Annotated in this window: 89 protein-coding genes and 4 pseudogenes (2 of these 93 only partly in view); 46 read left to right on the top strand and 47 right to left on the bottom strand. The window is 61.9% G+C overall.

The window, feature by feature from the left end; translation table 11 throughout:
• Positions 1–749, bottom strand: the 5' portion of a protein-coding gene (hisN, locus tag HU736_RS04870) for a histidinol-phosphatase (RefSeq protein WP_186698001.1). Its footprint begins 43 nt before the window's first position; only the first 749 of its 792 coding nucleotides appear in the window; the start codon lies at positions 747–749; its stop codon lies beyond the left edge, outside the window.
• A 145-nt stretch (positions 750–894) separates the two neighbouring features.
• On the opposite strand from hisN, the gene HU736_RS04875 reads away from it, so the two are divergent.
• Complete coding sequence (locus tag HU736_RS04875; RefSeq protein ID WP_186697999.1) at positions 895–1479, top strand: nucleotidyltransferase family protein; 585 nt, start codon at positions 895–897, stop codon at positions 1477–1479.
• Here the strand turns inward: HU736_RS04875 and ptrR are convergent.
• A complete protein-coding gene (gene ptrR, locus HU736_RS04880) occupies positions 1476–2354 on the bottom strand; it encodes a putrescine utilization regulator PtrR (protein WP_103438779.1) in 879 nt (292 codons plus the stop codon). The genes HU736_RS04875 and ptrR overlap by 4 nt on opposite strands.
• 107 nt (positions 2355–2461) lie before the next feature.
• On the opposite strand from ptrR, the gene HU736_RS04885 reads away from it, so the two are divergent.
• A complete protein-coding gene (locus tag HU736_RS04885; RefSeq protein ID WP_186697997.1) occupies positions 2462–3847 on the top strand; it encodes an aldehyde dehydrogenase family protein in 1386 nt (461 codons plus the stop codon).
• A 57-nt stretch (positions 3848–3904) separates the two neighbouring features.
• On the opposite strand, the gene HU736_RS04890 is transcribed toward HU736_RS04885, so the two are convergent.
• Positions 3905–5818, bottom strand: coding sequence for an AAA family ATPase (locus HU736_RS04890; protein ID WP_150571673.1), 1914 nt, complete (start codon positions 5816–5818; stop codon positions 3905–3907).
• 68 nt (positions 5819–5886) lie between these two features.
• Positions 5887–6783: a helix-turn-helix domain-containing protein gene (locus HU736_RS04895; RefSeq protein WP_186697995.1), complete on the bottom strand. Its 897-nt coding sequence runs from the start codon at positions 6781–6783 to the stop codon at positions 5887–5889.
• Between the two features lie 149 nt (positions 6784–6932).
• Between HU736_RS04895 and HU736_RS04900 the strand changes: the two genes are divergently transcribed.
• From HU736_RS04900 to HU736_RS04910, 3 genes are all read left to right on the top strand, one after another.
• Complete coding sequence (locus HU736_RS04900) at positions 6933–8291, top strand: glutamine synthetase family protein (protein ID WP_103437372.1); 1359 nt, start codon at positions 6933–6935, stop codon at positions 8289–8291.
• A gap of 72 nt (positions 8292–8363) precedes the next feature.
• Complete coding sequence (locus HU736_RS04905; protein ID WP_186697992.1) at positions 8364–9452, top strand: polyamine ABC transporter substrate-binding protein; 1089 nt, start codon at positions 8364–8366, stop codon at positions 9450–9452.
• 14 nt (positions 9453–9466) lie between these two features.
• Complete coding sequence (locus HU736_RS04910; protein WP_186697990.1) at positions 9467–10762, top strand: NAD(P)/FAD-dependent oxidoreductase; 1296 nt, start codon at positions 9467–9469, stop codon at positions 10760–10762.
• Positions 10763–10809: 47 nt separating this feature from the next.
• On the opposite strand, the gene HU736_RS04915 is transcribed toward HU736_RS04910, so the two are convergent.
• Together HU736_RS04915 and HU736_RS04920 are read right to left on the bottom strand one after the other, a co-directional pair.
• Complete coding sequence (locus HU736_RS04915; protein WP_103437375.1) at positions 10810–12117, bottom strand: serine/threonine transporter; 1308 nt, start codon at positions 12115–12117, stop codon at positions 10810–10812.
• Between the two features lie 106 nt (positions 12118–12223).
• Positions 12224–13600, bottom strand: coding sequence for an L-serine ammonia-lyase (locus tag HU736_RS04920; RefSeq protein WP_186697988.1), 1377 nt, complete (start codon positions 13598–13600; stop codon positions 12224–12226).
• 146 nt (positions 13601–13746) lie between these two features.
• Between HU736_RS04920 and HU736_RS04925 the strand changes: the two genes are divergently transcribed.
• Positions 13747–14691, top strand: a complete 945-nt coding sequence (locus HU736_RS04925) for a LysR substrate-binding domain-containing protein (RefSeq protein ID WP_101319567.1) — start codon at positions 13747–13749, stop codon at positions 14689–14691.
• A gap of 6 nt (positions 14692–14697) precedes the next feature.
• Here HU736_RS04925 and HU736_RS04930 read toward each other — a convergent pair whose 3' ends face one another.
• The 12 genes and pseudogenes from HU736_RS04930 to HU736_RS04980 all read right to left on the bottom strand — a co-directional run bounded on the left by HU736_RS04930 (position 14698) and on the right by HU736_RS04980 (position 28904).
• Positions 14698–16116, bottom strand: coding sequence for an undecaprenyl-phosphate glucose phosphotransferase (locus HU736_RS04930; RefSeq protein WP_186698514.1), 1419 nt, complete (start codon positions 16114–16116; stop codon positions 14698–14700).
• A 254-nt stretch (positions 16117–16370) separates the two neighbouring features.
• Positions 16371–17141 carry a WecB/TagA/CpsF family glycosyltransferase gene (locus HU736_RS04935; RefSeq protein ID WP_186697986.1) on the bottom strand — a complete coding sequence of 257 codons (771 nt, stop codon included), beginning with the start codon at positions 17139–17141 and terminating at the stop codon, positions 16371–16373.
• Positions 17138–18328: a glycosyltransferase family 2 protein gene (locus tag HU736_RS04940; protein WP_186697983.1), complete on the bottom strand. Its 1191-nt coding sequence runs from the start codon at positions 18326–18328 to the stop codon at positions 17138–17140. Before HU736_RS04940 ends, HU736_RS04935 begins: the two co-directional genes overlap by 4 nt.
• Complete coding sequence (locus HU736_RS04945; RefSeq protein ID WP_186697981.1) at positions 18325–19527, bottom strand: glycosyltransferase family 4 protein; 1203 nt, start codon at positions 19525–19527, stop codon at positions 18325–18327. Before HU736_RS04945 ends, HU736_RS04940 begins: the two co-directional genes overlap by 4 nt.
• A 43-nt stretch (positions 19528–19570) precedes the next feature.
• The gene (locus tag HU736_RS22005; protein WP_367615290.1) at positions 19571–21253 is read right to left on the bottom strand and encodes a glycosyltransferase family 4 protein; all 1683 of its coding nucleotides are present in this window, start codon (positions 21251–21253) and stop codon (positions 19571–19573) included.
• A gap of 393 nt (positions 21254–21646) precedes the next feature.
• A pseudogene (locus tag HU736_RS22010) lies at positions 21647–22549 on the bottom strand (DUF535 family protein); the annotation flags it as partial.
• Between the two features lie 7 nt (positions 22550–22556).
• Positions 22557–23534, bottom strand: a complete 978-nt coding sequence (locus tag HU736_RS04955) for a glycosyltransferase (RefSeq protein WP_186697977.1) — start codon at positions 23532–23534, stop codon at positions 22557–22559.
• Positions 23535–23590: 56 nt separating this feature from the next.
• Positions 23591–24112, bottom strand: a complete 522-nt coding sequence (locus HU736_RS04960) for a serine O-acetyltransferase (RefSeq protein WP_103437382.1) — start codon at positions 24110–24112, stop codon at positions 23591–23593.
• Positions 24113–24120: 8 nt separating this feature from the next.
• On the bottom strand, positions 24121–25077 hold the full coding sequence (locus HU736_RS04965) for a glycosyltransferase family 2 protein (protein ID WP_103437383.1): 957 nt from the start codon (positions 25075–25077) through the stop codon (positions 24121–24123).
• Positions 25070–25687: an acyltransferase gene (locus tag HU736_RS04970; RefSeq protein WP_101319580.1), complete on the bottom strand. Its 618-nt coding sequence runs from the start codon at positions 25685–25687 to the stop codon at positions 25070–25072. Before HU736_RS04970 ends, HU736_RS04965 begins: the two co-directional genes overlap by 8 nt.
• Positions 25688–25809: 122 nt before the next feature.
• Complete coding sequence (locus HU736_RS04975) at positions 25810–27276, bottom strand: FAD-dependent oxidoreductase (RefSeq protein ID WP_186697975.1); 1467 nt, start codon at positions 27274–27276, stop codon at positions 25810–25812.
• 251 nt (positions 27277–27527) lie between these two features.
• Positions 27528–28904: an oligosaccharide flippase family protein gene (locus HU736_RS04980; protein ID WP_186697972.1), complete on the bottom strand. Its 1377-nt coding sequence runs from the start codon at positions 28902–28904 to the stop codon at positions 27528–27530.
• 93 nt (positions 28905–28997) lie between these two features.
• Here HU736_RS04980 and HU736_RS04985 point away from each other — a divergent pair, with 93 nt between their 5' ends.
• The 3 genes from HU736_RS04985 (at position 28998) to galE (ending at position 34201) form a co-directional block, all read left to right on the top strand.
• Positions 28998–30521: an O-antigen ligase family protein gene (locus HU736_RS04985; RefSeq protein WP_103437387.1), complete on the top strand. Its 1524-nt coding sequence runs from the start codon at positions 28998–29000 to the stop codon at positions 30519–30521.
• Between the two features lie 5 nt (positions 30522–30526).
• On the top strand, positions 30527–33115 hold the full coding sequence (locus tag HU736_RS04990; RefSeq protein ID WP_186697970.1) for a cellulase family glycosylhydrolase: 2589 nt from the start codon (positions 30527–30529) through the stop codon (positions 33113–33115).
• A gap of 123 nt (positions 33116–33238) precedes the next feature.
• Positions 33239–34201 (top strand): UDP-glucose 4-epimerase GalE, encoded by a 963-nt coding sequence (gene galE, locus HU736_RS04995; protein ID WP_186697968.1) that lies wholly within the window; start codon positions 33239–33241, stop codon positions 34199–34201.
• 31 nt (positions 34202–34232) lie between these two features.
• On the opposite strand, the gene HU736_RS05000 is transcribed toward galE, so the two are convergent.
• From HU736_RS05000 to HU736_RS05035, 8 genes are all read right to left on the bottom strand, one after another.
• Positions 34233–35030, bottom strand: coding sequence for a CpsD/CapB family tyrosine-protein kinase (locus HU736_RS05000; RefSeq protein WP_101319595.1), 798 nt, complete (start codon positions 35028–35030; stop codon positions 34233–34235).
• A gap of 11 nt (positions 35031–35041) precedes the next feature.
• The gene (locus HU736_RS05005; protein WP_103437390.1) at positions 35042–36607 is read right to left on the bottom strand and encodes a GumC family protein; all 1566 of its coding nucleotides are present in this window, start codon (positions 36605–36607) and stop codon (positions 35042–35044) included.
• 20 nt (positions 36608–36627) lie between these two features.
• A complete protein-coding gene (locus tag HU736_RS05010) occupies positions 36628–37743 on the bottom strand; it encodes a hypothetical protein (protein ID WP_186697966.1) in 1116 nt (371 codons plus the stop codon).
• A gap of 26 nt (positions 37744–37769) precedes the next feature.
• Positions 37770–38327, bottom strand: a complete 558-nt coding sequence (locus tag HU736_RS05015; RefSeq protein WP_186697963.1) for a polysaccharide biosynthesis/export family protein — start codon at positions 38325–38327, stop codon at positions 37770–37772.
• A 288-nt stretch (positions 38328–38615) separates the two neighbouring features.
• Entirely contained in the window at positions 38616–38792 is a 177-nt protein-coding gene (gene eppA / locus HU736_RS05020; RefSeq protein WP_178080767.1) for an EPS-associated small membrane protein EppA, read from the bottom strand.
• A gap of 445 nt (positions 38793–39237) precedes the next feature.
• Positions 39238–40356 carry a glycosyltransferase family 61 protein gene (locus HU736_RS05025; protein ID WP_186697961.1) on the bottom strand — a complete coding sequence of 373 codons (1119 nt, stop codon included), beginning with the start codon at positions 40354–40356 and terminating at the stop codon, positions 39238–39240.
• 82 nt (positions 40357–40438) lie between these two features.
• Positions 40439–41593 carry a GNAT family N-acetyltransferase gene (locus HU736_RS05030; protein WP_103438782.1) on the bottom strand — a complete coding sequence of 385 codons (1155 nt, stop codon included), beginning with the start codon at positions 41591–41593 and terminating at the stop codon, positions 40439–40441.
• Positions 41594–41805: 212 nt separating this feature from the next.
• On the bottom strand, positions 41806–44043 hold the full coding sequence (locus HU736_RS05035; RefSeq protein WP_186697959.1) for a putative bifunctional diguanylate cyclase/phosphodiesterase: 2238 nt from the start codon (positions 44041–44043) through the stop codon (positions 41806–41808).
• A gap of 142 nt (positions 44044–44185) precedes the next feature.
• On the opposite strand from HU736_RS05035, the gene HU736_RS05040 reads away from it, so the two are divergent.
• Both HU736_RS05040 and HU736_RS05045 read left to right on the top strand, forming a co-directional pair.
• Complete coding sequence (locus HU736_RS05040; RefSeq protein ID WP_103437394.1) at positions 44186–45805, top strand: NADP-dependent glyceraldehyde-3-phosphate dehydrogenase; 1620 nt, start codon at positions 44186–44188, stop codon at positions 45803–45805.
• An 89-nt stretch (positions 45806–45894) separates the two neighbouring features.
• Positions 45895–47088: a DUF8534 domain-containing protein gene (locus tag HU736_RS05045; protein ID WP_186697957.1), complete on the top strand. Its 1194-nt coding sequence runs from the start codon at positions 45895–45897 to the stop codon at positions 47086–47088.
• 42 nt (positions 47089–47130) lie between these two features.
• Here HU736_RS05045 and yiaY read toward each other — a convergent pair whose 3' ends face one another.
• The 5 genes from yiaY to HU736_RS05070 all read right to left on the bottom strand — a co-directional run bounded on the left by yiaY (position 47131) and on the right by HU736_RS05070 (position 52618).
• Complete coding sequence (gene yiaY / locus HU736_RS05050; RefSeq protein ID WP_150569198.1) at positions 47131–48279, bottom strand: L-threonine dehydrogenase; 1149 nt, start codon at positions 48277–48279, stop codon at positions 47131–47133.
• Between the two features lie 105 nt (positions 48280–48384).
• Positions 48385–49941: a threonine ammonia-lyase, biosynthetic gene (ilvA, locus tag HU736_RS05055; protein ID WP_225912973.1), complete on the bottom strand. Its 1557-nt coding sequence runs from the start codon at positions 49939–49941 to the stop codon at positions 48385–48387.
• 186 nt (positions 49942–50127) lie between these two features.
• Positions 50128–50559: a PACE efflux transporter gene (locus HU736_RS05060; RefSeq protein WP_103437398.1), complete on the bottom strand. Its 432-nt coding sequence runs from the start codon at positions 50557–50559 to the stop codon at positions 50128–50130.
• 54 nt (positions 50560–50613) lie between these two features.
• Positions 50614–51909 carry an ATP-binding protein gene (locus HU736_RS05065; RefSeq protein WP_103437399.1) on the bottom strand — a complete coding sequence of 432 codons (1296 nt, stop codon included), beginning with the start codon at positions 51907–51909 and terminating at the stop codon, positions 50614–50616.
• A gap of 7 nt (positions 51910–51916) precedes the next feature.
• Complete coding sequence (locus HU736_RS05070; protein ID WP_186697955.1) at positions 51917–52618, bottom strand: response regulator; 702 nt, start codon at positions 52616–52618, stop codon at positions 51917–51919.
• Between the two features lie 157 nt (positions 52619–52775).
• Here HU736_RS05070 and HU736_RS05075 point away from each other — a divergent pair, with 157 nt between their 5' ends.
• The 8 genes and pseudogenes from HU736_RS05075 (at position 52776) to HU736_RS05105 (ending at position 62577) form a co-directional block, all read left to right on the top strand.
• Entirely contained in the window at positions 52776–53951 is a 1176-nt protein-coding gene (locus HU736_RS05075) for an efflux RND transporter periplasmic adaptor subunit (RefSeq protein ID WP_103437401.1), read from the top strand.
• Positions 53952–53962: 11 nt separating this feature from the next.
• Positions 53963–57079, top strand: coding sequence for a multidrug efflux RND transporter permease subunit (locus tag HU736_RS05080; RefSeq protein WP_186697952.1), 3117 nt, complete (start codon positions 53963–53965; stop codon positions 57077–57079).
• A 60-nt stretch (positions 57080–57139) separates the two neighbouring features.
• On the top strand, positions 57140–57718 hold the full coding sequence (mobA, locus tag HU736_RS05085) for a molybdenum cofactor guanylyltransferase MobA (protein ID WP_186697950.1): 579 nt from the start codon (positions 57140–57142) through the stop codon (positions 57716–57718).
• Positions 57719–58077: 359 nt separating this feature from the next.
• Complete coding sequence (locus HU736_RS05090) at positions 58078–58437, top strand: hypothetical protein (protein ID WP_103437403.1); 360 nt, start codon at positions 58078–58080, stop codon at positions 58435–58437.
• A 369-nt stretch (positions 58438–58806) separates the two neighbouring features.
• A pseudogene (locus HU736_RS21760) lies at positions 58807–59133 on the top strand (hypothetical protein).
• Positions 59134–59289: 156 nt separating this feature from the next.
• Positions 59290–59568 (top strand): annotated as a pseudogene (locus tag HU736_RS05095) (site-specific integrase); the annotation flags it as partial.
• Between the two features lie 20 nt (positions 59569–59588).
• On the top strand, positions 59589–61175 hold the full coding sequence (locus HU736_RS05100) for an ABC-F family ATPase (protein WP_103437467.1): 1587 nt from the start codon (positions 59589–59591) through the stop codon (positions 61173–61175).
• 211 nt (positions 61176–61386) lie between these two features.
• A complete protein-coding gene (locus HU736_RS05105; protein ID WP_186697948.1) occupies positions 61387–62577 on the top strand; it encodes an MFS transporter in 1191 nt (396 codons plus the stop codon).
• Here HU736_RS05105 and HU736_RS05110 read toward each other — a convergent pair.
• Positions 62545–63588: an alpha/beta hydrolase family protein gene (locus HU736_RS05110; protein WP_367615281.1), complete on the bottom strand. Its 1044-nt coding sequence runs from the start codon at positions 63586–63588 to the stop codon at positions 62545–62547. The two genes, HU736_RS05105 and HU736_RS05110, sit on opposite strands and share 33 nt — an antisense overlap.
• 149 nt (positions 63589–63737) lie before the next feature.
• On the bottom strand, positions 63738–64349 hold the full coding sequence (locus tag HU736_RS05115; protein ID WP_186697946.1) for an FMN-dependent NADH-azoreductase: 612 nt from the start codon (positions 64347–64349) through the stop codon (positions 63738–63740).
• 132 nt (positions 64350–64481) lie between these two features.
• Between HU736_RS05115 and HU736_RS05120 the strand changes: the two genes are divergently transcribed.
• Both HU736_RS05120 and HU736_RS05125 read left to right on the top strand, forming a co-directional pair.
• The gene (locus tag HU736_RS05120) at positions 64482–65384 is read left to right on the top strand and encodes a LysR substrate-binding domain-containing protein (RefSeq protein ID WP_101319665.1); all 903 of its coding nucleotides are present in this window, start codon (positions 64482–64484) and stop codon (positions 65382–65384) included.
• Entirely contained in the window at positions 65377–65736 is a 360-nt protein-coding gene (locus HU736_RS05125) for an MmcQ/YjbR family DNA-binding protein (protein WP_371411578.1), read from the top strand. The genes HU736_RS05120 and HU736_RS05125 overlap by 8 nt, the downstream gene beginning before the upstream one ends.
• A gap of 16 nt (positions 65737–65752) precedes the next feature.
• On the opposite strand, the gene HU736_RS05130 is transcribed toward HU736_RS05125, so the two are convergent.
• Positions 65753–66193 (bottom strand): DUF1294 domain-containing protein, encoded by a 441-nt coding sequence (locus HU736_RS05130; RefSeq protein ID WP_103437470.1) that lies wholly within the window; start codon positions 66191–66193, stop codon positions 65753–65755.
• A 1-nt stretch (position 66194) separates the two neighbouring features.
• Entirely contained in the window at positions 66195–67025 is an 831-nt protein-coding gene (locus HU736_RS05135; protein WP_103437471.1) for an undecaprenyl-diphosphate phosphatase, read from the bottom strand.
• A gap of 390 nt (positions 67026–67415) precedes the next feature.
• On the opposite strand from HU736_RS05135, the pseudogene HU736_RS22135 reads away from it, so the two are divergent.
• The 13 genes and pseudogenes from HU736_RS22135 to HU736_RS05195 form a co-directional block, all read left to right on the top strand.
• A pseudogene (locus HU736_RS22135) lies at positions 67416–68087 on the top strand (cache domain-containing protein); the annotation flags it as partial.
• A 138-nt stretch (positions 68088–68225) separates the two neighbouring features.
• Positions 68226–68960 carry a methyl-accepting chemotaxis protein gene (locus HU736_RS22140; protein WP_371411612.1) on the top strand — a complete coding sequence of 245 codons (735 nt, stop codon included), beginning with the start codon at positions 68226–68228 and terminating at the stop codon, positions 68958–68960.
• Between the two features lie 117 nt (positions 68961–69077).
• Complete coding sequence (gene pnuC / locus HU736_RS05145; protein WP_103437473.1) at positions 69078–69644, top strand: nicotinamide riboside transporter PnuC; 567 nt, start codon at positions 69078–69080, stop codon at positions 69642–69644.
• Positions 69641–70192, top strand: coding sequence for an AAA family ATPase (locus tag HU736_RS05150; RefSeq protein WP_103437474.1), 552 nt, complete (start codon positions 69641–69643; stop codon positions 70190–70192). The genes pnuC and HU736_RS05150 overlap by 4 nt, the downstream gene beginning before the upstream one ends.
• A 299-nt stretch (positions 70193–70491) precedes the next feature.
• The gene (gene fapA, locus HU736_RS05155; RefSeq protein ID WP_101319680.1) at positions 70492–70929 is read left to right on the top strand and encodes a functional amyloid chaperone FapA; all 438 of its coding nucleotides are present in this window, start codon (positions 70492–70494) and stop codon (positions 70927–70929) included.
• Between the two features lies 1 nt (position 70930).
• Positions 70931–71503, top strand: coding sequence for a fibril amyloid subunit FapB (gene fapB / locus HU736_RS05160; RefSeq protein WP_103437475.1), 573 nt, complete (start codon positions 70931–70933; stop codon positions 71501–71503).
• Positions 71504–71554: 51 nt separating this feature from the next.
• On the top strand, positions 71555–72991 hold the full coding sequence (fapC, locus tag HU736_RS05165) for an amyloid-like fimbrin subunit FapC (RefSeq protein WP_101319684.1): 1437 nt from the start codon (positions 71555–71557) through the stop codon (positions 72989–72991).
• 61 nt (positions 72992–73052) lie between these two features.
• Positions 73053–73733, top strand: a complete 681-nt coding sequence (gene fapD, locus HU736_RS05170) for a fibril amyloid maturation endopeptidase FapD (RefSeq protein WP_186697941.1) — start codon at positions 73053–73055, stop codon at positions 73731–73733.
• A gap of 37 nt (positions 73734–73770) precedes the next feature.
• Positions 73771–74517: a fibril amyloid subunit FapE gene (gene fapE, locus HU736_RS05175; RefSeq protein ID WP_186697939.1), complete on the top strand. Its 747-nt coding sequence runs from the start codon at positions 73771–73773 to the stop codon at positions 74515–74517.
• A 46-nt stretch (positions 74518–74563) separates the two neighbouring features.
• Positions 74564–75847, top strand: coding sequence for a fibril amyloid transporter FapF (gene fapF, locus HU736_RS05180; protein WP_103437478.1), 1284 nt, complete (start codon positions 74564–74566; stop codon positions 75845–75847).
• 134 nt (positions 75848–75981) lie between these two features.
• The gene (locus HU736_RS05185) at positions 75982–78180 is read left to right on the top strand and encodes an LTA synthase family protein (protein WP_186697937.1); all 2199 of its coding nucleotides are present in this window, start codon (positions 75982–75984) and stop codon (positions 78178–78180) included.
• Between the two features lie 138 nt (positions 78181–78318).
• Positions 78319–78705: a VOC family protein gene (locus tag HU736_RS05190; protein ID WP_103437479.1), complete on the top strand. Its 387-nt coding sequence runs from the start codon at positions 78319–78321 to the stop codon at positions 78703–78705.
• Between the two features lie 31 nt (positions 78706–78736).
• Positions 78737–79306 carry a hypothetical protein gene (locus HU736_RS05195; protein WP_101319694.1) on the top strand — a complete coding sequence of 190 codons (570 nt, stop codon included), beginning with the start codon at positions 78737–78739 and terminating at the stop codon, positions 79304–79306.
• A gap of 52 nt (positions 79307–79358) precedes the next feature.
• Here HU736_RS05195 and HU736_RS05200 read toward each other — a convergent pair whose 3' ends face one another.
• A complete protein-coding gene (locus HU736_RS05200) occupies positions 79359–81029 on the bottom strand; it encodes an MFS transporter (protein ID WP_186697935.1) in 1671 nt (556 codons plus the stop codon).
• A gap of 263 nt (positions 81030–81292) precedes the next feature.
• Here HU736_RS05200 and HU736_RS05205 point away from each other — a divergent pair, with 263 nt between their 5' ends.
• Positions 81293–86173: an NEL-type E3 ubiquitin ligase domain-containing protein gene (locus HU736_RS05205; RefSeq protein WP_186697933.1), complete on the top strand. Its 4881-nt coding sequence runs from the start codon at positions 81293–81295 to the stop codon at positions 86171–86173.
• Positions 86174–86181: 8 nt separating this feature from the next.
• Here the strand turns inward: HU736_RS05205 and HU736_RS05210 are convergent, their stop codons facing one another.
• Positions 86182–88647, bottom strand: coding sequence for a UvrD-helicase domain-containing protein (locus HU736_RS05210; protein WP_186697931.1), 2466 nt, complete (start codon positions 88645–88647; stop codon positions 86182–86184).
• Between the two features lie 223 nt (positions 88648–88870).
• Here HU736_RS05210 and HU736_RS05215 point away from each other — a divergent pair, with 223 nt between their 5' ends.
• Positions 88871–89569: a pirin family protein gene (locus HU736_RS05215; protein ID WP_103437483.1), complete on the top strand. Its 699-nt coding sequence runs from the start codon at positions 88871–88873 to the stop codon at positions 89567–89569.
• Positions 89570–89587: 18 nt separating this feature from the next.
• On the opposite strand, the gene HU736_RS05220 is transcribed toward HU736_RS05215, so the two are convergent.
• Complete coding sequence (locus tag HU736_RS05220) at positions 89588–90502, bottom strand: site-specific integrase (RefSeq protein ID WP_103437484.1); 915 nt, start codon at positions 90500–90502, stop codon at positions 89588–89590.
• A gap of 213 nt (positions 90503–90715) precedes the next feature.
• Between HU736_RS05220 and HU736_RS05225 the strand changes: the two genes are divergently transcribed.
• Complete coding sequence (locus HU736_RS05225) at positions 90716–91363, top strand: DUF1345 domain-containing protein (RefSeq protein ID WP_186697929.1); 648 nt, start codon at positions 90716–90718, stop codon at positions 91361–91363.
• 175 nt (positions 91364–91538) lie between these two features.
• Complete coding sequence (locus tag HU736_RS05230; RefSeq protein WP_103437485.1) at positions 91539–91799, top strand: DUF1652 domain-containing protein; 261 nt, start codon at positions 91539–91541, stop codon at positions 91797–91799.
• Here HU736_RS05230 and HU736_RS05235 read toward each other — a convergent pair.
• The 9 genes from HU736_RS05235 to HU736_RS05275 all read right to left on the bottom strand — a co-directional run bounded on the left by HU736_RS05235 (position 91796) and on the right by HU736_RS05275 (position 107764).
• On the bottom strand, positions 91796–93877 hold the full coding sequence (locus HU736_RS05235; protein ID WP_186697926.1) for a putative bifunctional diguanylate cyclase/phosphodiesterase: 2082 nt from the start codon (positions 93875–93877) through the stop codon (positions 91796–91798). The genes HU736_RS05230 and HU736_RS05235 overlap by 4 nt on opposite strands.
• Before the next feature lie 178 nt (positions 93878–94055).
• The gene (locus tag HU736_RS05240; protein WP_103437487.1) at positions 94056–95546 is read right to left on the bottom strand and encodes an efflux transporter outer membrane subunit; all 1491 of its coding nucleotides are present in this window, start codon (positions 95544–95546) and stop codon (positions 94056–94058) included.
• On the bottom strand, positions 95543–98650 hold the full coding sequence (locus HU736_RS05245) for an efflux RND transporter permease subunit (RefSeq protein WP_186697924.1): 3108 nt from the start codon (positions 98648–98650) through the stop codon (positions 95543–95545). Before HU736_RS05245 ends, HU736_RS05240 begins: the two co-directional genes overlap by 4 nt.
• The gene (locus HU736_RS05250) at positions 98647–101745 is read right to left on the bottom strand and encodes an MdtB/MuxB family multidrug efflux RND transporter permease subunit (protein ID WP_186697922.1); all 3099 of its coding nucleotides are present in this window, start codon (positions 101743–101745) and stop codon (positions 98647–98649) included. The genes HU736_RS05245 and HU736_RS05250 overlap by 4 nt, the downstream gene beginning before the upstream one ends.
• Positions 101742–103010 (bottom strand): MdtA/MuxA family multidrug efflux RND transporter periplasmic adaptor subunit, encoded by a 1269-nt coding sequence (locus HU736_RS05255; RefSeq protein ID WP_103437490.1) that lies wholly within the window; start codon positions 103008–103010, stop codon positions 101742–101744. The genes HU736_RS05250 and HU736_RS05255 overlap by 4 nt, the downstream gene beginning before the upstream one ends.
• A 211-nt stretch (positions 103011–103221) precedes the next feature.
• Entirely contained in the window at positions 103222–103722 is a 501-nt protein-coding gene (tpx, locus tag HU736_RS05260) for a thiol peroxidase (RefSeq protein ID WP_101319724.1), read from the bottom strand.
• A 168-nt stretch (positions 103723–103890) separates the two neighbouring features.
• Positions 103891–105183, bottom strand: coding sequence for a serine/threonine transporter (locus tag HU736_RS05265; RefSeq protein WP_101319726.1), 1293 nt, complete (start codon positions 105181–105183; stop codon positions 103891–103893).
• 216 nt (positions 105184–105399) lie between these two features.
• The gene (locus HU736_RS05270) at positions 105400–106596 is read right to left on the bottom strand and encodes an amino acid aminotransferase (RefSeq protein WP_103437491.1); all 1197 of its coding nucleotides are present in this window, start codon (positions 106594–106596) and stop codon (positions 105400–105402) included.
• 142 nt (positions 106597–106738) lie between these two features.
• Positions 106739–107764: an Ldh family oxidoreductase gene (locus tag HU736_RS05275; protein WP_186697920.1), complete on the bottom strand. Its 1026-nt coding sequence runs from the start codon at positions 107762–107764 to the stop codon at positions 106739–106741.
• 143 nt (positions 107765–107907) lie between these two features.
• Here HU736_RS05275 and HU736_RS05280 point away from each other — a divergent pair, with 143 nt between their 5' ends.
• From HU736_RS05280 to kdgD, 8 genes are all read left to right on the top strand, one after another.
• Positions 107908–108780, top strand: coding sequence for a MurR/RpiR family transcriptional regulator (locus HU736_RS05280; RefSeq protein WP_101319732.1), 873 nt, complete (start codon positions 107908–107910; stop codon positions 108778–108780).
• 25 nt (positions 108781–108805) lie between these two features.
• Positions 108806–109558, top strand: a complete 753-nt coding sequence (locus HU736_RS05285; protein WP_186697918.1) for a transporter substrate-binding domain-containing protein — start codon at positions 108806–108808, stop codon at positions 109556–109558.
• 80 nt (positions 109559–109638) lie between these two features.
• On the top strand, positions 109639–110358 hold the full coding sequence (locus tag HU736_RS05290) for an ABC transporter permease (RefSeq protein ID WP_101319736.1): 720 nt from the start codon (positions 109639–109641) through the stop codon (positions 110356–110358).
• Positions 110355–111065 carry an ABC transporter permease gene (locus HU736_RS05295; protein WP_103437495.1) on the top strand — a complete coding sequence of 237 codons (711 nt, stop codon included), beginning with the start codon at positions 110355–110357 and terminating at the stop codon, positions 111063–111065. The genes HU736_RS05290 and HU736_RS05295 overlap by 4 nt, the downstream gene beginning before the upstream one ends.
• 16 nt (positions 111066–111081) lie before the next feature.
• On the top strand, positions 111082–112326 hold the full coding sequence (locus tag HU736_RS05300) for an NAD(P)/FAD-dependent oxidoreductase (protein ID WP_103437496.1): 1245 nt from the start codon (positions 111082–111084) through the stop codon (positions 112324–112326).
• Positions 112327–112346: 20 nt separating this feature from the next.
• A complete protein-coding gene (locus tag HU736_RS05305; RefSeq protein ID WP_103437497.1) occupies positions 112347–113129 on the top strand; it encodes an amino acid ABC transporter ATP-binding protein in 783 nt (260 codons plus the stop codon).
• 310 nt (positions 113130–113439) lie between these two features.
• The gene (locus HU736_RS05310; RefSeq protein WP_186697916.1) at positions 113440–114252 is read left to right on the top strand and encodes a gamma-glutamyl-gamma-aminobutyrate hydrolase family protein; all 813 of its coding nucleotides are present in this window, start codon (positions 113440–113442) and stop codon (positions 114250–114252) included.
• Between the two features lie 360 nt (positions 114253–114612).
• On the top strand, positions 114613–115343 hold the 5' portion of the coding sequence (gene kdgD / locus HU736_RS05315) for a 5-dehydro-4-deoxyglucarate dehydratase (protein WP_103437499.1). Its footprint extends 181 nt past the window's final position; 731 of the gene's 912 nt are visible here — the first part of the coding sequence; its start codon is at positions 114613–114615; its stop codon lies beyond the right edge, outside the window.

Raw genomic sequence — 115343 nt, forward strand, 5'->3', positions numbered from 1 at the left:
GCAGGGTCACCGCATGCCACCACACAGCCGCCGTTCTGCGCCGAGCTGCCATCCCAGGCGGTGATCACCCCGCCCGCCCCTTCGATGATCGGCATCAACGCCTGCACGTCATACGGCTGCAGGCTGGCCTCGACGATCACGTCGACAAAGCCACTAGCGAGCATGCAATAGGCGTAGCAGTCGCCGCCATAGCGCATCAGCCGCGCCTGGCCGGCAACGGCTTCAAAGGCGGCCTTGCGCGCCTCGGTATCGAACATGTCCGGCGTGGTGCACATCAGGGTGGCAGAGGCCAAATCGCTGCAGGCACGGGTCTTCAGCGGTGTGCTGCCGAGCCAGGCTCCCTCTGGGGTACCGATGAAACGCTCGCCGGTAAACGGCTGGTTCATCACCCCGACCACCGGCTTGGCGCCGTCGTTGAGCGCGATCAACGTGCCCCACAGCGGCAGCCCGGTGATGAAGGCGCGGGTGCCATCGATCGGATCAAGCACCCAGGTCAGCGGGCTGCTACCAACCGCCACGCCCTGCTCTTCACCAAGGATGCCGTGGCTTGGGTAGCGTTGCTGGATCAGCGAGCGCATGGCGTCTTCTGCGGCCTTGTCGGCCACAGTTACCGGGTCGTACAGACGCCCGCCCTTGTCCTCGACCGCCAGGTTGGCGCGAAAATACGGCTGGATCGCAGCCGCAGCGGCCTGTGCCAACTGCTCGGCAAATGCACGGTATTCGCCGATCTGTTCAGCGTTCAAGGTCATGGTGGCGGGCCTCTGGCAACGATAGGGGTTGGCATCATACCCGAGCCTGCCGGGTGATGGCGTGCGGCCGTGCCTGCGCCAGCAAGCCGGGGTTGAGGTAGTCTAGCGGCCAGCCCACCGTTGATATGCCAAGGAACACCACTGGATGCCATGCACCGTAGCCGCACTGGTACTCGCCGCCGGCCACAGCCGCCGTTTTGGCAGTGACAAACGCCAGCACCTGCTGAGCAGCGGCCAGACCCTGCTGCAGGCCAGCCTGCAACTGCCTTGCGCGCAGTTGAGCGAAGTCTGGCTGGCGCTGCGTGACGACGACCCTGCCCCGGTCGGCGTGGCTGATAACGTGCGCATCCTGCAATCGAGCAGCAGCCGGCTTGGCCTTGGCCACAGCATCGCTACCAGCGTCGGGCAGATCAGCACCGCGTCCACTGCTCAGGGCTTGCTGGTGATGCTGGGTGACATGCCGTTCATCCAGCCCGCCACCCTCGCCGCGCTGCTGGCCAGAGCGGACAGTCGCCTGATCATCCGCCCGACGTATGAAGGCAAGCCCGGCCACCCGGTGCTGTTCGGTCGCGCCTGGTGGCCGCAGTTGTGCACCCTGACCGGCGATGAAGGCGCCCGCAGCGTGCTGCTGGCCAATCCGCAGGCGGTGCGCAATATTGAATTGGGCGATCCTGGGGTGTTGCTGGATATCGACCGGCCGGGTGATGTGCCAAGTCGGGATAAACACTAGGCAGCGCTTGCCAGCGCCCGCCGCTCCTCCAGCAGCTTGATAAACATACTCAAGCTGCGCGACACAGTACCGCGCCGCCACACCAGCCAGGTCTGCAAGTACCGAAAGTCTTCCGACAACGGCCAAACGCTGACCGTGCTCAACCCCGGCATGCTGTCGAGCATGCTGCGCGGCATCAACGCCAGGCCGGCACCAGCACTGACGCACGCAAGCATGCCGTGATAGGACTCCATCTCATGGATTTTGCCGGGCACGGCCTGATCCTGGACAAACCAGTTCTCGAAATGATGGCGGTACGAGCAGTTGGCGCGAAAGGCGTAGATGCTCTCGCCGTTGACGTCGCGGGCGCGGCTGATTGCGGCATGGTTGAGTGGCGCAATCACTACCATCTCTTCATCGAACACGGCCATGCCTTCCAGCGTTGGGTGCAGTACCGGGCCATCGACGAAGGCTGCGACCAGGCGGCCGGACAGCACGCCTTCGAGCATGGTCCCGGAGGGCCCGGTCGACAGGTCCAGATCCACTTTCGGGAAGCGCTGGTTGTAGCTGGCCAGCAAGGCCGGAATGCGCACGGCGGCGGTGCTTTCCAGCGAACCCAGGGCGAACGTGCCCTGCGGATCTTCGCCGGCCACGGTCAGGCGCGCTTCGTGGACCAGGTCGAGAATGCGCCGGGTGTACTCGAGAAAGTTCCAGCCCGCCGGTGACAGGCGCAGGCGGCTTTTCTCGCGGATGAACAGTTCGACACCGAGGTCTTCCTCAAGCTGCTTGATCCGCGTGGTGAGGTTCGACGGCACGCGGTGAATCTGCTGGGCAGCGGCGCTGATGCTGCCGTGCTCTGCCACTGCCTTGAAAATTTCCAGTTGCACCAGATCCACAGTCATTCTCCAAACGTGAACGTTGCGCTCATTATTATTCAGTTTTCAATACGCTTGCACGCCACTAGTCTGAGCTTCGTCAACTTACAACAACGAGGAGCTCCGCCATGAGCGAGATCAGCAGCCTGACCCACGCCATTTCTGTCGACCCGTTCAGCGGTGAGCAGATCGGCCACTATCCGTTCGACACCGACGCCGCACAGGAAGCGGCGCTGCAACGTGCCAAGGTTGGCTTCAACCAATGGCGCCAGGTGTCACTGGGGCAGCGCAGCGAGTATCTGAACGCCTTGGCCGATGCTCTGCAGGCCAATCACGAAGCGTTGGCGGTGATGATCAGCCGCGAAATCGGCAAGCCGATCAGCCAGGCACGTGGCGAAGTGACCAAGTGCGTTGGCCTGTGCCAATGGTACTCCGAGCACGGCCCGGCGATGCTGGCTGCCGAGCCTACGCAAATCGCCACCGCGCGCATCGAATACCGCCCGTTGGGGCCGATTCTGGCCGTGATGCCTTGGAACTTCCCGCTCTGGCAAGTGCTGCGCGGCGCGGTCCCGGCACTGCTGGCGGGCAATACCTATGTGCTCAAGCATGCCCCGAACGTCATGGGCAGCGCCTATCTGCTGCTCGACGTGATCAAGCAGGCTGGCCTGCCAGCAGGCATCTTCGAAGTGCTCAACGTCACCCCGGACGGCGTGACCCGGGCGATCAATGATCCGCGTATTGCCGCCGTGACCCTGACCGGCAGTGTCCGCGCCGGCATGGCGATTGGTGCTCAAGCCGGTGCTGCGCTGAAGAAATGCGTGCTGGAACTGGGCGGTTCCGATCCGTTCATCGTACTGGCGGACGCCGACCTCGATGCAGCGGTCAAGGCAGCGGTGATCGGCCGCTATCAGAACACCGGCCAGGTCTGTGCAGCAGCCAAGCGCCTGATCGTCGAAGAAAGCATCGCCGAAGCGTTTACCGCGAAGTTCGTCGAAGCCACGCGTCAGCTCAAGGTCGGCAACCCGCTTGAGGCTGACACCTACATCGGCCCGATGGCCCGCTATGACCTGCGCGACGAGCTTGACGGCCAGGTGCAAGCAACCTTGGCTGAAGGCGCGGTGCTGCTGCTGGGTGGCAAGAAGGCTGAGGGCGTCGGCAACTTCTACGAGCCGACCGTATTTGCCGGCGTTACCCCGCAAATGACCGCGTTCAAGCAGGAGTTGTTTGGCCCGGTGGCAGCGATCATCAGCGCCCGTGACGCCGAGCACGCCGTGGAGCTGGCCAACGACAGCGAGTTTGGTCTGGCATCGACCATCTACACCGCCAACCTCGAGCTGGCTGAGCGGATGACCTCGGCGCTGGATACCGGTGCGGTGTTCATCAACGGCTACTGCGCCTCTGACCCACGAGTAGCGTTCGGCGGCGTGAAGAAGAGCGGCTTTGGCCGTGAGCTGTCGCACTTCGGTGTGCGCGAGTTCTGCAACGTGCAGACGGTGTGGCTGGATCGCAACTGACAGCAGCGTAAGTAAAAGGGGCAAGTCGCTTGTGTGGCTTGCCTCTTTTTTTGCCAGCTAGTTGTCGCGCACCTGGTCCTGCACCCAGTCGAGCATGCCACCCGGCACAATCAGCTCATGCCTGGCCCGCGAACAGGCGGTGTACAGCCCCGCGAGCATGCGCGCTCGCTCATTGCGGTTACCGGCGGCGGCAGGCGCGACCATCAGCTCTGGCGAGACCATGACCCGGGCGAACTCCATGTTCTTCACGTCGCGCACCCTAGCCAGGAACAGCTTGGGCGCCTTGTCCCAGCGATAACGGCTCTTGGCCTTGGCGAAATCTTCCGGCGTGTAGCCCCTGCGCAGCAGGTTGGCCACAGCAGCAAAGGCCTTGTCGTCGCCCTTGTCCTGTTCCAGCGCCTGCCAGCTGGCATAGCGGAACAGCATGTTGTGACGCGGCCGCGTACCATAGCGGTAGAGCTCGATGCAGTCTTCGACAAACAGCTCGAACTCCTTGCGCGCCCCCTTGAGCAAGACAAACGGCACGCCTTGATGGGTCAGGCGCTGGAACCAGCCGAACAGACCCCATTCGTCATCCACCAGCAGCGCCGTAGGTTGCTCGGGCACCGTTACCGTGTCGAAAAAACTGACCCGGGTGTAGTGCTCGGCGCTGCCGGTAAAGGCCGCCTGCACTGCGGCCGGGTGGGCCAGGATCAGCGGGTTCAGCACGCCCTCCATGGCTGGCCCGGCACGCAGCGAGTGATCGATGCAGCGCTGGCGGATGAACTTGCCGTGGTGTGGGCTGAGGCCGTTGAGGTTCTGCAGATCGTCGCCCAGAGTAATGATTGCCTGCGGGCTGCGGTCGAGCACGGCGAGCATGGGCGCCGACAGCTCGTGGGCTTCATCGACGATGACATGGCTGAACTGGCTGTCGATCACTTCCAGCGTCAGCGACAGCAGCTTGACCCGGTGATAATCGCGCACCGGCAGCTGAATCTCGCGCGCCGAGGGACGGATCAGCTGTTGCCAGTACAGGCGCGCCTTTTCCAGCAGCACCTCCTGATCCAACGGCGAAAAGCCGTGACCCATCCACGGCAAGTGATGCAGTTCGATGGCGGTGTCTGCGCTGCGGCAGAAGCTGCGTACCGCCTTGATGCACAGGGCGACCACTTCGCGCGCCGCCAACGGGCCGATGTCCGGCACCGCCAGCCACTGTACGACTTGCGCCTCCTGCGGGCGCCACGAGAGTTTGCTGCGGTACACGTCGCGCAGGCGCCAGCCGTTGCTGGTCAGGTCGCGGTCAAGAATTTCGTCGGCCAACTGGCCAAAGGTCCGCGCGGTGAACGCCGAGGCGTCCTTGATCCGCGCCTGCAGGGCGCGTAGCTGGCCTTCGGTCATGGCCAGCAACAAGGTCCGCTGCGGGTCGAGCAAACGGGCGAACTGGTTGATGAGGAAGGTCTTGCCGGTGCCGGCAAACCCCTGCACGGCCACCGACTCGTCAACCCCCGAGAGAAACTCGCGCAGCAAGCGGTTCTGCTGGTCACTCAGGCGCAGATTGCTCGGCAACGACGGCAAGCTGACCGGTCGCAACGGCGTTACCTGCTCGCGATAGGCATCGGCAAAGGTAAAGCTCCAGCCACCTTCGCTGTCGCGCAGGTCGGCAACATCGACCGGCTGCTCGGCCGCCAGCAGGCCGATGCCGTTCTCGCCGAGCATGCCCAGGCCCATGGCGAACACTTCTGCGTCAAAACGGCTGGCGACCTGCTGCTGGAAGCGCGACGGCGCCGCCGCTTCAACCTCATCGGCAATCCGCACGATCTCGGCAAAGCGCCGCTGCTGCGCTTCGACCGAAGGCGCACCCTGCTGGCGCGGCACATTCTGGATAAACAGCACCGCAGCACTTTCCAGCAGGCTGGCCTGCACAAAGAACTCGCTGGCGTGTTGACTGGCCAGGCCGTCGGCCTGTTCGCTGGTCAGGGGCAGATAAAACATCAGGACCTCGGTACATTACTGCCGCGCACGATACCAGCAATGGCTCTGATCTGCAGAACTGTACCGGGCTACCTGGCCCGCTTCAGCGTCTCGCTGGGCAGCTCGCCAAACAGTTGCCGGTAACTTTCCGAGAAGCGCCCCAGGTGCCAGAACGACCATTGCATGGCCACCTCGGCCACGGTCGCCCCAGCGCCACGCAACAAGTCACGGCGGGCGCCGTTCAAGCGACGCAGGCGCAACCAGTGCGCCGGGGGCATGTCGGTAAAGGCCTTGAAGATTTGCTGCAACTGGCGCACGGACACCCCGGCGACTTCCGCCAGCTCGACGAGGTTGAGCGTTTCGTCGGGGCAATCGGCGGCCCAGTCGCTGACCCGGCGCATGACGGCGCGTGCCTCGCCGCGCCGGCCATGGGCATCGCCCTGCAGGCGTTGGCTGGCATTGTCGAGAATGAACAGGCAATCCTCGAGCAGCTGTTCGCCCAACGCCCTGCCCTGCAATGGGCTGTCAGCCTCGCCCAGCCGGGTCAGGGTCGCGCTAAGCCAGCTGCCGAACAGGTTGTTCTGCACCGAGTCCAGCGGGGTCATGAACAAGCCTTCCAGGCGGGCGACATCCAGCCCATGGCGCTGGAGAAAGTCGCGGCTGAACACCACCGCCACTTCCTGATAGTTCTCGGGCGTGATCCAGATATTGCGGCTGTCTTCATTGAGCAGGTAGAGGCTGTTCTCGCTGCGATCAAAGCAGAACGTCAACGAGCCACTGGGCGCGCTGAAAAACTGCTCAACGCGGGTGTTCAGGCGTTCTTCGTACACCTCGACGCCCTCAAGCTCCAGGCTGCGCAGTTGGCCATTGAACAACCCCGGCGACATTTGCCGATATTGCTGCTGCCAGCCGGGCGTTGTGCGCACCTGTTCACTGACGTCACTGGTCTGGAAAGCCTGAACTTGCAAGCCGTTGGCGCTGGTCACGCGGCATCCTATACGCACTCTTTTGGTGCATTTGCTGGCGAAAGAAGTGGATAGATCAACCCTGCGGGCTGCGCCCAAGATAGCCTCCAGCGCAGCGAGTGGGAAGATCCCTTAGCGTGGCGCGATCAAAACCCAACCAAGAGGTCTGTATGAACGCCCCCTTCGATCAGCTTTCCAACTGGCTGAAAGAACACCGCATCACCGAAGTCGAATGCGTGATCAGTGACCTGACCGGCATCGCCCGCGGCAAGATTGCACCCACGGCCAAGTTCCTCCATGAGCGCGGCATGCGCCTGCCTGAAAGCGTGCTGCTGCAGACCGTCACCGGCGACTATGTCGACGACGATATCTACTATGACCTGCTCGACCCGGCCGACATTGACATGATCTGCCGCCCCGACCCGTCGGCGGTGTACCAGATCCCGTGGGCCATCGAACCCACCGCCATCGTCATCCACGACACCTTCGACAAGCAAGGCAACCCGATCGAGCTGTCGCCGCGCAACGTTCTCAAGAAAGTCCTCAAGCTCTACGCCGACAAGGGCTGGCAGCCAATCGTCGCGCCGGAGATGGAGTTCTACCTGACCAAGCGCTGTGAAGACCCGGACTTGCCCCTGCAAGTGCCGATGGGTCGCTCCGGGCGCGCTGAAAGCGGCCGTCAGTCGTTCTCGATCGACGCCGCCAACGAATTCGACCCGCTGTTCGAGGACGTCTACGACTGGTGCGAGATTCAGTGCCTGGACCTCGACACGCTGATCCACGAAGACGGCCCGGCGCAGATGGAGATCAACTTCCGCCACGGCGACGCGCTGGACCTGGCTGACCAGATCACCGTATTCAAACGGACCATGCGTGAGGCCGCGCTCAAGCACAACGTCGCCGCAACGTTCATGGCCAAGCCGATCACCGATGAGCCCGGCAGCGCCATGCACCTGCACCAGAGCGTGGTCGACATCGCCACCGGCAAGCCGATCTTCGCCAATGACGACGGCAGCATGAGCGAGCTGTTCCTGCACCACATCGGTGGCCTGCAGAAGTTCATCCCCAAGGTGTTGCCGATGTTCGCGCCGAACGTCAACTCGTTCCGCCGCTTCCTGCCGGACACCTCGGCCCCGGTCAACGTCGAGTGGGGTGAAGAAAACCGCACCGCCGGCCTGCGCGTACCGACCTCAAGCCCCGAGGCCATGCGCGTCGAGAACCGCCTGCCGGGCGCCGATGCCAACCCTTACCTGGCCATTGCTGCGAGTTTGCTCTGCGGCTACCTGGGCATGGTCGGCAAGATCGAGCCGAGCGCTGCAGTGCAAGGCCGCGCCTATGAGCGACGCAGCCTGCGCCTGCCGATCACCATCGAAGACGCGCTGCAGCACATGGAGGAATGCGAAATCATCCAGGACTACCTGGGCAAGCAGTTCGTCCAGGGTTATGTCGCGGTGAAGCGCGCCGAACACGAGAACTTCAAACGGGTGATCAGTTCGTGGGAGCGCGAGTTCCTGATGATGAGTGTCTGATCATCTGCGGGGTGCCGAGCGCCCCGCCTTATGCAACATCACGACCCAGAATAAAACCAGAGAGGTGTCGACATGCGTCATTTGCAGTCCGTGATCCCCGCAGCATTCGCCCTGATGTTCGGCGCCGCCGCTCAGGCCCAGCTGAGCGTCAGCGTGTACAACTGGACCGACTATATAGGTGAAACCACCCTGGCCGACTTCCAGGCCAGCAGCGGCATCAAAGTGATCTATGACGTGTTCGACTCCAACGAAACCCTGGAGGGCAAGTTGCTCGCCGGGCGCACTGGCTACGACGTGGTGGTACCGTCCAACCACTTCCTGGCCCGCCAGGCCAAGGCCGGCGCCTTCCTGCCGCTGGACCGCAGCAAGCTGCCGAACTTCAGCAACCTCGACCCCAAGCTGCTCAAGCAGCTGGAGCAGAACGACCCCGGCAATAAATACGCAGTGCCGTACCTGTGGGGCACCAACGGCATCGGCTACAACGTCGACAAGGTCAAGGCGGCGCTGGGCATCGACAAGATCGATTCGTGGGCCGTGCTGTTCGAGCCAGAAAACCTGAGGAAACTGCAAAAATGCGGCGTAGCCTTCATGGACTCGCCGGATGAACTGTTCCCGGCCATGCTCAACTACCTGGGCATGAACCCGCGCAGCGAAAACGAAGCCGATTACAAGAAGGCCGAAGCCAAGCTGGTGGAAATACGGCCGTACATTACCTACTTCCACTCCTCCAAGTACGTTTCCGACCTGGCCAATGGCGATGTCTGCATCGCGTTCGGTTACTCGGGCGACGTGTTCCAGGCGGCTAATCGCGCTGTTGAAGCGAAAAACGACGTAAAAATCGCCTACAGCATTCCCAAGGAAGGCAGCAATCTGTGGTTCGACCTGCTGGCCATTCCCAAGGACGCCAGCAACCCTGAACAGGCCCTGGCCTTCATCAATTACCTGCTCGACCCTGAAGTAATCGCCAAAGTCAGCACCACCGTCGGTTACGCCAACGCCAACCTCGCGGCCAAGGCGCACATGGATCCGGCGTTGGTCAACAATCCCGAGATCTACCCGCCGCAAGAGGTGCTCGACAAGCTCTATGTATCAAGCACACCGAGCCCGAAAATCATGCGGGTCATGACCCGTTCCTGGAGCAAGATCAAATCCAACCGCTGAGCCGAGCCTGTGCCATGTCATTAGAGAGCCAACACGCTGCCTCGTACTACGCCGCCACGGCGCGCAGCAGCGCGCCCTACCCTGCGCTGCAAGAACAACTGAGCGCCGACGTCTGCGTGGTCGGTGGTGGCCTGACCGGGGTCAATACTGCGCTGGAACTGGCCGAGCGCGGTTTGTCGGTGATCCTCCTCGAAGCCCGGCGCATCGGCTGGGGCGCGAGCGGGCGCAACGGTGGACAGCTGATTCGCGGCATCGGCCATGATGTCAGCGGTTTTGCCCGCTATGTCGGCCAGGACGGCGTGCGATATCTGCAACAGGCCGGGATCGACTCGGTCGAGCTGGTGCGCCAGCGCATTGCCCAGTACGCCATCGACTGTGACCTGCGCTGGGGCTTCTGCGAGCTGGCCAACACGCCCGCCCAATTTGCCGCGTTCAAGGACGAGCAAGCGCAACTGGCCGAGCTCGGTTACCGCCATGCCACGCGGCTGGTTGATGCGACACACATCGGTGAAGTGGTCGCCAGCGAGCAGTACGCAGGCGGGCTGATCGACATGGGTTCGGGCCATCTGCACCCGCTCGATCTGGTCCAGGGTGAAGCGCGCGCTGCGGCAAAGTTGGGCGTGCGCATCTTTGAACAAAGCCCGGTGCTGCGTATCGAGCATGGCCCGAGCGTGACCCTGCACTGCGCCCACGGCAAGGTGCGCGCGCAGAGCCTGGTGCTTGGCTGCAATGCGCACCTGGACGAACTCGAGCCGCGCCTGAGCGGTAAGGTGCTGCCCGCTGGCAGCTACGTGGTGGCGACCGAGCGACTGCCTGAACAGGTGGCACAGGCGTTGATCCCGCAGAACATGGCTTTGTGTGACCAGAAGGTCGGCCTAGATTACTACCGCCTGACCGCCGACAACCGCCTGCTGTTTGGCGGTGCCTGCCACTATTCGGGCCGCGATCCGAAAGACATCGCCGCCTACATGCTGCCCAAGGTGCGCAAGGTGTTCCCGCAACTGGCCGATGTGCGCATCGACTATCAATGGGGCGGCATGATCGGCATCACCGCCAATCGCTTCCCGCAGGTGGGCCGCTTGAGCCAATACCCCAACGTCTACTATGCCCAGGGCTATTCCGGGCATGGCCTGAACGTAACGCACTGGACCGCCAAGCTGTTGGCCGAAGGCATCGCCGTCGGCCACAGCCAGGGCCTGGATGTTTTCAGTGCGGTGCCGCACCTGACCTTCCCGGGCGGCAAGGCCCTGCGCTCGCCGCTGCTGGCAGCGGGCATGCTCTGGCATCGGCTGCGCGAAGTACTGGGCTGAGGCCACGGGTGCAGGCCCGCGCCGAATCGGCGCGGGGTTGAGCTGGATCAGGCGAAGAAGCTGTAGAAGATCGCCGACAAGGTGATCAAACCGATCAAGGTAACGAACACATTGGACAGCTTGCCCGAGTACTTGCGCAGCGCCGGCACCTTGCGCACGGCGTACATCGGCATCAGAAACAGCAGGCAGGCAATCACCGGGCCGCCCATGCTTTCGATCAGGCGCAGGATGCTCGGGTTAAGGGTGGCGACCGCCCAGCAGGTCAGCACCATGAACAGCGCGGTAACCCGCTCCAGACGCTTGGCCGGCCAGGCTTTGCCGCGCCCGCGCAGGCTCTTGACGATCATGCCCTGGAAGCCCTCGCTGGCGCCGATGTAGTGGCCGAGGAACGACTTGGTGATTGCCACCAGGGCAATCAACGGTGCCACGAACGCGATCACCGGGGTCTGGAAGTGGTTGGCCAGGTACGACAACACCGAGATGTTCTGCTCCTTGGCGGCCGCCAGGTCGGCCGGGCTCAACGCCAGCACGCAACTGAAGCAGAAGAACATCACCGTCAGCACCATCATCACGTGCGCGGTTGCCAGCGTGCGGCCGCTCTTGCGGTCAGCGTCGGCGCCATAACGGTGCTTCTGATCGACGGCGAAGGCCGAGATGATCGGCGAGTGGTTGAACGAGAAGACCATGACCGGGATCGCCAGCCACAACGTCAGCAGCAGTTTGTTGACGCTGATGCCTTCACTGGCCTGGGCGAGGAAGGCGCCGTTCCAGTTCGGGATCAGGCTCAGGGCCAGCAGCAACAGCGAGGCGACGAAGGGATAGACCAGGATGCTCATGGCCTTGACGATCATCTGTTGGCCACAGCGCACGATCACCATCAGGCCGCAGATCAGCAGCAACGACAGCAGCACCCGCGGCGGCGCCGTCACGTGCAACTGATGCTCGAGAAAACTGCTCAGGGTATTGGTCAGGGCAACGCTGTAGACCAGCAGGATCGGGAAAATCGCCAGAAAGTACAGCAAGGTGATCAGCTTGCCCGCGCCGGTGCCGAAGTGCTCTTCGACCACCTCGGTGATGTCCTCGTTGCCGCTCTTGCGACCGGACAGGACAAAGCGGGTCAAGGCCCGATGTGCATAGAACGTCATCGGCAACGCCAGCAGCGCGAGGATCATCAACGGCCAGAAGCCGCCGACCCCGGCGTTGATTGGCAGGAACAACGTCCCGGCGCCAATCGCCGTGCCATACAGGCCCAGGGCCCAGGTGGTGTCATGGCGGTTCCAGCGGGTTGCATCCACCGCCGCAGCCGCAACGGCCGCATCCGCACGAACAGTCGTGGTGCTATGTACATCGGTCATCAGATATCGCCTTGTAGTTATTTTTGTCGCTGATACAGCGGGTAGTGCCTTGGAGCTGAATGCACGCTGCCGTGGCAGATGCGCATTCAGCCCCGTCGAGTACGGGTCAGCACTCGACGTACGCCACGGCGAGGCCGCCGCGCGAGGTTTCCTTGTAGTTGGCATGCATGTCGGCGCCGGTGTCGCGCATGGTGCGAATCACCCGGTCGAGGGAGATGAAGTGCTCGCCGTCGCCGCGCAGGGCCATCTGCACGGCGTTGATGGCCTTGACGGCAGCAATCGCGTTGCGCTCGATGCAGGGGATCTGCACCAGCCCGCCGACCGGGTCGCAGGTCAGCCCGAGGTTGTGCTCAAGGGCAATTTCGGCGGCGTTTTCCAGCTGCGGTGCGGTCGCGCCGAGCACCTCGGCCAGGCCCGCGGCGGCCATTGAACAGGCGGAACCGACCTCCCCCTGGCAGCCCACTTCGGCGCCGGAAATAGACGCGTTTTTCTTGCACAGAATGCCCACTGCCGCCGCCGCCAGCAGAAACGCCACGACATCGTCGTCGCAGGCGCTGGGGTTGAACTTCATGTAGTAATGCAACACGGCGGGGATGATGCCGGCGGCGCCGTTGGTAGGCGCGGTGACCATGCGCCCGCCAGCGGCGTTTTCTTCATTGACCGCCAGGGCAAACAGATTGACCCACTCCATCGCGCTCAAGGTCGAGCCGATCACGTTGGGCTTGCCGACTTCCTGCAGGCTGCGGTGCAGCCGCGCAGCACGGCGCTTGACGTTTAGCCCACCGGGCAGGATGCCGTCATTGCGCATGCCGTTGGCCACGCACTCGCGCATCGCGGCCCAGATTTTCAGCAACCCAGCGCGGATATCATCTTCACTGCGCCAGGCGCGCTCGTTGGCCATCATCAGTTGGCTGACGCTGACGCCGTGCTGTTTGCACAGGCTGAGCAGCTCGGCAGCGCTGGAAAACTCGTAAGGCAGGTTGACCTGCTCGGCGCTGCTCTGTGGCGCATCGATCTCGGCTTGCTCGACGATGAAGCCGCCACCGACCGAGTAATAGGTCTGGCTGAACAGGCAGCCCTGCTCGCCCTCGGCATTGAGCGTCATGGCATTGGGGTGGTACGCCAGGCTTTCGTCCAGCAGGAGCATGTCGCGGCCGTAGTCGAAGTCGACCGGCTGGCAGCCGTCGAGCATCAGGCAGCGCTCCTGCAGCAGCTGGGCGATACGCGGCTCGATACTGTGCGGGTCGATCTGGTCGGGCCACTGCCCCATCAACCCCAGCAGGCAGGCGCGATCAGTGGCATGGCCGACGCCGGTGGCGGACAGCGAACCATACAGGCGCACCTCGACCCGCTGCACCTGAGCCAGTAGCCCGCGCTCGCGCAGCGCCTGGGCGAAGGTTGCGGCGGCGCGCATCGGCCCTACGGTGTGGGAGCTGGAGGGGCCGATGCCAATCTTGAAAAGGTCGAAAACACTGATAGCCATGCTAATGCCTGACCGTGGCGGCCTTGAACACCTGCGCACGGCTCTCTGGAAAAATTGAACGGTGTTGCCAAGTTGGGCGATACTGCCGCGCCGCCACGGCGATGACCAACGAAAGTTTCTAAGCAAGCCTTTAGCAGGACTAAACGATGAGAAGGCAAATTACTGGCCAGTTCTATGTCTGGCTGCATGTGTTTTCATGCGCGGCGCGGCACTTGTCGTTTACCCGCTGCGCCGAGGAACTGCACATCACGCCCGGCGCAGTCAGCCAACAGATGCGCCAGCTCGAAGAGCATCTGGGCTACCGTTTGTTCCTGCGCAAGGCCCGTGGTGTCGAGCTTTGCGCCGAAGGCCAGCGTCTGGCGCTGACGGTCGCTGAAGCCTACGGCAGCATCGAAGCGGAGTTGCTGCGGCTGGACGCCGGCGATATTCGCGGCACCTTACGCCTGCGCTCGATCCCGTCATTTTTGGCCAAGTGGCTGACCCCGCGCCTGCCGCGCTTCCAGCAGCGCTACCCGGACCTTGAGCTGCGGCTGGTGGCCGAAGACAGCAACCAGGCCCTGCACCCGGATGATTTCGACCTGGCGATCGACCTCAATGACGGCAGCTATCCGGGCATGCTGTCGACGCCGCTGCTCGACGAGCAGATATTCCCGGTGTGCTCACCTGCCCTGCTCCGTGGCCGGCCGCCGCTGCACGGTCCGGCTGACCTGGTGCATTACCCGTTGCTGCACGACATGACCGCCTGGCGCGGCAGTTCGGAGTACGCTGAGTGGGAGTTTTATCTGCAGGGCATTGGTGCGGGTGAGTTGAATGTGCGCCGCGGGCACACTTTCAACCGCAATCACCTGACCATCGAAGCCGCCATTGCCGGGGTCGGCGTGGCGATTGCGCGGCGCACCTTGCTCAACGATGAGCTCGAGCGCGGCGCGCTGATCGTGCCATTCGGCGTAGCGCTGGCCAATCACAAGCGCTACGTGTTGCATTACCCGCCCGGCGGTTTGAACCAGCCGGGCGCGCGTGCCGTGCATGACTGGCTGGTGGAAGAAGCCCAGGCGTTTCGCGCGCTCCACCCGCTGGCATTGGATGTGTGAGCCGGCTCAGTACGCCTGTTTGCCGGTGAACGCATTGAGCGTGCGCACCAGGATCACGAAGTCCAGCCACAACGACCAGTTATTGATGTACTCGATGTCCGAGTCGACCCGCTGGATCATCTGGCCGATGTCCTTGGTTTCGCCCCTGAAGCCACGGACCTGGGCCAGCCCGGTCATCCCCGGCTTGATGTTGTGGCGGGCGAAGTAATCGACGATGTCCTGTGAATACAGCGTGTCGTGATGCAGCGCATGCGGCCGTGGGCCAACCAGCGACATTTCACCAGTCAGCACATTGAACAGCTGTGGCAACTCATCCAGGCTGGTACGCCGGATAAAGGCGCCGACCTTGGTAATCCGCGGGTCGTTTTTCTGCGCCTGCTTGACCACGCCGTTTTCCAGCGGGTGGATGTGCATGCTGCGAAATTTCCAGATGCGGAACGATTCGCCGGTCCAGCCCATGCGTTCCTGGCGGAAGAACACCGGCCCCGGGCTGTCGATCTTGATCGCCAGGGCGATCAGCAGCAGCACCGGCGAGGCACACAACAAGATCAACGCGGCCAGCACGCGGTCTTCCAGGTTCTTGAGGAACAGGCTCATGCCGGTCAGTGGGGTTTCCGACAGGGTCAGCACCGGGATCCCGGCGATTTCCCGCACGCTGTGGTTGATCAGCCGCAGCGAGAAGATATCCGGCACCCAGTTGACCGCAATGCACTTGTCGAGCAGCTTCAGGTACACGTCGTTGATCACCTCGGAACCGCCCAGTGGTGTCACCAGGTATACGGTACGGATCGCATGCTTGGCTACCAGCCCATCGAGCTCGGAGATGTGCCCCAGCACGGGCGGTTTGCCGTCACCGGCGACGCGGCTTTGCTCGTCGGGCTTATCGATCCACACGCAGCCCACCACACGCTCGCCAAACCAGGGGTTGTTGCTGATCTTTAGATAGAGAAAATTGGCCAGATCACCGGTACCGATGATCAGCGCATTGTCGGTACGCAGCGCATTGGCCATGAAGCGTTTCTGTACTTCGCGCACTGTGTAGTGCAGGAACAGCTGCACGAAATAGCCGCTGACGAACAGCTTGCCCACCAGCAAGCGTGAGTAGGTTTCGCTCTGCTTGGTCAGAAACGCCATCACCATCAAGAAACAGAACGTCGCCGACCACGCCTTGAACAAGCGAAACGCCTTGATCGACAGGCCGACGTTGCTGCGGTAGATACCGTAGTGGTCATAGATCACTGCCAGCGCACCGATCAGCAACAGCAGCATGATCACGTAGTCGGAAGTGATGTAGCCGAACTGATCAACGATCAGGTACCAGGCGATGCCAGTCACCGCGATACCGTCAAGCCCAGCCTGAATGGCGTTGCTCACGCCACTTCTGCGCTGGAGCAAGGAACGACTGCTTCGGGGCTCGAAAACCATCATCAGACCTCATCAAATGTGAGCGCAGCGATACATCACTGCTTACAACTTTGGTGTTACAACCAACTGACTAAACACGCTGCCAAGCCAATGCTGCACGCACGTCGACGATTGAATTCGGCGTAGTTCCGGGGGGGGGTTATTGGGCATTTGATATCACTGTAGCAGTACCACGGAGAGGCGACGGAGCGAATCATCGTGGCGACGGTTTTTGGCCGATTCGCAGTGCCCGGCACCACCCTCAGCTGGTCGTTTCAGATGCGCTTCGGCGCGCTGCGCACCGCGCTCGCGGCAGCTTTTCGGTAGCGCAACGCACGCAGCATGAACAGCGGATTGCCGATCACATAACGCTTGAACAGACGCCTGGGCTCACGCAGCAAGCGGTAGGCCCACTCCCCTTTCAATCGGCGCATCCAGTGCGGCGCGCGGGTGACTTTGCCTCCGAGAAAATCCAGGATGGCGCCGCCACAAATGATCAGGCACGGCCCAGCAGCCGCAGCCAGTTGCGCGGCGATAGCTTCTTGTTTGGGCATGCCCATGCCCAGCACAATCAACTGCGGCCGATACTGCTTGGCGAGTTCAAGGTAATGTTCAGCATTGGCAAACCCGTGCTCGACCGAGACCAGCTCGACTCCAAACTGCGCCCGACAGCGAGCAGCGGCCTGGCTCACGAATGGCTCCTCGGTGCCCCACAGCGCGACCCGTTTGCCCCGGTACGCCGCGATCAGTTTGGGAATCAGGTCGGTCCCGTTCATGTTCAGGCCTGGCTCGAGTGCCAGTTGGCGATACAGCAGGCCCATGCCGGCGCCATCGCGCAGCAGCATGTCAGCCGCGCTCAGCGACGCACAATAGCCCTCGCTGGCAGCCACCAGATTCAGCGCATGAGCATTGACAAAGCCCAGCACCGTTGCCTGGTCGGGCGCCGCAAGAGTCGCAATCAGCTGTTGCTCGGCAGCCCCATCGACAACCACCAGCAGCTTGCCGAGAATAGCGTCCCAGCGTTGTTGCCATGGCCGCTGATTCATTGACTGTCATCCCGCTTCGAACGCACCCATTCCACCTGACGCTTGAGCAAAAAACCCACGTACAGGGGGATTTTTTTCGCTGCGTAGAATGGCGCATAGAGCAACACCGAGAACGGAATCAGCTCGCGTGAGAAGCGCGCCCAGGCCAGCACCACTGCTGCGCCCATCAGCACCAGCGCAAGGCTGGCGATGGCTGCGGCAAACGCCACGCCGAGCAGTGCGAAGGCCAGCCAACTGACGACAAAGATGGCCATCAGGGCCAATACCAACAAGGCCAATGGTGGCACCAGCAGGTCCAGCGCCATGGCCAGCAACGGCCCGTTGCGTTGCAGCAAAGCGGCGCCCAGCAGTTTTGGCCCTTCTGCCAGCAACACGCCAAGATGGCCGTGCTCCCAGCGGGTGCGCTGGTTGCTGAGGCCGTCGTCGCTGGTGGGGAACAGGCTGGTGACTTGGGCCTGCGGGCAAAACAACGGCGGCTTGCCGTTACGGCAAAAATCCAGGCCCAGCTTTAGGTCTTCGACCAGGTGACCGGTGGCCAGATTGGCCTTCGCCAGATCAGCCCAGGTGAAGGCCATGCCGGTGCCCATCAACTGGCATGGCAGGCCGACCCGGGCCCAGCCGCGTGGCCGCACCAGATTCTTGACTCGCCAGGCGAACTCGGCGACTTGCACCTTGAGCCCGGCACCGGCAGGCGCGCACATCAGGTCAAGGGCCTGCACCGGGCGGTCGGTGGCGAGGCTGCAACGCGCCAAAGTATCAATCGAGCCAGCACTCAACTGACAGTCTGCATCGATGATGATCACCACCTCCGGCGGCGCCGCAGCCAGCTGACGCACGCCGTAGTCCAGGGCATAGCCCTTGCCACGCAGGTGCTGATGCTCGCGCTCGACCACCTCGGCGCCGGCCGCGCGAGCCAGTGCTGCGGTGCTGTCAGTACAATTATCGGCGACTACCAGCAGGCGATCACTGTCGAGCAATTGCTGACGGATGCTGGCCAAGGTGGCGCTGATACCCCCTGACTCATTGTGCGCCGGCACCAGCACTGCCACCCGCGGCCTGGGGCCGGCAGCCAAAGGCACCGACCGCGCCGGCAGGCACGCCAGCACGACCTGGGCAAACAGCACCAGGACCGGAAGCAGAATCAACAGCGCCAACAGCGCCAGCAGCCAACCTGTCAGTGTGATCATGCGCCCACCCTGAAATAGCTGGCCAATTTGGCCACTTCGGTATCGATGTCGTGGCGCTCCAGCACCCGCTGATGGGCCGCATCGCCCATACGTTGCAGCACCTCGTCCGGTTGCCCAAGGCAGTCGGCCATCGCCGCTGCCAGCTCCTGTACCGCCCCTGCGGGGAACAGCCAGCCATTCTCGCCAGGACGCACCAGTTCAGGGATCCCGGCCACATAGGTGGTCAGCACCGGCCGGCGCAAGGCCATGGCTTCCATGATCACCACTGGCAGGCCTTCGGCAAAGCTGGGCAAGACCAGGGCGCGAGCGGCGAGTAGCTCCTCGCGAACCTGGCCGCTGGTGATCCAGCCAGTAATACGCACCTGCCCCTGCAGGCCATGGCGGGCGATCAGGGTCTCGATCTCTGCGCGCATCTCGCCATCGCCGGCCAGCACCAGCTCGAACGCCGTGCCTTGCGCGGCCAACTTTTGCGCCGCCTCAAGCAACAGCAACTGGCCCTTCTGCTCGCACAAGCGGCCGACACACACCAACCGCGGCACTGCCGGAACCGGCACCGGCGGGCCAGCATGGAAGGCCGCTTCCAGCCCGCAGTGCACGACCTTGACCTTGTTCCAATGGGCGTGCGCCACCCAGCGATACAGCTGGCTGCGGCCGTAAGAGCTGACGGCGGCGACAAACGCCGCACGGCGGACCTTCTCATCGATATGCAGAAACTGCGGTTTGTCGAATTCCTCCGGGCCGTGCACGGTGAAGCTGTAGGGCGGCCCGCCCAAGGCATTCGCGAGCATCACCACCTCGGTCGAATTGGTGCCGAAGTGAGCGTGCACATGCTCGGCGCCGAAAGCCTGCAACCACTGCACCACGCGGCACGCCTCGGCCAGGTAGATCAGGTGATAAGGCCAGCTGCGGTCAGCCCGTCGGCCCATGCGCAGGGCCAGCCACAGCGCACTGAAAAACCGCCGCGGCTGAGCGCGCAGAACTTCAAGCAATGGCTTGAGCAGCCCTTTGACGCCGTCCTCAAGGACGTAGCGGGTCTTGCTCCGTTCAGCGATATCGTCGCTGTCCTGCAACTCGCCGTCCCAACCACGCAGGGCGATCCTCTGTACTTCAATGCCCTGGCGCTCCAGCGCGAGGATTTCGCGGCGAATGAAGCTGTGGCTGACCTTGGGGTACTGATTGATGAAATAAGCTATGCGCATAGGCAATCGATCAATCCCTGAATAGTTAAATGAACCGCGCCTGCTACTGGCAGCTGCCTAACGCCGAGGGCTCGCGGGCAGCCGCATCGGCCTCGCTGAGCACCTCGTCATAGAAGCCCAGCAACTCGCTGGCCTGGTCGCTGAAGACAATGATGTTGTCCTTGAATGGATTGCGGTGCCGAGCAAAGCGTGGCTGATCATCGAGAATCGCCACGATTGCCTGGCGCAGGTAGGTCTCATCGCCACTCAAAGGGATGATCGTGCCGTTGACCCCCTCGATGATGTCCTCGACCGTGCCGCCGGAGTGAGTACTGATCACCCAGACGTCGCGAACCAGCGCCTCGCGTACTGCCAAGCCGAAGGTTTCTTTGCATTGAGTGGGGAACAGCAGCACATCGATGCCCGAGAAGAACGCATCCATGTTGGCCTGGGTGTAACCAGGGATGATACTCACCGTTCCGGGGATCTTGATGCTGTGTCGGTTGAACGAGCGAAAGCCCATGTTCAGCAGATTGTCGACCACCTTCAACTCGTAGTCGGCCCGCTCCAGGCCGCTGAAGGCGCGGATGATCACGTCGATGCCCTTGACCGTTGAATCACCGCCAACAAAGCCAAAGCGAATGGTCTGCCCCGGCTGCTTCTGGTAGCCGGCCGCCGGCGCCATGATGCCGTTGCGGTTGACCCGGATGTGCTCCGGATCAATGCCGTTGGCGGCGTACAGATCCTTGCAGAAGCGGCTCGGTGCGAGCAACAGGTTGGCTTGCTTGAGCGTTTCTGCCAGGAGCTTTTGCCGATGTTCGTTGAGCGCCGCGTCGTCGACGCAGGTGGCGCACACCGCCAGGTCAATGCTGGTCTGGCCGCAATAACGGCCTTGATCGTTGATCATGAACTGGCGCCCGCAGATCCACCAGGCGTCATGCAAGGTCACCACGAACGGGATGCCGGCGCGTGTGCAGCAATCGGCCAGCTGGGCGCCGAGGCCCTGGATCGAATGCAGGTGCACCAGGTCCGGGGCGACGCTTTTCAGCACGGCCTCGAAGATCGGCACGGTGGAGTGGTTCTCGAACATGTCCCGGTCGGATATCTGTTCCGACAAGCCCATACCCAACACTGCCGCGCCCTGCGCCTCATAGCGATACAGGCTGTAGCGTGGCACGTCGGTATCGGGGATGGCCGTGAACACGAATTGCTGCCAACGGCCGGCAGCGCCAGTCAGCCGCGACATCTGTTCGGCGATGACCGTGGCGCCACCAAAGCTGCGTGGCGCAAAAAAGATATTGGCCGAGAGCAGACGGCGCACGCTCTTCCTGGGCGGCGCGGCAAACACTTGCCCCAGCTGCTCTGCGGTCTCTACCAGACACACCTGGCTCGCCCCTGCCTCGCGCATGGCCGTGGCTAGCGGCGGGCTTGCCGCCAGCGCCTGGTCACAGGCCAACAGGGCCTGGCGATGCTGGTTAACGGCGGCCAGCAGGCGGTTGATGGTGTCTTCGCTATGCCCGACAACATCGTCGCGTTGGCCATAGGCCACCGGGTCGAAGATCAGCTCGTCGCTGTCCCACCAACAGTTGACCTGGAGCCGCTTGGCCTCGGCAAACAGCGGGGCCAGTTCGGCTACCGCCGGTAGCTGGTGGAAGATCACCACCGAGCAGGTCTGCAAAGCAATCTGACAGGCGCCAACATCGCGCCAGTCAAGCGAAACGCAGTGATGACCCAGATCTTGAAACATGCGTTGCAACTGCGCCGGGCGGCTTTTCGGCTGCTGGTCGGCGCTGAATTCGCTGAGCAGCAGAACATCCCGTGGGAACAGCTCGCTGGCAGCCACTGCCGGCGCGGCCAGCGGCACCTTGGTGCGGGTCGCCGCCGGGCTCTTCCAGAGCAGCCGCGGCCCTTGCTTGAGCAGCTCGCGAACGATCTTGCGCAAGGTCGGGTAGACACCCGCCTTGCGCAGGTAAGCCCGCAAGCGCTGATCTGCGCGCGGCTCGGTGGTCAGCAGGCGGATCAGCTTGGCGACCTTGGCGCTGAAGGTTCGAGAACCGATCGCCGGCTCATCTTCAGGCAGCCTCAGTGCAGAGCCAAGCCGCTGCCGGTGGCTGTGCAACTGACGCTGGCCAACCCCGCCGGGAATGGCCGCCTCGATGCTGGCAAAGACCTGATCCAGCAGCTCGTGGCGGCGGCGATACATGGCCCGTTTCTTCGCAGCGATGTCGTCGGCCGAGCGCCGCGCGGCGGCCACAGGCAGGCTGTAGAAGTCCTGATGCGCGGAGGCTACCGCGCCATGCTCAAGCCAGATGACGTCGTAGTTGGCGGCCAGGTCCTCACCTTTGTCTGCCCCGAAGTAGGCATGCCGGTGATGCCGGTAGGCGTCGGCCACGGCATAGATCCGCGTCACGCCAATGGTGCGTGCCAGGCTCTTGAGGGCCTCGATCAGGAAGCTTCTGGGGCGCATGCCTTCGAAGTCCTTGGTCAGGTCGCGATAGATTGCCAGCGAGCGTTCGCTGTCGATGCCTTTGTGGATGCCCTGCACCGCGCCGATCACCAGGTTCAACTGGCCGTCCATATGGCACAGGGTGAATGCCAGCGACGCGACCCGCAGATCCCCCTGGAACAGGTTGAGCACCAGTTCGCCTTCGCGTTTGAACCAGATCGGCCGGTCCAGCACCAGGCTGCAGCCCGGCGAAAAGGCCGACAGGTCGCACAGTTGCAGCGACTCGTCGCGCCCCAGCAACAACAAGGTGGGCAGGTAGCGGCTGACCACCTCATAGTGCGAGGCCAGCACACTCAAGCGCAGCGGCGCCTTCCAGGACTTGCTGATGTAGGGCCATTGCACCACACCGATACAGTCCACTCCGAGGCGGGCCATGCGCTGCTTGCCCAGCACCGACGAGGTGCGCTGCATGAAGGCGCTCAGCTCAGGCCACTGCCTGGCCATCGCCAGCACCAGCTTGAATTTGTTGTTTAGTGCCCGCAGCGAGTAGCCCGGTTGCAACACGAGCACGCTTTTCGCTAACGATCTAACCATCATCGGCATCTCACTTGTACTCGATCAAACCCGACTTGCCGGCGGCAAACCTGTTCAGCAAAAACTTGACCTGGCCGAGCATCTCCGGGAATTTCGCCAGCACCAGAAACACCGCCTGCAGCCAGTTCTCGCGCTGTGAGCGAGCACCGCGACGGGCCAGCCGCAGCGCTTGTAGCGGATAGATCAACAGCAGCAGCAACCACACCGGCCCAAGCACCAGGCTGAGCAGGATGATCAACAGCGGAATCAACAGCCCCCACAGCCAGGCTCGGCGAGACTCGCGCTGCCAGTGCCGCTCGGGCGCCGCGCCATGCAACCAGGCGCCCTCGGCAAAGGCATAGCCGCCGCGCAAGGTGCGCTGCCACCACTGGCTGAAACGGGTCATGGCCGCGTCGTGCAGGGTCATTTCCGCATCAAGCCGCCAGATCTTCCAGCCCCGCTTGCGCAGGCGTACGCACAGCTCCGGCTCTTCGCCGGCAATCAGCTCCGGACGAAAGCCGGACACCGACAAAAATGCCTCGACGCGCATCAACGCATCGCCGCCGCAGGCCTTGGCCTGACCGATCGGCGTGTCCCATTCAAGGTCACACAGCAGGTTGTACACCGAGTGCTCAGGAAAGCGCTCACGGCGCCGCCCGCAGACCACCGCGACATCGCCCTGGGCATCGAGAAAAGCCTGCGCGGCGGGCAACCAGCCACGGGCCACTTCACAGTCCCCGTCAACGAACTGCACGTAGCGCATCCCGGGCATCAGCCGCTGCAAGCAGGCGAAACCTTCGTTGCGCGCTCGCGCTGCGGTGAACGGCATGGATAGATCCAGCGCCAGCACTGCCACACCATGGTCAGCAGCTCGTTGCAGCGAACCGTCACTGGAGCCTGAATCGACATACACCACTTGCTCCGCTGACCGTGCAAGCGAGGCCAGGCAACGCTCCAGTCGCATGCCCTCGTTCCGACCAATCACCACTACGCCGATACCTGTCACCATGAGCCTCACTCGCCAAACCGGAACGCAATCGCGTGCACCTGCTCACTCTGCTGCCATCAATCCTGCGCCAACAATGCAGGTTTTTTCAGTTTGACGGTTGCTGGCACTCCGACCGCCAGGGCGTCATCTGGCACATCGATCAACACCACAGCGTTGCAACCGATCACCACGTTGTTGCCAATGCGGATGTTGCCCAGCACCTTTGCACCCGCACCGATATCGACATTGTTGCCGATGATCGGCGCAATCGGCTCGCTGACGTTCTTCAAGCCCACTACTACGCCGTTGCGAATTCGACAGTCATCACCAAATCGAGCATAGCCACTGATGACGATGCCGCCGAAGTGATCGATGACGAAATTGCGCCCGACCACGACTTCGCAAGGCAGCTCGATGCCGGTGATAATCTGGACAAACTTGAACAGCACTTTGTAGATCAGCGAAAACAACTTGCGCAGCAGCGCCGGGCGCACACCGTAACGCCAGCGGCCAAAACGGTAGACCAGCATCACCCAAAAGCCCTGGGCGCCCCAGTCGCCACCGTAGGTCTGCAAGTCAGCGCGAATATTGTCGAACATGGGCTCTCCTAGCGTGTCGGTTGGCTGGCCAGACGCGTGGCAAACAGCAGCTTCCAGGTTGCCACGTTGTGCTGCCAGCACGCTTTGATCGCTGGCCAGCCGCGGCCTTTGAGCAAGGCCTTGAGGGCCAGAATCAAGTCGCCCGCGCACACCAGCAGCATATGCAGGATCAACCCCAGGACGCCGTGATGCTTGCGAAAATAGAGCAGCTCGCTCTCGATCTGATAAGCCGAGATCTGCCGGCTGGCAGCCTCCAGCTTGGCCACTGACTTGGAGCTCTCGCCGCCGATGTGCACCACCGTCGTGTGCGGATAGAACACCACCTTCCAGCCGGCCTGCTTGACCCGCTTGCAGTGGTCGACTTCCTCGTAATAGAGGAAGTAACGCGGATCGAACAAACCGACCTGATCAAGCACTTCCCGCCGCACCAGGTAGTAACAGCCGGGCAACCAGTCACATTCGCGGACCGAGCCATGGTCCCAGTTCATTTCATCGACCATCTTCACGCCCGGGAACAGGCGCTTGAGGCCTGTACGCGCAATGAACACGTTCAAGGGCGTGGGAAAGTAGCGGCAGCACGGCTGCAGGTCACCCTCGCGTCCTTCCAGGCGCACGCCGAGCACGCCGCAGTCCGGGTGCTGGTCCATGTAGGCGATGGTTTTCTCAAGCGTGTCGCTGGCGACGAAGGCGTCGGTATTGAGCAGCAACGCATAGCGGCCCTGCAGGTGCTCGAGCAATTGATTGTTGGCTCGGCCAAAACCCACGTTGTCGCGATTGCTGACCAGCAGCGCCTCGGGACAGACCTCGGCCAGGCGTTCCAGCGAGTTGTCGACCGAGGCGTTGTCCACCACCAGATAGCTGGCCAGGGTTTCGCTGTCGGCGCGGCGCAGGGCATCGAACATCGGCTGCAACAAGGCGCCGGTGTTGAAGTTGACGACCATGACGTCGACCGGCTTGCTAGCCATTGTTGTTGTCTCCAAAGAAGTACTGGCGCCTGACCTCGGCCAACATCGGCTCCAATGCCGGGTCGTAGGCGCCCTCGCGCTTCTTGATCAGGTCGATCCAGGGGTAGGCGTTGCAGCGTTCCTCGACGCGTTGGATCATCTCGGCAGTGGTGCAGATGAACCTGGCCGGGTTTCCACCCACCACCGTGCCGGGTGGCACGTCTTTGGTCACCACCGAGCCTGCCGCCACTACCGAGTCGGGGCCGATGGTCACCCGCGGCATGACGATGGCACCGTGGCCGACAAAGCAGTTGTCTTTGATGTCGATGAAGCCGACCGAATCGAGCTGCTTGCCATAGCACACCTCGATCAATGCCACCACCGCATCGTGACCGATCAGGGTGCAGTCGGACAGGCCAACATTGCTGCCCAGGCGCAACAGCGCCGGGTCGGTGATGTTGCAGCCTGGGTTGATGTGGATATTGGTACCGACTGAATAGAACTTGCCCCAGCGTGCCATGTAAGCGCCCCAGTCACGGGCATTGGGGTTGCAGATTTTTTTATAGGCCGCGCCGCCGCGCCCGGTCGAGTACACAAACGACGTGATTGTGTTGCGTATCCATCCATACATACTGCTTGCCTCGCCAATAAAGCAATCCCTGGACTGTTGCTGAGGCGTCTGCGGTCTCGTTTTGTCCTTGCGACCGTTTGCGCACCCAACCCGTTATCAACCGCAGTGAAGCAACTACTCGTTCAAACAACCGCACCGCTTGCTGCCCGGAGCCTGGCGTTGAGGTGATCGGCCAGGCGCAGGGCAAACTGGATCAGCGGCATGGTCGGGTTGGAGGCGCCGCCCTTGGCGAAAATACTGCTGCCGGCGACATACAGATTGTCAGTCGCGAACACCTTGCAGTCAGCATCCACCACGCCGAACTCAGGCGAAGCGGCCATGCGCGTGGTGCCCATGTGATGCGCATGCGGGGCCATCTTCAGTGGCACGCTGCTCTCGTAAACAAAATCGTTGAGTTTGACGAAGCCCAGGCCCATTTCGGCGAACTGCTTGGCCATCTCGGCGCCGATGCACCTGATGGTATGCCGGTCGTCTGCACTTACCACCCAATTGACATTGACCTTGGCCACGCCCAGCTCATCCTTCTCGTCGAGCAAGGAAATACGGCTTTGCCGGTTGGGGAACTGCTCGATCATGGTGCCGATCACGCCGTCGCCAGGGCAGCTGAACTTGGCGATGAACTCGACTTTGCTGGCCACGCCCATTTCACACGCGAGGTTTTCCAGAAAGTGCTTCACCTCGGCAGTTCTGCCGTAAGTCTGTACATCGGCCAGCACCGCCGTGGAAACATTGCCCTTGCCCGCCTGATACTCGGCAACGAAGGCGTCGGTGGTGTAGTACTGGCGCGATTCGGTGTCCTCTCCGTCCTTGAGGATGAACGTGCCCAGGTCGACGTTCAGGTGCTCCATGAAGCAGCGTCCGACCGGGCCGTCCTTGCTGACCACGCCAGCGGCGCGCAGCGACTCGCTGTTGAGCAACTGCCGGGCGTTCTCGATCGCGCCAGTGGCGAGGATGAAGTGCTTGGCCGGCAATCGCGCGCGCTGGCCGTTGTAGTCGGACACCAGCACCGCCCCGACGCGGCCGGTATCCTGGACGAATTCGATGTCGACGCAGTTGCAGTTGAAGAACACGTCCAGGCCAGGGGTGTCGTTGAGCGCTGCTGCGTATTTTTGCGCAAAGCGCGTGGGCGGGCTGAGCAGAAACCGGTCTGCTTCGAACTCGCCGCCCTTCAGCCCGGCATTCATGGTGTGAAATTCGGCGCCTGCGGGTAGATCGACGATGTCCATGGCCGCAGCCAGGTACTGCTCGATTTCCGCATAGGCGATTGGCCAGCCGGGCATTTCGCCGGGTGGCGCCACAGAGAAGTCCGATGCGGTGAAGGGGCGACAGCGCCCTGCCCAATGATTTGAGGTGCCGCCCAAATAGCGCAGACGGGTTTCTTCAGCGTAAAGCTCAAGGCCGGTCGAGGTGCATTTGTAGAATGCCTGCGACTGCGGGGTGTATTCATGACCGCCCGCTTCGAGCAACACCACCCGCCAACCGCCGGCGGCCAGGCGCAGGGCCAGGGTGATGCCGGCTGGGCCGGCACCGACGATGCACACGTCGTAATCATCGCGCAGCGTTTTGTCTGCCTGATAGTCCTTGATCATGCCGCCCCGTCCCGAAAATAGTCAGCAGGCAATACCCAGCCGTTTATCACCACAAACCCGGCCTTTTTCTCGGCAGGCTTTGCCACCGCGCTCGCACTCACGCCAAACATCGCCCCGCCGATCCCCAACACCACACAACCCCGAAGAAAGCCTCTACGACCGGACAGCCGACTGCAAAATTCAAGCTTCCCCATAATTCCAAGACCTGTGCCCGTGGATTATTGACAGCTTAGTAGCTGGCCCGACAAGCGTCAGAGCCAGGCGAAAAAATGCGTGACCGCAACGCCGAACAATGCCCCGACCGCCAGCATGGGCAGCACCAGCAGCTCGCGCTTGAGGCTGAACATGCCCAGCTTGCAGTTGACGCAGACCACCAGGATCAAGGTCGGCAAGGTGTGCAGGGCGACCCCCCAGATCGCGTATTCGACGCCGCCCAGGGCCAGCAACAGCGGTAACAAGGCCCACAGCGAAACCAGCCGGATAATGTTGTCCATGGCCTGATACTTGGTCAGGCCGAGGGCCACCCAGAGCTGATGCGCCATGGTGTAACGCAGGGTGAAGAACGACAACGACAGAATCGCCAGCATCGGGCCGGCTTCGGCATAGCGCTCGTCATACATCCACCCGATCAGCAACGGGCTGGCAGTCAGCAGTACGCCGCAGGTAAACAGCATGGCCAGGTCGACCAGCATCTTGAACCGGTAATACAGGCGCTTGAGCCGCGCCATGTCGCCTTCCCGGACTGCCTCGCTGAACGCAGGCAAGGCCACCGAGCCGCCCAGGCGCAACAGCCCGGTCTGGATCGCGCCCAGAATCAACACTGCAATTGAGTACACCCCCAATTGCGCCACCGTCATGCTCGCGCCGAACCACATGCGGTCGCCGTACATCGCCAGCACACCGACCATCGACGACAACAGGATCCAGCGGCCGAACACGATCAGCTCCTGCAGTGCGTCGCGATCCCACTGCAGGCGGTTGCCATGGCCGTGCATCGCGAGGTGGCCAAGCACGGTGCCTGCCAGCGCCGAAATCAACCCGGCCAGCACCAACGACCAGATCGAACGGGTGAAGTAGCCAATCAGCAACATCGCCAGCAATCCGATGAACTGCGACGCCAGTTCGATCAAAACCACGCGCTTCTGTTGGAAAGTTCGCACCGCCACATCTATCTTGGTCGACTGAAAGCCCCAGATGATCGCCGACAGGCCAGTGGCAGCCAGTACCATCGGCAGCTCGGGGGCAGCGTAGGCCGACTCGGCAGGCCACAGGTCAGCCCGCTGGGCATACCAGGCGGCCAGTGCCAACAGCAGGGTCAGACCAAACAGCACGAAACCGCGCACGATCTGCACGGTCCAGGCGGTATTGAGAAACAGCGGATCGTCGCCGCGCGTGCTCTGGATGATGTTTTGCCGCAGACCGACGTCGGACAGCAAATGCAGGAGCATCGAAACCGTACCGGCAATGACCATCACACCGAACATTTCCGGCAACAACAGCCGCGCCATGATCAGGTTGCCGCCCAGCCGCATGCCCTGTGAAGCCAGCAGCGACACCAGGTTCCAGGCTCCGGCCCAGATTGCCCTGGAGCGCAGGCTCACGGCAGCGGACGCTTCAATCGACGGCATGACTTCAATCTCTGACTGAATGGCTAGAAGTCACTATAGTTTCAATTAGCCATGATGCGAATCTCAATAATCCAGGGATAGGTGCCCTAGCCAATGCCAGAACATTTTCGTGCACTGATCGTTATTTTGTTCGTGGCCAGCGTGGTGTTTGTGATGGCGCGCAAACCGGCACTGGACATCATCCCGGCGGCGGACTTCAAGCGTCGACGCAACCTCTGGTTTGGCCTGACCCTACTGGCGTTCTTTTCCTACAGCTTCTGGCTATATGCCGCCGCCACCGCAGTGATCCTGTATGTGGTGCGGCGCCGTGAACACAATGTGCTGGCACTGTTTTTCATCCTGCTGTTCCTGATCCCGCCGGCGTCGGTGGAAATCCCCGGCTTCGGCGTGGTCAATTACCTGTTCGAGATGAACCACATCCGCCTGCTTTCTCTGTGCCTGCTGCTGCCCACCGCACTGGCCCTGAGCAGACAAGGCGACACCCTCGCCTTCGGCCGCACCCTCCCGGACAAGCTGCTGGCTGCCAGCCTGATTCTGATGGGCCTGCTGTACCTGCGCGAAACCACCCTGACCGATACCTTGCGCCAGAGCTTCTATCTGTACACGGATGTGTTTCTGCCCTACTACGTTGCCAGCCGCGGCCTGAAGCAGATCAGCGACTTCAAGGATGCGCTGCTGGCGTTCGTGCTAGCGGCGTTTCTGCTGTCGTTGATTGCCGTGGCCGAGTTTTCCCGCCACTGGCTGCTATACAACGCGCTGACCGATGCCATGGGCACCCAATGGGGCATGTCCGGCTACCTCAGCCGCGGCGGCTCGCTGCGGGCCAGTGCTACCACCGGCCAGGCGATTGCGCTGGGCTACGTGATCAGCGTGGCGATAGGCCTGTTCCTGTTCCTCAGTAGTTACGTGCGCAGCCGTTTGCAGTGCCTGCTCGGCGCGTTGCTGCTGGCAGCCGGGCTGATCGTGCCGCTGTCGCGTGGGCCGTGGATCGGTGCGGTGATCATTGTCGGCGTATTCATCGCCACCGGGCGCAACGCGGTCAAGCGCCTGAGCCTGCTGGCCATGGCCGGTATTCTGGCGCTGCCGCTGCTGAGCGTGATGCCTGGCGGGGAAAAGGTGCTCGACCTGCTGCCGTTCATTGGCAACCTGGAAAAAGAGAACATCACCTACCGCGAGCGCCTGCTGGACAACTCGTGGATCGTGATCCAGCGCAATCCGCTGTTTGGCTCGTTCGACTTCCGCAATACCCCGGAAATGCAGTCGATGATCCAGGGCGAAGGCATCATCGACATCGTCAATACCTATATCAACCTGGCCCTGCGGGTCGGGTTGGTCGGGCTGACGTTGTTTGTCGGCTTCTTCGTCAGCATCTTGTTCGGCCTGCGCAAGGCGCTGCGCGCCTTCCCCGACCGCAACGAAGAAGGTCGCCTGCTCGGCCGCGCCCTGTTGGCGACGCTGCTCGGCATCCTGGTGATCATCTTCACTGTCAGCAGTATTACCGTGATCCCTGTCGTGTACTGGTCGATTGCCGGGGTAAGCGTGGCTTACATACAGATGGTGCGCCGTGCTCGCCAGGCCGAAGCCGGTAGCGCATTCGCCAGCCTTCAATCCAGGTAATGACAATGACCTCACTGCGTATGCGCCCCCTCATGCGGGCCTCGGCCCTGCTCGCTCTGGTGCTGTTGCCGCTGCCGGCGTGGACGGCAGAGTGGTCAGTCAGCGTCGACCAAAGCAATGGCCTGCCGAGCCTGACCCGTGGCGGCGGCCCGGTCATGGCGTCACGCTTCGACTTCTGGGGCGCGGACTGGAGCTGGACCGGCTTCTACACCGCGCTCAAGATCAACGCGCCTTATAACTACAGCCTGATGGGCAAGAGCAAGGACCTGGACTTTGATCTGAACGCGACCATCGCCAAGCCGCAGGCACAGACCCTGAGCTGGGACATCACCCTTGACGCCCACAGCAGGAAAACCGACATCATGGGCGGCGGCGTCGTGTTCAACTTCGACCCCGCGCTGATTGCCGGCGAGATGGGCAAGCCGGTGTTGCTGCCGGGCAATAGTGGCTGGTCGTGGGGCAACGATGCCCAGGGCCGACGCATCGAGATGCGCTTCCAGCCCGCTCTGGCCAGAGTCTTCATGGAGCGCGGCGATCCCAGTGAAATACGTGCCTTTTTCTATGAGGACCCGATTGTGCCCGGTCGCCAGCAGATCAAGGCGACGCTCTCGGTCAGCGGCGATATCGACATTGGCCAGACCACGGAAGAACGTTTTGGCCTGGCCGACCCGAACAGTTGGCCGGATGACCAGCTCGACTGGCGCACCGCTCCGGTCGACCTGTCATTTCTCAATGCCGGTGAAAAACCGGCCGGCAAGCGCGGCTTCGTCAAGGCGGACGGCGAGCAGTTGGCCTTTGCCGACAACACCCTTGTGCGCTTCTGGGGCACCAATCTGTCTGCCTATGCGCTGTACAACACCCCCGACGACGAGATCAAGCAACAGGCCAAGCGCCTGTCAGCGTTGGGCTTCAACCTGATCCGCCTGCACCATCACGACTCGCCCTGGGTCAGCCCGAATATCTTTGGCGATGTCAGCAAACTGCGCGATACCCAACAGCTCAATGCCGAATCGCTGCGCAAGCTCGACTGGTGGATCAAATGCCTGAAGGACGAAGGCATCTACGTCTGGCTGGACATGCACGTCGAACGGGTACTGACCATCAACGACCAGATCAGCGATTTCGCCGAGCTGGCCAAGGGCAAGAATTACATCGACCTCAAAGGCTATGCCTACGTCAACGCCTCGATCCAGCAAGCGATGAAGCGCTTTGCCGAGCAGTACGTCACCCATGTCAACGCCTACACCGGCCTGGCCTACAAGGATGATCCGGCGATTGCTGCGCTGTTACTGACCAATGAAAACGACATCGTCCAGCACTATGGCAACGCGCTGCTGCCGGACAAGGGCGTACCGCGCCACAGTCAGCGCTACATGGAGCTGGCCAAAGCCTTTGCCCAGCGCCACGACTTGCCAGCAGACCGCACCTGGCGTGCCTGGGAACCTGGCCCGTCGAAGCTGTTTCTCAACGACCTCGAGCACCAGTTCAACGTCAGCCTGATCGAGCACCTGCGCGGGCTCGGCGTGAAAGTGCCGATCGTCACCACCAGCAGTTGGGGCGGCAATGGCCTAAGTACGCTACCGGCGCTGACCTCTGGCGATATGATCGATGCCCACAGCTACGGTGCCAGCGGCCAGCTGGAAAAAAACCCGCTGACCAGCGACAACCTTGTTAACTGGCTGGCCGCGGCACAGGTTGCCGGCCTGCCGATGAGCGTAACCGAGTGGAACGCCCAGCCGTTCCCCAGCCCCGATCGTCACTCGCTGCCGTTGTACATTGCCGGCACCGCCAGCCATCAGGGCTGGGACGCGATGATGCAGTACGCCTACAGCCAGCAGGCTTTCATCGCCCAGTGGATCCGCGCCGACAACTGGAACGCCTACAACGACCCAGGACTGATGGCGACCATGCCCGCCGCCGCCCTGCTTTACCGGCGCGGTGACGTGCAGCCTGCGCAGTCCCGCTACGTCTTTGCGCCCTCCCCCGCCACCCTGTTCAACCGCCTGATCACCCCGGCCAACTCGGTCCTGCTGCGCAGCGCAATGGAAAAAGGCCAGTTGCAGATCGCCCTACCGGCCTCCCCCGAGCTGCCCTGGCTACGGCCCAGCCCCATCGCTGCGGGCGCGCAGGTGCTGCAGGACCCGGACCAATCGTTGCTGGCAGCCGATGCCAGCGAGTCCAGCTCTGACACTGGCGAGCTAAAACGCAACTGGCAGCAAGGCGTGTACACCATCGACACCCCGCTGACCCAAGCGGCGACCGGCTGGTTGGGCGGGCGTTCGATGAGCCTGGCCCAGCTAGGGCTCAACCTGCAAACGCCATACGCGAGCGTGGCAGTGCAAAGCCTGGATGGCAAACCGTTCAGCCAATCGCGTGCACTGCTGATCTCGCTGGGCACCCGCGCAGTGCCGCGCCCGGATGACATGACGCCGTTTCACGTCGAGCCGCTGCGAGGGCGCGTCAGTATCAAGGCAGGGCCTGGTTTGAAGCTGTATACCGGAAAACAGCAGCAGTTGCCCGTCAGCTACGAGGACGGGCGCTATGTGATCACTTTCGATGGCCTGCACATGAGTAATTGGCTTTTCTTGAAATAGCCATTTTTGCCACCTACCCTCTCAGAAGTCAGCTTTAGTCCGCGTTTGCTCGACCCGCCTTAGATGCACCTGTTTGACCCACCCAGGATTGGACGGAACAACTACAGATTCCAGGAGATTTGGATGAAGTTTCTGGTTGTCGGCGGCGCAGGCTACATCGGTTCACATATGGTCAAGCACTTGCTGCTGGCGGGGCATCAAGTTGTGGTCGCCGACGTTATGCCGGCCCACAGCGGCGTTGCCTGGGTCAACCTGGACATCGCTGACCGGCCAGCGCTGGATGCGCTGTTTGCCTCTCATCGCTTCGATGCCGTGTTTCACTTCGCCTCGTTCATCCAGGTGGGCGAATCGGTCAGCGACCCCGGCAAGTATTATCAGAACAACGTCGCCGCGACGCTCTGCCTGCTCCAGGCGATGATTCAGGCAGACGTCAGGCAGCTGGTGTTCTCGTCGACCGCCGCAGTGTACGGCGACCCCCAGTATGTGCCGATCGACGAGGCCCATCCAAAGGCGCCGATCAACCCCTACGGACGCAGCAAATGGATGGTCGAGCAGATGCTCGAAGACTTTGATCGCGCCTACGGGCTGCGCTCGGTGTGCCTGCGCTACTTCAATGCGGCTGGCGCTGACCCCGATGGCATGCTGGGCGAGAGTCATGAGCCGGAAACTCATCTGATCCCATTGATCCTGCAGGCGGCCTCAGGTCGGCGCCCGGCAGTGACCGTGTTTGGCCGCGACTACAGTACCGCGGATGGCACCTGCATCCGCGACTACATCCACGTCAACGACCTGGCCTCGGCGCACGCCTTGGCGATCGACTACCTGCAGGCCGGTGGCGCCAGTACAGCCTTCAACCTGGGCAATGGCGAGGGCTTTTCCGTGGAGCAGGTGATAGCTGCCGCTCGCAGTGTCACGGGGCGGTCAATCAATGTCATCGAGGCAGGACGCCGCGCCGGCGACCCGCCGAGCCTGGTGGCCGACGCGAGTAAAGCTCGGCAGATCCTCGGCTGGCACACCCAGTACGCACTGCTTGAGGACATCCTTGGCCATGCCTGGAAGTGGGAGCAGCAATACCCCTGGCGCTAAACACCAAGGGTTGGTCAGGGTTGAACACTACTCAGTAGTAAGAGCGGGTCTGCGCTTCGGCCTTGTTCAGCACGGCACCAATCAGGTTGGCGGTGGCCAAGTGGTACAGGCAGTCTTCGATTTCCTTTTTGCTGTTGTTGCCGTTGGCGACCACCAGCAGCACGCAGTCGAACTTGGGCAGCACGGTGATTGCATCGTCGGAGCTGAGCAACGGCGGCAGGTCGAAGATGCAGATGCGTGATTCATAACGCTCGCGCAGGTCATGGATCAGGTTGTTGACCTTGGGCGAGGACAGCACCTCGGTGGACAATGGCACCGGCTCACGGGTTGGCAGCACGACAAAGCGCGGCAGGGTCGGGTTAACCAGCACCTCCTCCAGCCCCGCCTGATTGTTCAGGTATTCGTTGAGCGCCTTGCCCATCGGCAAGCCCAGGCTGCTGCCGACCCGCGGCCGGCGCAGGTCGAAATCAACCAGCAGCGCAGTCTTGGTGGTGTGGTGGGCGATGCTCATGGCCAGGTTGATGGCCAGCACGGTCTTGCCGGCCTCAGGCGTTGGCGAAGTGATCGCCAAGGTCCGCCAGCCGTTCTCTTCCATGGTTTGCAGTACTTGCGTGCGCAACAGGTCGAAGGCCCAACTCATGTTCGAGTTCTTGTTGTAGGCGACGATTCGATGCCGCTCCAGGTGCTCCGCGCGCAGCGGCACCACCGTGGTGTTGACGTAATCGAACTGGCCCAAGGCCTCGGGCTGCTGCAGCACCGGTGCTGGTTGCGCGGCACTCGCTGTTACAGGATGAAGGTTGCTTCCAGTAGCCGGCGTACGTCTGTCCATCGCTGCTTTCCCTATTCAAACCGAGCCATAGCTTTATAAAGCAGAAGGTCCAATGGCATGTAGAACAGGTGGACCATGAGTAACATGATAGCCACCAGTGCCAGTGCAGCAAGCACCGCCAGTACTCGCCAGCGCCTGCGTTTGGCCAGTTCAGCCTGGGTGGCGATGAACGGCACCGCAACCAGTACCCGCTTGCCGACCACGCTTTCCAGTGCGCCGACACCGCGCACGCGCTGGTTGAGCATTTCCATCAGCATCACCAGTGCCGCGCCGCCAGCCGGTGCCAGTACCGCGCCGAGGGCGACGATCTTCTTGCGGTTGGGCTTGACTGGTTTTTCCGGCAACAGCGGCGGCTCAAGCAGGACAAAGCGCTCGGCCTTGTTTTCCTGCTCCAGGCTTTCGGTGATTTTTGCGCCCATTTCCTTGGCGCGGATTTCCTCGTACTTCTTGCGTGCGTTGTCGTGGTCGCGCATCAGCGTGACCAAGCCGCGTTCGACCTGCGGCGCCTCGAGAATCTCCGCCTCGTAGCCTTCGATCTTGGCCGAGAGCTGACGCTTTTGCTCAACCAACGAGGCGATGCGCTGTTGCGCGGCGCCGATTTTGGTACGGGCGCGGGCAACCTCGAGGCTGACGCCCGAAGACGCTTTAGGACCGCCACCTGCCGCCTGCAGCGCGTCGATCTTGCGTTTGACGGCAATCACATCGGGGTGGGCTTCGGTGTACGTGGTCAGCAGGCGAGCGTATTCAGCCTTGAGGCTGGGCAGATCCTGCGGCAAGTCAGCTGCACCGCCGCGGCTGCCATCGGCTTTGCTGGTGACACCGGCGTTGGCGGCAGACAGCTCGACTTCAAGGTAGCGCAGCTCTTCCTGAGCGGCCTTGTAGTCACGATCGATCTCGCGGAATTCAAGCTCGGCGCGGGACAACATGCTCATGCGCAACGCCTGGTTCTCGGGCAAGGTGTTGGCGTGTGCCTGTTTGAAGTCAGCCAGCTGATTTTCCAGGGTGGCCAGTTCAGCGCCCAGCTTGTTTGCCTCCTGGGTAAGGAATTCGGTAGTTTCAGTGGCGCGCTCGGTGCGCTGCTTGACGTTTTCATTGAGGAACAGCGTGACCAGCTCGTTGGCGACTTCCTGAGCCACCTCGGGACGCTTGTGCTCGAAGGACACGTTGAAGGCTACAGTGGTTTCACCGCGGCCTTTGACGAAGGTGCTAAGGGTGTTGACCACGATCGTGTTGCGCATCTGATCGATCTTGTCCGACTCGCTGAACTGGCGGCCCTTGTCGGCAAACAATTGGTACTTGTCGATGATCCGCAGCAGATTGTCGCGGGTCATCACTCGCTGGCGAATCACCTCGATGCGCTCATCGGCGAAGCTACTGTTGTTGGCCGAGACCAGTTCGGGCGAGATCTGCTGCGACTCGACCAGAATGGTGCCGGTCGACTGATACAACGGTGGCACGCTCAGCGCGACCGCCACGCTGATGGCCAGAATGACCACGATGGTCACCCCGAGCAGCAGCGCACGGTCCTTGATGATGGCGATGTAATCCTTGAGGGACAGCTCGTATTCAGACTTCATAGTGGCCACCAGGCTGAACGTCAGAGATCGGGGATTCGGTAAGTGAGGGTCAGGCCGACAATGGTGCCAACGGCGTCACCCAGGTCGTTCTGCTTGCGCTCGCGGTGCATCAAGGACAAGCGCACGTCCCAGAACTGCGAAAGCTCCCGGCTGGCCCACACGCCGTAGGTCTGCAAGGTATTCGGGGTCTGGCCCTTGCTGTCTTGCCAGGCCGCGTCGACGCCGACCCGAGTCAGCTCATCGACGGCATAACTCCAGCTACCGCGCACGGCGTCGACTTCGGCAAAGCCGCCCTCGGCACTGGCCACCGTGCTGCGTTCGGCAGTCAACGTGGCGTCGTGCCGTTCGCCGTTGTAGCGCAGCGATGCACCGCCTTCCCCGCGGCGCCCGCCGCCATCACCAGAGACCTGGTTGACGCCTGCCCGCAGGGTGCCCTCGAGCCGCTCGGAGAACTGGTACTTGACCCCGACCACCGGCGCGTAGCTGTTGGAGGCGCTGGCGGTGGTATCATCGTCAGGCTCGTAGCGTCTGGCGGTGATGCCGGTGAAGAACTGGGTCTGCGCACTCCAGGCGTAGGTCAGGGTCAGTTCGCTGGCCAGTTCGTCGTAGCCGGTAAGCGTGTTGATGTCGTAGCGGGCCCGGTTGTAGGTAGTTTCGTTTTCCAAGGTGGTCCGCTCGGTCAGCGCGCGGTTCCAGTTGCCGATCAGCGAATACAGCTTCTGGGTGCCGTCAGTGGTGACCACACCGGTTTCAAGCACTGTGCCGGAAAGTGTCGAGCTTTCGCTGTACAGGCCGCGCAAGCCAAAACCACCGGTTTCGGTCTCACGTTGCCAGCCAATACTCAGATTAGGGTCTTCGCGGTCATCGACCACCGACTTGTCGGATGAGCGCAGCACCGTCAGGCCCAGGCCGAAGCGCAGCTCATCGCGATCGTATTTGCCGACCAGGCTGTAATTGGGCGCAATGATGGTGCGCACCACGCTTTGCTCCTGGGAGCTGAGCAATAACGGGTTGCTGTCGTATTCGACAGTGCTGGGCAATGTTGCCGAAGACTGCCAGACGGCAGCGTGGACCGAGGCCGAGTACGGCAACATGCAGATTGCCGTTACAACACCTGTTGCGCGAAGCAGCGGCACGGTCGATTTTGCGCTAACCAGCCCGCTCAAGGGACGACCAGCGTATCGCCAGCCTGAAGTTGGATATTGGTGGACAGATCACGCCCCGAAACCAAATCCTTGTAACGCACCGGCAAGACCCGCTCGGTATTGCCGATACGGCGGATTACCTTGATCGCGCTTTCATCGGCGAATTTGTCCAGGCCGCCAGACATACTCAAGGCCTGCAGCACCGCTGTCGGCCCAGACATCTGCACCGGGCCAGGTTTCATCACCTTGCCTTGCACATAGACCAGGTTGCCGTTGACCTCAGTTACCACGACGCTGACGTTTGGGTCTGGCATGTACTTTTCGAGTTGGCGGGCGACACGGCTTGCCGCCGTGGTGACATCCAACCCAGCGACATCAACCCGGCCTGCCAGCGGGAAAGTGATGCTGCCGTCGGGCAGCACTTTGGTTTCCTGGCGCAGGCTGTTATCGCCCCACACCGAAACAGTGACCTTGTCGCCCGGACTTAGCAGATAAGGCGAACTCTTTTCATCGGCACTGACCGTACCGGACCAGACCGCAAGCACGCAGACCAGTGAACCTAACAAACGCACCATGGGGTCCCTCCGGCCAGGCGGCCGTCAAAAGAGCACTGAATGAGAACTACGCACAACCTCTCGCTCTACTGCAAAGCTGCATTGCCACCGCTGCAGCGGCTCAGCGGTGCTTTACGGTTTGCCGCCATGCCCTGTCAATCACCCGGCGTTAGCGCTACTGGCATCTGGAATATAGCTAGGCTTTGAGAATTGACAAGCCGCTCCTAGCCAACCCTGCTGCGCTATCTTGATCGATCAGACCTAGCGCCCACCCACACAATTGAAAACCAGGCAAACGCTTGAAGCCGATCAGATTTTTCTTCTATTGGCGACGGCGACAAAACCCACAACTGCAAACGCAAACAACCATGCCGCTGTCGTCAGCGGGATGACACTGTTCTGGCTTACATATGAATCAGCGGCACGGGCAGCACCGCTTAACAGCACCAGCAGGAAAATCGATTTGATAAACAGGGTCGAACGCATAATCCCCTCCAGAAAGAGGACAAACAGATGAGTTGGGTGCAGATCGCATGAGGTGTTGAAATGAGCTTATGGGCACAATGATATTACGTCAATGATCCGACACCATAATAAAACTCAATCGGGGGGCACTGTTTTCGTCAAAAACACGACAACTGAAATATGCTGTTTTAGCAAATCAGATAACAACGGTTAAAAGCGCCGATATTCGCTAATCTTCGCGGTACAAGCGGGTCCTAATGCCTGCTGAAACGCGAACATTTCGCGTCAACGGACCATTGAGCAGGCGCAAATCAGATTATAATTGGTTAGCAAACGCGATGCGGTTATTCCGCTTGGCGATATATATCCTCGGCAGGTGTTTCATAAACGAGAAGGCAATCTAATCAATTGCATTTAACACGTGCCAACTAGGCATCCACTTGCACAGTTGCCAGGCAATTGGGTATTAGCCTGCTGGCAGCAGATCCAGAGTTCGGTCGAGTTCATCCCTATCGATAATAAAGCCGTCACCTTCTGGCTGACCGACGACAAACGCGAAATGTTGCCCATCGCGATCAGCCAAGTATTTGTAATAACTGACAAAACGGTTGGGCGGTTGAAGGGTCAGAATGGTCCCGCCCTCTCGCAATACGTTGACGCCATGGACCAGCTGGCTGCCTTCGACACCCGCAACAATCCTGGCACCCGCGCATGCCGCCACAATGGTGGGCACATCGTTGCGCAGCGGGTCGATGACGCGAAAGCCATACTGCGTGCGCAGGTGCTCGGCAATCGCCAGTTCGTTGCGCAGCAGGCGCAGCTCGCCAGCGCCGCCGCGCAGCAAGAACACACCTGGATGCGGCGCGTGGCTGACATGGGATAGCAACTTGTCGCCCATGGCGCGATAGCGCGCATGCCGGCTGCGGTTGTGGCTCTGGTCATCGAATAGGACCAACTCGCGGAAGAAGGCCGTGTGCAGGCGCAGCGGGTTCATCCCCAGCCAGGCTTCATAGGGCGGCGCCTGAGTGAACAGCGGTAAGCGTGCTGAGGGCGCAGTCGTTACCGGCACTCCCTCATCGCATGCCAGCGCATAGGTCACGCAGTCTTCCATCAGCCAGGTGCCAAACCACGAATTGCCATTCTGCGTGCAGTAGATCGCTGCGCGCTCGATCTCGTGCTCCACCGCGATCCCGGGAAGCGTCCGCGGCTTGGCCGACAGCCATAGGCTGGCGTTGTCCTTGTACAGAACGCCATCAATAAGCCAGACATCCTTGAGCAAATAGCCCCGGGTGGGGCCATGATCGACCTGGATGTCGCCGGCCATGGTCGGGCCGGGATGCACATAGGGGAAAAAACGCGCCTCCCAGCCGGTTACCCGCTGCATTTGATCAGGCAGGTAAATTGCCGGTGGCGTGATAGTGCGCTCACCCGGGGCGATGTCCCAGCTCTTTACCGCAAGGCTCTGCAGGGATCTGGCAGCTGACCGCGCCAACTTTTGCCGGGCAATGTTCCGATATGCGGCAAGCGTCCAGGTGTGCTGGCGCGAGGCTGGCTGGCCACTGAAATTCGAGATATTGCTTGGCATAAAGCCTCCTCCCACAGGACGGGTTCAACACAGGTCGGTTCAACACAGGGGCGGCGCGCCAATTCGTCCTGACTAGCGGCCGCTAGGTGGACACAACCCGCTCCATCGTGGGGGGCGATTGCAAGCTGGCATAGCGGCTGCGCAGGGTCTGCAAAAACCCTTCGCCGTGGCCGTGGCCGCCGTACAGGTAGATCTTGTGCAGCCCGCCGAACACCATCTCGTGGTAGCGGCTAGCGACCTCGTCATCACTGGGTCCGTCGGGCAGTCCCAGGTGCAGCGTCAATTTGTTGCCCTCGACCGCGAACAGGGGCGTATCCCAGAGAAACTGTGCGGCTCCCGTCTTGGGCAAGCGCACAAACATATAGGCATGGTTACCCAGCGAATCGACATCCCCGCCCCGCCGCCGCTTCCACTTGAGCAAGCCATCATCCGGACGCGCCAGGCACAAGCCAATGTCGTAATAGTCATAACCATTGGCCAAGGCCCACTCGAGGGCCATGTAGGTGGTAATGGAATTGACCTCACGCAGCTTCTTGGCATCGCTGAATATCGCTTCGCAGTAACCAAAGCGCAGGGTGCTCCAGTAGCGCTTGCCACCGCGGGTGATCTCGCAGCCGAGGTGACAGGCGACCACTTCATCGCCCAGCGTGATCAGGTCCAGACGGCCAACACCCTTGGCGATGCGAAACACCTCTTCAGTGGCGAACTGGGCAGCATGTATACCCTGGCGAGCGGTGGCGTACGGACGCAACAGCTCACGGTCAGCCATGGCGATCTCAGCGTCATCGAGCGTCTGGCGCATCTGGTACAGCGGCCGGTGCTTGCGAATGCTGCGGCGCAGTTCGCTGTCGTAGCGGGCGGTGATGTCTTCCAGGGGACGACCCAGCGGCACCACGGCGCTCAGATAATGCGGCACCGACAACGCGCCGCTGGTGGGCATTTCGCTGATCACCACGGTTTGATCGGCGCCACCTGACGGCGCCACCGCGTAAGTTTCGGCGACCGCGGCCTGGCCCTTGCCGGCGATCAACAACTTGGCCATTTCGCGCTGCTGCTTTCTGCCGATGTAGAGGATCTGATAAGGGCTCTCTTGCTTGAGCCGAAAGCGGCTGACTTCCCAGCGCCAGACACAGGCACGACTGAGCACATCACGTAACCGATTTGAGACATGCCGCATCTCGTAGCGCATCGAGGGAGAGATGAATTTTCGAGCAACTGCCTGCAGGTTCTCTTTCATGTCTTCTTCAATGTCCTTGGCAAAAGCCATCCAGGCAAAACGCAGGGTCATCATCAACGCGCAGGAAGACGCGCTTAACTTATTGAAAGTTAATGCAATAGCTGTATGACTTCGCACTCATAATTGGTAACAATTAAAGATGCAAGGTAGCCCCTTTGCAAGCGGCATTTTGACAGCATGGCGCATGCTTTTATGGCGTCAAATTTTATCTTTCAGGTTGTGCTGACTGGGCTGCGTTGACGCGCTGCCAACCACGTCTGCAGGGCGGCTGCGGGCATCGGCCGCGCCATCAGATACCCTTGCCCCTGATCGCAACCTGCATTGCGCAGGAAGTCGTACTGCGCCTGAGTTTCGATCCCTTCACCGGTGATCCGGAAACCCAAGGCATGGCCCAGGTCGATAATTGCCCGGGCAACGGCTACCGCGTCATCATCGTCAGGCAGGTCCTTGATGAACGCACGATCGATCTTCAGGTGATCGATGGGCAGCGAGCGCAGATAGGCCAGCGATGAATAGCCGGTACCGAAGTCATCGACTGCAGTCGCTACGCCCATTGCCTGCAGTTGCGCGAGCACGGCGCAGGCCTGTTGTTGGCTCTCCATCAACAGGCTTTCGGTAATTTCCACTTCCAGCAACTGTGCTGGCAGTCCATGACTGGCCAAAGCGCCGGCCAGGCTGCTGACGTAATCACTGCGCTCGATCTGCAGCGCCGCAACGTTGATGGCCAGCGGTCCGGGCAAACAGTCTGTGTTGCGCCAGCTGGCCAACTGCGCGCAGGCCAGTTCCAGCACGCGCTCGCCCAGCGGGATGATCAAACCGGTCTGCTCGGCCAAAGGCACGAACTCGCCCGGCGCAACCAGACCATGCACCGGATCACGCCAGCGCAGCAGCGCTTCGACGCCTTCTACCCGGCCGCTGAACAGATCGATCTTGGGCTGATACCACAACTCGAATTCATTGTGCTGCAAGGCGCGGCGCAGGTTGCGCTCCATCTCCAGACGCTGCTGCAGGCGTGCAGTCATGTCCGGATGGTAAGGGCGCCAGGCATTGCGGCCGTTTTCCTTGGCGACGTACATCGCGGTGTCGGCGTGACGCAGCAGGCTGTCGACATCATTGCCCTGCTGCGGGCACCAGGCCAGGCCGATGCTGCCGGTGACCAGCGCCGCGTTGCCATTGAGATCGAAGGGCCGCTGCAACGCTCGCAGGATCCCCTGCACCTGCTGGCTGACCTGGCTCTGGCTGCCCTGCAGCATGAACACGAACTCATCGCCGCCCATGCGGCAAAGTCGATCGCCTTTGTTCAGCTCTTGCAGAAACCGCGCCGTTGCCTGTTGCAACAACAGGTCGCCCATCGCGTGGCCGAGGCTGTCGTTGACCTGCTTGAAGCCGTCGATGTCCAGCATCAATACGGCCAGGCCATGGCCTTGATTGATGGCAGCGGCCAACTGCTGCTGGAACAACACTCGGTTGGGCAGCCCGGTAATGGTGTCGTAGTGGGCCAGCCGCTCTAGCTGCGCCTGCGACTCGCGCAGCTCGCGGTTACGCCGTTGCAGCAGACGGCGGCTACGGTTGAGCTGAGCAACGAACAAGCTGAACAAGCCGGTAAAACTAAGGGCGAACAGGAACAGCGGCGAAGTGACCAAGGCCAGCGCAGGCCAACCTTCGCGAGGTTCGGCGACCAATTGCCAACGGCCACCCGGCACCTCGACGGTCTGCGTCAGCAGCGGCTCTTTGAACAGCCCGGCATTGCCCCAGATCATGCCGCCTTCGGCACCTTTACCGTCGCTGCCGCGCACGGCCAGGTCAATCGGCAGCTCCGGGCCGATACCAGCGGCCTGCAGCAAACGCTCGATATCGGCAACGGTAGAGACATTGCCCCAGTAGAATTTGACCCCACGCTTGCCGTTGACGAACACCGGGCGCCGGTAAATCAGCGCTTCACCGCCCTGCTGGAGCTTGACCGGGCCGGCCAGTACAGGCTGTTGCCGTTGCCGGGCGAGCTCAAGCATGGCGTATTGGTCAGGCAGGGTATGGTAGTCCAGGCCAATGACGGACAGATTGCCCCCACGTGGGTGCACGTCGTTGATCACATCGTCTGGCGCCAAGGCTACATGGCGCATGTACGGCACCGAGGCCAGCGCCTCACGCGCCATGCCGCGAAAGTGCTCGGCGCTGATCACGCCATCGGCCGTGATCAGCTGGGCGATGCCCTCGGTCTCGCCAAACGCAGCGCGCAACTGCGCCTCGAGAGCGACCCTCACCCCCGATAATTGTGTAGCCACATGCGCCACCTGCTCGAGCTGCTGGCGCTGCATGTCCATGCGGCCCAGCACAACTGACAGACCAATACCGATCAAGGCAAAGCCTACCGGCAACAGGCGGTTGATACCGCGCCGCACCGGGTTGGCGGCGGGCACTAAGGGATCTTGGTCGAGGAAAGCACTGATCATGAATGCGCGGTCGCAGGTCGATTGATTGTGTATCGGCGCAGGTTAGGCAATGTTGAGCCAGACTGGTGTTTTTCCTCGTGCGGGCGCATGCTCGAAGAGCTGAAGCGTTTCACCCATACACTAATCGTGAGGTGCAGTATTCATGGACAGTCTGCTCGATTCGTTGTTTCCAACCGCCGATGACATCCCCGAGGCCTGGCGCCTCGGGCCACCGCTGGAACAACGCGATTATCTGGTCAATGGCGAACTGCGCCAGTGGCCTGGCCCGCTGGCCACCGTGCGCAGCCCGATCTGGCTCAAGCATGGCGATCAAGAGCAGCAAGTCATCCTCGGCAGCGCACCGTTGCTGGACGCCGACACTGCACTGACGGCGCTGGACGCTGCAGTCCACGCTTACGATAAAGGCCGCGGTGCCTGGCCGACCATGCGTGTGGCCGAGCGGATCGAGCACGTGCAGGCGTTCCTTGACCGGATGCGCGAGCAACGCACGGCGGTGGTCAAGCTGCTGATGTGGGAAATCGGCAAGAACCTCAAGGATTCCGAAAAGGAGTTCGACCGCACCTGCGATTACATCGTCGATACCATCAATGCCCTGAAAGACCTCGACCGACGCTCCAGCCGCTTCGAGCTCGAGCAAGGCACGCTCGGCCAGATCCGTCGCGCGCCGCTGGGCGTAGCGTTGTGCATGGGGCCCTACAACTACCCGTTGAACGAAACCTTCACCACGCTGATTCCGGCGTTGATCATGGGCAACACCGTGGTGTTCAAACCGGCCAAGTTCGGCGTACTTCTGATCAGGCCGCTGTTGGAAGCGTTCCGCGACAGCTTCCCGCCGGGGGTGATCAACGTGATCTACGGCCGCGGGCGAGAAACCGTCAGCGCGTTGATGGCCAGCGGCAAGGTCGATGTGTTCGCCTTTATCGGTACGCACAAGGCCGCCAGCGACCTGAAAAAACTCCACCCGCGCCCGCACCGCCTGCGCGCAGCGTTGGGCCTGGATGCAAAGAACCCAGGCATCGTGCTGCCCCAGGTCGACCTCGACAATGCAGTCGACGAAGCCGTCACCGGCGCGTTGTCGTTCAACGGCCAGCGTTGCACCGCGTTGAAGATCCTGTTCGTGCACGAGGATGTGGTCGACGCGTTCCTCGACAAGTTCCAGCGTAAGCTGGCTGCCCTCAAGCCTGGCATGCCGTGGGCCCCGGGTGTGGCGCTGACGCCGCTGCCCGAGCAAGGCAAGGTCGACTACCTCAACGGCCTGGTTGCCGATGCCACTGGCAAAGGTGCACGGGTGCTCAATGAAGGCGGTGGACAGAGCCGCGGTTCGTTCTTCTTCCCTGCCCTGCTTTACCCGGTCAGCGCCGACATGCGCGTCTATCACGAAGAGCAGTTTGGCCCGGTTGTACCGGTGGTGCCGTACCGCGACCTGGAGACGGTGATCGAGTACGTGCTCGACTCCGACTACGGTCAACAGCTCAGCCTGTTCGGCAATGACCCGGCCACCATTGGCAGCCTGGTCGATACCTTCGCCAATCAGGTTGGCCGGATCAACCTCAATGCGCAGTGCCAGCGCGGGCCGGACACCTACCCGTTCAACGGGCGCAAGAATAGCGCCGAGGGCACCTTGTCGGTGCACGACGCACTGCGGGTATTCTCGATTCGTACCTTGGTAGCCACCAAGTTCCAGGAGGCCAACAAGGAGCTGATCAGCGAGATCATCCGTAATCGTCAGTCGAGCTTCCTGACCACTGATTACATCTTCTAGCCGCCTGCAAGGGATCGGCCTCCAGCTTCAAGTTGAAAGCAGCCGCGCTTTGCTTGAAGCTTGGGGCTTGTAGCTGGGAGCTGCTCTACATGCGAATTATCGAAAAAAACGCCAGCCTGGTGCGAAGCCTGACCCTGGCCGAGGAAGAACTGCTGGCAGGCTTTGCTGCCGGCAGCCTGACCGGGCCGGCTGTGCTGCAGGCCAACCAGATGCTGATGAAGGTGCGCAGCGCCAACCAGTGGCTGGCCTGCGACTGTCGCAAAGACGCCTTGCCGGTGCTTAACATTGCCCTCAATGGCGATACTGGCAGGCTGGTCCTGCGCAATAATCCGGACACCCCCGAACATACCCCTGGCTGCCCGTTCAGCAAGGATGAGCGCGAGGCTGAACAGAGCCGCCAGGAGAGCACGCCGCCGCCCGCGTGGCTTGCGCCAGACACGCCGCTGGGCCTGATTGGCGATTTCCGCAAGGCCAGCGAACAAGGCCCCGCCGGCCCGGTCAACGAGGCTGCCGAACGCCGGGCACAACAGCACCTGCTGTCGCTGCTGCTGACCTGGATCGAAATCAGCGGCCTCAACGTCTATGCCAGCCACCTGAAAAAGGACCTCACCGCGCAGTTCGCCGAGCTGCGCAGCGTGGCCAGCCGTTACCCATTGCTCGAGCGCGTGCCGGCCAGCAACTACCTGGAAACGCGGCTGGACATGAAGCACATGATGATGCTTAAAGCACGCCTGCGTGAGGCGACGGTGTTCGGCAATCACCGTCGGCATGGCTTGCTGCTCGACTGCGTCGATCAGATCAAGGGGCGCAAGCTGTTCAATGCCCGCAGTGAGGATGGCTTCGACTTCCAGGGCCATCATCTGTACTGGGGTGGCAACCGCACCAGCGGTCCGCTGCTGACCCTGGCGCTGTACTCGCCGGCCACTGCCGGGAGCAACTTCTATGAATTGATCCACGTTGCCAGCGTGCCTGTGCTGTCACGCGCGCATCTGTTCCCGGTGTACCGCGACGAAGAACGCGAACCGCTCAAGGCGTTGGTGTCGCTGATCGACTGGATGGCCAGCAAAGGCGTCAAGGTGCTGATGCGCCGGCCGGTGATTGGTGGTCAGGTGATGGATGAGCTGGTGCTGACCTCGGATCAGGACCGGGTGTTGTCGGTGTCACTGCTGGAACAGCCGGTCGGGCCGGAGCCCGACACCGAGCACTTCAAACGTTACGCCGACTTCAAAAGCCTGGAGACCTTCCGCAAGTTTGTCGCCGGGTTTTTCATGCGCGAGCGCTGAAGCGGCCTGGCCCCGCGTGTGGCCAGGCCGCGCTGGAACGGCTCAGAACGCCGCGCGGAAGATTGCTTCGATTTCCGCCTGGCTGGCGGTGCGTGGATTGGTCACGCCGCAGGCGTCCTTCAACGCATTTTCAGCCAGCAGCGGCACGTCCTGCATACGCGCGCCGAGTTCTGCCAGGCCTGCAGGAATGCCAACCGCCACGGCCAGGTGCTCGATCGCCGAAATCGCCGCGCCAGCGCCTTGCTCTGCATCCAGCCCACACACCTTGATCCCCATCGCCTTGGCGACGTCGCGCAAACGCGGCGAGCTGACCTTGGCGTTGAAGCGCTGCACGTGCGGCAGCAGCACCGCATTGCACACGCCATGGGGCAAGTCATACAAGCCGCCGAGTTGGTGAGCCATGGCATGCACGAACCCCAGCGACGCATTGTTGAAGGCCATGCCTGCCAGGAACTGCGCGTAGGCCATGTTCTCCCGCGCCTGCAGGTCGCTGCCATCGGCCACGGCCTGACGCAAGTTGTCGCTGATCAGGCTGATGGCTTTTAGCGCGCAGGCGTCGGTAATCGGCGTGGCAGCGGTGGAAACGTAGGCTTCGATGGCGTGAGTCAGGGCATCCATGCCGGTGGCTGCAGTCAGGCCCTTGGGCATGGCAACCATCAGCGCCGGGTCGTTGACCGAGAGGATCGGCGTCACGTTGCGGTCGACAATGGCCATTTTCACATGGCGGGCTTCGTCGGTGATGATGCAGAAACGGGTCATTTCGCTGGCGGTGCCAGCGGTGGTGTTGATCGCAATCAGCGGCAGTTGCGGCTTGGTTGAGCGATCAACCCCTTCGTAGTCACTGATCCGCCCACCATTGGTAGCGCACAGGGCGATGCCCTTGGCACAGTCGTGCGGCGACCCGCCGCCCAGCGAGACGATGCAGTCGCAGTGTTCACGTTGCAACACGGCCAGGCCTGCTTCGACGTTGGCAATGGTTGGGTTGGGCCGCGCGCCGTCAAACACCACGGCATCGATATCGCGCATGGCGAGCAGGCCGGCAATGCGCTCGGCAACGCCAGCCCGGGCCAGGCCCTGGTCGGTGACGATCAATGCCTTGCGCAGGCCGTAGCCAGCGATGGCAGTCATCGCTTCGTCCAGGCAATCAATGCCCATGATGTTCACGGCTGGGATGAAAAAGGTGCTGCTCATGGGGGCGGATCCTCAAGGTCTGTCTACCTTGAGAATCTGCCTAATCGCGGCCCGCGGTGTTGATCCACAGCAACGATCAATCCGCCAGGCAGACCGACTATCGGCTTAGCCGAGGAATAACCGATAGGCAGGGTTGTCGGTCTCGTCCCAGTAGCGGTAACCCATCTCATCCAGCGCAGCCGGCAGGCCCGCCAGCTCCTCGTCGGGGACTTCCAGCGCGGCGAACACCCGCGCTTCGGCGGCACCATGGTTGCGGTAGTGGAACAGACTGATGTTCCAGCGTTTGCCCAGGCGCTCGAGGAAGCCCATCAACGCCCCTGGCCGCTCCGGGAACTCGAAGCGCAGCACCCGCTCATTGCTGCCTGGGGCAGCGTGCCCGCCGACGGTATGGCGCACATGCAGCTTGGCCAGTTCGTTGTCGGTCAGGTCGAGCACCTGATAGCCCTGCCCGCTTAAGCTGGCCAACAGTTGCTCACGTGGGTCGGTGAGTGGATGGGTCTGCACGCCAACGAACAGGCGGGCTTCCTTGCCTGGGTAAAAGCGGTAGTTGAACTCGGTGATCTGGCGCTTGCCCAGCGCCTGGCAGAAGGCGCGGAAGCTGCCGGGCTGCTCGGGAATGGTCACGGCAATGATCGCCTCGCGCTGCTCACCCAGCTCGGCCCGCTCGGCAACATGGCGCAGGCGGTCGAAGTTGACGTTGGCGCCGGAGTCGATCGCCACCAGCGTTTGCCCTTTTGCGCCCTCGCGGGCGACGTATTTCTTGATCCCGGCCACGGCCAGCGCGCCGGATGGCTCGGTGATCGAGCGGGTGTCGTCATAGATGTCCTTGATTGCCGCACACAGCTCGTCGCTGCTGACGGTGATCACTTCATCGACAAAGTGCCGGCATAGCTCAAAGCAGTGCGCGCCGATCTGCGCCACCGCCACACCATCGGCAAAGGTGCCGACCTGGGGCAGGATCACCCTTTCCCCCGCCGCCAGTGCCGCTTGCAGGCAGTTGGAGTCGTGCGGCTCGACGCCGATCACCTTGATCTCCGGCCGCAGGTATTTGACGTAGGCCGCAATGCCGGCGATCAGGCCACCGCCACCCACCGGCACGAAGATCGCATCCAGCGCGCCCGGCTGCTGGCGGAGGATTTCCATGGCTACGGTGCCTTGCCCGGCGATTACATCAGGGTCGTCAAAGGGCGGCACGAAGGTCGCGCCATGTTCGTCGGCCAGGTGCAGCGCGTGGGCCAGCGCATGGGGGAAGCTTTCGCCATGCAACACCACATTGCCGCCGCGCGAACGCACACCCTCGATCTTCAGGGTTGGCGTGGTGGTGGGCATGACGATAGTTGCCTGCAAACCCAGATGGGCAGCGGCCAGGGCGACGCCCTGAGCATGGTTGCCGGCAGAAGCGGTGATTACGCCGCGCTCGCGCTGGGCTGCGGTCAGGCGCGACAGGCGGGTGTATGCGCCGCGGATCTTGAAGGAGAACGTCGGTTGCAGGTCTTCGCGCTTGAGCAGGACCTGGTTGCCAAGGCTGGCCGACAGCGCCGCAGCGCCTTGCAGTGGAGTTTCAATGGCCAGGTCATACACCGGCGCAGCAAGAATACGCCGCACTTGCTCGGTTAGCAGTTGCGCGGGCGTGAGACGCGGGTTGACGTTGAGATTGGTCATCGATGACTCCTGGTGGATGTGGTATTGCCCAGGAGTCAGAGAAAACAAACCCGCCTCCAGGGCGGGTTAGGTGCACGTACGCGCTAGCCCGCCAATCCGATAATGGCGGTAATAATAATGTTCAGGGCGCGACGCTGCGGGAAGGTATTCATGGGTAAGGAACTTATCCTGTTGCGCTACAAGCCGTCAACACTTGGCTTGCTGCGCCGAGAGCGGCACATCGAAGACCTTGTCGAAGCCCCACTGGAACACGAACGCGTAGACGAAGAAAAACGCGAACAGCGCCAGGTTGGTGAGCAATGCCGCCCACAAACTGATATCCAGCCAATACGCCACCAGTGGCAGCAACAACACAACCAGCCCGCCTTCAAAGCCCAGTGCGTGGAGGATGCGCCGCAGCACGGTGCGCTTGCGTTTGGCCTGGCGTGCCTCCCAGCGCTCGAACGCCCAGTTGAAGGCCATATTCCAGCTCATCGCAACCCCCGACATAAGCACCGACAGCGCCGTCGAGTGGGCCATGCCGGCATCGAACATCAGCGCCAGGGCGGGGGCTACGCAGGCAACGGCGATGACTTCGTAGCAGATGGCCTGAACGATCTTGCGGGCCTTGCCTTGCATGTACGGCTCCTGGGAGAAACGGCCCGCAAACGGTACGCCGCTTGCCGGCTATATTCAAGCCGCCGGCAAGCGTATGCGGAACTGCGCCCCGCCGAGCGCCGACTGGGCAACCGTGAGTGTGCCGCCCTGCCCCTCGATTGCCCGCCGGCTGATCGCCAGGCCCAGGCCAAAGCCGCCGCTATTGCGATCGCGGCTGCGGTCCAGCCGATAGAACGGTTGAAATATCCGCTCGCGCTCCTCCTGCGGGATACCGATGCCGTCGTCCTCCACGGTAAGCAGGCAGGCGCCGCCCTCCATGCGCAGGCGCAGCAGCAGCTTTTCGTCGCAATAACGCATGGCATTGCGTACCAGGTTTTGCACGGCGCGGGCGGTCAGGCGCGGGTCGAGGACAAAGCGCGGCAGGTTGGCGTCGGCTTTAACTTCCCACTGAACACCACGGCTATCGAGCTCCTCGGCAAAACCGCCAAGGACGCTGTCGACCAGCTCCAGCAGCGACACCTCCACCCGTTCGTTGGCCTGCCCGGCGGTTTGCAGCCGGCTGTAGGACAACAACTCGAGGACCAGCTCATCCAGCTCGCGAACGTGGCCGACCAGCTCCAGCAGGCGCTTGCGATTGGCTGGCGGCACTTCGTCAAACAGCAGCACCAGGCCAAAATCCAGCCGGGTCAGCGGCGTGCGCAGTTCGTGCGAGACGGCATTGAGCAGTTCACGTTGTTCGTTGACGTGCCGCTCCAGGTCGCTGGCCATGGTGTCGAACACACCCGCCAGTTCACCGATGTTGGAGCGCGCAGATATCTGCGTGCGCGCGGTCAGCTGCCCTTCGCCGAGACGCCGAGCGGTTTTCTTGAGCCGCTGCAGATCCCGCCAGTGTGGCCACACCCAGCCCAACAGGCAGCCGAGCAAGGCGGCACCGATCAGCACGGTCACGCCCCAGGACAGCAGGTTGATGTCGACCGGATCGGGCGGGCTGTGCAGGCTTACCAGCCACTCGCTGTCCAGCGCCGCCATTGCCGTTCGGTAGTAACCCCAGTCGCCCAGGCGCACAACATGCAAGCCTGCCTGCAGGCGCTCGCGTTCGGGCGCCGTTAGCGCAGCCTGATCCCAGCGCAGCAGTTGCACCTGCAAAGGGCGGAAAATATCTGCCACTTCACGCTCGACAGCCGGCCATTGCTCAGCCGGTGCCTGCTGGAACTGGCGCACGATCAGGGTTTGCACGCCCCTGGCCTGGTCTTGATTGAAGGCCATGAAACGTTCATGGAAAGCACCGACGATGGCATCGGGGATCAACAACAACGCGCCGGCGTAGGCAACGATGATCAGCAGGTAAAGGCGTACCAGAATCTTCAGCATGGTGCCTTCAGTACTCCCATTCGACGCGGCTGAACAGGTAACCCTTGCCCCACACGGTCTTGATTTTGCGCGCTTCGCCGGCGTTGTCGTCGAACCTGCGCCGCAGCTTGGAGATCGCCACGTCCACCGAGCGATCGGTGCCGTTGAACTCGATGCCCCGCAACTGTTGCAGGATGCGGTCGCGACTGAGCACTTCACCGGCGTTGCGCGCCAGCACCACCAGCAGGTTGTACTCACCGCTGGACAGCTCGACTGCCTCGCCGCGCCAATTCACCGTGCGCTCGGCCAGATTGAGAAGCAACCCGCCGACCTGGATCACGTCGCTTTCAAAGTGCGGTTCATTGATGCTGCTGCGGCGCAGCAAGGTGCGTACTCGGGCCAGTAGCACCCGCGGCTCGCAGGGTTTGCTGACATAATCGTCAGCGCCCATTTCCAGGCCCAGCACCTGGTCGTGGCTATCGTCGCGGGCAGTCAGCATGAGAATCGGCAGGCACTGTGATTCCTGGCGCAGCAGGCGACACACCTGCAAACCATCCAGGCCGGGCAGCATCAGGTCGAGGATGACCAGATCAGGCCGCTGCCGCCGGCATTCGTCCAGCACCTGATCCCCGCGAGCAATGACGGTGACGTGGAAATCGTTGCGCTGCAGGTAGCTGGCAATCAGTTCGGACAACGCGCTGTCGTCTTCAACCAGAAGAATGTTCGGCATAAGTAGCTTGGCTGAGGGAAGTAAGTAATGAGGATATAGATCCTACGCAGCCGCAGCCGTTTTCCTTACACTTTTTCACATACGCCCTACAGTGCTTCACAGCTTATTAGTGGCCAGGTGCTTTAGCATAGCGCCGGTCATTATCGGAAAGCTGCATATGTCTAACTATCCAATACTCCCCCTGCGCCATCTGGCGCCCTTGGCGCTGCTCGGTGTACTGCTCGCCGGCTGCGACAGCGCTGCCAAGCCAGACGACAAAGCGCCTCCGGCGCAGGTGCGGGTTGAGACCGTGCAGGCCCAGCCGCTGGCGATCACCAGCGAACTGAGCGGTCGCATCCTTGCACCGCGCACTGCCGAAGTGCGTGCACGGGTGGCTGGCGTGCTGCTCAAGCGGGTTTATCGCGAGGGCAGCGACGTCAAACAGGGTGATGTGTTGTTCCTGATCGACCCGGCGCCGTTCAAGGCAGACCTCGACAGCGCCCGCGCCACCCTGGCCCGCGCTGAGGCGACCCGCTACCAAGCGCGCCTGCAGGATCAACGCTACGGCGAGCTGGTGACCGACAAGGCCGTCAGCCGCCAGGAATACGACAACGCCCACGCCGCCTTGCTGCAAGCCGACGCCGAAGTTGCCCAGGCCAAAGCCGCGCTCGATCGGGCCCGGCTGAGCCTGGGTTATGCCACCGTCACCGCGCCGATTGCCGGGCGCATTGGCCGCGCGCTGGTCACCGAGGGCGCGCTGGTCGGCCAGAACGAAAGCACGCCGCTGGCGACGATCCAGCAATTGAACCCGATCCACGCCGATGTCACCCAGTCGACCCGCGAGCTGACCGCACTGCGCCGGGCGCTGCGGGCCGGTGAGCTAAGCCAGGTGGGCGAGGATCAAGCCAAGGCCACTCTGATTCAGGATGACGGCAGTGCCTATCCACTGCCGGGCAAGCTGCTGTTCTCGGACATCAGTGTCGACCCGAGCACCAACCAGATCACCCTGCGCAGCGAATTCCCCAACCCGGACCTCGACCTGCTGCCGGGCAGCTACGTGCGCGTGCGCCTGGAGCAGGCGGTACAACCCAGGGGCATCAGCGTGCCGCAGCGGGCTATCCTGCGTGACAGCGCAGGCGTGGCCAAGGTCATGCTGGTCGATCAGCAGGCTCAGGTCGTAGCCCGCGAAGTGGTCCTGGGCAATGCCCAGGGCGATCGCTGGATCGTCAATGAAGGCCTGCAACCTGGCGACCGCGTGGTAATCGAAGGCCTGCAACACATCAAGGCCGGCGATCAGGTGCAGGTTGACCCAACAGCTGACGCCAACCCCATCGTCCAGCACAACGGCCAGTGAGGGCCTGATTCATGCCGCAGTTTTTCATTGACCGGCCGATTTTCGCCTGGGTCGTAGCGCTGTTCATCCTGCTTGCGGGGGCGCTGAGCATTCCCAAGCTGCCGGTGGCGCAGTATCCCAACGTGGCGCCGCCACAGATCGAGATCTATGCCGTCTACCCGGGTGCTTCCGCTGCAACCATGGACGAGAGCGTGGTCAGCCTGATAGAGCAGGAGCTCAACGGCGCCGACAACCTGCTCTATTTCAACTCGCAAAGCAGCCTGGGCAGCGCCACCATCACCGCCACCTTCGAGCCGGGCACTCAGCCGGACCTGGCTCAGGTCGATGTGCAGAACCGCCTCAAGGTGGTCGAGTCGCGCTTGCCGCGGCCGGTCACCCAGCAAGGTTTGCAAGTCGAAAAAGTCTCGACCGGTTTCCTGTTGCTGGCCACCCTCACCTCCGAGGACGGCAGCCTCGATGAAACTGCCCTGAGCGATATCCTTGCGCGCAACGTGATGAACGAGATCCGTCGCCTCAAGGGTGTCGGCAAGGCGCAGCTGTACGGCTCGGAACGGGCCATGCGGATCTGGATTGACCCGGCCAAGCTGATCGGCTTCAACCTCACGCCCAACGACGTCTCGGTGGCCATCGCCGCGCAGAATGCTCAGGTGGCACCCGGCAGCATTGGCGATCTGCCAAGCAGGCCAACCCAGGAAATCACTGCCAACGTGGTGGTCAAGGGCCAATTGAGCACGCCGCAGGAATTCGCCGACATCGTCCTGCGAGCCAACCCTGACGGTTCCAGCGTGACCGTCGGCGATGTCGCCCGGGTCGAGATCGGCGCGCAGGACTATCAGTTCGGCACGCGCCTGAACGGCAAACCGTCGACGGCCTTCGCCGTGCAGCTGTCGCCCGGCGCCAACGCCATGCAGACCGCGACGCTGGTTCGCGAGAAGATGGAGCAACTGGCGCCGCTGTTCCCGGCCGGGGTCAAGTACGACATCCCGTATGACACCTCGCCATTCGTCAAGGTCTCGATCCAGCAGGTCATCACGACCTTGTTCGAGGCGATGCTGCTGGTATTTGCGGTGATGTTCCTGTTCCTGCAGAACATCCGCTACACGCTGATCCCGACCCTGGTGGTGCCGGTGGCGCTGATGGGCACCTTTGCCGTGATGATGGCGATGGGGTTCTCGATCAACGTGCTGACTTTGTTCGGCATGGTTCTGGCCATTGGCATCTTGGTCGACGACGCCATCGTGGTGGTGGAAAACGTCGAGCGGATCATGGCCGAGGAAGGTCTGCCGCCCAAGCAGGCAACGCGTAAGGCGATGGGCCAGATCAGCGGCGCAATTGTCGGCATCACCCTCGTGCTGGTCGCGGTGTTTCTGCCGATGGCCTTCATGCAAGGCTCGGTGGGGGTGATCTACCAGCAGTTCTCGGTGTCGATGGCGGTGTCGATCCTTTTCTCGGCCTTCCTTGCCCTGAGCTTGACCCCTGCCCTGTGCGCCACCCTGCTCAAGCCGGTAGCCAAAGGTGGCGAGCACGCCAGCAAGGGCTTCTTTGGCTGGTTCAATCGCCGTTTCGAGCGCATGAGCGATGGTTACCAGCGCTGGGTGGTCCACGCGCTCAAGCGCAGCGGTCGCTATCTGCTGCTGTATGGCGTGTTGCTGGTGGTACTGGGTTACGGATTCAGCCAGTTGCCGACGGCGTTTCTGCCGACCGAAGACCAGGGCTACACCATCACCGACATCCAACTGCCGCCGGGCGCCAGCCGCGCCCGCACCGAACAGGTGGCGGCGCAGATCGAAGCGCATAACAGCGGCGAGGCTGGGGTTGGCAATACCACGTTGATTCTTGGCTTCAGCTTCTCAGGCAGTGGGCAGAATGCGGCGTTGGCGTTTACCACGCTCAAGGACTGGTCCGAGCGCGGTGCTGCCGACAGCGCGCAAGCCATAGCGGACCGGGCCAATCAGGCGTTCAGCCAGATCAAGGACGCCGTGGCGTTCTCGGTGCTGCCGCCGCCCATCGACGGCCTCGGCGAGTCGACCGGCTTCGAGTTGCGCCTGCAGGACCGCGGCGGCCTTGGCCATGCGCAACTGATGGCCGCCCGTGACCAATTACTGGCGGAGGCAGGCAAGAGCAAGCTGCTGGTCAACGTGCGCGAATCGTCGCTGGCGGAAAGCCCGCAGATTCAGCTTGAAATCGACCGGCGTCAGGCCAACGCACTGGGCATCTCGTTCGCTGATATCGGTTCAGTGCTGGATACCGCAGTGGGCTCAAGCTACGTCAACGATTTCCCCAACCAGGGCCGCATGCAACGGGTAGTGGTCCAGGCCGAGGGCGATCAGCGCAGCCAGGTCGAGGACTTGCTGAAGATCCACGTGCGCAATGACAGCGGCAAGATGGTGCCACTGGCAGCATTCGTACAGGCCAAGTGGGTCACCGGGCCGGTGCAATTGACCCGCTATAACGGTTATCCGGCGGTTTCCATCAGCGGCGAGCCAGCGCCTGGTTACAGCTCAGGTGACGCCATGGACGAAATGCAGCGCCTGGTCGATCAATTGCCCGCCGGCACCGCGCTGGAGTGGACGGGGCTGTCGCTGCAGGAGCGCTTGTCCGGCAGCCAGGCACCGCTGTTGCTGGCCTTGTCACTGCTGATCGTGTTCCTGTGCCTGGCGGCGCTGTACGAGAGCTGGTCGATCCCGACTGCGGTGCTGCTGGTGGTACCGCTAGGCGTGCTCGGTGCAGTGCTGGCAGTGACGCTGCGCGGCATGCCCAATGACGTGTTCTTCAAGGTTGGTTTGATCACCTTGATTGGCTTGTCGGCGAAGAACGCGATTCTGATCATCGAGTTCGCCAAGAGCCTGGTCGATCAGGGCCATGATCCGGTTGATGCCGCGGTACAGGCGGCAAGGCTGCGGCTGCGGCCGATCGTGATGACGTCGCTGGCGTTCATTCTCGGCGTGGTGCCATTGGCGATTGCCAGCGGGGCCAGTTCGGCGAGCCAGCAAGCGATCGGTACCGGGGTGATTGGCGGCATGCTCAGCGCGACGCTGGCGGTGGTGTTTGTGCCGGTGTTCTTCGTGGTAGTGATGCGCTTGGCTGGGCGACGCAAGGCTGGCGTTGAGGCAAGCGAGCGCGGCTGACTGGACAAGCTGGGTGTGACATGGGAGGGTTTCTGGCTTGACTGCCAGGAGCCCTTTTTTATGTCTGCGCGATTGCCTGCCTGTTCTGTATTGATCCTTGCCGGTGGCCGGGGCGCGCGTATGGGTGGGCGCGATAAAGGGTTGCTGGAGTGGCGTGGGGAGCCGTTGGTGGCGCATGTGCAGCGGGTGGTGCGGGCGCTTAGCGATGATGTGGTGATTTCCTGTAACCGAAATCAAGAGCTGTACCGTGGCTATGCTGATCGGTTGGTGGCTGATGCCGAGGCGGATTATCCGGGGCCGTTGGCTGGGGTGATTGCGGGGTTGGCGATGGCTCGGCATGACTGGGTGGTTGTTTTGGGGTGTGATGCGCCGTTGATTGACCGTCGCTTGATCGAGGATTTGCTGGGGCTTGCGGTGGGGCAGGATTTGCCGGCGATGGTGCGTCAGGGGGGGTATTGGCAGCCGATGTTTGCGGTTTTGCCTCGGCGGGTGTTGCCCTTGTTGCGGCGGGCTTGGCTGGAGGGGGAACGGAGTTTGCAGCGGGCTTTGCTGGGGGTTGGGGGGTGCTGTGGGTTGGACTGTGCTGTGGGGGATCCCAGGTTGTCGAATTTCAATACTCCGGAGTTGCTTGGGCCATAATCTTTCTATTTTAGATTCCAGTTTATGTTTATGTTCTAAACTACTGATTTTTATGTGATTTTTTGTTTGAGAAAATGATTGCTAGTTAGCCTTTCGTGGAGGACAGCCAATGGTCGATTGCACTCGCGCAAAGAGCAGCAGCCGGCCAAAAGCGGCCTCTTGGATCGTGCACCTCTAACACGGCCCGTTGCGGCGATATTGCCTATGTTCGCTAGCGAACAGACTCATAAATACCTCCCACACTCGTCGGTGGAATGCTGCACGCCCCGGCGGCGCAACGCCCCCGCACACCTGGCCTGGCGTAGAACCGCCTTCATTCCGCATGCGGCTTGCCCTGCGCGGGTCGTGCGAAGGAATTCATGCAAAATATCCTGACTCGCACCCTGTCCAGCCTGTGGCGTTCACCGGCCATCTGGCTTCGGTGGAGTGCAGCGCGGCACAAGTTCGAATACGAGCCCATCCTGCGTTCCGAACTGTTCAATGCCCAGCAGATGGCAGATCACGACATCGTACTGGCCCGCCAACATGTGCTCGGGCGCCCTTCAAGCAAGGACGCCTTGCTGGGCCGCCTGACTGACAATCAACTGCTGCTGGAACGCAGCTGCGCAGCGCTCAAGATCGTGCAATTGTCCAGCCGACGCGCCACCCCTGCGGCCGAATGGCTGCTAGACAACTTCTGCCTCATAGCGAAAGCGAGGCGGTTATCAACTGCGGCTTAAGAGGCCGAGTGCTTCACCGGACAAGCGGAACCGCCTTACGAATCGACATTGGGCTTATCCAGAGTTGCAGCGAAGCTCATCCATTCATCGAACGCCTTCCGATGCTGGGCGCAGACATAGTCCCATCCAGCACCAGTAGTGCACCCGTAGGCCACCTGGCTCATCGTCGCAGAAGTTTGCATGTCCAGCTTCCGTAGCAGCTCATAAGCTTGAAACTGCCTCTCCCTGTCTAGCTTTGTCACTGTAATCACCGATGTCCAAGGCCAGCCGAATGGCACGCTTATTCGGTAGACCCTTGCAGTACCACTTAAGTCATTAGTCCTCCCGATTTAAACCGAAAGGCCTCAGAAGTGCGGTCAAGGAATCGTCCTGTCTGAAGATATCAAGCTGATCCAGCCAGCGCCGGTCGTGCGCGACGAATACGGAATGTTCCAGCACCCTCACCTGCTTGACTTCGAGGAGGGTGATTTCGACCGGTGAAAAGCCTGGTTCGCCGAGCAGGGTCTGGAGGTCGGCAAGGTCAGCCTGGTGTAAGCCAAGGAGGCCATTGCAGACCAGTATTTAGAAAGCCACGACCCGAACTGCAGTTACTGGGAGCCTGTACGACCTGACGGCGGAGGCTGGTTCTGCCTGGCCATTCTCGACAGCGACGACGGCCCTGTTTGCTGGTGGGCTCGCCGAGTGGTGACGCCATGACCCGCCTCGCCCTCTGCCTCCTGCCGCTGTCCACCGGCGCCAGCGCAACCGAGAACACCTCTTTGCTCAGCATTCACTGAGAGCCTGGCGCGCCTCCGGGGCGGATGGTTACAGTCGGGCGCAGCCGCCACTCTGTGCATCGGCATATTCAATCTGTACGTCAAGCAGCCGTCGGATCTACACAAACAGTGGGTGCCGGTGCTGAATGAAATGGGGATCAGACGTCGCCCCCCATACAACTGCCGCCATACCTATGCGACAATATGCTTAATGTCCGGCCTCAATCCCGCATTTATTGCCCAACAGCTGGGTCACAGCGTTCAAATGCTGCTGTCGACGTATGCCCGTTGGCTCAACTCAAGCTCCGATTGGAGCGAGCTGGAAAAACTCAAGATTGGTATCAAATCGGTATCAGCTGAAAAGCCAGCCCTGTAAGTGACTGATAGGTAAGCCCTTTGATCTCCACCGCTAACATCACCATGCAATTCGGCGCCAAGCCGCTGTTCGAAAACGTTTCGGTCAAATTCAACAACGGCAACCGCTACGGCCTGATCGGCGCCAACGGTTGCGGCAAGTCGACCTTCATGAAGATCCTCGGCGGTGACCTCGAGTCGTCCGGTGGCCAGGTGATGCTCGAGCCGAACACCCGTCTGGGCAAGCTGCGCCAGGACCAGTTCGCCTACGAAGACTTCACCGTGATCGACACGGTCATCATGGGCCATGAACAACTGTTCAAGGTCAAGGCCGAGCGTGACCGCATCTACTCGCTGCCGGAAATGAGCGAGGAAGACGGCATGGCCGTCGCCGAGCTGGAAACCGAGTTCGCCGAGATGGACGGCTACACCGCCGACTCGCGCGCCGGTGAGCTGCTGCTTGGCCTGGGTATCCCGCTGGAGCAGCACAACGGCCCGATGAGCGAAGTCGCACCGGGCTGGAAGCTGCGTGTATTGCTGGCCCAGGCGCTGTTCTCGGACCCGGACGTGCTGCTGCTCGACGAGCCGACCAACCACCTGGACATCAACACCATTCGCTGGCTTGAAACGGTCCTCACGGCGCGTAACAGCACCATGATCATCATTTCCCACGACCGGCACTTCCTCAACAGCGTCTGCACCCACATGGCTGACCTGGACTACGGTGAGCTGCGCCTGTTCCCTGGCAACTATGACGAGTACATGACTGCAGCGACGCAATCGCGCGAGCAGCTGCTGTCGGACAACGCCAAGAAGAAAGCCCAGATCGCCGAGCTGCAGACCTTCGTCAGCCGCTTCTCTGCCAACGCCTCGAAAGCCAAGCAGGCTACGTCGCGGGCCAAGCAGATCGACAAGATCCAGCTGGCCGAAGTCAAGCCATCGAGCCGGGTCAGCCCGTTCATCCGCTTTGAGCAGAACAAGAAGCTGCACCGTCAGGCCGTGACCATCGAGAAGATGGCCAAGGCGTTCGACAACAAGGTGCTGTTCAAGGACTTCAGCTTCACCGTCGAAGCCGGCGAACGCGTTGCCATCATCGGCCCCAACGGTATCGGCAAGACCACCTTGCTGCGTACCCTGGTCGGTGAACTGAAGCCAGACGCAGGTGCGGTGAAGTGGACCGACAGCGCCGAGGTGGGTTACTACGCGCAGGACCACGCCCACGACTTCGAAGATGACGTCAGCCTGTTCGACTGGATGGGTCAGTGGACCCAGGGCGAACAGATGATCCGTGGCACCCTGGGCCGGATGCTGTTCTCCAACGACGAGATCCTCAAGTCGGTCAAGGTCATCTCCGGTGGTGAGCAAGGCCGCATGCTGTTCGGCAAGCTGATTCTGCAAAAGCCCAACGTACTGGTGATGGACGAACCGACCAACCACCTGGATATGGAATCGATCGAAGCGCTCAACCTGGCGCTGGAAAACTACCCGGGTACGCTGTTGTTCGTCAGCCATGACCGTGAGTTCGTGTCGTCGCTGGCCACTCGCATCCTCGAGCTGACGCCAGAAGGCGTAGTCGACTTCAGCGGTACCTACGACGACTACCTGCGTAGCCAGGGCGTCGTGGTCTGATCTGTCGCTGACAGGTTGAACCCAGCGCGGGGCAAGCCTGCGCTCATGTGAACCGAGGCATTCGGTCATTTGGGCGCGTGCTTGCCCCGTCGCCGTTTACAGGTCCACGCCAATGCACGCCGTAGTACTGGCAATTCGTTAGCCTGCTTTCATTTCCCTCGCGCAACCGCCATGATGGGGCACGCCCCACCGCCCGCCAGCGAACGAGCCCATGACTGCACAAGTACCCTCCCCTGATCAACGCTTTGCCATCACCCGCCAGATTCTTGCGATCGTTTTCTACACCTTCATTACCTTTCTCTGCATCGGCCTGCCGATCGCGGTGCTGCCCGGCCACGTGCATGACCAACTCGGCTATGGCGCGGTAATCGCCGGGGTGACCATTGGCCTGCAATACCTGACCACGCTGCTCAGCCGCCCGTTTGCCGGGCGGGTGGCGGATAGCCTGGGCGGCAAGCGTGCAATTGGCTACGGGCTGTTGGCGATCATCGGTTGCGGAGTGCTGACGCTGTTCTCGGCCTGGACATTGGCTTGGCCGCAAGCAAGCCTGGCGCTGCTGCTCGGCGGCCGTGTGCTGCTCGGGCTGGCGCAAGGCCTGATCGGTGTAGCGACCTTGAGCTGGGGCATCGATCAGGTCGGTGCCGAGCACACCGCACGGGTGATCTCCTGGAACGGCATTGCCTCGTATGGTGCCATTGCGATAGGTGCACCCGTCGGCGTGCTGCTGGTGGATGGGCTTAACTTCAGCGTGCTCGGCCCGTTGCTGGTGATCCTCGCAGTGGTTGGCCTGTTCGCCCTGCGTCAACGACCCGATGTGGTGGTAGTGCGTGGCGAGCGTCTTGGCTTCTGGTCAGCTTTCGTGCGCGTGGCGCCGTGCGGCACGAGCCTGATGCTGGCGTCGATCGGCTACGGCACGCTGACCACCTTCGTCACCTTGTACTACCTCGAACGCGGCTGGACCGGCGCTGCGCTATGCCTGAGTGCGTTTGGTGTGTGCTTCATCATTTCGCGCTTGTTGTTCGTCAACGCGGTCAACCGCTTTGGCGGTTATGCGGTGGCGATAACCTGCATGGCGACCGAAGTGGTCGGCTTGACGTTGCTGTGGCTGGCCCCCTCACCGGGATTTGCTCTGCTTGGCGCTGGCCTGACCGGCTTTGGACTGTCGCTGGTGTACCCGGCGCTCGGCGTCGAAGCGATCAAACATGTGCCACCGAGCAGCCGTGGTGCGGGCCTGGGCGCCTATGCGGTGTTCTTCGATTTGGCGCTGGCCATTGCCGGCCCGGTAATGGGCGCGGTCGCCGTACATCTAGGCTACGCCTCGATCTTTTGCGTAACCGCCCTGCTGGCGCTATCAGGAGTAGGCCTGACGCTACTGCTGGCGCGGCGCAATCAGCGCGGCTGAGCGTTCTGCCGGTTCTGGTGCACCAAGCGCCTGGGTAAAGAAATCAGCCGTCTCACGCTGCAACGAGCGGTGGATCTGGCGCCGGTCGATACCGGCAGCGTCCTGGCAGAGCACCGGCATGCGTGCATGTTGCTCGTCATCGCAAGGCGCCATGAATACGAAATGCCCGGCGCCGGCCAGCAGGCGGTAATCGGGTGTCACCGGCAACTTGCGCGCCAGCGCATCGGCGTTGTGCTCCAGCGCGAGCAACTGGTCGTTGTCGCCACTGTACATCAGTACCGGCAGGTGGACGTTGCTCAGAGCATGCCGCCCGAACATCAGGCTAAGCGGCGCCATCAACACCACAGCGCCGACGCGCGGGTCGGCATGGGGCCCCAGCTCCGTGCGGTCGGCAATCAGCACACCGTGGGTTTTACAGGCATCGGCGTCGGTCGGTCGCTCCTGGCAATAGCGCTGCAGACGCTCCAGATCAGGCTGCGCACCGGACAGGATCAGCGCGGTCTCGCCGCCTGCCGAATAACCGATCACGCCGACCTTGCCGTCGCCCAGATAGGGGCTCAGCAACGCATCTGCCCGGGCGGCAGTGATCGCCGCGCTGACCTGCAGCGGGCGCCCGTACAGGTTGCTCAGGGTACCCAGCCGGCTCGGATCACGGGCATTGTCACCAGGGTGGGTCAAGGCGATGACCACAAAGCCCTGGCGGGCAAGGCCTGTAGCGAGGTCATGCAGCGCCAGTGGGCTCCCGGTATTGCCATGGGAAATTACCAGCAGCGGAAAATGCCCAAGCGCCACCGGCGCTTCCTCGGCAGCGCGCAGCTGATAGCCGTCGATACGCAGACTGTGGGTCGCGCCACTGGCAGGATAGAAAGCCAAGGCGTGCATGGGCCGCGCATCCACCGGATCGTTCAGTTGCAGAGGGTGCAAGCCGGCGACCCAAGGCGCGGCATTGGCGTGGCCGATCAGGCTGGTGAACACTACCAGCGCAGCAATCGTTCGTGAGAGGTAGGTCACCGGCGTCTCCCCCGCAGATGGGCGGATGACATCAGCTTAAGGCCCTATGGCTCAGGGCAGATGAAAACTGGATGAAACACACAGCGATTGCGGGCAGATGTAAGCCAAATTCGCCGCCACCTGCCCGCTTCTAGCTGCTTGAACCGTGATCAGGCGGCTGCGAACAGCTCGCCGGCGATCTGCGCCTGGGCAGCGTCGATGGCTGCAGTGCGCTGCTCTGGGCCATAAGCCAGACCGTGAGCGCGGACGATTTCCAGATCGGTGACACCGATAAAGCCCAGGAACACCTTGAGGAAATCTTCATGACCAGCGCCAGTGGCCTGGCCGGCGTGCAGGCCGCCAGCAGTCGACACCAAGATCACCTTTTTGTTGCCGCACAGGCCTTCTGGGCCGGCCTCGGTGTAGCGGAAAGTCTTGCCGGCTACCGCAACACGATCGATCCAGGCCTTGAGCTGGGTCGGCACGCTGAAGTTGTACATCGGCGCACCGATCACTACCGCGTCGGCAGCGAGGAATTCGGCCAGGGTTTCCTGGCTCAGCTTGGCCTCGAACGCCAGGGCTGCATCACGCGCTTCTTCAGCGGTGCCTGCAGCCAGCAGGGTGGCAGCCGAGAAATGGCTGATGGCGTCGGCAGCGAGGTCGAGGTACACCACTTCGATGCTGGCGTCGGCAGCCTGCCAGGCCTGGACCACTTCGCGGCTGAGCTGGCGGGAAGCGGAATTGTCGCCGAGGATGCTCGAATCGATGTGCAACAGTTTCATGGGGACTCTCCAGGATTGGCGACCGCGATAGGGGCGATCTCGATGGAGAGAATCCTACAGAGCTATCGAATAGATGATTAGTCGCTGAGAATGCACTAGATTGTCCCATTGGTAGAACAATGGGCTACGTGAATGCAAGATCTTAACGACCTGTTTTATTTCGCCAGGGTGGTCGAAGCCGGTGGCTTCGCCGCCGCCGGGCGCCAGCTGGGGATACCCAAGTCACGCCTGTCGCGGCGCATCGCCGAGCTGGAAGAGCGCCTCGGCACGCGCCTGCTGCAACGCACCACCCGCCAGCTGAAGCTGACGGCGATCGGCGAACGTTATCTGCAGCACTGCCAGGCCATGCTGCTCGAGGCGCAGATGGCCGACGAAGCGGTCGCGAGCATGACCAGCGAACCGCGCGGGCGGCTACGGGTGTCGTGCCCGGTAGCGTTGGCTCATACGTTCCTGCCGGAGGTGATCAATCGCTTTCTGCTGGCATACCCGCTGGTGCAGCTCGACATGGTCCTGCTCAATCGGCGCGTGGACCTGATTGGCGAGGGCATCGACGTCGCCATGCGGGTACGCGATCTGGGCGATGAAGACCCTGCCCTGGCTACCCGGCGTCTGCGTCAGGCACAGATGCATCTGGTGGCCGCCCCAGGCTTCGCCGAAGGCCTGACCGAGCCGGCGCAGCTGGCGACGCTGCCGGTCCTCGGCGCGACCGAAGCGGACCGGCTGGTGCACATCCGCCTCCTCGGGCCCAATGGCCGTGAGCAGGAGCTGGCACTGGAGCCGCGCCTGGCGATTGATGACTTCATCCTGCGCAAGGCTGCGGTGCTCGCCGGGTTGGGCTTCACACTCCTGCCAAGCCTGTACTGTGAAGAAGAGCTGGAGCGTGGCGAGCTGGTCAGGCTGCTCCCGGAATGGTCGCTGCCTGGCGCTTGGCTGCAGGCAGTTTACCCGCACCGGCGCGGCATGCTGCCAGCGGTGCGTGTGTGGATTGATCATCTGGCAGCAGCCTTTGAGGCCTGTGGAGAGCGGTATGTCTGAAGCAAGCATGAACCCCGAACAAGCAGCAACCTTCTGCCTGGGTTTACCGGGCGCGCGCGAAGATTACAAATGGGGCGGTATCCGGGTGTTTTCGGTGGCCGGCAACAAGATGTTCGCGGTGCTTGATCTGGCCGGTGCCGGGCTGTCGTTCAAGGTCGCCGATGAGCTGTTTCTCGGCTACGTCGACCGTCCGGGGGTGAAGCCTGCGCCCTATCTGGCACGTGCCCGCTGGATCAGCGTGGCAGCGCCCTATGCGATGGGGCGCGAGGAGCTGGCTGACTTGCTGCAGCGCTCGCACCAGCTGGTGGTGCGCAAACTGCCAAAACGGCTGCAAGCGGGTTTGTTGCTTTGAGCGGCAACGCTGCCGCTTATATAGGCAGCAGCGCCAGCCAGCGCCCACCCAGCAGCACCTGATCCAGCCAGAACAGCTGGTGCAGCGCAACGATGGCCCAGAACGTCAGCTGAAACGACAACTTGCGCGTCTTATGCCGAAAAAGCTGCTGCGCCAGCAACGCTCCGGGCCAGCCGCCCAGCAGCTCGCTGGCATGCAGGACCTTTTCTGGCGTGCGCCAGGCCTGGTTGCGAGCCTGTTGTTTATCCTGCCAATACAGCAACAGGCTGATCAGGCTCACACACGGATACAGCGCCAAGGGCAGCCATGAATGCCCGCTCCAGGCCATCTGCGCCGCGCCGAGCCCCGGCAGCAAACACAACCCAGCCAATGCCAGCAGCTTCAAGCGCAGGTTGCGCACGCCCTCGCCCTGGGCGTGGCCGCGCGGGCGTGAGGTTGCCGGTTGCGGGCGGGCCATATCAGCCTTGCGCCGTTGCCCAGTCGATCAGGCCAAACTGCCAGGTCGCCAGGATCAGCAGGCCGAACACGATGCGGTACCAGGCAAACAACGCATAACTGTGGTTGGCGATGAACTTGAGCAGCGCACGCACGGCAATCATGGCGAAGATGAACGACACCACAAAGCCAATGGCAAACACCGGCAAGTCGGCGGGCTGGAACAGGTCGCGGTACTTGTAACCGGAGTACACCGCAGCGCCGACCATGGTTGGCATGGCCAGGAAGAACGAGAACTCGGTAGCTGCCTTGCGCGACAGGCCAAACAGCAGGCCGCCAATGATGGTCGAACCAGAGCGCGAAGTGCCGGGGATCATCGCCAGGCACTGCACCAGGCCGATTTTCAAGGCGTGGGTCCAGTTCATCTGGTCGACGTGCTCGACTTCGATGCGGTGGTCGCGGCGCTCGGCCCAGAGCATGATCACCCCGCCGACGACCAAGGCCGCAGCCACGGTGATCGGGTTGAACAGGTGATGGTGGATGAAATCGGCGAACAGCACCCCAAGCACCACTGCCGGCATGAACGCTACCAGCAGGTTGACGGTAAAGTGCCGTGCGCTCGGCTCACTGCGCAGCCCCAGCACCACCTCGATGATCTTGCGGCGAAACTCCCACACCACCGCCAGGATTGCACCGAGCTGGATGATGATGTTGAAGGCCATCGCCCGCTCGCCACCAAAGTCGATCAGATCGGCGACAATGATCTGGTGGCCGGTACTGGAAATCGGCAGAAACTCGGTCAGTCCCTCGACGATGCCTAAGATGATTGCCTGAAAGGCACTCCAAAAATCCATTGTTCCCCCGCTGTGGCACTGCTGACTGCAGCGCCGTTGTTCTTGATTTACTGATAGTGGCCGCGTCGCGGCCCGGCAGTTTTACAGCGACTGTTGGTCGCTACGCCAGTCGAAAAGTTCGAGATGCCTAAAGGTTTCATCTTGAGCGGCCGAGATGCTAACAGACGAGCCTGTTTTAGGCTTGCCTGGATCCACCATGAAATGCCGCGCCAGGCACTTGGCCTTTGGTCGAGTACGGTTCGCAGGCCATGCATGCTTGGATGCCCCTGAATAACAAGAACAATCCGGGAGTGCCCTGTTATGAAGACCTTGAGGTCGATGTCGATCAGCCGTCGCTTGTGGCTGATCCTGCTGGTGGCAGTGGCAATGCTGGTGGTGCTGGGCCTGGTGATGCTGCGCCAGATCCATGGTGACCTGTATCGGGCCAAGGCTGAAAAGACCGAACACGTGGTACAGACCGCAGCCGGGGTGCTGGCCTACTACCAAGGGCTTGAGTCCGCAGGCACGCTCAGCCGTGACGCCGCGCAGCAACAGGCGCTGCAAGTGGTGCGCGGCCTGCGTTACGACGTGCAGGACTATTTCTGGATCAACGACCTCGGCCCGCGGATGATCATGCACCCGGTCAACCCCAAGCTCGATGGCCAGGACCTGTCGGCCATTCGCGACCCGGACGGGTTTGCCCTGTTCAACGAGATGGTCACCGTGGCTCGCAGTCAGGGCGCCGGGCAGATCGACTATCGCTGGCCCAAACCCGGCGCCAGCGAGCCGGTGGCGAAAACCTCCTATATCCAGCTGTTCAAGCCGTGGAGCTGGATCATCGGCTCCGGCGTCTATGTCGATGACGTGCAAGCCGAGTTCGCCCGCCAGGTACGCGATGCCTGCCTGATCGGCCTGGGCATCGCCTTGCTGATGGCGCTGCTGGTGATGCTCATCGCGCGCAGCATTGCCCGTCCGTTGCAGCAGGCCGTGCAGGCGATGGGCACCATTGCCAGCGGCGAAAGCGACCTGACCCAGCGCCTGGATACCCATGGCAAGGATGAAGTCACCTACCTGGGCGAGCACTTCAACCGTTTCAACGGCAAGTTGCAGGGGGTGATTGGCCAATTGCAGGGTGCCGCCCATGCCCTTGCCCAGTCTGCCGGCCAGGTCGGCGACAACGCCGGGCAAGCGCAACTGCGCAGCACTCAGCAATCGCTGCAGATGGACCAGGTGGCCACCGCAGTCAACGAAGTCACCTATGCCGTGCAGGATGTGGCCAAGAATGCCGAACAGGCCGCCAGCGAAATGCGCGCCGCGCAAGCGCAGGTCAGCCATGGCCAGCAGGCGATCCACGGTAGTCTGGCGCAGATCGACCGCCTTTCGCTGACCATCGACGAGGCCGTTCAGGTGATTCGCCAACTGGCCGGGCACAGCACCAAAATCGGCGGTGTACTGGAGGTGATCCGCTCAATTGCCGAGCAGACCAACCTGCTGGCCCTCAACGCGGCAATCGAAGCAGCGCGGGCCGGCGAGCAAGGCCGCGGCTTTGCCGTCGTGGCGGATGAAGTGCGCTTGCTGGCGCAACGTTCGGCGCAGTCGACCGCTGAAATCCAGACCATGATCGAGCATCTGCAAGGCCAGTCCGAGGCTGCGGTGAAAGCCATCGATACCTCCAGCGAGGCCTCGCGCCAGACTGTCGCGCAGGCCCGCGAAGCCGGTTCCAGCCTGGATGCGATCAGCCAGGTGCTGAACAACCTGACTGCGCTCAACGCCTCGATTGCCAGTGCCACCCTGCAGCAATCGCACGTGGTCGAGGAGATCAACCGCAATGTCACCGACACTGCCGGGCTGTCGCTGGAAACCGCCGAGGCGGCCCGCCAGTCAAGCGCTGCCGGCCTCGCCCTGGGCCAGTTGAGCGAAGAACTGGAACAACTGCTGCGCCAGTTCCGGGTCTGACCGCTGGAGCCACTGGATCAGCTCTTGTCAACTGATCCAGTGGCATTACGCAGACAGCTACACCTGCCCCGCCCCACAGGCTACAATCGCGCCCTTCCCCTGCCCCAAGGATCGCCGATGTCCGGCCTGGAACTCTTCGCCGCCGCCCTCGGCGTCATCGCCGTATGGCTCACGGTCAAGCAGAACCCCTGGTGCTGGCCGATCGGGCTGGTGATGGTGGTGCTGTACAGCTGGGTCTTCTATGAAGTGAAACTGTACTCGGACATGCTCCTGCAACTGATCTACGCCGTGTTGCAGCTGTATGGCTGGTGGCAGTGGACTCGCCCTGGCCATCGCGAAGACGCCCGCCAGGTCTCGCGCCTGCAGACCACACCGATGCTGACCGGGCTGGGCCTGGGCCTGCTGGCCAGCCTGGCACTGGGCGCAGCGATGGCGCACTGGACCGATGCAGCGCAGCCCTGGCTGGACGCAGCGCTGACCGGCTTCAGTCTGGTGGCACAGTTGTGGATGGCGCAAAAGCGCCTGCAGTGCTGGACCTTGTGGATCGTACTGGACGTGATCTTCGTCGGCCTGTTCCTGTACAAAGGCCTGTACCTGACTGCCGCGCTGTATGCACTGTTCACGCTGATCGCCGTACGTGGCTGGTTGGAGTGGCGGCGCGACCCTGCCCTGGTGCAGGCATGAAGGTACTGGTGCTGTGCGGTCCGGAGTCCAGTGGCAAGAGCTGGCTCAGTGGCGAAATCCAGGCACACTTCGGCGGCGAACTGGTGGGCGAGTACGTCCGCCACTTCATCAACGAGCAAGGCCGGGATACCTGCTTCGCGGACATCCCGGCCATTGCCCGTGGGCAGCTGGCCTGGGAAGACAGCGCGCGGACCCGCCAGCCTGATCTGTTGATCCTCGATACCCACCTGCTGAGCAACATGCTCTGGAGCAAGGCATTGTTCGGCGATTGCCCGCCTGATATCGAACAGGCGCTGTTGGCGCGGCGCTACGACCTGCACCTGCTGCTCGACCCGGCCGGGGCCGACTGGGTCGCCGATGGTCAGCGTTGCCAGCCGGATCTGCACGAGCGTCAGGCCTTTTTTGCAGACAGCCTGGACTGGCTGCAACGCAACCAGCAACCGGTGCAAATCATTGGCGGCAGCTGGCCGCAACGCAGCGCTGCGGTTTTGACTGCAGTCCAGCGCCTGCTTGATGGCAAATCGCCGGCCTGCGCTACCGAGTGTTAACTCGCTGACACACCGAACTGGGTCCAAGTCCCTGTGTTTACGTGCCCTGCGGCGTAAACAGCGGTGCTGTCACGTTGGTGATACAGCTTCGACCAAACGCCGTTCAGGTATGGCCAGAGCCGATGCGTCGCTTGTTTGTCCGGGAAACTGTGTCAGTGCTGAAACAGCTGCTGCGATGCGTAGACAGCATGTGGCCGTAGCTAACTGATTCCCAAGCAATTAGTAAAAGCGGCACGGCTCCTGCTCTCCTCCTTCGCAACGCTGATCAGGGCCAGCGATCCGAAGAAGGAATTGCCACCGTGGCGACACTCGATAAAGGCACCTTTCACCTGTTACTGGCAGGTTGCGCCCTGGGGGCAAGCCTGGCGCTGCCGGCCCAGGCCGACAATGGGCTGATCGTCATCACCCGCGACGTGCAGACGCGCAATGCAGTGCGAGCACCGCTGATCCCCGATCCGAGCCCAGTCACCGTCAACACCAACCCTTCCGCGCAGATCCTCAGGCAAACCAACGAGCTCAGCGATGGCGACTTCGCCTCGATCAGCAGCGGCGCAGGCATCAGTTCGCTGATCACCCAGCAGACCACCAACCTGGGCGGCAACATCAGCACCCAGAACCAACTGCCGAATCTGGCCGGCGGACGTTCCACAGGCTCGGGTAGCGGCATCGCCAACATGGTCAACTCCAACGTGCAGCAAGGCCTCGGCGTACTGAAAAGCATCGGCGGGGGCCAATGACATGAAGCGCTCATTGCTGATCCTGGCCACGCTCCTCACAGCCCCTGCGTTCGCCCAGTCACCCATCGTCAACAACGCCAGCATCGACAGCTCCGGCGCCCAGTACCAGGGCAACATGGCGGTCAACCAGGCTGCGGGGGATTTTTCTCAGCAAGCCAACGCCCGCGCCCTTGCCAATGGACACGGCGCCAGCGCCACCACGCAGATCCGCCAGCGCCTGCACACCACGGTAGACGCAAACATGGAGGCCACTGCCAGCATTCAAGGCAACGCCTTTACCAACGGCAACGGTGTTCTGGGGGTAAACCAGAGCAGCGGCGCCAGCAACCAGCAAGCCAATGCGCTGCGCATCAGCATCAGTGACCAGCCGCAAAGCATCGACGACAGCGTCCTCATGCAACAGAACGTGGCGCTGCTCAACAACTCCGATCCAGCTGACCCGAACCTTGGCAGTCGCCAGGTCACTACCGGTAACCAGGCATTCACCGGCAGCCGTGGGGTCATTCAGTTGAATCAGAGCGCCGGGGTAGGAAATCGAACGGCCAACACCCTGAGCGTCCGGGTCGTGGACTGACCCAAACAGGTAAGAACAACACTTAACCTAAAATAAGTACGGAGAATCACCATGAAACCTTCGATGGCAATCAAGCCTCTGGTTTTCGCAATTGCTGCGATCATGGCTGTAGCTGTACAAGCTGATGATCGGCGTGGCAACGGGCATGGCAATGGCAACAACAACCAGCCCCGCACGACCATCATCCCTATTAGCGCAACTGCCAATGCAATCGACCGCCAAAGCAGTACAGGCAACACGATTCACAATGAAGGTACCATCAACGAAGCCGAAATGAGCAGCTCCGGCTCCGGCGCGAGCGGCAACGTCGGCGTAAACGTTGCGGCCGGTAATGGCAACCAGCAGGACAACGCCGCGGCCATCGCCAACGCTGCTTCTGATTCCAGCCTGGACAACAGCTTCGTGTTCGGCACCGCTACTGCCACCGCCGACGTCAAGCAGTACAGCAATAACAACAAGGTCAACAACTGGTCGACCCAGAGCTCTGCGGTGATGTCCGGTTCGGCGTCTGGCACCAGCGGCAACGTCGGTATCAACATTGCCGGCGGCGACCTCAACCAACAGAAAAACACCATGGCGATCGCCAATACCAACTCGCCTATCGGTAACTCGGTCGCCACTGCCCGCGCTGATCAAAACGGCCCAGGGCTAACCGTCAACAACCGTGCAGATCGCAGCTACACCGTCGAAACGCTGAGCTTCACCACCTCCTCCAGCGGTTCGTCGTCACGCGAAGGCACCTTCAATTCGACCGACGATCGGAGTTCCTCGTCGAGCCTCAACCTGAGCGGCTCCAACGCCGCCGCGTCGAGCGGCTCGCACAGCTCCAGCGCCAGCGGATCGAACAGCTGGTCAGCCAGCGGCTCGGGCAGCGCCAACGCCAGTGGCTCCAACAATGCCAATGTCAATGGCTCGGCCAGCGGCAACGCCAACAGCAGCAGCTCGGCTTCGCTGAGCGCAACGCTTGCCGCCGCAGCCGACGCAGCGCGTTCGGTGACCTTCACCAACGGCGACCGTGAACGCACCCGCAGCGAAACCGCCAGCGGCTCGCTCAACGCCTCGCTGGACGCTTCGGTCGATACCTCGCACCAGACCAGCTACGATTCTTCGTTCGAAAAATCCTTTGGCTCTTCGTATGACAAGTCGCGTGACTACTCCTACGACAAAGCCCGCGATTCTTCCTACGATAAATCCCGCGAGTCTTCCTACGAGAACGCTTCTGCTTCTGCCTATGAAAAATCAGTCGAGGCGGCTTCCGAGTCTTCCAACGACATTTCCAAAAGCTACAGCGAAGCCAACTCGTATGACCTGAGCAACACTGTTTCCTTCCAGGTCCTGACTCCTACCGGCTGGGCCAACCCTGTGACCAACACCGCTACCCTGAGCGGTTCGGTCAACGGCGGCAGCGGCAACCTGGGCGTCAACGTCGCATCCGGTGTCGGCAACCAGCAAAGCAACTCGCTGGCGATCTCCAACACCTCGTTCTGAGTGTTGTCTCGAAGGCCCCCTGCCAAGGGGGCCTTTCTCACCTGAAGCAGAAGGCCCAATCATGCGCATTATCGCCCTGGCGTGTTTGCTTTGCCTGGCCAGCCTGAGTGAAGCGGCGCAAATGCCACTTTCCGTGCTGCCCAATGGTGCGGTGGTGTACAAACCCATTCAAAGTGTTCGCGAACGCAAGTTCGCTGACCTGGTGCAGCAGAAGACCGACTTCAGCTGCGGCGCAGCAGCGCTGGCAACCATTCTGCGCCAGGCCTATTGGCTGGACGTCAACGAAGAACAGATCATCGAGGGCATGCTTGCCCACGCCGATCAGGACATCGTCCGCGTGCAAGGCTTCTCGATGCTGGACATGAAGCGCTACGTGGAAAGCCTGGGCATGCGCGCTCGCGGCTACCGCGTCACCACCGACACTTTGAACAGCATCCGTATCCCGGTCGTGGTGCTGATGGATATCCGCGGTTACAAGCACTTCGTGGTGATGCAGAAGGTCGACAAGGGCTTCGTCTATATCGGCGACCCGGTCCTGGGCCATAAACGCTACAAGACCGAAGATTTCATCAAGGGCTGGAACGGCATTATCTTCGCCATCATTGGCCAGGGCTACGACAAGAGCAATGCCCTGCTCAACCCACCGCAACCTTTGACTGCCAAGAACCGTGTCAATGGCTTTACCCCGCTGCAAGACGCCGAGTTGATGGACTTCGGCTTTATCCAGAGCGACTTCTTCTAACACTAACAACAGGGGCATCAAGCTCCGGGAGCACGCGATGAAGATTTCACTGTGGCTGGCACTGACCTGCCTCGCCGTCAGCCTGCCAAGCCATGCCCAAGTACTGCAACCGATCGAACTCAAGGATCAGGAACTGGCCAACCTGCGCGGCCGCTACGTGCTGCCGGGGCGCATTGTCAGCTTTGGCCTGGTCATGAGCAGCACCTGGGAGAACGCCAAAGGCGAGGTGATCGGCGCACGCTCGACGATGCAGATCCAGCAATCCACCATCAAGCCGCAGTTCTATGTGTCCTTGATCGACGAAAAAGGCACCGGCACAGCTTCGACGCAAGCCCCTGGCACTGGCACCGTGACAGGCGGCAACGGGCTCAACAGCACCACCGGCGTCACTCAGGTAGTGCGTGCTGCTGGCGATCACAACACCGCCTACAACGATGTCGACATCAATGTCAGCCGCGGCAACCAGGCTCCTGCCAGCGAACCCCAGGGCCAGGTATTAGCGGCCGGAACACAGTTGGTTGGCGCCAACGGCGCAGGCTCATTGAGCGTTTCTTCAAGCGGTTCCGGAATTCAGCTGAACATCGCTGCAGGCAACAACCAGGGCAGTACAGTGCAACGTCTGGCCCAAGGTGGACTGATGCAAAACACCACGTTGCTCGGCGCTGGCAACCAGGTTCGCAACATCACCTCGCTCAATGTCGTACTGCGCGACAACGTCGCCGGCGCGGGCGCCATGAACGGTAATCTGGACCAGCTCAAAGGCATTCGCACTCTAGGATTCTGATCTACGCTCTGTCTCATCATACGTAGTCAGAAGGGACGGCTAACCCATGCATCGATTGACCACGATCAGAGCTATCGTTTGTCTGAGTAGCCTGACTCCGGCCACATTGCTTTACGCCGCTGCCGACCCCCAGGTCGAAGCGCTCAAACAAGAACTGATCGAGCTCAAACAGCGCTACGAGGCGCAGCAGAATGCGCTGATGGTGCTTGAACAACGAGTGCGTCAGGTTGAAGCCGCGCCCCCGGCCGCGCCACCGCCCAAGCGCCTGACCCGTTCCCCTGCCGAATCGGTCAAGGGTGGCCAGAGCGTAGCCGCCGGCGCGCCAGGTGCATCGGGTAGCTCGTACGGGCAGTCTCTGCAGGACGACTCGGAGCCGGCGCAGAGCGTTTCCAACCTGTATGACGAGGCCAGCGGCTTCTTTGGCCGCGGCAAGTTCAGCGTCGAAACCGGCATCACCTACACCCACTACGACACCCGCGCACTGACCCTCAATGGCTTCCTCGCGCTGGATTCGATCTTCCTCGGCAACATCAACCTGGACCGGATAAAGGCCGACAACTGGACCCTCGACCTGACGGCGCGCTACAACCTCGATCAGCGTTGGCAGTTCGATATAAACGTGCCAGTGGTGTACCGCGAGTCGACCTACTCTTCAGGCGGCGCTGGCGGAGCCGGCCCCGTCACCTCGGATGCCACCGTGACGCGCGACCCGACCATAGGTGATGTCAACGTCGGCGTTGCCTACAAATTCCTCGATGAATCGGAAGACTGGCCGGACGCGGTATTCACCCTGCGAGTCAAAGCCCCGACCGGCAAGGATCCGTACGGCATCAAGCTGGTCAACGACCCCACCAACGACAACCTGTCGGTACCCGAAAGCCTGCCGACCGGCAACGGTGTATGGGCGATCACGCCGGGCATCTCGCTGGTCAAGACCTTCGACCCGGCGGTGCTGTTCGGTAGCTTGTCTTATACCTACAACATGGAAGACTCGTTCAGCGACATCAGTGCCCAGGCCAACAGCAAGGTGCCGGGCGACGTCAAGCTGGGCAACTCGTGGCAGATCGGTGCCGGTATCGCCTTTGCCCTGAACGAGAAGATGAGTATGTCCTTCTCTGTGTCGGACCAGTTTGCCAGCAAGAGCAAGATCAAGCCTGACGGTGGCGACTGGCAGTCGATCAGCAACAGCGACTACAACGCTGCCAACTTCAACATCGGCATGACCCTGGCTGCGACCGACAACCTGACCATCGTGCCGAACCTGTCGATCGGCCTGACCGACGACTCGCCAGACTTTTCCTTCAGCTTGAAATTCCCTTACTACTTCTGATCCGGCAAGCACACGCGGGCGCTTCGGCGGCCCGCGTTTTGGTTACTTGCCTTGTCGAATCCGGCCTCGCCGAGCTACGCCTGTTATCATCCAACAGATTTGTGTGACTGTTTGATGGCAGGAAGGACGCTTTGGTGAAAATTTTACTCGGCCACCCCCGCGCACGGCTGTGGGCGCTGACCATACTGGTCTTATTGATCCCCTTGGGCGTGCGCGCTTTGTTGGGCTGGTCCAACCCATTTGGTTACTTATCCGATCTGGCCATTGGCATCCTGCTGGTGCTGGCTCTGCACCGCTGCGCCTGGTGGCTGGCGGCGCCCGTATTGATCGCCTGGACAGCGCTGCTGGTGGCCTCGGCGGAGCTGGTCAGCGCGGTAGGCAGGCTGCCGGCCAGCGCCGACCTGAATTATCTGTTCGACCCCCAATTCATGGAAAACTCCACCGGTGGCGCCCTCGCCCACGCCTGGCTGCCCTGGGTGTTGCTGGCAGCCGTAGTGGCCTGGCTGGCGAGCATCTGGCTGACGCGCCGCGCCGTGCCGCAGGCATTGCCGCGCAAAGCCTGGGCGCTGCCAGCACTTTTGCTTGGCACGCACTGGGCCGGCCAGCACCTGCTACCGTCCGACGCTGACCAGTGGCGCCAATTCAACCTGCCCCATCAGTTGCTTTCGGCAGGCGTGGGTGATCTGCAGCGCAAGGCGAGCAAGCAATTTGGCGACGACTTGCCGGTCCCGGCGCTGAACAGCGCCGGTCTGACCCAGTCCGACCTCAACGCGCCGCGGCTGCTCGATGGCCCTGGCAGCGCCCGCAACGTCCTGGTGATCACCCTAGAGGGCATTCCCGGCGCTTACGTGCGCGCCAATCGCAAGGCCTTGCACAGCCGTTTTGACGAGGAGCTGATGCCCAACCTCAGCCGCTGGGCCGAGCGTGGCATGAACACTCCGGATTACGTTCTGCACACCCACCAGACCATCCGCGGGCTATACGCGATGCTCTGCGGCGACTATGACAAGCTCGCCAACGGCACCCCCAAGGGTGTCGAACTGCTGACCCAGGAGCAACGCAACCAGGCCTGTCTGCCCGCACAGTTGGGTCAAGCGGGTTTCAGCACGCATTTTCTGCAGGGCGCCGGACTGCGCTTCATGGCCAAGGACCGGGTCATGCCGCACATTGGCTTCGAAGATGTGCATGGGCTGGAGTGGTTCAGCAACGCCAACTATCTGGAATTCCCCTGGGGCAAGGACGACCGCGCGTTTTTCGAAGGCGCTCACACCTACCTGAGCCAACTGCGCAAACAGAACAAGCCGTGGATGCTCAACCTGCTCACGGTAGGCACTCATCAGCCCTACTCAGCACCTGAGGACTACCTGCAGCGCTTCGACAGCCCGAAGCAGGCGGCAGTGGCATATCTGGACGATGCGCTGGGCGCGTTTCTCGATACGCTGGAGCGCGAGGGCGTACTCAAGGACACACTGGTCGTGATTACCTCGGATGAATCCCATGGCATCGACGGTGTGCGTCTGGCTTCCTCCTGGGGCTTCAACCTGACCCTGGCGCCGGAACAGGCCAGCCTGCCGCAGATAAAGAACGGCACCTATGGGCATGTCGACCTGACCACGTCGATTCTCGATTACTTCGAATTGCCGATCCCGGCGGCGCTGGGCGGCCGCTCGCTGTTCCGCGAGTACGATAGCGGCCGCGAGATGATCTCGTTCACCAACGGCATGCTGCGCTACCACAACGGCCAAGGCACCTATACCGAGTGTGACTTCCAGCAGCGCTGCCGCAACTACGCCAGCACAGGCTTCATCGCCGACACGGCCAAATACCTTGGCCCGAGCGGCGACGAGGTCGGCCAGCAACTGGCCGATCTGGCCACCACCCTTGACCGCTCGCTGCTGCAAAGCCCGCTGAACCTGCGCTACCAGTTTGGCGGTACCGGCCGCATTGCCTTGGGCAAGCACGCCGACAATGACTGGACAGACAACCTCATCGGCGCGCAGTACCTGGAAATGCCCGAAGGTTCGCGCACGCGCATTCGCCTGGAGGTTCGCGCATTGGACCCGGCCCATGTCGCGCACTTGCAGCTCAAGGCCAAGGAGTTCGAACAGGACGTGCAAGTCGGCCTGCCGGAACAAATGGTCGCGACCGCCGACGAGCCGATGGTCCTGGAGTTCGATTTCGATAACCCTAGTGTACGCAAGGCCTTCTCGTTCCACCTGCTGGGCTACGGCGAAGGCGAGATCGAAATCAGCGACTTCAGTGTGATCACCGCCATGCCTGGCGAAGAAGACAACCTCGACGAGCTGGACGGGCACGTCGCCCAGTCCAGCTGACGCCACTGCAACGCTATTGTGCAGCCGCCAGGGAACTCGGCAAAGCGGCGCTGCCTCTACTTGAAAGACGCACTGGTGAAGTTCACCCGAGCGTCTTTACTTGAATAAAAACAATAGCGTCACAGAGGGATGTGCCCCATGAAGATTGTGGTCACCAGTATTCTTGTCGACGATCAGGCCAAGGCTTTGGCTTTCTATCACTACGTATTGGGCTTTGCCCCCAAAGAAGATGTACCCATGGGTCGGCATCGCTGGCTGACCGTGACCTCGCCTGACGTTCCCAACGGCGTCGAATTGCTCCTCGAGCCTGACGACCACCCGGCGGCAAAAGCCTACAAGATCGCCATGCGCCAGGACCAGATCCCCGCCACCTCATTTGCTGTCAAGGATATCCAGGCTGAATACACCCGCCTCTGCGCAGCCGGTGTCGCCTTCACCAAACCACCTACCGACCTCGGCGCGGTCACCGTCGCCGTGTTCGATGACACCTGCGGCAACCTGATCCAGATCGCTCAGCGCCACTGAGCACCAGCGTCGTCAACGCAAGGAATGGCCCATGCGCTACGAATTCAACGAAGTGCTCAACGATCAGATTGATTATTTTCTGCTTGGCGATATCCAGCTGCTCGCCCGTTTCAAGGAAGAAAACGGCCTGCCCGACGACCTCGCCTATGAATTTACCCACACTGACAGCGGGGATCGGGCAGTGCTGGAAGGCGTGGTGCTGCCTCTGGCCGGAATCGAAAACCTGCCCTATACCGTTATCTTCAGCCTTGATGAAGTCAGCGCCGCCCTGCTCCAGCCAGGTAGCCAGCTCAAACACCGCCGAGAGGGTTATTGGTTACGGGTGGAAAATCGTGCGGTGATGCTGTTCACCTGGCGGATCCTGCAGCATTTCACCAACAAGACAATGGGCGATCTACTGGCGCGCTATCAAATGCGCAACCGGCCGATCATCGAGCTGGAAAACGGCTGGTACCAGGTTGAGGTACTGGCCGGTGCCGTGCTGCGCGATGGCCTGTATGAGCCCACGTTCGAGTTCATCTTCGAATCTGCCGCGCGGCGCATTGACCGTGCGCCAGTCGACACCGCTTACGCCTTCACGTTACGCGCTGACATAGCCTGAACCGGCCCGACGGGAGCCGGCCGAGGCCGCTCCCGCAGGCAGTCCCAGGGCGTCAGGTAATGTCCCGATCCTTGGTTTCGGGCAGGAACAGGATCCCCAACACCGCCGTCATCAGCGCAATTACGATCGGGTACCACAGCCCATAGTAGATATCCCCCGTGGCCGCGACCATGGCGAACGCCACGGTCGGCAAAAAACCACCGAACCAGCCGTTGCCGATGTGATACGGCAGCGACATCGAGGTGTAGCGGATGCGCGCCGGGAACAGCTCGACCAGCCAGGCGGCAATCGGCCCGTAAACCATGGTCACGTAGATCACCAGAATCGTCAGCAGCAACAGCACCATGGGATAGTTGATCTTGTTCGGGTCGGCTTTTTCCGGGTAGCCGGCTTCTTTCAAGGCGGCGCCGAGGGTGGCGGTGAACGCATCATTGCGGAGTTTGAAGTCAGCACTGGCCAAGCTGCTGCCATCAAAACTGGGCACCTGCCGCTCGCCGATCTGGATCTGGGTCAGGCTGCCAGGTTCGGCGTGCTGGTTCTGGTAGGGAATCGCACGCTTGGCCAGCAAGCTCTTGGCCACGTCGCAAGAGCTGGTGAACTTGGCTTTGCCCACCGGATCGAACTGGAACGAACACTGCTCAGGATCGGCAATCACCACCACAGGGTTCTGCGCCTGGGCGACAAACACGTCCGGATTACCGTATTGAGTCAGGGCCTTGAAGATCGGAAAGTAGGTGAACGCCGCAATGATGCAACCGGCCATGATGATTTTCTTGCGGCCGATGCGGTCGGACAGGCTACCGAAGATGATGAAAAACGGCGTGCCGATCAACAACGAGCCAGCAATCAGCAGATTGGCCGTCTGCGGGTCGATCTTCAGGGTCTGCAGCAGGAAGAACAGCGCATAGAACTGCCCGGTGTACCACACCACCGCCTGCCCCGCAGTGCCGCCAAGCAGCGACATGATCACAACCTTCAGATTATCCCAGCGGGCGAACGATTCGGTCAGCGGTGCTTTGGACTGCTTGCCTTCAGCCTTCATCTTGAGGAATACCGGCGACTCGTTGAGCTGCAGGCGGATGTACACCGAGATCGCCAGCAGCACGATCGACAGCAGAAACGGTATGCGCCAACCCCAGGCTTCGAACGCCTCGGTACCCAGCGCCGTACGACAGGCAAGGATCACCAGCAGCGAGAGAAACAGGCCCATGGTCGCAGTGGTCTGGATCCAGGCGGTAAAGAAACCCCGCTTGCCCTTGGGTGCGTGCTCAGCAACGTATGTCGCGGCGCCACCGTACTCACCGCCCAGCGCAAGGCCTTGCAACAGCCGCAAGGTAATCAGAATGACCGGGGCTGCTACACCGATGGTCGCGTAGCTGGGCAGCAGCCCGACCACTGCGGTAGACACCCCCATGATCACAATGGTGATCAGGAACGTGTGCTTGCGCCCGATCATGTCGCCGAGGCGACCGAACACGATTGCGCCAAACGGGCGCACGGCAAAGCCTGCAGCAAAGGCCAGCAGCGCGAAGATGAACGACGTGGTTTCGTTGACACCGGCGAAGAAGTGCTTGGCGATGATCGCCGCCAGCGAACCGTACAGATAGAAGTCGTACCACTCGAAGACTGTGCCCAGGGACGAGGCAAAGATGACCTTGCGCTCCTCCTTGGTAATGCTGTGCTTGGGCGCGCTGCCCGTCGATGTGCTGTTGATCGCCGCCATGGGTTGCCTCCGTCGTGCATGAGTAGGCCGGAGTACTACACAGTCGAGCACCGCACCCTGGCCCTTGGGCTTGTCTTGGATCACGGTTGCGCGAAGCACGACGAAGCAGACCGCCTCGGATCGCAGCAAGGTAAGTTCAAGCATAATCGCCTTTGCCGGGATCGCCAGCCGGCTACAGACGTCGCGCCTGAACAGCGTTATATACCGCCAGTGCCGATCTGCCATAGGGTTCGATAGCGCTCCAATTCGACAGGAGTGCGACCATGAGCACCCCCCCGTTTCATCACGCGCAAATCGTCCGTAGCCTGCCCGCCTGGAGCAAGGAGCTGCACCCTGACCATGTCAAACAGGTGCTCACCCGCGCACGCAAGGACTATCTGGATTCCACGGGCGCGCCTTACCCGTGGTACGCCAAGGCCCTACCCATCGAGCAGGATGCCATTCGCCGGGCAGTTGCTGAGCGCGACCGCAGCCAGCAGATGTTGAAAGCGTTGCTGAGTCCGCTCAAGGGCATCAGTACGTTCTGCCGCCCGCTACTGCAACAGCGGCTTGCGATCAGCACTTCGGTCGACCAGGCACAGTATGTCTATCAAGCCACGCAGGTCGAGCCACCGACCGTCCCGCCGGGTGGGCCGAGCGTGCCAACCACGCCGTTGCCGGTGATTGCCAAGGGTCAACCACAACTGCGCAGTTTGCTTGAAGCCGCCCTGCACAACTTTGAAGGGCCTGAAGACACCACGCGCCTGAGCCGGCTGCAGAGCAGCGCCGAGCAGATCACTGGCCTGCCGGAATTGAGCCTTGCCGACTTCATCGGGCATTGCCGGGCGCTGGATCTGGGCCAGAAGTATCAAGATCATTTGAGCAGTGTCTATGACGGCACGCAGGCCAGCCAGATCCGCGATGCCGCGATCAAGGCGCGCCGCGACGAGTTTCGACTGCAGGCACGCATTGCCTCCCTCAAAGGCCTGCTGAGCAGTCAGAACGCCGCCGCAGCGCACGCGCTGAGTGCTGAGAACGCCAGCGCCGACCAAGCACTGCAATGCTCGCAGATCCTGCTGCTGGGCGTACCGGTCCACGAAGTCATGTTCATCTCTCGGGCAGGAAGCGCCGAGGACGGTCCGGCCATCCTGTACATCCCCGGGACAACAGATCAGATCAGGGAATATGCATCGATCGCAGACAGTTTCACTGCCTTCAAGCAGGCACTGCTCGACCCGCAGGTGCGCAAGCGTTTGCTCGCTTTTGTCTCTCAGAGCCAGCAACCGCAGCTAAAGGTCAAACTCATGCGGGCACTGTACGAGAACAGCGAGGACCACGACGGGCAGCCGCTGGTCCCACGGCGTTCGGTTCATCTGGATATCGTCTTCACGCCATTGCCCAGCCAACCCTGGTCAACCCTCGAAGCGAGGCACGTGGCCAGGCTCAAGAGCGATGCGCGCAGCATTGCCGTGCCCACTGCCGACATCGACGCCAACGTGCGCGAGAAACAACTGCTCCACTGGTTGGACGTGGGCATGACGATACTTAACGTAGCTGCCTTCTTCATCCCGGTGCTAAACCCGCTCATGCTTACGCTGGGCGCAGCGCAGATCATGGGCAGTGTTTTCCAGGGCATCAGTGCCTGGGAAGACGGCGACAACGCCGAGGCCATCGCGCAGCTGGAATCGGTCCTGCTCAATATTGCGGTCGTCGGCGCAATCGCCGGCGGTGGCGCTGTCCTCAAGGCCTCCGGCTTTATCGACGCAATGCAGAGTATCCGCGTGGGCGATGAAGAGCGCCTCTGGTATCCAAGCCTCACAGGCTATGCCAGCGAAATCCGGATGCCATCCATGCAGTTAGCCGATGAAACGGGCCTGTATCACGTGGACGGTCGAACCTTCGTTCGCATTGACGAACACTTCTACGAGACCCAGCAAGGGACCGACGGCGCCTGGCGGGTACTGCATCCGCAGGATCGGCAGGCCTATTCGCCGACGCTTGAGCACAATGCCAGTGGAGCCTGGCGGCTGGCCTATGATTCACCGCTGGAGTGGGATCGGCTGATGCTGCTGCGACGGCTGGGGGGTGTGGCGCAGAGTGTGGACGAGATCGATCTGGAGTGTGCCTGGCGCAGCACTGGCCTGGAAGACGGGGTCTTGCAACACCTGCACGTGGCTGGCAAGAAAATGCCGGCACTGCTCGAAGATGCCTTGGCCCGTCTCGACGCGGACCGACAAGTCAGCCACATCATCGACGCGGTGCGCCACGCGCGGCCGTTGGCAGCGCACAAAAACTTCGCCCTGCCCGCACTGCTGCAACTGCCTGGCTGGCCGCAGGACCATGTCATTCAGATCTTCGAGGGCAGTGAACGTTGGGGTGCATCGACCTTCTACCGTGGACAGGCCGAAGCCTTGGGTGAAGTGGTGATTCAAATCAGCCGCAGTGAGCTGGAAAGTGGTGATCTAGCTGGCGTCGTCCTGTCGCAGATGGAACACCCCAGCGTACTGAGTGATGCCAATGTTATCCCGAGCGAACGCCCGCAGGCCTTGCAGAGCCGATTGGCCGAGCAGCTCGAGGCTAGCCGGCAGGATCTGTTCGACAAGCTGTACCCCGGCGCTCAGGCACCTGCCACACGGGCCGTCGTGCGGCTGCACGAACAATTTCCTGGCCTGCCCCGACTTGCATGCGAAGAAATCGAGGCCCATGCCAGTGGCCTGGAACGCCAGCTGATGACCGCCGAAACCGGTCGCATTCCCCTGCGAGTGCTTGAGGAGGCCCGCCGGATGCTGGCCCGCGCGCGTCTTGACCGAGCGATCCTGGGCCTGCACCGGCCGTTTCTTGCTACTGCCGACAGCGGCCTGCTGATCGAAGGTCTGCAGGCCCGACAACCGGGGCTGAGTGGTGCAGACTTGTTCAACGCGGCGACAGCAGACCGTGCCGAGGCCGCGCGATTGATCGGCCAACAGCACATGCCAGCCGGTGTACGTTCGCCCTTGCGTCTGGCTGACGGCCGCATTGGCTACCCGCTGAGTGGCCGTGGAGCGCCGCGGCCTCGCGCCGCACCGCCAGCGCGCCGGCTGCAAGCCCTCTACCCTGACCTGAGCAACGGCCAGATCAGCGAACTACAGGCTGAGTTGGCGCAAAGCGGCGACCTGGCAACTGCAATCAGCCGCCTGCAAGTCGAGCAGCGCACCCTTCACCGGGAGTTGGCGCAGTGGATCAACGACGCCGACGCTGACTTCCTCGACCGCGAAGAGCGCCAACAATGTGCCGAAGCGCTCCGCGCCGCCTGGCGCCGCGAAGGCGGCGCAGCACGCGATACATTGACACTGGAGCGCATGCGCGTTGCCGAGCTGCCCAGGTTATCGGCGCGCTTTCCCCATATCCGCGCATTGAATATCCGCGAACTGGAACTGCAGCGCCTGGACGCCGATTATTTCGAGCGTTTCCCGAGGCTGGAACAACTCAGTATGGTCGGTCATCCGCAGCTCCCACCTGAAGCACTTTACGCTGCGCTGCGCAGCGCGCCAGACCTGCTCGCACTCCAGGTTTCAAGTTGCGGCCTGAGTGAACTTTCGAGCACGGCCCGGCAGGCCCTGGGCGCAATGCGCAGGTTGCGTATTCTGAACCTCAGTCGCAACCAACTGCGCCTGGATGACGGCCAGATGACCTTCCTGGCCACCTTGCGGATCGACGAGCTGAATCTGAGCAGCAACCGAATCGTCCTTGATCAGGCGCTGGCTAGCCGCTTCCAGGACCTGATCAACCTGCAAGTGCTGAAGCTTGACTTCAACCCGCTGGGGATCGCCCCTGACTTGAGCTATATGGCGCGTCTCAGTCACCTGTCGCTGTACAACTGCGGACTGCAGAGCTGGCCACAGGGGTTGACCACGCTGATGAATCAACCGCAGTACCAACTGCGCATGCTCGAATTGTCTTTCAATCGGATCCACAGCGTGCCCGACCTCGCTTCCGTGCTGCGCACGCCTTACGCCCGCGATCTCGGTGCCGGGCTTGGCGGACGTAGCTGGCGCTTCAACTACAACGACCTGCAGGCGCAGACACGTGCTCGGTTGCTCAGCATTGGCGTCAGCATCTACGAGCGAGAGCCAGAGATGGCCGGATGGCAGCTGTTCTGGCGAGGCAACGCCACGCCCGCGCAGGAGCAGCTGTGGGAGGCACTGTTCGGCCAAGGGGAAAACGGCGAACTTTCTGCTGTCCTGGAAAGCCTGGTGCAGTCAGCCGAGGCCCGCCGCCACCCCGAGGCCTTGAACACCCGGGTTTGGGCCCTGCTCGAACAGGCTGGCGCAGACGCCGAGCTGCGTCAGGCCCTGAACGAAGTTGCCCAAGCGTTCCCGCCGACCTGCGGAGATGCCGGCACTGATGGCTTCAGTGCTTTGGAGATCCAGGTCCTCACTCACGCCGCCAGCCGTGACGCAAGCCCGCTGGCGAGCCAGTGGCGGCTCTACCGCAGATTGTTTCGGCGGGCTCAGGTCGACCGCCTGGCCGATCGCATCGCCCTGCGTCGAACGCTGCGCAAGGCAGCATTGCAAGACGCTGAAGTCACGGGGAATGAGATCACTCTACCCCGTCTGGACCCGCTCGACGACGTGCTTGCCGCGCCAGACACAGTGCTGTACGGGGGGCTGATCGATGACATCGAGATTCGTCTTGCATTACGCCAGCAGTTGGCTTCGACCCTGGACTACCCAGAGCCAAGCAGTGGCATGCTGTATGAGCATGTCGCGATGCTCAATGACACGATTCGCAGCAATGTGGCCCGGGAAGTAATGCGCCTTGACCAGGATCCGCTTTCCCGGCATGCCTGGCTGCTCGAGCAGCCGGCATGGGCACAAAGCGTACGCGGGCAGAACGCAGAACAGTTTCTCGCCCTGACCGATTACTGGCGCGCGGGCATGGATTACCTCGACTACTGCCTGGATGAAAGCAACGAACCGGTCACCAGGCTGTCTGCTTCGGTAATCACTGCGTTGCAAGAAACGCTGCAGCGACCCGTACTCGACTCGCGCGGCAGTCTGATCAGGGTCGAGCTTAACTCGGCTCAATACCAGGCTGCCATCGATGCGCTGCTACGCGAGCAGAAAGCTGTTGAGCAGGGCCTGCTGGAGAGCATTACCCGCAGCTTTGAAGCCAACAACAACTGACCGAGCCACTAGGTCCCGCGCAGGTCTTCGAAGAAGGCCTGCCGGCCGTCCACCTGGGCAGCCGCGCGTGGCAATTTCGCGATTTCGCCGCGGGCCGCTTCCACATGCCAATAGCAGTGCCTCACCGCTCGGGTCATGGCGACATAGGCGAGGCGCTGCACCTCTTGCTTCTGCGCCGTGTCAAATGCTTGCGCATCGCCGGCCAGGCCCAGCCCGGCGAGACGGTAGACCTGATTCTTGTAGGGAGAGCTGGTCAGGTACTGACAGTCGCCAAGCATGAATACCGTGTCTGCCTGCAGGCCCTTGGCGCTGTGATAGGTCAGCAGGCGCAGCCGACGCTGCTCTATCGGCAAACTGAAGTCCATCCTCACAGCCTCGTCTATATGCTGTGAAATCAATAGCTTATCGCTACTTTTTCGAAACAGTATCATTATTGATTCGCCGCGACGATAGTGCTCGATTACGGTCTGGCCAAGTGCAGCCTCGTCGCGCTCAAGCACCCTTACCGACGACAGTGGCAGCGCTGCGGCAGGTCCACTGGCTCTGGCTTTCTTGCCGACAATGGTCGCCATACCTTTGACCATATGCTCTGCCGCATCGATCACATGCTGCTGACTGCGATAATTGTCGACCAGCATCACCCGCGTGTTGGCCGGCGACGGGAACGTCTTGCTGAACTCGATGAAGTACTTGGGCGAGCTGCCTCGCCAACCGTAGATCGACTGCCAATCGTCACCCACACACATCAGTGATGCATGCTGAGCCTTGCGCCCAACGTGCATAGCCGCGCCACGACGGCGGATCTCGCCAAGGCTCGCGCGCAGCCAGCTGACTATCTGCGGCGAGACGTCCTGAAACTCGTCAATCATCAGATGCGCCAGCGGGCGCAGCAATGGGTCGGGCAACAGCCGCAGATTTTCTGGGTTGTTCTCGCCAAACAAGGCGAACATGCGGTTGTAGCTCATTACCGGCGGAGACTGCGCCAACAGATGTGACTCCAGCGCTTTCCAGAACAACGCCAGCGCCTCGAAAAACACTGAGTCACTGTCGCCCGGAGGAAAGCTCATGGCCGTCACAGCGGCGCTGACATCCAGCCCAAGGTTTTCGATAAAGCCGGCAGCGCTGACAAACGCATCGAGCAACGGTGCCGGGGCAAGTTCGCCACTGACCTTGTATTCAAAGCCCGGACCTGCCACGGCATCACCCGCCAAGGTAGCGGCCAGGCGCTTCGCGCTGGCATAGTTATCCAGCCAGATCAGAGGCTTATCGCAGAAAGCTTGAAACAGAGTGCGCTTCACTGCCCATTCTGCGCGGACGCTGAGTTTGGCTCCGGGCCGCTGATATTGGGCGCTTTCGCTTGGATCAAAGCCAAGTACCACCAGGGCGTCCTGCCCAGCCAGGCGCCCGTGCACGTGAAACTGGCTACCGCGGATCTGCACCGTTTCGCGGCAAGGCTCGATGCCCTTGATCGGCCATGAGCCGGCGCCGAACCACAGATCCTCAATCACATCACACAGTTCTTCATCGCGCTGAGCAGCCAGTTGGGTCACTTGCACGCGCTTTTGCACATCCGGATGATCCGGGTCCAACGGCTTGAGCTGCAAGGCCTCGCGACGCAGAGCTGAGATCAGCTCGGCAAAGCGCGGACTGCCCCCAAGCAGGTCGCTGTAGCAGCCATTCAGCTGCTGACGCTGGGCATCATTGAGGCGCAGATCGAATGGGTTGCTATCGGCTTCGCTCAGACCCTGGTTGTCGTTGCCCAGGTTCTCGAACGCGCGCAGTTGGGCAAACCCCGGCAAGCTACGCACCAACGGCAAGATGCGCGAATGGAAGGTACGCACCAGCTCGCGTGCAGCAGTGGGCGCCAGGTCGATCTGCCAGAGGGCAAAGATCTGCTGCAGACGCTTGATGAAGTCCAGCCGTGACTCGCGGGTGAAGGTCACCACGGTCATCGCATCCAGCTCGTAGCCCAGATAGTGGCGCAACAGCAAGATGCGCAGGACCAGCGAGGTCGATTTGCCAGCCCCCGCGCCCGCCACCACACAAGTCGACGGCGTGTCACTGAAGATCAGCTTCCACTGCGCGGCGCTGGGCTGCGCGGTCGCCGGCAGGCGCTGGGCAACGTCAGCCTTGAAGCGCTTCTTCAGCTCAGCACTGAGCGGCAGACGCCAATCTTCGAACAGATTGGTATCCTGTCCAGGGCCCGCGCCGTGCTCTGGTCGGGTATCCCGAATCACCAGCACTTGCCGCCCGGCTTCATAGCCCTCGGCGCGACCTTGCTCAAAGCCCTCGCGCAAGCCATCGACATGGCCACTGCGCTGCCCGGTGGCGTGGCCGAGAAACCACGAGTCGCGGTGCTGCGCCTGCAGCCGGCTCAAGCCTCGGCCCAACAGTCGTGCGGCCAAACGGCGCAACCAGGGCAACTGGGCAGGTGGAATCAGTTGGGCGGGGCTTTGGGGAAGCTCGTGCGACACGGTCACTCCAGTGCGATCAATACATCGGCTTATGGTGGCTGCAACCGGTGAAAATCGCCAGCAATTGCTTGCACATCAGCCTATTAGCCGATGAATCGCATAATTGACTGCAGCTCCATACATCGACTAAAACGATGGTTTTAAGCCGTTATTTACGCTTATATTCGATTCTTTTTGGCTGCATGATGGCGTCCATCCAACGCTATTCAGGGAGCCGACTGTCATGCTGCACCTCAGACCTTTTGCCAGCCTGGGCCACGCCAATCACGGCTGGCTCGATGCTCATCATCATTTTTCATTCGCTGAATACTACGACCCAGCGCGTATGCACTGGGGCAATCTGCGGGTCTGGAATGACGACCTGATTGCCGCCGGCAGCGGCTTCCCGCCGCATCCGCATCGTGACATGGAGATCATCACCTACGTCCGTGAAGGGGCGATCAGCCACGAGGACAGCTTGGGTAACAAGGGCCGTACCGAGGCCGGCGATGTGCAGGTCATGAGTGCTGGCAGCGGCATTGTCCACAGCGAGTACAACCTGGAGAAGGTCGACACGCGGATTTTCCAGATCTGGATCATCCCTGAACGTGTTGGCGCAGCACCGGCCTGGGACGTTCGCCCGTTTCCCAAAGGCGAACGCGGTGAAGGCTTTGTGACCCTGGCCAGCGGTCGCAGCGGAGACGAGCAGAGTTTGCAGATCCGTGCCGACGCAAGATTGGTAGCCGCCACCTTGAGGGCCGGTGAAACCGCACGCTACAGCTTCGATGAAGGCCGCCGGGGCTATCTGGTGCCCGCCAAAGGCAGTATCGAAGTCAACGGCGTGCGGGTGGAGACGCGTGACGGGCTAGCCATCGAGCAAGAGCCGGTGCTGACCGTGACGGCCCTCGAAGACAGCGAAATCGTGCTGATCGACGTCGCCTGACCTGCATAGCCAAGCGCCTCAGTAGTCGAACCGATCCACCGCCCTGCGCCGCTCGTTGTCATCGCGGCGGTCGTAGGCCGCCGTGGTCTGGATATTGGCATGGTGGGCAAGCTTCTGCGCAATCGACAGATCGTGCTCTTCGATAACCCGGGTAATGAACGCCCGGCGAAAATCATGCGGCATGATCTTGACCCCGACCTGCGCGCCGCGCTGGCGAGCGATGTAATAGATCGCATGCTTGGTGATGCGCGCGCGGGTGATGTGGTTGCCGCGGCGGATGCGATTGAACAGGAACTCATCATCGGCTTCGCCGACAGGTAGCTGCTCACGGCGCAAGTCCAGCCACGCCTGGAGTTTTTCGAACGCCCAGGCCGGTGCGTACTTGACCAACTGCCGGTTGCCCTTGCCCACTACCTGCAAACTGCGCTCGGTGAAATCGACTTGCGCCAGGTCGATATCCACCGACTCGGACTTGCGCATGCCGGTGCCGTACAGCAGTGCAATGATCGCAGCGTCCCGCACCCCTTGCGGGCGCGGATCGGCGGCGCAGGCATCCATCAGTTCACGAATCAGGCTGCGCCGCAGATTGCGCCCGGGCGGCAGCCGGCTGCCGGTCGCCGGTTTGACCTCACGCATGCGCAGCAGCTGTTCATGCCCTATCAAGCCCTGGCGCCAGGCTTCGTTCATCACCCCACGCACGGCATTGACGTACAGCGAAGAGGTATTGGGCGCGTAACCGTCTGTGCGCAGCGCCGCGACCAAGGCGATGATGTGCCCAGGCTCAAGCCGGTGCCAGGGCACGTCGGCGATATCACAGTCGATGAAGCCGAGCCGGTCGGCGGCGTCCTGCAGAATGTAGCGCATGGTCAGCTGACTGGAAGGCGCCAGCCGGGCGAGATACTGCAACAGGGGGTTTTGCAGAGAATCGGTCAAAACATGAATCCTATTCCTTGAACTTCAAGCTGCAATCAATGCCATCATCTTGATATGCAACAGGTTTGGCCCTTCGAGCTGCCCTGATGTTACCGGAAACACCACGCCGTTGCTGACCAGCAAGTGCCCGTGTGCACCGACGCTTGCGATGTTATGCACCGCGCCAGCCCAAAGCGCTACAGTGAAGCTCACCGCCCCTGCCAGCGAGGCCCTATGGCACTGCACCGTCTGACCCGCTCTCACCCTCGCCTGACGATCGCCACCCTTGCCGGGCTGGTTGGCGGCTGGTTGATTCCGGCCGAAACCCTGATTCAGCACCTGCTGGCCGGCTGGAACCTGGGTGTCTGGCTGTACGTACTGCTGGTGCTGTGGCTCAGCTGGCGGGCCACACCGGCCAAGGTTCGCAAGGTCGCGCAGATCGAAGACGAGAATGCCGGGCTGGTGCTGTTCGCGGTCTGCCTGGCCGCAATTGCCAGCCTGGCTGCAGTGGTGCTGCAACTGGCAGCCAGTCAAGACCTGCACGGTAGCGAGTTGACGGTGCACTACCTGTACACCGGGCTGACCGTAGCCGGCTCCTGGCTGCTGATCGGCTGCATCTTCAGCCTGCATTACGCGCGACTGTTCTACACCTCGGCACTGCCAGAACCGCCCCTGCGCTTTGCCGATGGCGAGCGCAACCCGGATTACTGGGACTTCCACTACTTCGCTTTCACCCTCAGCGTGGCCGTCCAGACCTCCGACGTCGGCGTTGCCGACCGCGGCATCCGCCGGGTGGTTCTGGCACAATCTCTGGTGGGTTTTGTCTTCAATACGGCGATTCTGGGGATCACCATCAATATCGCCGCGGGCTTGCTGGGCTGAATATGCCGACGAAAACGTTTGCCCCAATGCGCCAGCTGTGACCGAGGTCAAGCATTGGTATAAATGTCATCTTTTGTACGAGAAACTACCGCCTTAGGTGCTAAGGTTACAGTCCTTGGCGCCAATTGACAGCGCAACACTCAGCCCTTTCTTAAACAAGGTCGAGGAGGCAAGCGTGAACAAGATGACGTTTCCCAATGCTTGCCAGGTGATGCGCTGGCACTTCCATCCTTTGGGCTTTGAAGCCAGCATGGATGCACCGCGCAGCATGATTGTGCGCCTGTTCGATCGCGAGTCGGGCGAAACCGTGCTGGCCATCGCCGGTATCCCCTGCAGCGCGGTCATGGCCGCCAGCGATGTCGAGCGCATCATTGAAGCTGTCGAAGATGAAATGGCCGCTTTCATCCCCTCCCTTGCCCTGCGCACCGCGGTCTAGCTGACCCGAGGCGCTTCGCGCGGCGCGAGCCCTGCCATGAAGTGCTCTGCCGGCACCGGTCGGCCCATCAGATAACCCTGCAACGAGTCACAGCCCAGACGGGTGAGAAAATCCTGCTGACTGTCGGTCTCGACACCTTCGGCAACGATACGCAGGCCCAGCGCCTGGCCTAGAGCCACGATTGCCGAGACGATCGCTGCATCGTCGCTGTCATGCTCCAGGTCACGGACGAAGCCGCGATCGATCTTCAGCTCATTGGCCGGCAGACGTTTGAGGTACATCAGGCTCGAGTAGCCGGTACCGAAATCGTCGATGGAAATATCCACGCCCATATCGGACAGCCTCTGCAATACCAGCAGGCTGGCATCCGCGTCACGCATGGCGGTGGTCTCGGTGATCTCCAGGGTCAGGTGGTTGGCGGGCAGCTGATTGCGCTGCAATGCCTGGGCAACACCGTCGACCAGACCGGCGTAGCAAAACTGGATGGCCGACAGGTTTACCGCGATGCGCCAGTCTTCATGCCCCTGCTCGAGCCATTGACGCATCTGCCGACAGGCTTCGCCAAGCACCCATTCACCGATCGGAATGATCAGCCCGGTCTTCTCGGCCAGGCTGATGAAGCGGTCCGGGTACAGCAAGCCGTGTTGCGGATGCTCCCAGCGCAGCAAGGCTTCGGCACCGATCGGCACCCGCCGGACGGCGTCGAACTTGGGCTGGTAATGCAGGCGGAACTGGCCCTGTTGCAGCGCGACTCGCAAGTCCTGCAGCAACTGCAACTGCTGGCGTGCATCGCTGTTCATCGAGACGTCGAAGAAGCTGTAGCCGTTCTTGCCAGCGTTTTTGGCGTGGTACATCGCCGCATCGGCGTTGCGCAGCAGCTCATGCTGGTCCGTGCCGTTGCCTGGATAAAGCACGATACCAATGCTGGCAGTCAACTGCAGGTCGTGTTCCGCCACTCGATACGGCCGCGACACCAGGTTCACCTGCTTGATTGCGACGCCCATTGCATCCCCCGGCTCTTGCAGCTCCACCAGCAGCACAAACTCATCGCCACCGATCCGCGCCAGCGTGTCCTGGCTGTGCAAGTGGCCACGCAGGCGCTCGGCCACGGCCTTGAGCAACTGGTCGCCGACATGATGGCCGAAGGCATCGTTGACTGGCTTGAACCCGTCTAGGTCGATGAACATCAGGGCAAAGCAGGTGCCCTGCTCGCCCGCCTTGCCAATGGCCTGCTCGATGCGGTCAGCCAACAGCGTGCGATTGGGCAGGCCGGTGAGGATATCGTGCAGGGTCAGCTGGGTCAGCTCCTGGTTGGCCAGCGTCAGCGAGCGAGCAAGTTCGGTGGTACGCGCGACCAGTCGTGCATCGAGCACCGACGTGAGCAAGGCCACGGCGAGTACCGCGAGGGTAGTGATCAGCACCAGATAGACCAGGCCATCGCCTTTAAGCCCCGTACCAAGCGCGCCACAGTAACTGCCCCCAGGAAAGCTTGCCGCGGCCATGCCGGTGTAGTGCATGCCAACGATCGCAATGCCCATCAGCACGGCCGCAGCGCCGCGGATTTGCCGCACGTAAGGGGTCTGCCGGCGCAGGCGGAAAGCGATCCACAGCGCTGCTGCGGATGCACATACCGCGATCGCCAATGAAGCGCTGAACAATTGAGGATCGTAATCGATCCCTGGTTGCATGCGCATCGCGGCCATGCCCATGTAGTGCATGCTGCTGATGCCGGTACCCATGATCAGGGCGCCGCACGCCAGCTGCAGCAAAGGCAGGCTCGGTTGGTTGATCAACCACAGGGCAAATCCGGATGACAGCACTGCGATCAGCAACGACACCAGTGTCAGAGTCAGGTCATAGCCCAGGTCGATCGGCAGGCTGAAGGCGAGCATACCGATGAAGTGCATCGACCAGACCCCGCTGCCCATCGCCAAAGCCCCACCGCACATCCACAGATAAACCGCACGCCCCTTGGCCGTGGCAATGCGCCCGGTCAGGTCCAGTGCGGTATAGGACGCAAGAATAGCCACGCACAGTGAGATCAACACCAGCGCGGGGGAATAACTACCGATTAGCATGGGGGTTCCGGCATCGGGCGCAGGGAGGGCCCGGAAAAGCCGCTGATTGTACTCAAGCCTTGGCGAAACGCACGGCATTTCGCGGGGCTGAGCCATAAGAATGCCAGTACGCAGAACGGTCGCGTCCAAACCGGGGAAAACGCCGCTTTCACGGCGTCAATCCGGCGTCGGATCCGCCCTATTGTTGCGCTTGGCTGAACGCCTGCTGACTATCCCAACCACCACCCAACGCGGTGATCAATTGCACGCTGGCGATCAGCCGCCCTTGCAGCAAATTGAGCACGCTGCGTTCGTTGCTCAGCGCAGTGGCCTGCACATTGACCACGTCCAGGTAGCCAATCAGGCCGGCCCGGTACTGGTTTTCGGTCAGGCGCAGCGACTGGCGTGCGGCCTCCAGCGCTTCCTGGCGTACCACTGCTTCATCGCCATAGACCTTGAGCTGGACCAGGTAGTTTTCCACTTCCCTGAAGCCATCGAGCACGGTCTGCCGGTACTGCGCCACGGTCTGGTCGTACACCGCGACGGTGCGGTCCACTTCGGCGCTGCGTTTACCGGCATCGAACAAGGTCATGGCCAATGACGGCCCGACCGACCAGAAGCGGTTCGGCAGCTCGATCCAGTTGCTGAAACTGCTGCTCGAGTAGCCGCCGCTCATGCTCAGGCTCAAGTCCGGGAAATACGCCGCGCGAGCCACGCCGATGCTCGAGTTGGCAGCCATAACACTGCGCTCCGCCGAGGCAATGTCAGGGCGCCGTTCGAGCAATTGCGACGGCAGCGCCAGCGGCACCTGCGGCAGCGCAGGGATCGACTTGCTGTCAGCCAGGGCAAAGTCCGCAGGAGCCTTGCCCATCAGCACGGCGATGGCGTTTTCATACTGGGCGCGCTGCCAGATCAGGTCGATCAGGTCGGCCTGGGTGCTCTTGAGCTGGGTGCGCGCCTGGGCGACCGCATCCGGCCCGGACACCCCAGCTCGGTACTGGTTTTCGGTCATCTTCAGCGAGCGCTCGTAAGCGGCAACGGTGGCCTCGAGCAAGCGCTTCTGCTCATCGATCACACGCAGTTGCAGGTAGTTCTGCACCAGCTCCGACTGCAAGCTCAGGCGCATCGCTGCCAGGTCGGCAAAACTGGCCTCGGCACTGGCTTCGTTGGCATTGAGGGTTTCCCGCAGCTTGCCCCACAGGTCGATCTCCCAACTGACCCCGAGCTGGGTGGTGTAGGTATTACGGATACCGCTGCTGTTGTTCGACAGACTCGAGCTACTGCTGCCGGTGCCCTGCGCCGAACGATTCTTGCCTGCCGACAGATCGAGGCTGGGGAACAACGAGGCGCGGCTGCTGCGGATCAATGCGGTGGCCTGGCGGTACTGCGCTTCGTACTGGGCAACGGTCTGGTTACTGCGGTTGAGCTCCTCGACCAGGCTGTTGAGCTGGGCATCACCGTACAGCTCCCACCAGGCGCCACGGGCAATCGCATCCGACGGTTTGGCCTGAGTCCAGCCTTCGGCCTGCTTGAACTGGGCGGGTGTGCTCAACTCGGGCCGCTGGTAATCCGGGCTCAAGGTGCAGGCACTGAGCATCAGTACGCAGAGGCTGGCGCCAAACAGGCGCGAGCCTCGGCCGCGGCCCAGCAGCTGCAAGGCACGGTGAAGCGGAGTTTGGGCAAAATTCATAGCGGGGTATCCAGTGCAGCGTCGGTACGTACACCGCGCCAATGGTTGAATCGGTGGCGCAGGCGATCGAGGTAGAGGTAGACCACAGGCGTTGTATAAAGCGTCAGCACCTGGCTGAAGACCAGCCCGCCGATAATCGTCAGACCCAATGGCTGACGCATTTCGGCGCCTTCGGCATTGCTCAGCAACAGCGGCAAGGCGCCAAGGATGGCGGCAATGGTGGTCATCAGGATCGGCCGCAGGCGCAGCAGGCAGGCACGGCGGATCGACTCTTCAGGCGACAGGCCTTCGTTGCGCTCAAGCTGCAGGGCCAGGTCGATCATCAGGATGGCGTTTTTCTTGACTACGCCGATCAGCAGGAACAGCCCCAGCAACGAGATCAGACTGAACTCGCCGCCTGTTACGTACATCGCCAGCAGTGCACCCACGCCAGCAGATGGCAAGGTCGAGAGGATCGTCAGCGGGTGGATGTAGCTTTCATAGAGAATCCCCAGCACCAGATACACCAGCACCAAGGCGCCGAGGATCATCAGCGGCTGCCCTTCCTGAGTCTTGCTGAACGCGTCGGCGGTACCGCCAAGCTTGGCGATCACGTCTTCCGGCAGGCCCAGCCGGGCTACTGCCCGCTCGACCGCGGCCATGGCCTGATCGGTGCTGTAGCCCTCGGCCACGTCGAAAGCGATGTCTTCCGAGGCGAACTGGCCCTCGTGGCTGACTCGGTCGTTGGCCAGGCTGTTCTCGTAGCGGGCAAAGGCTGACAACGGCACCCGCGCGCCGTCGGCGGTGATCACCTGGACTTGCTCCAGCGTGCTTGGGTCCCAGGCGTACTTGGGATTGATCTCCAGCACTACCTGATACTGGTTGAGGCTGTCGTAGATGGTCGAGATCTGCCGCTGGCTGTAGGCGTTGTTGAGCACCGTGGTGACCATGTCCATATCAATGCCCAGGCGCTTGGCCTGATCACGATCGACCACCAGCGTTACCTGCTGAGTGCCGGCACCGTCATGGGCGTCGATGGCGGTCAGCTCGGGCAGCGCGCGCATCGCCGCGGTGACCTTGGGGAACCACTCGCGCAGCGCAGCCAGATCCCCGCTCTGCAGGGTGTACAGGTACTGCGAAGAGGTCTGGTCACGGCCCCCGCCGCCCAGTTGCAGGTCCTGATCGGCCATCAGGAACAAGCGCCCGCCGGGTACCTTGGGCAGCTCCTTGCGCAGGCGCTCGATCACCTGCTGGGCATTGATCTTGCGTTCGCTGATCGGCTTCAGGCGCACCAGCACCATGGCATTGTTGGTGCCGCTGTTGCCGCCGATGAAGCCAGCCACGCTTTGCACCGCCGGGTCGGCCAGCAGCGCACGCCGGTAGATTTCCATTTTCGGCTGCATCACGGTAAACGACAGGCCGTCGTCGCCACGCACAAAACCCATCAGTTGGCCGGTGTCCTGCTGTGGCATCAGGGTCTTGGGTACCACCACATACAGCAGCACATTGACGCCGATAGTCAGCAACAGGCTGAACAAGGTCAGGCGACGATGGCGCAGGACCCAACCCAGGCTACGGTCGTAACCGGCGACCATGCGCTGATGCTGGCGGTCGCTCCAGCGCTGCAGGCGGTTGGGCTGTTGCTCGTGGGGCTTGAGCCAGCGCGCGCAGAGCATTGGCGTCAGCGTCAGCGAAACGATCAACGAGACGATGATCGCCGCCGCCAGGGTGATCGAGAACTCCTGGAACAGGCTGCGCACGATGCCGCCCATGAACAGGATCGAGACGAATACCGAGACCAGCGAGACGTTCATCGACAGCAGGGTAAAGCCCACCTCTTTGGCGCCGAGAAACGCCGCGCGCATGGGCGGCTGGCCGTTCTCGATATGGCGGGAGATGTTCTCCAGCACTACGATGGCGTCGTCGACCACCAGCCCGGTGGCCAGGATCAGCGCCATCAGCGACAGGTTGTTCAGCGAGAAGCCACACAGATACATGACCGCAAAGGTGCCGACCAACGACACTGGCACCGCAAGGCTTGGGATCAGCGAGGCACGCAGGTTGCCAAGGAACAGATAGACCACCAGGATCACCAGAACTACGGCAATCAGCAAGGTGTGCTCGGCTTCCTTGAGCGTCGCGTTGATCACCGGCGAGCGGTCCATGGCGATATCCAGCTTGACGCTGGCGGGCAACAGCGACTGCAGCGCGGGCAGTTGCTGCTTGATCTGCGCCACGGTCTCGATGATGTTGGCGTTGTTCTGCCGGTTGATCACCAACAGCACCGCGCTCTGGTCGTTGAAAAAACCACTGTTGTAGCGGTTCTCGACGCCATCGGTGACCGTACCGACGTCCGACAGACGCAGGATGGCGCCGTCCTTCTGGCGAATTACCAGCGATTGATAATCCTTGGCTTTTTCCAGCTGATCGTTGGCGCGCACCTGCCAGTTTCGCTCGTCGTCCTCGACAAAGCCCATCGGCCGGCGCTGGTTGGCATTGCTCACCGCCGTGCGCACCTCATCCAGCGACAGGCTGTACTGGTTGAGCAGCTGCGGCTCGAGCGCGATGCGTACCGCCGGCAGCGAGCTGCCGCCGATCTGCACTTCCCCTACTCCGCTGACCTGGGCCAGGCTCTGCGACAGAATGGTATCGGCCAGGTCGTACAGCTGGCCCTTCTGCAGCACGCTGGAGGTCAATGCGATGACCATCACCGGCGCCTGCGACGGGTTGATCTTCTTGTAGGTGGGCATGCTGCGCATACCGCTGGGCAGCAGGTTGCGGGTGGCGTTGATCGCAGCCTGCACTTCCCGCGCGGCACCATCGATGTCGCGGCCCTGCTCGAAGCCGATGATGACCCGGGTCGAGCCCTGGTTGGAGCTGCTGGTCAAGGTGGTAACCCCGGCGATAGCGCCGAGCTTGCGTTCCAGCGGTGTGGCTACGGTGGAGGCCATCACCTCGGGGCTGGCGCCGGCCAGGTTGGCCGAGACCACAATCACCGGAAAGTCCATCTGCGGCAGCGGCGACACCGGCAGCAGACCAAAACTGACCCCGCCCAGCAGCATGATCGCCAGGCTCAGCAGCATGGTCGCGACCGGCCGGCGAATGAATGGCCCGGACAGGTTCATGCTTGCGCCTGCTTGGCATCATCGCGCGGCCGCCAGCGCTGGGCCAGGCGGTCGAAGTACAGGTAGATGACCGGTGTGGTGAACAACGTCAGCACCTGGCTGACCAGCAGCCCGCCAACCATCACCAGCCCCAGCGGCTGGCGCAGCTCGGCGCCGGAGCCGGTGGCAAGCATCAACGGCACCGCGCCGAACAACGCCGCCAGCGTAGTCATCAGGATCGGCCGGAAGCGCAGCAGCGCCGCCTGGTAGATCGCATCGTGTGGGGTCATGCCCTGGTTGCGTTCAGCCTCCAGGGCAAAGTCGATCATCATGATCGCGTTCTTCTTGACGATACCAATCAGCAGGATGATGCCGATGATGGCGATCATGCCCAGGTCATTGCCGCTGATCAGCAGCGCCAGCAAGGCGCCGACCGCCGCCGACGGCAGGGTCGAGAGAATGGTGATCGGGTGGATGTAGCTCTCGTAGAGCACGCCGAGCACGATATACATCGTCACCACAGCCGCCAGAATCAGCAACAAGGTGCTCGACAGGGACGCCTGGAAGGCCTCGGCAGCGCCTTGGAAGCGGGTCTGCACACCGATCGGCATGGCGATTTCCTGCTGCACCTGCTCGATCGCGGCCACCGCCTCACCCAGCGCCACACCGGGTGCCAGGTTGAACGACATCATCACCGCCGGGAACTGACCGATGTGGGAGATCGCCAGCTGCGCCTGGCGCTGCTCGATACGTGCCAGTGCCGACAGCCGCACCTGACCGCCATCGCTGGCCTTGACGTGAATCGACTCCAGCGCCGCCGGGCCGATACTGGCGGCGTTCTGCGACTGCAGGACCACTCGGTACTGGCTGGCCTGGGTGTAGATGGTGGAAATCTGCCGCTGACCGAAGGCGTCATACAACGCGTTGGTGATCTGCGAGACGTTGATGCCCAGCCGGCTGGCCATATCGCGATCGATTACCAGGTACACCTGCAAGCCCTGGTCCTGCAGGTCGCTGGCCACGTCACGCAGTTCGGGCCGCTGTTGCAGGGCCTGAACCAGCTTGCCACTCCAGGTGGCAAGCATGTCGGCGTCGGGCGATGACAGGCTGAACTGGTACTGGGTACGGCTGACCCGATCTTCGATGCTCAAGTCCTGCACCGGCTGCATGAACAGGCGGATACCGACCAGCTTGTCGACTTGCGGCTGCAGGCGTGCGATCACTTCAGTGGCGCTGACGTCGCGCTCACCATGGGCTTTGAGGTTGATCAGCAAGCGGCCACTATTGAGCGTGGCGTTGTCGCCATCCACGCCGATGTAGGACGACAGGCTTTGCACCGAAGGGTCCTGCAGAATGATCTTGCTCAGCGCTTGCTGACGCTCGCTCATGGCGGCGAACGAAGTCGACTGCGGTGCTTCGGAGATGCCCTGGATCACCCCGGTATCCTGCACCGGAAAGAAGCCCTTGGGCACTGCCATGTACAGCACCACGGTCAGCACCATGCTGGCGATGGCAACCAGCAGGGTCAGCGGCTGGTGGCGCAATACCCAACGCAGGCCGCGGCTGTAGTGCTCGATCAGCCAGTCGATCCAGGCGCCGCTGGCGCGATAGAAACGGCTCTGCTCTTCTTCCTTCGGCTCGCGCTTGAGCAAGCGCGCGCACATCATCGGCGTCAGGGTCAGCGATACCACCAGCGAAATCAGGATCGCCACCGCCAGAGTGATGGCGAACTCGCGGAACAGGCGGCCGACCACGTCAGCCATGAACAGCAGCGGGATGAGGACGGCAATCAGCGAGAAGGTCAACGAGATCAGGGTGAAGCCAATCTGCCGGGCGCCCTTGAGCGCGGCCTGCATAGGCGTCTCGCCCTCCTCGATATGGCGGGAAATGTTCTCCAGCATGACGATGGCATCGTCGACGACAAAGCCGGTGGCGATGGTCAGCGCCATCAACGTCAGGTTGTTGATGGAAAAACCCGCCAGATACATCACACCAAAGGTACCGATCAACGACAGCGGTACGGCAATCGACGGGATGATGGTGGCACTGACCCGGCGCAGGAACACGAACGTCACCATCACCACCAGCACGATGGCAATCAGCAACTCGTGCTGCACATCGGTAACCGCAGCGCGGATGGTCTGGGTGCGGTCAGTCAGCACCATCACATCCAGGCCAGCCGGCAGGTTGTCGGTAATCGACGGCAGCAGGTCCTTGATGCGGTCGACCACTTCGATGACGTTGGCGCCGGGCTGACGCTGAATATTCAGCAGCACTGCCTGGTTCTCGTTGGCCCACGCCGCGAGGCGTTCGTTTTCGGCGCCATCGACGATTTCAGCCACATCTTTCAGACGCAGCGGTGCACCATTGTTGTAGGCGAGGATGAGGTTGGCGTATTCCTCGGGGGAGCGCAGCTGGTCGTTGGCATCAAGCATCGATACCCGGGTGGGGCCGTCGAAGTTACCTTTGGGCTGGTTGACGTTGGACGCGCCGATCAAGGTGCGTACGTCTTCCAGGTTGAGGCCGTTGGCCGCCAGGGCATCGACGTTGACCTTGATCCGCACGGCCTGGCGCTGGCCGCCGGCAATGCTGACCATGCCCACACCGCTGATCTGGGCAAGCTTCTGCGCAACCCGGGTATCGACCAGGTCGTTGAGCTTGGGCAACGGCATGGTCTTGGACGAGATTGCCAGGGTCAGTACCGGCGTATCAGCCGGGTTGACCTTGTTGTACACCGGCGGCGCTGGCAGGTCGCTGGGCAACAGGTTGCTGGCGGCGTTGATCGCGGCCTGCACCTGTTGCTCGGCAACGTCCATGTTCATGTCCAGGCTGAAGCGCAGGGTCAGCACCGAGGCGCCGCCGGAGCTGGTCGAGGCCATCTGGGTCAGGCCCGGCATCTGTCCGAACTGGCGTTCCAGCGGCGCAGTGACGGCACTGGTCATGACCTGCGGGCTGGCACCGGGATATAGAGTCATGACCCGGATGGTCGGGTAATCGACCTGGGGCAAGGCCGCTACCGGCAACAGCTTGTAGGCAATCAGGCCAGCCAGGACCAACGCCAGCATGCTCAGCGTGGTGGCGACCGGGCGCAGGATGAACAGCCGCGAGAGGTTCATGCGCCCGCCTTGCCCGACGTGCCAGCCTCGCTGGTGCCGCTGCCATCCTGGCCTTGCAGATGCTGACCGGGGGTGGTCGGTACTTGCGAGCTGTCTTCCACCACTTCTACCGCGCTACCTTCACGCAGGCGGTCGGTGCCTTCGAGTACCAAGCGGTCGCCCGCGACCAGGCCGTCGAGGATCACACTGCGCTCACCATCACTCGGGCCAACCTTCAGCTTGCGGATATTGACCTTGCTCTCTGCGTTGACCACATAGGCAAAGCTGCCGTCGCTGCCGAACTGGATCGCAGCCGCTGGGGCCATGACCACCTGTTTGAGGGTGTCGGCGAGCAGGCGCACGTTGACGAACTGGTTGGGGAACAGCGCCTGATCCTTGTTGGCAAAGCTCGCCTTGAACTTGAGAGTACCGGTGGTGGTGTCGATCTGGTTGTCCAGGCTGCCGAGCACGCCACTGGACTGCAGCTTGCTCTCGTTGCGGTCCCAGGCCTCGACGGGCAGAACAGCGCCGCTGCGATAGCGCTCGAGCACGGTGGTCAGTTCGGTTTCAGGCAAGGTGAAGGCGACGCTGATCGGCTCGGTCTGGGTGATCACGACCAGCGCCGTGGTGTCGTTGGCCGCGACCAGGTTACCCAGGTCGAGCTGACGCAAGCCCAGGCGACCGCTGATCGGTGCGCGGATCTGGGTGAAGTCGAGGTTGAGCCGGGCGTCGCTGACTGCGGCCTGATTGGTCTTGATCAGGCCCTGGAACTGCGCCAGCTGCGCCTCGGCGGTGTCCAGGGTCTGTTTGGCGATGCTGTCTTCGGCGTACAGGCCTTTATAGCGGGCCACGTCAACCTGGGCGTTTTTCAGCTGCGCCTGATTCTGCGCCAAGGTGCCTTCGGCCTGCTGCAAAGCGATGCGGTAGCTGCGCGGGTCGATCTCGGCCAGCAGGTCGCCGGCTTTGACCTGCTGGCCTTCCTTGAAGTGGACCTTGACCAGCTCACCGGCGACGCGGCTGCGCACGTTGACTGTGTTGTTGGCGGTCACGGTGCCCAGGGCCTTGTAGTAAAGCGGGAAGTCGCCCACCTGCACCGGCTCTACCCGCACTGGCACGGCCTCGGCAGAACTGCCAAAACCAGGCCGGCCGCTCTTGCCTGCGCGCCCGGCTTGATCCTTGGGCGTCGACGCGGCAGGCCACAGCCACCAGGCCAACAGGGCCACCAGGACCAGGATCAGCAGGCCAAACAGCCAGCGACGGGGGGAGCGGGAGACAGGAGCTTGCATGGCTTGAACGAACCTTGTTCGGAAACGGCGACTTGGGAGGGTGAACGATAAGCATTGATATCGGTTTAGCAAAGCAGCTTTACAGGGCATTTACCTTGGGCTGACGTTGCTAACGCGATGAACTTTAAATGAAAACGGCCTGGAGCAGGGTCCAGGCCGTTTCAGGGTATTGCTTGTTGCGTACGCGAACCGCAGAGCGGCCCCGCTGCGCTTACTTCAAGACAGCCAGGACCGCCTCGTAGTTCGGCTCTTCGGCGATTTCGCCAACCAGCTCGCTGTGCAGCACTTTGTCGTTCTCGTCGATGACGACAACAGCGCGTGCCGCCAGGCCAGCCAGCGGGCCGTCAGCAATGGCTACGCCGTAGTTTTCGAGGAACTCGCGGCCACGCAGGGTCGACAGGTTCTGGACGTTTTCCAGGCCTTCGGCACCGCAGAAGCGCGCCTGAGCAAACGGCAGGTCGGCCGATACGCACAGCACAACGGTGTTGTTCAGCTCGTTGGCCTGGGCGTTGAACTTGCGCACGGAAGTCGCGCAGGTTGGCGTGTCGACGCTTGGGAAGATGTTCAGCACTTTGCGCTTGCCGGCGTAGTCTTGCAGCGACTTGTCAGCCAGGCCATCACCAACCAGCGAGAACGCAGGTGCCTGAGCGCCAGCTTGCGGGAGGTTGCCTTTGACCTGAACCGGGTTGCCTTTGAGGGTCACTTGAGCCATGAGCGGAATCCTTATGCGGGTGTTTGAAAAGGACACCGAGTTAAGCATGAAGCGCCGCTCAAGCCTATGGGTAGCGATGAAATTGTTCTACTGCCGGGGGAATTCGTGTGAACAAAAAAATGCCCGGAGCGCAGCAGGCGGTCCGGGCATCCTCTTATATAGAAGCCATCACCAGCCGAGCACGCTTGCGGCCAGCGAGTAGACTACCGAGCTGATCGCGACCAGGCCGACGAAGACCACAAACAGGTTGGACATCGCCCCGCTGTACTTGCGCATCGACGGCACCTTGCGGATGGCGTACATCGGCATCAGGAACAGCAGCGCGGCAATGATCGGCCCGCCAAACGATTCGATCATGCCCAGGATGCTCGGGTTGAGGGTGGCGACGATCCAGCACACAACCAGCATCAGCGCTGCGACCATGCGGTCCAGAGCCTTGGCCCCAGGGCGCAGGCCAGTCTTGCCGATAATGCCTTTGAGGCCTTCGCTGGCACCGATGTAGTGACCCAGGAACGACTTGGCAATAGCAATGAAGGCAATCAGCGGTGCAGCAAAAGCAATGGTCGGGTTGCTGAAGTGGTTGGCCAGGTACGACAGGATCGACAGGTTCTGCGCCTTGGCTTCTGCCAACTGGGCGCTGTCCAGGGTCAGCACGCAGCTGAATACGAAGAACAGCACCATAGCCACCATCAACAGGTGCGCACGCGACAGGATCTGCCCGCTGCGCTCGTCGGCGTGCTCGCCGTAACGGCGCTTCTGGTCGACAGCAAACGCGGAAATGATCGGCGAGTGGTTGAACGAGAACACCATCACCGGGATTGCCAGCCACACCGTGTGCAGGAACGCCGAGCCCGATGGCACCTGCATCGCGGTATCGAGAATACCGCCACTCCAGTGCGGCACCAGGTAAAGCGCCAGCAAGGCCAGGGCGACGATGAACGGGTAAACCAGCAGGCTCATGACCTTGACCGTGGCCTGTTCACCGCAACGCACGATGGCCAGCAGGCCGAGGATCAAGCCAAACGACAGCAACACCCGCGGTGGCGGGGTCATGTGCAATTGATGCTCCATGAAGCTGCTGACGGTGTTGGTCAGGGCCACGCTGTAGATCAACAGGATCGGGAAGATCGCGAAGAAGTACAGCACGGTGATCAGCGCGCCAGCCTTGAGGCCGAAATGCTCCTCGACCACCTCGGTGATGTCGCCGCCACGCCCGGACAGCACGAAGCGGGTCAAGCCGCGGTGGGCGTAATAGGTCATCGGGAACGCCAGCGCGGCGAGGATCAGCAGCGGCCAGAAACCGCCCAGGCCGGCGTTGATCGGCAGGAACAGGGTGCCGGCGCCAATCGCGGTGCCAAACAGGCCGAGCATCCAGGTGGTGTCTTGTCGTGCCCAGCTGCCGAGGGTGGCGCTGGTGGTTTGTTCGAAGCGTTGTTCAACGCTTGAGGCCTGCTCATTCATCCGGGTGCAACTCCACTCGCAAGACTGCAACAGGCTGAGCGTGGCGAAACACAAGGCTCGCGCACCTCAACCGAAAAAGAGGGGCGCGATTGTGCACTGAAAGGTGGCGCTTGCGAAGCCCTGTCCGAGCGGCGGTTGCACTTGTCATGACAACCCAGGGGCAACCCAGGTTTGCGAGGCTGGGTCAAAGGGGCCGATTGCCGACCCCTGCCCTGATTAGCGTTGGACTGCGGCGAACGCCTCGGCAACCTGGCGCAGGTTGCTTGGACGCAGGCCGGACATGCACACCCGGCCACTGTCGATCAGGTAAACGCCGAACTCGTCACGCAGACGGCGGACCTGATCGACGCTGAAGCCGGTGTAACTGAACATGCCGCGCTGTTCGAGGAAGAACGTGAAGTCCTGCCCTGGCAGCAGCTCGCCGAGCAGGTCGACCAAACCTTGGCGCATCTCAAGGATACGCAGGCGCATCACTTCGACCTCGGCTGCCCACTGTGCATTGAGGCTGGCATCGCCGAGCACGCCGGCAACCAGTTGCGCACCGAAGGCTGGTGGGCTGGAGTAGTTGCGGCGCACGGTTGCCTTGAGCTGGCCAAGCACGCTCTGGGTGCTGGCCTGGTCGTCACACACCACCGACAGACCGCCAACGCGCTCGCCGTACAGCGAGAAAATCTTCGAGAACGAGTTGCTGACCAGGCACGGCACGCCGGCACGGGCCATTTCGCGGATGGCGTAGGCATCCTGTTCCAGGCCTTCGCCGAAGCCTTGGTAGGCGATGTCGAGGAACGGGATCAGCTCGCGTGCCTTGACCACTTCGACAACCTGCTGCCACTGGTTCTGGTCCAGATCGACACCGGTCGGGTTGTGGCAGCATGGGTGCAGCAGCACCACGCTATTTGCGGGCAGAGTCTGCAACGCAGCCAGCATGCCGGCGAAGTCGACGCCGCGGGTAGTGGTGTCGAAGTACGGGTAGGTATTCACCTTGAAACCCGCACCTTCGAAGATGGCGCGATGGTTGTCCCAGGTCGGATTGCTGACCCAGACTTCGGACTGCGGGAAGTAGCGTTTGAGGAAGTCGGCGCCAACTTTCAACGCGCCCGAGCCGCCTACGGTCTGCACGGTAGCGACGCGACCGCCGGTCACTGCCGGGTGGTCGTTACCAAACAGCAGCGCCTGGATCGCCTGGCGATAGCTGGCCAGACCTTCCATTGGCAGGTACAGCGAAGCCTCGTGAGGCTGGTTGGCCAGGCGTTTTTCAACCTCGGCCACTGCCGCCAACTGCGGCACGATGCCGGCAGCATCGTAGTACAGGCCGATGCTCAGGTTGACCTTGGCCGCACGCGGGTCGGCCTTGAAGGTTTCCATCAACGAGAGGATCGGATCGCCGGCATAGGCATCGACATGTTTGAACACAGCGGACAGCTCCTTGAATCAGCACAGTTCGGAAAAGCTTGAGCGAGGATACCCGGAGTCGAGGCAGAGAAACATCACCTTGCTGCAACGGGTCTGTGCAAGGTTGCACGGCCCAGGTATTTCAACCCATGCAAGATGACGATCAGCCGAGCAATTGGCGCAGGCCCTGCAGCTCGGTTTCGCTCAGTGCGACACCTTCACGCTCGGCCGTGGCACGCTCACGATAGCGCCGCTCGCCGGGCATGCGTGACAGGCCGGCCGCCTGCATCTGCTCCAGCAAATGACGGCTGCGCTGCGCAAAACGCTCGCCTTCGGCCTTGCTCGGGTCGATGACGATCAGCAGTTGCCCGGTCCAGGGCGTCTTCGCCCCGGGATGCGCCGACCAGTCGAACTCCCAGGAGAAGTTACCGCCGGTCAGCGCCGCCGCGAGCAACTCGACCATCATCGACAGCGCCGAGCCTTTGTGGTCGCCAAACGGCAACAGCGCGCCGCCGTCGAGAATCGCTTGCGGATCGCTGGTCGGCTGGCCTTTGGCGTCTACTCCCATGCCCAGCGGCAATTGCCGCCCCTCGCGGGCCGCGATCTGGATATCACCATGAGCCATGGCGCTGGTGGCCATGTCGAACACGATCGGGTCATGCTCGGCGCAGGGCGCGGCAAAGGCAATCGGGTTGGTGCCGAACAGCGGCTGGCGAGCACCGTGCGGGACTACACAGGTCATGCTGTTGACCACGCTCAAGGCCACCAGGCCTTCATCGGCGAACGGTTCGACGTCCGGCCACAGCGCCGCGAAGTGATGCGAGTTATGGATCGCCAATACCGCGATCCCAGCACTGCGCACCTTGGCCAGCAGCAACGGCCGTGCCGCCGCCAGCGCGGGCTGAGCAAAACCGCCGCCGGCATCGACCCGAACATAGCCAGAGGCTACGTCGGTCACCGCAGGCACCGCCTTGCCGTCAACCCAGCCACTGGCCAGCGTCGACACGTAGCCCGGAATACGAAACACCCCATGGCTATGAGCGCCGTCGCGTTGGGCACTGGCACAATTGAATGCCAGCGCTGCCGCAACCGGTTCGCTGCAACCGTGCTGTTCAAGGATCGCCTGCAATAACGTCTGCAGTTCGGCAAAGGGCATGCGCACGCTACCGCTGGTGGAGGATGCAGACATCTGGAGCTCCTTGTTGAAATTGTTTGGCTCGGAGTGTGCCACGGGTGAAAACTGTCAGCCACATGACAGCTATCTGTCAATTGTTGACTTGATGACAGAAAACATTCATTTTCTATTCCACGCCCTACCGACCGGAGTCCGACATGAGCCAATCGATCAAGCAACGCCTGGAGAACAGCCTGCACGGCGCAGCTGCCTCAGGCCGCACGATCGCCAGCTACATGCTCGGCAACCTGCATGAAGTGCCGTTCCAGACCTCCGCCAGCATCGCTGAAAAGCTCGGAGTGAGCGAATCCAGCGTAGGCCGCTTCTGCCGCTCGCTCGGCTACGCCCACCTCAAGGCGCTCAAGCAGGACCTGCAGAACGACCTCGGCGACGGGCCGTGGCTGGTCGGTGACCGCTTGCAGGAATACCGCCAGCAGCATGACGACAGCCAGAGCGCCGGCAGCCTGGAGCTGGAAATCGCCGCACTGGTGCGCGTCCATGAATACAGCCGTAGCGAGGCCTGGCACCGGGTTGCTCAGCGCCTGGCGCAGCGGCCACGAGTGTTTGTCGCAGGGTTTCAGACCGAACGCGGCGTCGCCCAGTGCATGACCCATTTGCTGCACTACCTGCGCGATGGCGTACAGGCTGTGGATGGCAGCGCCGGGCACTTTGGCGACGTGCTGCTGACCCGCCCCGAACACTGCGCGCTGGTGGTGTTCGAGGCCCGCCGCTATTCGCGCCATGCCCTGCTGCTGTGCCAGAAGGCACGCCAGGCAGGTATCCCGGTCACGCTGGTGACCGACACCTTCTGTGACTGGGCCGATGCCAACGCCGATGAGGTGTTCCGCATCCCCACCGAATTCAATCTGTTCTGGGAATCCACCTCGGCGATGCTGTCGTGGGTGCACCTGATGGTCAACGAGGTCTGCAAGAAGCTCGGGCCGGATGTTGAAAAACGCTTGGAAGCGACTGCCGCTCTACATAACGAGTTCGTCGGCTACACCTCGTGGCCCGCGGACAAACAACAATAGCAAGAGTGCAACCCAGAGGTGCGAGATGAACAAGACCATGGCTATGGTGGGTGCGTGTGCCCTGCTGCTGGCGAGTGCGGCCAGCGCCGAGACCCTGCGTTTCGCCACAGAGGGCGCTTATCCGCCCTTCAACTATGTCGATGCCGATAACAAGCTGCATGGCTTTGACATCGACATCACCCACGCCCTGTGCGAGCAGATGAAAGTCGAGTGCACGCTGGTGGCGCAAGACTGGGAAGGCATCATCCCGGCACTCATGGCGAAAAAGTACGATGCCGTAGTCGCCTCGATGATCGACACCGAAGAACGGCGCAAGAAGATCGCCTTCACCGACCACTACTACCGCACACCACTGTCCGTGGCGGTCGCCAAGGACAGCCCGATCACCGATACCCAGACCGACTTCAAGGGCTACACGGTCGGCGCCCAGTCGTCCTCGACCCAGGCTATCTATGCCGAGGACGTTTATGGCCCGGCCGGCGCCAACGTCAAGCTCTATCCGACCATGGATGAGGCCAATGCCGACCTGGCTGCCGGCCGCCTGGACGGAGTTATCGCCGACAAGTTTCCGCTGCTCGACTGGCAGCAGAAAAACGGCAAGGACTGCTGCAAGGTGCTCGGTGACGTCAACCAGACCAAGGCCAATGCGGCGATTGCCGTACGCAAGGACGATCAGCAACTGCGCGAGCGGCTGAACAAGGCGCTGAGCGAGATTGTCGCCAACGGCACCTATCAGAAGATCGCCAGCAAGTACTTCGCCTTCGACATCTATAACTGATCGGTCAGCGCAAGGCAGGCATTGCGCCGTGGGCGCCCTGCCTTGCGCGCCGCCAAGTTCACCTGGCTGGGGAAGCACCCATGCTCGATCAATTGTCTTTGTTGTCTTTTGCCAGCGGTGGCTGGGGCCCGGCGTTGCTGGCCGGCGCGCTGGTCACGGTGTCACTGGCGCTGGCCTGCCTGCCGATCGGCTTGCCGCTGGGACTGCTAGTGGCAATGGCCGCGCGCTCACGCAAGCGCCTGCCGCGGGCCTGGGCCACCACCTTTTCTACGGTGTTTCGCGGCCTGCCTGAACTGCTCACGCTGCTGATCATCTATTACGGCTGCCAGATCGCGGCACAAAAGCTGCTGGCGGCGATGGGCTATGAAGGTGAGGTACTGATCAATACCTTCCTGGCGGCCATGATCGCCTTCAGCCTGGTGTTTGCTGCGTTTTCCAGCGAAATCTGGCTGGCGGCGTTCAAGACCCTGCCCAAGGGCCAGCTCGAAGCCTGCTCGGCCCTGGGGCTGAGCAAACGCACCGGTTTTTTCAAGGTGGTACTGCCGCAACTGACCCGGATCGCCCTGCCCGGCCTGTCCAACAACTGGCTGTCGCTGCTAAAGGACACGTCGTTGGTCTCGACTATCTCGCTGGTCGACCTGATGCGCCAGACCAACCTCGCCGTCAGCGTGACCAAGGAGCCGATGTTCTTCTATGGCGTCGCCTGCCTGGGCTATTTGCTGTTCTCGGCGTTGTCCGGGCGCGTGTTTGCCTTCATCGAACGACGCTATAGCCGCCACCTGCAAGGAGCACGGGCATGAGCTTCGAACAATTAATGGCGCTGGTGGTCGACCCCGACCTGCTGCAGCGCTACGGGCCGCGCTTCATCGATGGTCTGCTGGTGACTGCCAAGCTGGTGGCGATTTCGTTCACCCTCGGCGCCGTGCTTGGCCTGCTGCTGGCGCTGGCGCGGATCTCCAACAAGACCGTGCTCAATCGCATGGCGGCTGGCTATATCTACTTCTTCCGCGGTTCACCACTGCTCGCGCAGCTATTTCTGCTGTATTACGGCCTTGGCTCGTTCAAGAGCTTTTGGCAGGACGTCGGGCTGTGGTGGTTCTTCCGTGAGGCCTGGTACTGCGCGCTACTGGCATTCACCCTGAATACGGCCGCCTATCAGGCCGAGATCTTCCGCGGCAGCCTGCTGGCAATCGCCCCAGGCCAGTTCGAGGCCGCCCGCGCGCTTAACCTCAAGCGCTCGACCACGTTCTTCAAGGTCGTCATGCCGCAATCGCTGCTGGTCGCCATCGGCCCGCTGGGCAATGAGCTGATCCTGATGATCAAGGCCAGTGCGATTGCCTCGCTGGTCACCATCTACGACCTGATGGGCGTGACCAAGCTGGCCTTCTCGCGCAGCTTCGACTTCCAGATCTACCTGTGGGCCGCCGTGCTCTACCTGCTGATCGTGGAAATCGTCCGGCGCACCCTGAAATACCTGGAAGGCCGCCTCGGCCGCCACCTGAACTGACCCAAGGATACGCTCCATGCATTGCCAAACCATTGTTCTGGGCGCCGGGATCGTCGGTGTCAGCACCGCGCTGCAGTTGCAAGCGCGCGGCCGCCAGGTCGTTCTGATCGACCGTGACCAGCCAGGCAGCGGCACCAGCCATGGCAACGCCGGCCTGATCGAACGCTCCAGCGTCATCCCCTATGCCTTCCCGCGCAACGTCGGCGCACTGCTGCGCTATGGCCTGAACCGCCAGCCGGATGTGCGCTACAGCCTGTTGCACCTGCCCAAGGCGGCGCCCTGGCTGCTGCGTTACTGGCGCCAGTCAGCACCCGGCCGGCTGGCCGGCGCCGCCGCCGATATGCTGCCGCTGGTGCAGCGCAGCGTCGAGGAACACGACGCGCTGATTGCCGCTGCCGGGCTGAGCGAACTGGTTCAGGCCAAAGGCTGGATCGAAGTGTTTCGCGACCCGAGGCTGTTCGCTCAGGCCAAGGAGGACGTAAAAAACCTGGCGCGCTATGGCCTGCAGTACGAAATCCTCGAACGTGACCAACTGCAGGCCCGCGAGCAGCAACTGGACGGCGGCGTGGTAGGCGGCATTCACTGGCTCGACCCGAAGACCGTGCGCAACCCTGGCGGCCTCACCCGCGGCTATGCCGCGCTGTTCGTCCAGCGCGGCGGGCAGTTCCTCCATGGTGATGCGCGCAGCCTGCGCCAGCTTGACGGTCAGTGGCAGGTGCAGAGCCAGCGTGGCGCGGTCACGGCCGACGAGGTCGTGGTCTGCCTGGGGCCACAATCGGCCGAGCTGTTCGGCCCGCTGGGCTATCGGTTTCCGCTGGGCATCAAGCGCGGCTATCACATGCACTATGGCACCCGCGGCGACGCGCAACTGCAGCATTCGATCTGCGACACCCAGGGTGGTTATGTGCTGGCGCCGATGGCGCAGGGCATCCGCCTGACTACCGGCATCGAGTTTGCGGCCAGCGACGCCCCGGCCAACGAGATCCAGTTGCAGCGCTGTGAAGCCCTTGCTCGTCGGCTGTTCCCCGCGCTCGGCGAACGCTTGGACGAGCAGCCGTGGCTGGGCCTGCGTCCCTGCCTGCCGGACATGCGCCCGATAATTGGCCCCGCACCGCGGCACAAGGGCCTGTGGTTCAACTTTGGCCACGCCCATCACGGCCTGACCCTGGGTCCGGTGACCGGCCGCCTGCTCGCCGAGATGATGACCGGCGAGCAGCCGTTCACCGACCCTGCGCCTTACCGCGCAGCACGCTTTGACTAAACCAGCGGGAGAACAACAACATGACCGCACCTTTGAACCTTGCCAACCTTGCCCCTGAAGCCGAAAGCCGCCCAGTGCTGATCGACATAGAAGGTTTGAACAAACATTACGGCGCCTTCCACGTGCTGCGCGATATCAATCTGCAGGTCCGCGAGGGCGAGCGTATCGTCCTCTGCGGACCCTCCGGTTCGGGCAAATCGACCTTGATCCGCTGCATCAACCGCTTGGAGATCGCCGAGCAAGGCAGCGTTCATGTCGACGGCATCGACCTGGCCAAGCCTTCGCGTCAGGCCGCTCAGGTGCGCAGCGAAATCGGCATGGTGTTCCAGCACTTCAATCTGTTTCCGCACATGAGCGTGCTCGACAACTGCCTGCTGGCCCCAACCAGCGTGCGCGGGCTGTCGCGCAAGGACGCCGAAGAGCGGGCGCGGATGTACCTGAGCAAGGTCGGCATCGCCAGTCAGGCCGACAAATACCCCAGCCAGCTCTCCGGCGGCCAGCAGCAGCGCGTGGCGATTGCCCGTGCCCTGTGCATGAAGCCGCGGATCATGCTGTTCGATGAGCCAACCTCGGCGCTCGATCCGGAGATGGTCGCCGAGGTCCTGGATGTGCTGGTGAAGCTCGCCGGCACCGGCATGACCATGCTCTGCGTCACCCATGAAATGGGCTTTGCCCGTCAGGTGGCAGAGCGTGTGCTGTTTCTTGAGGGTGGCCAGATCATCGAAGACAGCCCGCCACAGACGTTTTTTGGCCAACCCAAAACTGCCAGGGCCCAGGCATTTCTCAAGCAGATTCTGCACTGATAAGGCGCAGCGCAAGGGCTGGATCATTGCAGCGCTGCAATGATCCAACTGCGTCGTTAATTATATTTACCAAAACCCCTGGCAAACCCTTGCCAGCCAAGGCTCCACTTCCCTCAAGCGCCCTGAAACCGGCGCCAAAGCGCTCACGCCTCGTTTGACATATCGAACGGCTCTGGCAAGCTAGAGACAAGCCCCGACCGGCATCGTCTCCTTCTGCGAGCCGGCAGTGCTCGGGGCTCCAGGCCGCATACAAGGCCCAGGCTGTGCGCCTGCACAATATCGACAGGAAGTACCTGTCCCAAGGTGACATATGTCCAACAGCAACATTGGCAACAAGCAAACTTCCCTGCGCAAACCCGTCGTCCTGATGACCATGGGTAGCCAAGAGCGCAAAGGCCATGATTATCAGGTCATGACCCACAAATACATTACCCCGCTGGTCGACTTCGCCGACTGCCTGCCTGTGCTGGTTCCGACCTGCTGCGGCACCGATGACCTCGAGCGTTATCTGGATATGGCCGACGGCGTCTATCTGACCGGTGCCGGCAGCAACATCGACCCGGCCCTGTACGGCCAGGAGAACGAGACGCCAGGCAAAGGCCAGGACAAGAACCGCGATCTGTTCGACATCCCGCTGGTCAAACTGGCTCTGGCCCGTGGCCTGCCGATCTTCGGCATCTGCCGCGGCATGCAGGAAATCAACGTCGCACTGGGCGGCGATATCTACCAGAAGGTGTACGCCGAGCCGGGCTTCAACGATCACCGGGAAAACCCCGAGGATCCGGTTGAAGTGCAATACCAGGCCGTGCACAGCGTCACCATCAAGCCGGACAGCTGGCTGCGGGATGCCTTGGGCACTGACCAGATCCGGGTCAACTCGTTGCATGGCCAAGGCCTGCGCAACCTGGGTGAGGGCCTTGAGCCGATCGCCCAGGCTGAAGACGGTTTGGTCGAAGCCATCCATGGCCCGAGCATCTCGCCCTTCCTGTTCGCTGTGCAGTGGCACCCCGAGTGGCAAGCGGCGAAAAACCCTGACTCGATCAAGATTTTCGAGGCGTTTGGCGATGCTTGCCGCGCTCAGGTCCGCAAGTCCCAGGCCAGCAAGCGTAACCAGGCTGCCTGACTCCCTGCTTCGTTAGTTTGATCGCGGGGCGGCGCAAGGCCGCCCCCCCCCGCTTCCCCGGTCATCCTCTGCTGGTCCCAGAACACCTACCGTGGCAGCGCGGGGTGGGCTTGTGCCTGTCCCCGCGATCCTTTTTCTGCCATCCGTGCAGAGATATGATGACTAACGGCTGATTTATTATTCCCCTCTATCCCGCGCCCTGACCTCACACCTATCCCCCTGCAAGTACCTGCCGCATTTGTGCGGAAAGCGACTACGAGAAAAAACTGCGCCGAGGGACTAGTCATTTCTTAGGTTGTACGATAACTTACCTCTCACATTGATTCACCACCCCAAAAGCGCCACAGGAAACCAATAACAATGAATCCACTAGAGCTGCAGTCCATCCTCTCCCACGGTCTGCTGTCGTTCCCGGTAACCGACTTCAATGCCCAGGGCGACTTCAATCAGGCGGGCTACATCAAGCGTCTGGAATGGCTTGCCCCGTATGGCGCGTCTGCGCTGTTCGCCGCCGGCGGCACCGGTGAGTTCTTCTCCCTGGCCGCCAGCGAGTACAGCCAGGTGATCAAGACTGCAGTCGATACGTGCGAGCATTCGGTACCAATTCTGGCCGGTGTCGGCGGTTCTACCCGCCAGGCCATCGAGTACGCCCAGGAAGCCGAACGTCTGGGCGCCAAAGGTCTGTTGCTGCTGCCGCACTACCTGACCGAAGCCAGCCAGGACGGCGTAGCCGACCACGTCGAAGCCGTGTGCAAGTCGGTCAAGATCGGTGTAGTGGTTTACAACCGTAACGTTTGCCGCCTGACCGCGCCGCTGCTCGAGCGCTTGGCCGAGCGTTGCCCAAACCTGATCGGTTACAAGGATGGCCTGGGCGATATCGAGCTGATGGTGTCGATCCGCCGCCGCCTGGGCGATCGCTTCAGCTACCTCGGCGGCCTGCCGACCGCTGAAGTGTATGCAGCTGCCTACAAGGCGCTGGGTGTGCCGGTGTACTCTTCGGCGGTGTTCAACTTCGTACCGAAGACCGCGATGGACTTCTACCACGCGATCGCTCGCGAAGATCACGCCACCGTCGGCAAGCTGATCGATGA

The organism is Pseudomonas shirazensis (genome assembly GCF_014268785.2).
GTDB classification, from domain to species: Bacteria; Pseudomonadota; Gammaproteobacteria; order Pseudomonadales; family Pseudomonadaceae; genus Aquipseudomonas; species Aquipseudomonas shirazensis.

Bases quoted from the DNA above. Each gene is read 5' to 3' on its own strand.
- HU736_RS04875 (WP_186697999.1), top strand. From the start codon at position 895: ATGCCATGCACCGTAGCCGCACTGGTACTCGCCGCCGGCCACAGCCGC.
- HU736_RS04885 (WP_186697997.1), top strand. From the start codon at position 2,462: ATGAGCGAGATCAGCAGCCTGACCCACGCCATTTCTGTCGACCCGTTC.
- HU736_RS04890 (WP_150571673.1), bottom strand. From the start codon at position 5,818: ATGTTTTATCTGCCCCTGACCAGCGAACAGGCCGACGGCCTGGCCAGT.
- HU736_RS04900 (WP_103437372.1), top strand. From the start codon at position 6,933: ATGAACGCCCCCTTCGATCAGCTTTCCAACTGGCTGAAAGAACACCGC.
- HU736_RS04905 (WP_186697992.1), top strand. From the start codon at position 8,364: ATGCGTCATTTGCAGTCCGTGATCCCCGCAGCATTCGCCCTGATGTTC.
- HU736_RS04910 (WP_186697990.1), top strand. From the start codon at position 9,467: ATGTCATTAGAGAGCCAACACGCTGCCTCGTACTACGCCGCCACGGCG.
- HU736_RS04915 (WP_103437375.1), bottom strand. From the start codon at position 12,117: ATGACCGATGTACATAGCACCACGACTGTTCGTGCGGATGCGGCCGTT.
- HU736_RS04920 (WP_186697988.1), bottom strand. From the start codon at position 13,600: ATGGCTATCAGTGTTTTCGACCTTTTCAAGATTGGCATCGGCCCCTCC.
- HU736_RS04925 (WP_101319567.1), top strand. From the start codon at position 13,747: ATGAGAAGGCAAATTACTGGCCAGTTCTATGTCTGGCTGCATGTGTTT.
- HU736_RS04930 (WP_186698514.1), bottom strand. From the start codon at position 16,116: ATGGTTTTCGAGCCCCGAAGCAGTCGTTCCTTGCTCCAGCGCAGAAGT.
- HU736_RS04935 (WP_186697986.1), bottom strand. From the start codon at position 17,141: ATGAATCAGCGGCCATGGCAACAACGCTGGGACGCTATTCTCGGCAAG.
- HU736_RS04940 (WP_186697983.1), bottom strand. From the start codon at position 18,328: ATGATCACACTGACAGGTTGGCTGCTGGCGCTGTTGGCGCTGTTGATT.
- HU736_RS04945 (WP_186697981.1), bottom strand. From the start codon at position 19,527: ATGCGCATAGCTTATTTCATCAATCAGTACCCCAAGGTCAGCCACAGC.
- HU736_RS22005 (WP_367615290.1), bottom strand. From the start codon at position 21,253: ATGTTTCAAGATCTGGGTCATCACTGCGTTTCGCTTGACTGGCGCGAT.
- HU736_RS04955 (WP_186697977.1), bottom strand. From the start codon at position 23,534: ATGGTGACAGGTATCGGCGTAGTGGTGATTGGTCGGAACGAGGGCATG.
- HU736_RS04960 (WP_103437382.1), bottom strand. From the start codon at position 24,112: ATGTTCGACAATATTCGCGCTGACTTGCAGACCTACGGTGGCGACTGG.
- HU736_RS04965 (WP_103437383.1), bottom strand. From the start codon at position 25,077: ATGGCTAGCAAGCCGGTCGACGTCATGGTCGTCAACTTCAACACCGGC.
- HU736_RS04970 (WP_101319580.1), bottom strand. From the start codon at position 25,687: ATGTATGGATGGATACGCAACACAATCACGTCGTTTGTGTACTCGACC.
- HU736_RS04975 (WP_186697975.1), bottom strand. From the start codon at position 27,276: ATGATCAAGGACTATCAGGCAGACAAAACGCTGCGCGATGATTACGAC.
- HU736_RS04980 (WP_186697972.1), bottom strand. From the start codon at position 28,904: ATGCCGTCGATTGAAGCGTCCGCTGCCGTGAGCCTGCGCTCCAGGGCA.
- HU736_RS04985 (WP_103437387.1), top strand. From the start codon at position 28,998: ATGCCAGAACATTTTCGTGCACTGATCGTTATTTTGTTCGTGGCCAGC.
- HU736_RS04990 (WP_186697970.1), top strand. From the start codon at position 30,527: ATGACCTCACTGCGTATGCGCCCCCTCATGCGGGCCTCGGCCCTGCTC.
- galE (WP_186697968.1), top strand. From the start codon at position 33,239: ATGAAGTTTCTGGTTGTCGGCGGCGCAGGCTACATCGGTTCACATATG.
- HU736_RS05000 (WP_101319595.1), bottom strand. From the start codon at position 35,030: ATGGACAGACGTACGCCGGCTACTGGAAGCAACCTTCATCCTGTAACA.
- HU736_RS05005 (WP_103437390.1), bottom strand. From the start codon at position 36,607: ATGAAGTCTGAATACGAGCTGTCCCTCAAGGATTACATCGCCATCATC.
- HU736_RS05015 (WP_186697963.1), bottom strand. From the start codon at position 38,327: ATGGTGCGTTTGTTAGGTTCACTGGTCTGCGTGCTTGCGGTCTGGTCC.
- eppA (WP_178080767.1), bottom strand. From the start codon at position 38,792: ATGCGTTCGACCCTGTTTATCAAATCGATTTTCCTGCTGGTGCTGTTA.
- HU736_RS05025 (WP_186697961.1), bottom strand. From the start codon at position 40,356: ATGCCAAGCAATATCTCGAATTTCAGTGGCCAGCCAGCCTCGCGCCAG.
- HU736_RS05030 (WP_103438782.1), bottom strand. From the start codon at position 41,593: ATGAAAGAGAACCTGCAGGCAGTTGCTCGAAAATTCATCTCTCCCTCG.
- HU736_RS05035 (WP_186697959.1), bottom strand. From the start codon at position 44,043: ATGATCAGTGCTTTCCTCGACCAAGATCCCTTAGTGCCCGCCGCCAAC.
- HU736_RS05040 (WP_103437394.1), top strand. From the start codon at position 44,186: ATGGACAGTCTGCTCGATTCGTTGTTTCCAACCGCCGATGACATCCCC.
- HU736_RS05045 (WP_186697957.1), top strand. From the start codon at position 45,895: ATGCGAATTATCGAAAAAAACGCCAGCCTGGTGCGAAGCCTGACCCTG.
- yiaY (WP_150569198.1), bottom strand. From the start codon at position 48,279: ATGAGCAGCACCTTTTTCATCCCAGCCGTGAACATCATGGGCATTGAT.
- ilvA (WP_225912973.1), bottom strand. From the start codon at position 49,941: ATGACCAATCTCAACGTCAACCCGCGTCTCACGCCCGCGCAACTGCTA.
- HU736_RS05060 (WP_103437398.1), bottom strand. From the start codon at position 50,559: ATGCAAGGCAAGGCCCGCAAGATCGTTCAGGCCATCTGCTACGAAGTC.
- HU736_RS05065 (WP_103437399.1), bottom strand. From the start codon at position 51,909: ATGCTGAAGATTCTGGTACGCCTTTACCTGCTGATCATCGTTGCCTAC.
- HU736_RS05070 (WP_186697955.1), bottom strand. From the start codon at position 52,618: ATGCCGAACATTCTTCTGGTTGAAGACGACAGCGCGTTGTCCGAACTG.
- HU736_RS05075 (WP_103437401.1), top strand. From the start codon at position 52,776: ATGTCTAACTATCCAATACTCCCCCTGCGCCATCTGGCGCCCTTGGCG.
- HU736_RS05080 (WP_186697952.1), top strand. From the start codon at position 53,963: ATGCCGCAGTTTTTCATTGACCGGCCGATTTTCGCCTGGGTCGTAGCG.
- mobA (WP_186697950.1), top strand. From the start codon at position 57,140: ATGTCTGCGCGATTGCCTGCCTGTTCTGTATTGATCCTTGCCGGTGGC.
- HU736_RS05090 (WP_103437403.1), top strand. From the start codon at position 58,078: ATGCAAAATATCCTGACTCGCACCCTGTCCAGCCTGTGGCGTTCACCG.
- HU736_RS05105 (WP_186697948.1), top strand. From the start codon at position 61,387: ATGACTGCACAAGTACCCTCCCCTGATCAACGCTTTGCCATCACCCGC.
- HU736_RS05115 (WP_186697946.1), bottom strand. From the start codon at position 64,349: ATGAAACTGTTGCACATCGATTCGAGCATCCTCGGCGACAATTCCGCT.
- HU736_RS05120 (WP_101319665.1), top strand. From the start codon at position 64,482: ATGCAAGATCTTAACGACCTGTTTTATTTCGCCAGGGTGGTCGAAGCC.
- HU736_RS05125 (WP_371411578.1), top strand. From the start codon at position 65,377: ATGTCTGAAGCAAGCATGAACCCCGAACAAGCAGCAACCTTCTGCCTG.
- HU736_RS05130 (WP_103437470.1), bottom strand. From the start codon at position 66,193: ATGGCCCGCCCGCAACCGGCAACCTCACGCCCGCGCGGCCACGCCCAG.
- HU736_RS05135 (WP_103437471.1), bottom strand. From the start codon at position 67,025: ATGGATTTTTGGAGTGCCTTTCAGGCAATCATCTTAGGCATCGTCGAG.
- HU736_RS22140 (WP_371411612.1), top strand. From the start codon at position 68,226: ATGGACCAGGTGGCCACCGCAGTCAACGAAGTCACCTATGCCGTGCAG.
- pnuC (WP_103437473.1), top strand. From the start codon at position 69,078: ATGTCCGGCCTGGAACTCTTCGCCGCCGCCCTCGGCGTCATCGCCGTA.
- HU736_RS05150 (WP_103437474.1), top strand. From the start codon at position 69,641: ATGAAGGTACTGGTGCTGTGCGGTCCGGAGTCCAGTGGCAAGAGCTGG.
- fapB (WP_103437475.1), top strand. From the start codon at position 70,931: ATGAAGCGCTCATTGCTGATCCTGGCCACGCTCCTCACAGCCCCTGCG.
- fapC (WP_101319684.1), top strand. From the start codon at position 71,555: ATGAAACCTTCGATGGCAATCAAGCCTCTGGTTTTCGCAATTGCTGCG.
- fapD (WP_186697941.1), top strand. From the start codon at position 73,053: ATGCGCATTATCGCCCTGGCGTGTTTGCTTTGCCTGGCCAGCCTGAGT.
- fapE (WP_186697939.1), top strand. From the start codon at position 73,771: ATGAAGATTTCACTGTGGCTGGCACTGACCTGCCTCGCCGTCAGCCTG.
- fapF (WP_103437478.1), top strand. From the start codon at position 74,564: ATGCATCGATTGACCACGATCAGAGCTATCGTTTGTCTGAGTAGCCTG.
- HU736_RS05190 (WP_103437479.1), top strand. From the start codon at position 78,319: ATGAAGATTGTGGTCACCAGTATTCTTGTCGACGATCAGGCCAAGGCT.
- HU736_RS05195 (WP_101319694.1), top strand. From the start codon at position 78,737: ATGCGCTACGAATTCAACGAAGTGCTCAACGATCAGATTGATTATTTT.
- HU736_RS05200 (WP_186697935.1), bottom strand. From the start codon at position 81,029: ATGGCGGCGATCAACAGCACATCGACGGGCAGCGCGCCCAAGCACAGC.
- HU736_RS05205 (WP_186697933.1), top strand. From the start codon at position 81,293: ATGAGCACCCCCCCGTTTCATCACGCGCAAATCGTCCGTAGCCTGCCC.
- HU736_RS05215 (WP_103437483.1), top strand. From the start codon at position 88,871: ATGCTGCACCTCAGACCTTTTGCCAGCCTGGGCCACGCCAATCACGGC.
- HU736_RS05225 (WP_186697929.1), top strand. From the start codon at position 90,716: ATGGCACTGCACCGTCTGACCCGCTCTCACCCTCGCCTGACGATCGCC.
- HU736_RS05235 (WP_186697926.1), bottom strand. From the start codon at position 93,877: ATGCTAATCGGTAGTTATTCCCCCGCGCTGGTGTTGATCTCACTGTGC.
- HU736_RS05240 (WP_103437487.1), bottom strand. From the start codon at position 95,546: ATGAATTTTGCCCAAACTCCGCTTCACCGTGCCTTGCAGCTGCTGGGC.
- HU736_RS05245 (WP_186697924.1), bottom strand. From the start codon at position 98,650: ATGAACCTGTCCGGGCCATTCATTCGCCGGCCGGTCGCGACCATGCTG.
- HU736_RS05250 (WP_186697922.1), bottom strand. From the start codon at position 101,745: ATGAACCTCTCGCGGCTGTTCATCCTGCGCCCGGTCGCCACCACGCTG.
- HU736_RS05255 (WP_103437490.1), bottom strand. From the start codon at position 103,010: ATGCAAGCTCCTGTCTCCCGCTCCCCCCGTCGCTGGCTGTTTGGCCTG.
- tpx (WP_101319724.1), bottom strand. From the start codon at position 103,722: ATGGCTCAAGTGACCCTCAAAGGCAACCCGGTTCAGGTCAAAGGCAAC.
- HU736_RS05265 (WP_101319726.1), bottom strand. From the start codon at position 105,183: ATGAATGAGCAGGCCTCAAGCGTTGAACAACGCTTCGAACAAACCACC.
- HU736_RS05275 (WP_186697920.1), bottom strand. From the start codon at position 107,764: ATGTCTGCATCCTCCACCAGCGGTAGCGTGCGCATGCCCTTTGCCGAA.
- HU736_RS05280 (WP_101319732.1), top strand. From the start codon at position 107,908: ATGAGCCAATCGATCAAGCAACGCCTGGAGAACAGCCTGCACGGCGCA.
- HU736_RS05285 (WP_186697918.1), top strand. From the start codon at position 108,806: ATGAACAAGACCATGGCTATGGTGGGTGCGTGTGCCCTGCTGCTGGCG.
- HU736_RS05290 (WP_101319736.1), top strand. From the start codon at position 109,639: ATGCTCGATCAATTGTCTTTGTTGTCTTTTGCCAGCGGTGGCTGGGGC.
- HU736_RS05295 (WP_103437495.1), top strand. From the start codon at position 110,355: ATGAGCTTCGAACAATTAATGGCGCTGGTGGTCGACCCCGACCTGCTG.
- HU736_RS05300 (WP_103437496.1), top strand. From the start codon at position 111,082: ATGCATTGCCAAACCATTGTTCTGGGCGCCGGGATCGTCGGTGTCAGC.
- HU736_RS05305 (WP_103437497.1), top strand. From the start codon at position 112,347: ATGACCGCACCTTTGAACCTTGCCAACCTTGCCCCTGAAGCCGAAAGC.
- HU736_RS05310 (WP_186697916.1), top strand. From the start codon at position 113,440: ATGTCCAACAGCAACATTGGCAACAAGCAAACTTCCCTGCGCAAACCC.